94 protein-coding genes, 2 tRNA genes, 1 other RNA gene, 2 pseudogenes and 1 riboswitch are annotated in these 106,284 nt (G+C 72.7%); of the genes and pseudogenes, 69 read left to right on the forward strand and 30 right to left on the reverse strand.

The window, feature by feature from the left end:
* Positions 1–277: 277 nt before the first annotated feature.
* Entirely contained in the window at positions 278–3,118 is a 2,841-nt protein-coding gene (locus ACZ5OX_RS25190; protein ID WP_465633182.1) for an FtsK/SpoIIIE domain-containing protein, read from the reverse strand.
* Positions 3,119–3,499: 381 nt separating this feature from the next.
* Between ACZ5OX_RS25190 and ACZ5OX_RS25195 the strand changes: the two genes are divergently transcribed.
* The 3 genes from ACZ5OX_RS25195 to prfB all read left to right on the forward strand — a co-directional run bounded on the left by ACZ5OX_RS25195 (position 3,500) and on the right by prfB (position 8,155).
* Positions 3,500–5,416: a serine/threonine-protein kinase gene (locus ACZ5OX_RS25195; RefSeq protein WP_465633183.1), complete on the forward strand. Its 1,917-nt coding sequence runs from the start codon at positions 3,500–3,502 to the stop codon at positions 5,414–5,416.
* A gap of 268 nt (positions 5,417–5,684) precedes the next feature.
* A complete protein-coding gene (locus ACZ5OX_RS25200; protein ID WP_465633184.1) occupies positions 5,685–6,938 on the forward strand; it encodes a serine/threonine-protein kinase in 1,254 nt (417 codons plus the stop codon).
* 104 nt (positions 6,939–7,042) lie between these two features.
* Complete coding sequence (prfB, locus tag ACZ5OX_RS25205; RefSeq protein ID WP_449792199.1) at positions 7,043–8,155, forward strand: peptide chain release factor 2; 1,113 nt, start codon at positions 7,043–7,045, stop codon at positions 8,153–8,155.
* Positions 8,156–8,232: 77 nt separating this feature from the next.
* On the opposite strand, the gene ACZ5OX_RS25210 is transcribed toward prfB, so the two are convergent.
* Positions 8,233–8,427 (reverse strand): hypothetical protein, encoded by a 195-nt coding sequence (locus ACZ5OX_RS25210; RefSeq protein WP_359904255.1) that lies wholly within the window; start codon positions 8,425–8,427, stop codon positions 8,233–8,235.
* 349 nt (positions 8,428–8,776) lie between these two features.
* Between ACZ5OX_RS25210 and ftsE the strand changes: the two genes are divergently transcribed.
* From ftsE to ACZ5OX_RS25250, 8 genes are all read left to right on the forward strand, one after another.
* Positions 8,777–9,466: a cell division ATP-binding protein FtsE gene (gene ftsE / locus ACZ5OX_RS25215; RefSeq protein WP_030059730.1), complete on the forward strand. Its 690-nt coding sequence runs from the start codon at positions 8,777–8,779 to the stop codon at positions 9,464–9,466.
* 77 nt (positions 9,467–9,543) lie between these two features.
* Complete coding sequence (ftsX, locus tag ACZ5OX_RS25220) at positions 9,544–10,455, forward strand: permease-like cell division protein FtsX (protein ID WP_396304070.1); 912 nt, start codon at positions 9,544–9,546, stop codon at positions 10,453–10,455.
* Positions 10,456–10,568: 113 nt separating this feature from the next.
* On the forward strand, positions 10,569–11,705 hold the full coding sequence (locus ACZ5OX_RS25225; RefSeq protein WP_465633187.1) for a S41 family peptidase: 1,137 nt from the start codon (positions 10,569–10,571) through the stop codon (positions 11,703–11,705).
* A gap of 64 nt (positions 11,706–11,769) precedes the next feature.
* Complete coding sequence (gene smpB, locus ACZ5OX_RS25230) at positions 11,770–12,246, forward strand: SsrA-binding protein SmpB (protein ID WP_045695776.1); 477 nt, start codon at positions 11,770–11,772, stop codon at positions 12,244–12,246.
* Positions 12,247–12,332: 86 nt separating this feature from the next.
* Positions 12,333–12,714, forward strand: a transfer-messenger RNA (tmRNA) gene (gene ssrA, locus ACZ5OX_RS25235).
* A gap of 153 nt (positions 12,715–12,867) precedes the next feature.
* Positions 12,868–15,171 (forward strand): HelD family protein, encoded by a 2,304-nt coding sequence (locus ACZ5OX_RS25240; RefSeq protein WP_465633189.1) that lies wholly within the window; start codon positions 12,868–12,870, stop codon positions 15,169–15,171.
* Positions 15,172–15,527: 356 nt separating this feature from the next.
* Complete coding sequence (locus ACZ5OX_RS25245; protein WP_449792196.1) at positions 15,528–17,000, forward strand: NAD-dependent malic enzyme; 1,473 nt, start codon at positions 15,528–15,530, stop codon at positions 16,998–17,000.
* A gap of 508 nt (positions 17,001–17,508) precedes the next feature.
* Positions 17,509–17,793 carry an HU family DNA-binding protein gene (locus ACZ5OX_RS25250; protein WP_030242980.1) on the forward strand — a complete coding sequence of 95 codons (285 nt, stop codon included), beginning with the start codon at positions 17,509–17,511 and terminating at the stop codon, positions 17,791–17,793.
* 241 nt (positions 17,794–18,034) lie between these two features.
* Here ACZ5OX_RS25250 and murA read toward each other — a convergent pair whose 3' ends face one another.
* Complete coding sequence (murA, locus tag ACZ5OX_RS25255; RefSeq protein WP_392880932.1) at positions 18,035–19,375, reverse strand: UDP-N-acetylglucosamine 1-carboxyvinyltransferase; 1,341 nt, start codon at positions 19,373–19,375, stop codon at positions 18,035–18,037.
* Positions 19,376–19,675: 300 nt separating this feature from the next.
* On the opposite strand from murA, the gene ACZ5OX_RS25260 reads away from it, so the two are divergent.
* The 6 genes and pseudogenes from ACZ5OX_RS25260 to ACZ5OX_RS25285 all read left to right on the forward strand — a co-directional run bounded on the left by ACZ5OX_RS25260 (position 19,676) and on the right by ACZ5OX_RS25285 (position 27,083).
* Complete coding sequence (locus ACZ5OX_RS25260; RefSeq protein WP_465633192.1) at positions 19,676–20,260, forward strand: YqgE/AlgH family protein; 585 nt, start codon at positions 19,676–19,678, stop codon at positions 20,258–20,260.
* A gap of 63 nt (positions 20,261–20,323) precedes the next feature.
* The gene (locus tag ACZ5OX_RS25265) at positions 20,324–20,608 is read left to right on the forward strand and encodes a DUF3039 domain-containing protein (protein WP_465633193.1); all 285 of its coding nucleotides are present in this window, start codon (positions 20,324–20,326) and stop codon (positions 20,606–20,608) included.
* Between the two features lie 91 nt (positions 20,609–20,699).
* Entirely contained in the window at positions 20,700–22,310 is a 1,611-nt protein-coding gene (locus ACZ5OX_RS25270) for a beta-N-acetylhexosaminidase (RefSeq protein WP_465633195.1), read from the forward strand.
* 302 nt (positions 22,311–22,612) lie between these two features.
* A complete protein-coding gene (locus tag ACZ5OX_RS25275; protein WP_392881353.1) occupies positions 22,613–23,479 on the forward strand; it encodes an FAD binding domain-containing protein in 867 nt (288 codons plus the stop codon).
* 71 nt (positions 23,480–23,550) lie between these two features.
* A pseudogene (locus ACZ5OX_RS25280) lies at positions 23,551–24,007 on the forward strand ((2Fe-2S)-binding protein); the annotation flags it as partial.
* 748 nt (positions 24,008–24,755) lie between these two features.
* Positions 24,756–27,083: a xanthine dehydrogenase family protein molybdopterin-binding subunit gene (locus tag ACZ5OX_RS25285; RefSeq protein ID WP_402407072.1), complete on the forward strand. Its 2,328-nt coding sequence runs from the start codon at positions 24,756–24,758 to the stop codon at positions 27,081–27,083.
* Positions 27,084–27,168: 85 nt separating this feature from the next.
* Here ACZ5OX_RS25285 and ACZ5OX_RS25290 read toward each other — a convergent pair.
* Positions 27,169–27,240 (reverse strand) — tRNA-Cys (locus ACZ5OX_RS25290).
* A gap of 85 nt (positions 27,241–27,325) precedes the next feature.
* A riboswitch (guanidine-III (ykkC-III) riboswitch) is annotated at positions 27,326–27,391 on the forward strand.
* Positions 27,392–27,435: 44 nt separating this feature from the next.
* Here ACZ5OX_RS25290 and ACZ5OX_RS25295 point away from each other — a divergent pair.
* Together ACZ5OX_RS25295 and ACZ5OX_RS25300 are read left to right on the forward strand one after the other, a co-directional pair.
* Positions 27,436–27,750 carry a DMT family transporter gene (locus ACZ5OX_RS25295; RefSeq protein ID WP_465633197.1) on the forward strand — a complete coding sequence of 105 codons (315 nt, stop codon included), beginning with the start codon at positions 27,436–27,438 and terminating at the stop codon, positions 27,748–27,750.
* 82 nt (positions 27,751–27,832) lie between these two features.
* Positions 27,833–29,272 (forward strand): MFS transporter, encoded by a 1,440-nt coding sequence (locus tag ACZ5OX_RS25300; RefSeq protein WP_465633199.1) that lies wholly within the window; start codon positions 27,833–27,835, stop codon positions 29,270–29,272.
* 3 nt (positions 29,273–29,275) lie between these two features.
* On the opposite strand, the gene ACZ5OX_RS25305 is transcribed toward ACZ5OX_RS25300, so the two are convergent.
* Entirely contained in the window at positions 29,276–30,571 is a 1,296-nt protein-coding gene (locus ACZ5OX_RS25305) for a polysaccharide deacetylase family protein (protein WP_465633201.1), read from the reverse strand.
* Between the two features lie 394 nt (positions 30,572–30,965).
* Here ACZ5OX_RS25305 and ACZ5OX_RS25310 point away from each other — a divergent pair, with 394 nt between their 5' ends.
* From ACZ5OX_RS25310 to ACZ5OX_RS25320, 3 genes are read left to right on the forward strand one after another with little or no spacing between them, the layout of a single operon-like run.
* Positions 30,966–31,607, forward strand: coding sequence for a class F sortase (locus ACZ5OX_RS25310; RefSeq protein WP_465633203.1), 642 nt, complete (start codon positions 30,966–30,968; stop codon positions 31,605–31,607).
* On the forward strand, positions 31,604–32,929 hold the full coding sequence (locus ACZ5OX_RS25315) for an alpha/beta hydrolase (protein WP_465633205.1): 1,326 nt from the start codon (positions 31,604–31,606) through the stop codon (positions 32,927–32,929). Before ACZ5OX_RS25310 ends, ACZ5OX_RS25315 begins: the two co-directional genes overlap by 4 nt.
* Positions 32,926–35,496: a rhomboid family intramembrane serine protease gene (locus tag ACZ5OX_RS25320; RefSeq protein WP_465633206.1), complete on the forward strand. Its 2,571-nt coding sequence runs from the start codon at positions 32,926–32,928 to the stop codon at positions 35,494–35,496. Before ACZ5OX_RS25315 ends, ACZ5OX_RS25320 begins: the two co-directional genes overlap by 4 nt.
* Before the next feature lie 76 nt (positions 35,497–35,572).
* Here the strand turns inward: ACZ5OX_RS25320 and ACZ5OX_RS25325 are convergent, their stop codons facing one another.
* On the reverse strand, positions 35,573–35,998 hold the full coding sequence (locus tag ACZ5OX_RS25325) for an SsgA family sporulation/cell division regulator (protein ID WP_465633207.1): 426 nt from the start codon (positions 35,996–35,998) through the stop codon (positions 35,573–35,575).
* Between the two features lie 310 nt (positions 35,999–36,308).
* Between ACZ5OX_RS25325 and ACZ5OX_RS25330 the strand changes: the two genes are divergently transcribed.
* The 3 genes from ACZ5OX_RS25330 to ACZ5OX_RS25340 all read left to right on the forward strand — a co-directional run bounded on the left by ACZ5OX_RS25330 (position 36,309) and on the right by ACZ5OX_RS25340 (position 40,039).
* Positions 36,309–38,141 (forward strand): DEAD/DEAH box helicase, encoded by a 1,833-nt coding sequence (locus ACZ5OX_RS25330; protein ID WP_465633436.1) that lies wholly within the window; start codon positions 36,309–36,311, stop codon positions 38,139–38,141.
* A gap of 402 nt (positions 38,142–38,543) precedes the next feature.
* Positions 38,544–39,194: an IclR family transcriptional regulator gene (locus ACZ5OX_RS25335; protein WP_049654777.1), complete on the forward strand. Its 651-nt coding sequence runs from the start codon at positions 38,544–38,546 to the stop codon at positions 39,192–39,194.
* 38 nt (positions 39,195–39,232) lie between these two features.
* Positions 39,233–40,039, forward strand: a complete 807-nt coding sequence (locus ACZ5OX_RS25340; protein ID WP_465633209.1) for a S16 family serine protease — start codon at positions 39,233–39,235, stop codon at positions 40,037–40,039.
* Positions 40,040–40,098: 59 nt separating this feature from the next.
* Here the strand turns inward: ACZ5OX_RS25340 and ACZ5OX_RS25345 are convergent, their stop codons facing one another.
* Together ACZ5OX_RS25345 and ACZ5OX_RS25350 are read right to left on the reverse strand one after the other, a co-directional pair.
* Positions 40,099–40,869: an IclR family transcriptional regulator gene (locus ACZ5OX_RS25345; RefSeq protein ID WP_465633210.1), complete on the reverse strand. Its 771-nt coding sequence runs from the start codon at positions 40,867–40,869 to the stop codon at positions 40,099–40,101.
* 152 nt (positions 40,870–41,021) lie between these two features.
* Positions 41,022–41,606, reverse strand: a complete 585-nt coding sequence (locus ACZ5OX_RS25350) for an Lrp/AsnC family transcriptional regulator (protein ID WP_465633212.1) — start codon at positions 41,604–41,606, stop codon at positions 41,022–41,024.
* 207 nt (positions 41,607–41,813) lie between these two features.
* On the opposite strand from ACZ5OX_RS25350, the gene ACZ5OX_RS25355 reads away from it, so the two are divergent.
* On the forward strand, positions 41,814–42,377 hold the full coding sequence (locus ACZ5OX_RS25355) for a VOC family protein (RefSeq protein ID WP_449792181.1): 564 nt from the start codon (positions 41,814–41,816) through the stop codon (positions 42,375–42,377).
* A 36-nt stretch (positions 42,378–42,413) separates the two neighbouring features.
* Here ACZ5OX_RS25355 and ACZ5OX_RS25360 read toward each other — a convergent pair whose 3' ends face one another.
* Positions 42,414–42,983, reverse strand: coding sequence for a hypothetical protein (locus ACZ5OX_RS25360; protein ID WP_465633214.1), 570 nt, complete (start codon positions 42,981–42,983; stop codon positions 42,414–42,416).
* Positions 42,984–43,117: 134 nt separating this feature from the next.
* Between ACZ5OX_RS25360 and ACZ5OX_RS25365 the strand changes: the two genes are divergently transcribed.
* From ACZ5OX_RS25365 to ACZ5OX_RS25375, 3 genes are all read left to right on the forward strand, one after another.
* On the forward strand, positions 43,118–43,822 hold the full coding sequence (locus ACZ5OX_RS25365; protein WP_392880979.1) for a response regulator transcription factor: 705 nt from the start codon (positions 43,118–43,120) through the stop codon (positions 43,820–43,822).
* Positions 43,819–45,414 (forward strand): sensor histidine kinase, encoded by a 1,596-nt coding sequence (locus ACZ5OX_RS25370; protein WP_465633216.1) that lies wholly within the window; start codon positions 43,819–43,821, stop codon positions 45,412–45,414. Before ACZ5OX_RS25365 ends, ACZ5OX_RS25370 begins: the two co-directional genes overlap by 4 nt.
* Before the next feature lie 409 nt (positions 45,415–45,823).
* Positions 45,824–47,224, forward strand: coding sequence for a glycosyltransferase 87 family protein (locus ACZ5OX_RS25375; protein ID WP_465633218.1), 1,401 nt, complete (start codon positions 45,824–45,826; stop codon positions 47,222–47,224).
* Between the two features lie 171 nt (positions 47,225–47,395).
* On the opposite strand, the gene ACZ5OX_RS25380 is transcribed toward ACZ5OX_RS25375, so the two are convergent.
* Entirely contained in the window at positions 47,396–47,812 is a 417-nt protein-coding gene (locus ACZ5OX_RS25380; RefSeq protein ID WP_188298732.1) for an SsgA family sporulation/cell division regulator, read from the reverse strand.
* Between the two features lie 406 nt (positions 47,813–48,218).
* On the opposite strand from ACZ5OX_RS25380, the gene ACZ5OX_RS25385 reads away from it, so the two are divergent.
* Positions 48,219–49,934, forward strand: coding sequence for an RDD family protein (locus ACZ5OX_RS25385; RefSeq protein WP_465633219.1), 1,716 nt, complete (start codon positions 48,219–48,221; stop codon positions 49,932–49,934).
* 74 nt (positions 49,935–50,008) lie between these two features.
* Positions 50,009–50,788: an RDD family protein gene (locus ACZ5OX_RS25390; protein WP_465633221.1), complete on the forward strand. Its 780-nt coding sequence runs from the start codon at positions 50,009–50,011 to the stop codon at positions 50,786–50,788.
* A 36-nt stretch (positions 50,789–50,824) separates the two neighbouring features.
* Here the strand turns inward: ACZ5OX_RS25390 and ACZ5OX_RS25395 are convergent, their stop codons facing one another.
* Positions 50,825–51,097 carry a hypothetical protein gene (locus tag ACZ5OX_RS25395; RefSeq protein WP_392918599.1) on the reverse strand — a complete coding sequence of 91 codons (273 nt, stop codon included), beginning with the start codon at positions 51,095–51,097 and terminating at the stop codon, positions 50,825–50,827.
* Between the two features lie 224 nt (positions 51,098–51,321).
* On the opposite strand from ACZ5OX_RS25395, the gene ACZ5OX_RS25400 reads away from it, so the two are divergent.
* The 4 genes from ACZ5OX_RS25400 (at position 51,322) to mycP (ending at position 55,368) form a co-directional block, all read left to right on the forward strand.
* Positions 51,322–52,035 carry an endonuclease V gene (locus ACZ5OX_RS25400; protein WP_465633223.1) on the forward strand — a complete coding sequence of 238 codons (714 nt, stop codon included), beginning with the start codon at positions 51,322–51,324 and terminating at the stop codon, positions 52,033–52,035.
* A gap of 95 nt (positions 52,036–52,130) precedes the next feature.
* Complete coding sequence (locus ACZ5OX_RS25405; RefSeq protein ID WP_449808843.1) at positions 52,131–52,580, forward strand: hypothetical protein; 450 nt, start codon at positions 52,131–52,133, stop codon at positions 52,578–52,580.
* A gap of 37 nt (positions 52,581–52,617) precedes the next feature.
* A complete protein-coding gene (locus ACZ5OX_RS25410; protein ID WP_465633225.1) occupies positions 52,618–54,042 on the forward strand; it encodes a WXG100 family type VII secretion target in 1,425 nt (474 codons plus the stop codon).
* An 87-nt stretch (positions 54,043–54,129) separates the two neighbouring features.
* Positions 54,130–55,368, forward strand: coding sequence for a type VII secretion-associated serine protease mycosin (gene mycP, locus ACZ5OX_RS25415; protein ID WP_465633227.1), 1,239 nt, complete (start codon positions 54,130–54,132; stop codon positions 55,366–55,368).
* Here mycP and ACZ5OX_RS25420 read toward each other — a convergent pair.
* Complete coding sequence (locus tag ACZ5OX_RS25420; protein WP_465633229.1) at positions 55,362–55,925, reverse strand: GNAT family N-acetyltransferase; 564 nt, start codon at positions 55,923–55,925, stop codon at positions 55,362–55,364. The two genes, mycP and ACZ5OX_RS25420, sit on opposite strands and share 7 nt — an antisense overlap.
* Before the next feature lie 168 nt (positions 55,926–56,093).
* On the opposite strand from ACZ5OX_RS25420, the gene ACZ5OX_RS25425 reads away from it, so the two are divergent.
* Positions 56,094–56,666, forward strand: coding sequence for a DinB family protein (locus ACZ5OX_RS25425; RefSeq protein WP_465633231.1), 573 nt, complete (start codon positions 56,094–56,096; stop codon positions 56,664–56,666).
* Between the two features lie 51 nt (positions 56,667–56,717).
* On the opposite strand, the gene ACZ5OX_RS25430 is transcribed toward ACZ5OX_RS25425, so the two are convergent.
* Both ACZ5OX_RS25430 and ACZ5OX_RS25435 read right to left on the reverse strand, forming a co-directional pair.
* Positions 56,718–57,158, reverse strand: coding sequence for an RNA polymerase sigma factor (locus tag ACZ5OX_RS25430; protein WP_449792169.1), 441 nt, complete (start codon positions 57,156–57,158; stop codon positions 56,718–56,720).
* Between the two features lie 631 nt (positions 57,159–57,789).
* The gene (locus ACZ5OX_RS25435; RefSeq protein WP_465633233.1) at positions 57,790–58,434 is read right to left on the reverse strand and encodes a hypothetical protein; all 645 of its coding nucleotides are present in this window, start codon (positions 58,432–58,434) and stop codon (positions 57,790–57,792) included.
* A gap of 256 nt (positions 58,435–58,690) precedes the next feature.
* On the opposite strand from ACZ5OX_RS25435, the gene ACZ5OX_RS25440 reads away from it, so the two are divergent.
* Positions 58,691–59,695: a hypothetical protein gene (locus tag ACZ5OX_RS25440; RefSeq protein WP_465633234.1), complete on the forward strand. Its 1,005-nt coding sequence runs from the start codon at positions 58,691–58,693 to the stop codon at positions 59,693–59,695.
* Positions 59,696–59,741: 46 nt separating this feature from the next.
* On the opposite strand, the gene ACZ5OX_RS25445 is transcribed toward ACZ5OX_RS25440, so the two are convergent.
* The gene (locus ACZ5OX_RS25445; RefSeq protein WP_465633236.1) at positions 59,742–60,332 is read right to left on the reverse strand and encodes an isochorismatase family protein; all 591 of its coding nucleotides are present in this window, start codon (positions 60,330–60,332) and stop codon (positions 59,742–59,744) included.
* Between the two features lie 226 nt (positions 60,333–60,558).
* Entirely contained in the window at positions 60,559–61,893 is a 1,335-nt protein-coding gene (locus ACZ5OX_RS25450) for a nicotinate phosphoribosyltransferase (RefSeq protein ID WP_465633238.1), read from the reverse strand.
* A 140-nt stretch (positions 61,894–62,033) separates the two neighbouring features.
* Here ACZ5OX_RS25450 and clpS point away from each other — a divergent pair, with 140 nt between their 5' ends.
* From clpS to ACZ5OX_RS25485, 7 genes are all read left to right on the forward strand, one after another.
* Positions 62,034–62,327, forward strand: a complete 294-nt coding sequence (gene clpS / locus ACZ5OX_RS25455; RefSeq protein ID WP_360345960.1) for an ATP-dependent Clp protease adapter ClpS — start codon at positions 62,034–62,036, stop codon at positions 62,325–62,327.
* A gap of 129 nt (positions 62,328–62,456) precedes the next feature.
* On the forward strand, positions 62,457–63,032 hold the full coding sequence (locus tag ACZ5OX_RS25460) for a DUF2017 domain-containing protein (protein WP_449792165.1): 576 nt from the start codon (positions 62,457–62,459) through the stop codon (positions 63,030–63,032).
* A gap of 242 nt (positions 63,033–63,274) precedes the next feature.
* Positions 63,275–64,726 (forward strand): amino acid permease, encoded by a 1,452-nt coding sequence (locus ACZ5OX_RS25465; protein WP_465633438.1) that lies wholly within the window; start codon positions 63,275–63,277, stop codon positions 64,724–64,726.
* 55 nt (positions 64,727–64,781) lie between these two features.
* Positions 64,782–65,213: a M67 family metallopeptidase gene (locus ACZ5OX_RS25470; RefSeq protein WP_280680035.1), complete on the forward strand. Its 432-nt coding sequence runs from the start codon at positions 64,782–64,784 to the stop codon at positions 65,211–65,213.
* A gap of 139 nt (positions 65,214–65,352) precedes the next feature.
* Positions 65,353–65,472, forward strand: coding sequence for a putative leader peptide (locus ACZ5OX_RS25475; RefSeq protein ID WP_465633241.1), 120 nt, complete (start codon positions 65,353–65,355; stop codon positions 65,470–65,472).
* Between the two features lie 122 nt (positions 65,473–65,594).
* Positions 65,595–65,873 carry a MoaD/ThiS family protein gene (locus tag ACZ5OX_RS25480; RefSeq protein ID WP_030257420.1) on the forward strand — a complete coding sequence of 93 codons (279 nt, stop codon included), beginning with the start codon at positions 65,595–65,597 and terminating at the stop codon, positions 65,871–65,873.
* A gap of 71 nt (positions 65,874–65,944) precedes the next feature.
* On the forward strand, positions 65,945–66,913 hold the full coding sequence (locus ACZ5OX_RS25485) for a PLP-dependent cysteine synthase family protein (RefSeq protein ID WP_402407145.1): 969 nt from the start codon (positions 65,945–65,947) through the stop codon (positions 66,911–66,913).
* Between the two features lie 10 nt (positions 66,914–66,923).
* On the opposite strand, the gene ACZ5OX_RS25490 is transcribed toward ACZ5OX_RS25485, so the two are convergent.
* Positions 66,924–67,388, reverse strand: coding sequence for a type II toxin-antitoxin system PemK/MazF family toxin (locus ACZ5OX_RS25490; RefSeq protein ID WP_449808838.1), 465 nt, complete (start codon positions 67,386–67,388; stop codon positions 66,924–66,926).
* A 215-nt stretch (positions 67,389–67,603) separates the two neighbouring features.
* Here ACZ5OX_RS25490 and ACZ5OX_RS25495 point away from each other — a divergent pair, with 215 nt between their 5' ends.
* Together ACZ5OX_RS25495 and ACZ5OX_RS25500 are read left to right on the forward strand one after the other, a co-directional pair.
* Positions 67,604–67,795, forward strand: coding sequence for a MarR family transcriptional regulator (locus ACZ5OX_RS25495; protein WP_392881027.1), 192 nt, complete (start codon positions 67,604–67,606; stop codon positions 67,793–67,795).
* A gap of 234 nt (positions 67,796–68,029) precedes the next feature.
* Complete coding sequence (locus tag ACZ5OX_RS25500) at positions 68,030–68,776, forward strand: MBL fold metallo-hydrolase (RefSeq protein ID WP_465633244.1); 747 nt, start codon at positions 68,030–68,032, stop codon at positions 68,774–68,776.
* A gap of 286 nt (positions 68,777–69,062) precedes the next feature.
* Here the strand turns inward: ACZ5OX_RS25500 and ACZ5OX_RS25505 are convergent, their stop codons facing one another.
* The 4 genes from ACZ5OX_RS25505 to ACZ5OX_RS25520 form a co-directional block, all read right to left on the reverse strand.
* Positions 69,063–70,349 carry an LLM class flavin-dependent oxidoreductase gene (locus tag ACZ5OX_RS25505; RefSeq protein ID WP_465633246.1) on the reverse strand — a complete coding sequence of 429 codons (1,287 nt, stop codon included), beginning with the start codon at positions 70,347–70,349 and terminating at the stop codon, positions 69,063–69,065.
* Positions 70,346–71,401, reverse strand: a complete 1,056-nt coding sequence (locus tag ACZ5OX_RS25510) for an LLM class flavin-dependent oxidoreductase (protein ID WP_465633248.1) — start codon at positions 71,399–71,401, stop codon at positions 70,346–70,348. Before ACZ5OX_RS25510 ends, ACZ5OX_RS25505 begins: the two co-directional genes overlap by 4 nt.
* Positions 71,402–71,899: 498 nt before the next feature.
* Entirely contained in the window at positions 71,900–73,177 is a 1,278-nt protein-coding gene (locus ACZ5OX_RS25515) for a PTS transporter subunit EIIC (protein ID WP_449789724.1), read from the reverse strand.
* Between the two features lie 397 nt (positions 73,178–73,574).
* Positions 73,575–74,876: a PTS transporter subunit EIIC gene (locus ACZ5OX_RS25520; protein WP_465633250.1), complete on the reverse strand. Its 1,302-nt coding sequence runs from the start codon at positions 74,874–74,876 to the stop codon at positions 73,575–73,577.
* Positions 74,877–75,278: 402 nt separating this feature from the next.
* On the opposite strand from ACZ5OX_RS25520, the gene ACZ5OX_RS25525 reads away from it, so the two are divergent.
* The 4 genes from ACZ5OX_RS25525 (at position 75,279) to rdgB (ending at position 77,640) form a co-directional block, all read left to right on the forward strand.
* The gene (locus ACZ5OX_RS25525) at positions 75,279–75,512 is read left to right on the forward strand and encodes a PTS sugar transporter subunit IIB (protein WP_030060521.1); all 234 of its coding nucleotides are present in this window, start codon (positions 75,279–75,281) and stop codon (positions 75,510–75,512) included.
* 151 nt (positions 75,513–75,663) lie between these two features.
* Positions 75,664–76,389, forward strand: coding sequence for a ribonuclease PH (gene rph, locus ACZ5OX_RS25530; RefSeq protein ID WP_360356381.1), 726 nt, complete (start codon positions 75,664–75,666; stop codon positions 76,387–76,389).
* A gap of 224 nt (positions 76,390–76,613) precedes the next feature.
* Positions 76,614–77,003 carry a hypothetical protein gene (locus ACZ5OX_RS25535; RefSeq protein ID WP_449789722.1) on the forward strand — a complete coding sequence of 130 codons (390 nt, stop codon included), beginning with the start codon at positions 76,614–76,616 and terminating at the stop codon, positions 77,001–77,003.
* A 31-nt stretch (positions 77,004–77,034) separates the two neighbouring features.
* Positions 77,035–77,640 (forward strand): RdgB/HAM1 family non-canonical purine NTP pyrophosphatase, encoded by a 606-nt coding sequence (gene rdgB / locus ACZ5OX_RS25540; protein WP_465633252.1) that lies wholly within the window; start codon positions 77,035–77,037, stop codon positions 77,638–77,640.
* A 71-nt stretch (positions 77,641–77,711) separates the two neighbouring features.
* On the opposite strand, the gene ACZ5OX_RS25545 is transcribed toward rdgB, so the two are convergent.
* Positions 77,712–77,795: transfer RNA gene (locus ACZ5OX_RS25545), tRNA-Leu, on the reverse strand.
* 515 nt (positions 77,796–78,310) lie between these two features.
* Here ACZ5OX_RS25545 and ACZ5OX_RS25550 point away from each other — a divergent pair.
* Complete coding sequence (locus ACZ5OX_RS25550; protein ID WP_465633440.1) at positions 78,311–80,656, forward strand: chitinase C-terminal domain-containing protein; 2,346 nt, start codon at positions 78,311–78,313, stop codon at positions 80,654–80,656.
* Between the two features lie 150 nt (positions 80,657–80,806).
* Here ACZ5OX_RS25550 and bcp read toward each other — a convergent pair whose 3' ends face one another.
* Positions 80,807–81,280: a thioredoxin-dependent thiol peroxidase gene (gene bcp, locus ACZ5OX_RS25555; protein WP_449789720.1), complete on the reverse strand. Its 474-nt coding sequence runs from the start codon at positions 81,278–81,280 to the stop codon at positions 80,807–80,809.
* A 166-nt stretch (positions 81,281–81,446) separates the two neighbouring features.
* Between bcp and ACZ5OX_RS25560 the strand changes: the two genes are divergently transcribed.
* Together ACZ5OX_RS25560 and ACZ5OX_RS25565 are read left to right on the forward strand one after the other, a co-directional pair.
* On the forward strand, positions 81,447–81,788 hold the full coding sequence (locus ACZ5OX_RS25560) for a DUF3618 domain-containing protein (protein ID WP_449789719.1): 342 nt from the start codon (positions 81,447–81,449) through the stop codon (positions 81,786–81,788).
* 229 nt (positions 81,789–82,017) lie between these two features.
* The gene (locus ACZ5OX_RS25565; protein ID WP_049655715.1) at positions 82,018–82,320 is read left to right on the forward strand and encodes a GroES family chaperonin; all 303 of its coding nucleotides are present in this window, start codon (positions 82,018–82,020) and stop codon (positions 82,318–82,320) included.
* A 166-nt stretch (positions 82,321–82,486) separates the two neighbouring features.
* Here ACZ5OX_RS25565 and ACZ5OX_RS25570 read toward each other — a convergent pair whose 3' ends face one another.
* The 4 genes from ACZ5OX_RS25570 to ACZ5OX_RS25585 form a co-directional block, all read right to left on the reverse strand.
* Positions 82,487–82,684 carry an aroma-sacti cluster domain-containing protein gene (locus tag ACZ5OX_RS25570; RefSeq protein ID WP_465633254.1) on the reverse strand — a complete coding sequence of 66 codons (198 nt, stop codon included), beginning with the start codon at positions 82,682–82,684 and terminating at the stop codon, positions 82,487–82,489.
* A gap of 14 nt (positions 82,685–82,698) precedes the next feature.
* Positions 82,699–83,238, reverse strand: coding sequence for an iron-containing redox enzyme family protein (locus ACZ5OX_RS25575; protein WP_465633256.1), 540 nt, complete (start codon positions 83,236–83,238; stop codon positions 82,699–82,701).
* Between the two features lie 161 nt (positions 83,239–83,399).
* Positions 83,400–84,389 (reverse strand): radical SAM protein, encoded by a 990-nt coding sequence (locus tag ACZ5OX_RS25580; protein ID WP_465633258.1) that lies wholly within the window; start codon positions 84,387–84,389, stop codon positions 83,400–83,402.
* Positions 84,377–85,462: a radical SAM protein gene (locus ACZ5OX_RS25585; protein ID WP_465633260.1), complete on the reverse strand. Its 1,086-nt coding sequence runs from the start codon at positions 85,460–85,462 to the stop codon at positions 84,377–84,379. The genes ACZ5OX_RS25580 and ACZ5OX_RS25585 overlap by 13 nt, the downstream gene beginning before the upstream one ends.
* A 356-nt stretch (positions 85,463–85,818) precedes the next feature.
* Here ACZ5OX_RS25585 and ACZ5OX_RS25590 point away from each other — a divergent pair.
* The 3 genes and pseudogenes from ACZ5OX_RS25590 to ACZ5OX_RS25600 all read left to right on the forward strand — a co-directional run.
* Positions 85,819–85,956: pseudogene (locus ACZ5OX_RS25590) on the forward strand (SCO3933 family regulatory protein); the annotation flags it as partial.
* 152 nt (positions 85,957–86,108) lie between these two features.
* A complete protein-coding gene (locus ACZ5OX_RS25595; protein ID WP_465633262.1) occupies positions 86,109–87,923 on the forward strand; it encodes a hypothetical protein in 1,815 nt (604 codons plus the stop codon).
* Positions 87,924–87,984: 61 nt separating this feature from the next.
* Positions 87,985–89,154 carry a winged helix DNA-binding domain-containing protein gene (locus ACZ5OX_RS25600; RefSeq protein ID WP_465633263.1) on the forward strand — a complete coding sequence of 390 codons (1,170 nt, stop codon included), beginning with the start codon at positions 87,985–87,987 and terminating at the stop codon, positions 89,152–89,154.
* Between the two features lie 50 nt (positions 89,155–89,204).
* Here ACZ5OX_RS25600 and ACZ5OX_RS25605 read toward each other — a convergent pair whose 3' ends face one another.
* Positions 89,205–91,535 carry a transglycosylase domain-containing protein gene (locus ACZ5OX_RS25605; RefSeq protein WP_465633265.1) on the reverse strand — a complete coding sequence of 777 codons (2,331 nt, stop codon included), beginning with the start codon at positions 91,533–91,535 and terminating at the stop codon, positions 89,205–89,207.
* Between the two features lie 224 nt (positions 91,536–91,759).
* Between ACZ5OX_RS25605 and ACZ5OX_RS25610 the strand changes: the two genes are divergently transcribed.
* The 13 genes from ACZ5OX_RS25610 (at position 91,760) to ACZ5OX_RS25670 (ending at position 104,690) form a co-directional block, all read left to right on the forward strand.
* Entirely contained in the window at positions 91,760–92,557 is a 798-nt protein-coding gene (locus ACZ5OX_RS25610) for an ABC transporter permease (RefSeq protein WP_465633267.1), read from the forward strand.
* Positions 92,550–93,401, forward strand: a complete 852-nt coding sequence (locus ACZ5OX_RS25615; RefSeq protein ID WP_465633269.1) for an ABC transporter permease — start codon at positions 92,550–92,552, stop codon at positions 93,399–93,401. The genes ACZ5OX_RS25610 and ACZ5OX_RS25615 overlap by 8 nt, the downstream gene beginning before the upstream one ends.
* A 25-nt stretch (positions 93,402–93,426) precedes the next feature.
* Positions 93,427–94,389, forward strand: coding sequence for an ABC transporter ATP-binding protein (locus tag ACZ5OX_RS25620; protein WP_449789709.1), 963 nt, complete (start codon positions 93,427–93,429; stop codon positions 94,387–94,389).
* 228 nt (positions 94,390–94,617) lie between these two features.
* Positions 94,618–95,856, forward strand: coding sequence for a glycosyltransferase family 2 protein (locus ACZ5OX_RS25625; RefSeq protein WP_465633270.1), 1,239 nt, complete (start codon positions 94,618–94,620; stop codon positions 95,854–95,856).
* Positions 95,857–95,858: 2 nt separating this feature from the next.
* Complete coding sequence (locus ACZ5OX_RS25630) at positions 95,859–97,154, forward strand: nucleotide sugar dehydrogenase (RefSeq protein WP_465633442.1); 1,296 nt, start codon at positions 95,859–95,861, stop codon at positions 97,152–97,154.
* 197 nt (positions 97,155–97,351) lie between these two features.
* Positions 97,352–98,647 carry a DUF445 domain-containing protein gene (locus ACZ5OX_RS25635; RefSeq protein ID WP_465633272.1) on the forward strand — a complete coding sequence of 432 codons (1,296 nt, stop codon included), beginning with the start codon at positions 97,352–97,354 and terminating at the stop codon, positions 98,645–98,647.
* A gap of 201 nt (positions 98,648–98,848) precedes the next feature.
* A complete protein-coding gene (locus tag ACZ5OX_RS25640) occupies positions 98,849–99,868 on the forward strand; it encodes an adenosine deaminase (protein WP_465633444.1) in 1,020 nt (339 codons plus the stop codon).
* A gap of 203 nt (positions 99,869–100,071) precedes the next feature.
* Entirely contained in the window at positions 100,072–100,662 is a 591-nt protein-coding gene (locus ACZ5OX_RS25645; RefSeq protein ID WP_465633274.1) for a toxin-antitoxin system HicB family antitoxin, read from the forward strand.
* A gap of 105 nt (positions 100,663–100,767) precedes the next feature.
* Entirely contained in the window at positions 100,768–101,607 is an 840-nt protein-coding gene (locus ACZ5OX_RS25650; protein ID WP_465633276.1) for a DUF4097 family beta strand repeat-containing protein, read from the forward strand.
* Positions 101,607–102,551: an ATP-binding cassette domain-containing protein gene (locus ACZ5OX_RS25655; protein ID WP_465633278.1), complete on the forward strand. Its 945-nt coding sequence runs from the start codon at positions 101,607–101,609 to the stop codon at positions 102,549–102,551. Before ACZ5OX_RS25650 ends, ACZ5OX_RS25655 begins: the two co-directional genes overlap by 1 nt.
* A complete protein-coding gene (locus ACZ5OX_RS25660; protein ID WP_465633280.1) occupies positions 102,548–103,327 on the forward strand; it encodes an ABC transporter permease in 780 nt (259 codons plus the stop codon). Before ACZ5OX_RS25655 ends, ACZ5OX_RS25660 begins: the two co-directional genes overlap by 4 nt.
* A 116-nt stretch (positions 103,328–103,443) precedes the next feature.
* On the forward strand, positions 103,444–104,028 hold the full coding sequence (locus tag ACZ5OX_RS25665; RefSeq protein WP_465633282.1) for a hypothetical protein: 585 nt from the start codon (positions 103,444–103,446) through the stop codon (positions 104,026–104,028).
* A gap of 92 nt (positions 104,029–104,120) precedes the next feature.
* Positions 104,121–104,690: a hypothetical protein gene (locus tag ACZ5OX_RS25670; RefSeq protein WP_465633284.1), complete on the forward strand. Its 570-nt coding sequence runs from the start codon at positions 104,121–104,123 to the stop codon at positions 104,688–104,690.
* Between the two features lie 64 nt (positions 104,691–104,754).
* Here the strand turns inward: ACZ5OX_RS25670 and ACZ5OX_RS25675 are convergent, their stop codons facing one another.
* Together ACZ5OX_RS25675 and ACZ5OX_RS25680 are read right to left on the reverse strand one after the other, a co-directional pair.
* The gene (locus tag ACZ5OX_RS25675) at positions 104,755–105,153 is read right to left on the reverse strand and encodes a hypothetical protein (protein WP_465633286.1); all 399 of its coding nucleotides are present in this window, start codon (positions 105,151–105,153) and stop codon (positions 104,755–104,757) included.
* Between the two features lie 202 nt (positions 105,154–105,355).
* Positions 105,356–105,784 (reverse strand): YjdF family protein, encoded by a 429-nt coding sequence (locus ACZ5OX_RS25680; protein ID WP_465633288.1) that lies wholly within the window; start codon positions 105,782–105,784, stop codon positions 105,356–105,358.
* Between the last annotated feature and the right edge of the window lie 500 nt (positions 105,785–106,284).

The raw sequence follows: 106,284 nt of genomic DNA on the forward strand, positions 1-106,284 counted from the left end.
GCGTGTATGTGGCTTATTATTCCTCTTCCCCTTCCCCGCTATGGCCCCCCCCTCCCCCCCCCCCCCCCTCCCCCTCCTCCCCCCCCCCCCCCCCCCCCCCCCCCCCCCGCCCGCTCTATGGACCGGTCTCCGGACCTGTTGTTGCCATTTCGACTCGCCCCTTGCGGGCGGCCCGGCCGAGAACGGCCGGGCCGCCCACACCTTGTTGTTGCGGGAGGGGTGGGCGGCCCCGCCCCCGGCCTTGGCGTGGAGCAGACCGACGCGCGGCCGGGGGGGGTCAGCGGGCGGCGGCGCGTTGGAGGGCGCTGGCGAGGAGGGCGAGGTCGGTGGGGCCGTTGCCGAGTTCGCGGACCGGGCGGCGGGCCGGCGGGGCGCCGAGCTGCAGCGGGTCTATCGCGACGACGGTGGGCCGCAGGGTGGCGGTGCGCGGGATGCGGCCGCTGATCCGGGCGGTCTGGAAGGCGCTGACCCCGCCGTCGGGCAGGCGGAGGTAGCCGCGGCCGGGGGTGTCCTCGGGCAGGGCGGCCGCGTCGCCGAGGTGGATCAGCAGGTCGGAGTCGGCCGGGTCGTCGGTGCGCAGGGCGATCCGGAGCAGCGCGGCCTCGTCGACCTCGGTGCCGGCGCTGTCCTCCGGACGGCCGGTGGCGACGGCGAGGTGGACGCCGAGCGGCCCGCCCCGGCGGGCGACGGCGGCCAGCGCGCGGGCGAGCGGGCGGCCGGCGGGGGAGGTGGGGGAGAGCAGGGCGTCGTAGTCGTCGACGACGACGACCAGCCGGGCGGGTGCGGGCGCGGGGCCGGTCGGGCGGGGGCCCTCCGCGCTGCGCGGCGGGATGATCCGGGGCGTAGTGGCCGCCCCGCCACCCACGGCGGCGGGCACCGGGACCTTGGCGCGCTCCGCGTCCTCCTCCGGTCCGTCCAGGCTCTGTGCGTCCAGGATCCGTGCGGCGTGCCAGGACGCGAAGTCCAGTCCGTCGAACAGCCGCTCCCGCAGGGCGAGTTCGTCCTCCAGAGCCTCGGCCGCGAGCAGCGCGGCGCGCGGGTCGGCGGCGGCGTTGACCCGGCCGGTGACGTGCGGCAGTTCGGTGCAGCCGTCCAGTCCGTCCTGGCCGTCCGTGACGGCCCGGCCCTCGATGATGGTGACGGCCAGCCGCTCGGGCCGCTCGGAGACGGCGAGCGAGGCGACCAGGGTGCGCAGCAGCTCGGTCTTGCCGGAGCCGCGGGCGCCGCCGATCAGCAGGTGCGGGCCGCCCGGGTCGGGGGAGGGGAGGGTGAGTTCCGGGTCGGCCAGGTCGAGCGTGCAGAGCTCGTCCCGGGTGGTGCCGAGCAGGGCGGTGGCGGCGCCGATGCCGCCGGCGTGCGCCTCCCAGCGGGCGGACAGCTTGGCCGGGGTGACGGTGTCGAGCTGGAGCAGGTCGAGCAGCCGCAGGGCGTCGGGCAGCGGGCCGCGGACGGCCGGGGCGGCCTCGCGCAGCGGGGCGAGGACCCGGGCCAGCCGTTCGGCCCAGGCGTCCGAGACGGCGTCCAGCGAGACCTCGTGCAGGGTCTCCCGGCCGCGGGCGACCGGGCGGTCCAGTGAGAGCTGGGTGCCGACCTCGCCGGTGATCAGGGCGGTGGCGCCGAGGCCGCGGGGGAGCAGCTCGGGCTGTTCGGCGAGGCAGATCGGGAAGATGCCGACCGCCGGGCCCTGGCGCAGCAGCAGGTCGAGGGCCTGTCGGGCGGCCTCGCCGGCCGGGCGGCCGTCCACCACGACGACGGTGGCGGGCTGGCCGCCGAGGCCGCTGGGGCCGCTGAGCCGGGCGGTGAGCTCGGTCAGCCGGGCGGTGGCCTGCTCGTCGTCGAGGCCGATCAGCAGTCGGCAGTCCTGGCCGTCGACCGGGCGCAGGTGGGGCAGCCACAGGGCCCAGGCCCAGGTGTCGGCGCGTTCCTCGGCGGCGCGGGCCGGGTCGGCGTCGACCACGACCAGGCTGAGCCCGGTCGGCGGGTGCAGTGCGGCGAGCTGGGCGACGACGGCGCGGGTGAGCGCGTCCAGGCGTTCGCGCGGGCCGCTGAGGCCGAGGCTGCCGGCGGTCTGGAGGTCGAGGGTGACGGGGACGGCGGGGAGCATGGTGCCGGGGGTGGTGCCGGGGCCGCCGGGGCGGTCGGCGGTGCCGAGGCGCAGGGTGAGCGCGTCGGGGTGGCCGGGGCCGCGCTCCCAGAGCCGGGGGCCGGGGCCGACGGCGTTGAGCAGCAGGGTGGCGAGGTCGGGCCAGCGTTCGCGCTGGGCGGCGGTCTGGCGCAGCCGCACCGCGGCGTGGTGGCGTTCGGCGCTCTCCTGGGCGGGCGGCTCGGCGGCGCGGCCGGGCAGCAGGGAGAACAGGCCGCGGCTGCGGCCGGGCGCCGGTTCGGGGGCGGCGGGAGGCTCGACCACGGGCGGTGCGGGCCGGGCCGGGCCGGGGGCGGCGGCGAGCTGGAGGTGGCCGTGGCCGTCGGGGAGGGCGGCGCGGACGGCTCCGGCGGCCTCGGCCGGGTCGGGGGCGGTCACCTGGAGGGTGGACTCGCCGATCCGCAGCACGGCGCAGGGGTCCAGCGGGACGGCGGCTTCCGGCGGACCGGGCGGGACGAGCCGGCCGTCCAGGGTGGTGCCGTTGGTGGAGCCGAGGTCGCGCACGGAGATCCGGCCGTCCTCGCCGAGGTGCAGGGAGAGGTGCAGCCGGGAGACGTCCGGGTCGTCGAGCGGGACGTCGGCCTCGGCGGAGCGGCCGACCCGGATCTCCCGGCCGTGCAGCCGGTGGACGCCGCCGGCGTCGGGGCCGCCGACCACGCGCAGTTCGGCGGCGGCGGGGGTGTCGTCGGGGTCGTCGGCGGTCGGGTCGGGCTCGTTCAGGCTGAGGACGGCGCCGTCGAGCAGCGGGGGGTGGCCGAGCAGGGTGTGCTCGTCGACCCGGTGCGCCCCGGCGTACAGGTGCACGTGGGTGGCGGCCCGCGGCCCGCGCACGCCCACGGCGCCGGCGAGCGCGCCCGCGATGGCGCCGAGCGCGGTGCCGACGGGCGCGGTGACCAGCACGTCCACGTAGGGGATGGCGGAGCCGGCGGCGGACGGGCCGCTGCGCGGTCGGAGGACGGTCAGCCGGATCTGCATCTCGCCCGCGGGTCCCTTCTGCTGGTGTGAAGCCTGGTACCGCTGCCCGGGGCCGTGGGCACCGTTGGGCCACACGAGTGGCGAGTGTCCATCCTGCCATCCGTCGAGGACGGTCCGCGCACCGTACCGGATTTGACGATCTTGCGATCATCGCCGTGGCGGGGGCGACGGGGAGTCAGGTCGACCGCCCTCTCGCGAAGTGCCCAGGGACCTTCCCTAGGGGATCTCCCCCAACCCTTCCCCAGACCGTACGGATGGCCTGTCGAGCACCCCGAAATCCCGAACGGACACCGTTAGAGTGGCCGCAGACACGGGCCCGGCAGGCTCACCGCACCGGCGGAGGAGCGCCCCGCGCGGGCGGCACGGCGAGGAGTGCGACAGGTGCGGCCAGTCGGCAGCAAATATCTGCTGGATGAGACCCTCGGGCGGGGTGCGACCGGGACCGTCTGGCGCGGCGTGGTGCGCGAGGACGTCCAGGTGCCGGGCTGCGTGCCCGGGCAGCGGGTCGCGATCAAGGTGCTGCGCGAGGAGCTGGCCGCCGACCCGGACGTGGTGATGCGCTTCCTGCGCGAGCGCTCGCTGCTGCTGCGGCTGACCCACCCCAACATCGTGCGGGTCCGCGACCTGGTCGTCGAGGGCGAGCTGCTGGCCCTGGTGATGGACCTGGTGGAGGGCCCCGACCTGGCCCGCTACCTGCGTGCCAACGGCCCGTTCAGCCCGATCGCGGGCGCCCTGCTGATGGCCCAGGTCGCGGACGCGCTGGCGGCCAGCCACGCGGACGGGATCGTCCACCGGGACCTCAAGCCGGCCAACGTGCTGCTCGCCTCCACCGTGGTGGACGGCGCCGAGCGGATGCACCCGCTGCTGACCGACTTCGGCATCGCCAGGCTCGCCGACTCCCCGGGCGTCACCCGCACCCACGAGTTCGTCGGCACCCCCGCCTACGTCGCGCCGGAGTCCGCCGAGGGCCGTCCGCAGACCTCCGCGGTGGACGTGTACGGCGCCGGGATCATGCTGTACGAGCTGGTCACCGGCCGCCAGCCGTTCCAGGGCGACAGCGCGCTCGCCGTGCTCCAGGCGCACCTGGCCCAGGAGCCGCAGCGGCCCAGCACCATGCCCGAACCGCTCTGGACGGTGATCGAGCGCTGCCTGCGCAAGGACCCGGCCCAGCGGCCCGGCGCCACCTCGCTGGCCCACGCGCTGCGGGTGGTCGCGGCCGGCGTCGGCGTGCACGCCTCCCCGGTGGCGGTGGACGAGGCGCTGGCGGTCGGCGCCCTGCTGCTGCCGGACCCGCAGCCCACCGCCGTCCCCTCCACCGGATCGCCGCTGCCGCCCGCGACGCTGCCGGGCGCCATGGCCGCCGCGCCGGCGGCCCCGGGCGCCGAGGACCACACCCAGGTGCTGCCGTCGACGCCGCCGCAGTACGACCCGGCCGCGGCGACCCGGGTGATGGGCACCCAGCCGCCGCCGGCGCCCCCGCAGGGCGCCCCGGACCGCACCCGGGTGATGCCGCCCGCCGCCGTGCCGCCGCCCCCGCCCGCGGCGCCGCCGCAGGAGGAGGCGCCGCACCCGTGGCAGACCCAGCTGCGCGCGGCGCGGGACCGCAACCAGCAGACCCAGGTCGGCTACTTCGGTCCGGAGGACTACGAGGACCTCCCGCAGCCGCAGGTCGCCCCGCCGCCGTTCCAGGCCGGGCAGGGCGGACACCCCGGCCACCCCGGCCAGGGCGCCCCGGGCGGCCGCCCCGGGCCGCAGCAGCCCGGCGGCTACCGCCAGTCCCCGCCCCCGCCCGGCTACGCCCAGCGCCCGCCGGTGGCCCCGCCGCCGTACCAGGCGGGCCCGGGCGGTCAGGGCGGTCAGGGCGGTCAGGGTGGTCAGGGTGGCGGCCGACCCGGCCAGGGCGGCCGTCCGCAGCCGCCCGGCGGCTACCGGCAGGCCCCCGCCGGGTACGGGCAGTCGCAGGGCGGCTACCCGCCGCCGCCCGCGCCCACCCCGGTGCCGCGCCGGGCCGAGCCGCCCGCGCCGCAGTACCGCGAGGCCCCGCCGCAGCGCCGCGAGGAGCCGCCGGCACCGGCCCGCCGTGAGCCCGCGCCGGCCCGCGAGCCGCGCCCGCGCAGCCGCAACCGGATGTACATCCCGGGGCTCGGCTGCCTCAAGGGCTGCCTGATGGTGCTGCTGGTGCTGGCCGTGGCCGGGGTGGCGCTGTGGAACTTCACGCCGCTGCCGCAGTACTGGGACAACGTCGTGGGCTGGTTCGACTCGGCGCGCGGCTGGGTGAACAGCCTCTTCGGCAAGTAGCGCCGTCCGGACCGGCACGAATGCGGATCCGGACCGGCGCGAACGCGGATCCGGGCCGGGGCCTGAGCCGATCCGGGCTCAGGTCCGTCCCGGACGGCAATATTGACGCTATGTCGACAATTCGAGAGATTTCTCGGCCGGGACTCCCGCTCAGGGCCCCCCGGGCGGCCCCCGCGGGGCCTCCGGACGCGTAGGTTGGTCGCTGTTGTCCCGCCCCACCGAGCGCGCCGGACCCCCGGAGCGCTCCCGCGCCGCCCACGGAGCAGCATTGGCACGCAAGATCGGCAGCCGGTACACCGTCCACCAGGTGATCGGCCGGGGTTCGGCCGGGACGGTCTGGCTCGGCGAGGGGCCCGATGGCCCGGTGGCGGTCAAGCTGCTGCGCGAGGACCTCGCCGCCGACCAGGTGCTGGTCGGCCGCTTCGTCCAGGAGCGCACCGCGCTGACCAGCCTCGACCACCCCCGGGTGGTCGGTGTGCGCGACATGGTGGTGGACGGCAGCGACCTCGCCCTGGTGATGGAGCTCGTCCAGGGCACCGACCTGCGCTCCCGGCTGGAACGGGACGGCGCGCTGGCGCCGCAGACCGCCGCCTCGATCATCGCCGACGTCGCCGACGGCCTGGCCGCCGCGCACGCCGCCGGCATCGTCCACCGCGACGTCAAGCCGGAGAACGTCCTGCTCGACCTCGCAGCCGCCCCCGGACCGGGCGGCGCCCCGCGCGCCAAGCTCACCGACTTCGGCGTGGCCCGCCTGGTCGACGCCCCGCGCCGCACCCGGGCCACCCGGATCATCGGCACCCCCGACTACCTCGCCCCCGAGATCATCGAGGGCCTGGAGCCGCGCGCCGCCGTCGACATCTACGCCCTCGCCACCGTGCTGTACGAGCTGCTGGCCGGCTTCACCCCGTTCGGCGGCGGCCACACCGGCGCGGTGCTGCGCCGGCACGTCACCGAGCAGGTCCCGCCGATCCCGGGCCTGCCGGACGGGCTGTGGCGGATCATCTCGGAGTGCCTGGCGAAAGCCCCCGCGTCCCGGCTGCGCGCAGCCGAGCTGGCCGCCCGGCTGCGCGAGCAGCTGCCCTCGCTGGCCGGTCTGCCGGTGCTCGCCGTGCCCGGCCAGGGCCGCGCCCCCGCCGAGGAGCAGCTGAGCCCCGGCGAGGCCGTCTACGCCGAGATCGACGCCGCCCCCGGCACCCACAAGCGCCGGCGCGGCCCGGCCGTCCCGCTGGTGCCCGGCGCGGCCCCGGACTCCACCCGGGACACCCACACCAGCCTGCGCCGCCCGTCCGCCGACGAGCTGGCCGCGTACGCGCTCGAGTCCCGCGCCCAGCGCGTCGCCCCGGGCCACCGCCGGGACCGCCAGGCCCTGCTGCGCCGCCGCCGGCTGCTGGCCGTGCTGATCGCCACCGTGCTGCTGCTGGCGGGCGCCGCCGCGGCCTGGACGGCCTTCGCGGCCACCGTCCCGGACGGCGGCCACCCGACCCGTCCGGCGGTGTCGGGCACGGCCCCGCGGGCGCCGTAGCCGCGGCCGCGGCCGCATCCGTACGACGACGGTGACCGCGCCCGTGACTCCGGGGAAATCGGGGGTGTCGTCATGACCACTCCCGGAACCATTACCCTGGGGGCGTGGCAGCCGTCGATCCTTCCGAAGAGCTCAAGAACCTCGATACGACCATGGGGTCGATCGAGGCCGTCCTCGACCTGGACAAGATCCGGGCCGACATCGCGGTCCTGGAGGAGGAGGCAGCCGCCCCCACCCTGTGGGACGACGTCGCGAACGCGCAGAAGGTGACCAGCCGGCTCTCCTTCCTCCAGGGCGAACTGCGCCGGGTCGAGGGCCTGCGCAGCCGCATCGACGACCTGGGCGTGCTGTTCGAGCTCGCCGAGGCCGAGGACGACGCGGACACCCGCGCCGAGGCCGAGGTCGAGCTCGTCGCCCTCCAGAAGGCGGTCGAGGAGCTGGAGGTCCGCACCCTCCTGTCCGGCGAGTACGACGCCCGCGAGGCGCTGATCAACATCCGTGCCGAGGCCGGTGGCGTGGACGCCGCCGACTTCGCCGAGCAGCTCATGCGCATGTACCTGCGCTGGGCCGAGCGGCACGGGTACCCCACCGAGGTGTACGACACCTCGTACGCCGAAGAGGCCGGCATCAAGTCCGCGACCTTCACCGTGAAGGCGCCGTACGCCTACGGCACCCTCTCGGTCGAGCAGGGCACCCACCGCCTGGTCCGCATCTCCCCGTTCGACAACCAGGGCCGCCGGCAGACCTCCTTCGCCGGCGTCGAGGTCCTCCCGGTCGTCGAGCAGGCCGACCACGTCGACATCGACGAGGGCGACCTGCGGGTGGACGTCTACCGCGCCTCCGGCCCCGGCGGCCAGGGCGTCAACACCACCGACTCGGCGGTGCGCATCACGCACCTCCCGACCGGCATCGTGGTCTCCTGCCAGAACGAGCGCTCGCAGATCCAGAACAAGGCGTCCGCGATGAACGTCCTCCAGGCCAAGCTGCTGGAGCGGCGCCGCCAGGAGGAGAAGGCGGCGATGGACGCGCTCAAGGACAGCGGCAGCTCCTGGGGCAACCAGATGCGCTCCTACGTGCTGCACCCGTACCAGATGGTGAAGGACGTCCGCACCGCGTTCGAGGCCGGCAACCCGCAGGCCGTGCTGGACGGCGACATCGACGGCTTCATCGAGGCCGGAATCCGCTGGCGCAAGCAGCGCGAGACCAGCGCCGAGTAAGTCACCGCGTAGTCACCGAACGACGCAGAAGGCCCCCGACCGCAGCGGTCGGGGGCCTTCCCGTGTGTCCGGAAGGGTCAGGCCAGTGCCTGCCGGGCGATCAGCGCCACCGCGAGCAGGCCGGCCAGCAGGGCCAGCAGCATCGCGGGGGAGAGCGCGGCGAACGGGCTCTGCTGCTCCTGAAGTCGGGCCCGGTTGGCCCGGCACACCGGGCAACGCCCGTCGCTGACGCGGCCGTTGCAGTTGGCGCACACCAGATGGTCGCAGGTCATGCGATCTCCTCCTCGCTGCTATTGCCAACGCACCGGACGGGGCTTTGGTTCCATGCGCTGCCCTGTACGGGGGAGCGGCCGTGACACGGTCGCCCCTCCACTCTGCCAGGTTCCGGCGGTTCCGGCTCCCGGGCTGTGAGATGCCCCCTGATATTCGGGACATAAGCGGACATTCTCTCCCATGGTCGGGTCGTTGTCACGGGCGGTCCCTGCGGGCCGGTCGCCGATTCGCGTATGGTCCGAGTCCGGGAGCGGCCCTCTGCGCTCCTTTCGCCCGCCCCCGGGCCGGGCCTCCGGGGCGGACCGACCGAGGACTGGCGCCGCCTAGGATGGCCTCCGTGATGCAGCCGTGATCAGATTCGACAACGTCTCCAAGACCTATCCCAAGCAGAACCGTCCCGCCCTGGACAACGTCTCGCTGGAGATCGAGAAGGGTGAGTTCGTCTTCCTGGTCGGCTCGTCCGGCTCGGGAAAGTCCACCTTCCTGCGCCTGTGCCTGCGCGAGGAGCGCCCCAGCACCGGTGCGGTGCACGTCCTGGGCAAGGACCTCGGCAAGCTGTCCAACTGGAAGGTGCCGCACATGCGCCGCCAGCTGGGCACCGTCTTCCAGGACTTCCGCCTGCTGCCGAACAAGACGGTCGCGCAGAACGTCGCCTTCGCCCTCGAGGTGATCGGCAAGCCCAAGAGCGCCATCAACAAGGTGGTGCCCGAGGTGCTGGAGCTGGTCGGCCTCGGCGGCAAGGAGGACCGCATGCCGGGCGAGCTGTCCGGTGGTGAGCAGCAGCGCGTGGCGATCGCCCGCGCCTTCGTGAACCGCCCGATGCTGCTCATCGCGGACGAGCCCACGGGCAACCTCGACCCGCAGAACTCGGTCGGCATCATGAAGCTGCTCGACCGCATCAACCGCACCGGCACCACGGTGCTGATGGCCACCCACGACCAGGCCATCGTCGACCAGATGCGCAAGCGCGTCATCGAGCTCGACAAGGGGCTGCTCGTCCGCGACCAGGCCCGCGGCGTCTACGGGTACCAGCACTGACCGACCGGCGCTGACCCGTAGGGCCGTCGGCCCGGCCCGCCAGACCAGAGCAGTACCGACCCTGGAGTTGTTTCCGCATGCGTGCCCAGTTCGTCCTGTCGGAGATCGGTGTGGGTCTCCGACGCAACCTGACCATGACCATCGCGGTCGTGGTCAGTGTCGCGCTCTCCCTCGCCCTCGCCGGTTCCTCGCTCCTGGTCCGCGACCAGGTGAACTCCATGAAGGGGTACTGGTACGACAAGGTCGAGGTGAGCATCTACTTCTGCACCAAGGCGGACGCCCGGAACTCGCCCCAGTGCGACAAGGGCGCGGCCACCGACCAGCAGGTCCAGGACATCAAGGACCAGCTGGACAAGATGACCTCGGTGGTCCAGTCCTCGACCTACGAGAGCTCGGCCGAGGCGTACAAGCACTGGAAGGAGATGAACCCGGACAACCCGCTCATCTCCGTCCTGGGCCCGGACGCCATGCCGCAGTCCTGGCGGGTCAAGCTCAACGACCCGACCAAGTACGACGTGATCCAGAGCGCCTTCGCCGGCAAGCCGGGCGTCAAGTCGGTCGAGGACCAGCGGAAGATCCTGGAGAACCTGTTCGGCCTGCTGAACGGCCTCCAGACGGCGGCCTTCGTGATCATGGTGCTGATGCTGTTCGTCGCCCTGCTGCTGATCGTCAACACTGTCCGGGTGTCGGCGTACAGCCGACGGCGCGAGACCGGGATCATGCGCCTGGTCGGTGCCTCGAACTTCTACGTCCAGATGCCGTTCATCGCCGAGGCGGCCTTCTCGGCGCTGCTCGGCGCGGTGATGGCCTCCGGGCTGCTGATCGGCGGGCACTTCTTCGTCCAGAACTGGCTGGCCGACCGGGTGCAGTTCATCCACTTCATCGGGCTCGGCTCGGTGCTCGCGGTGATACCGCTGCTGATCGTGGTGGGTATGGGCATGGCCGGTGTCGCGGCGTTCTTCACGCTGCGCAAGTACCTCAAGGTCTGATCCCGGACCGCCTCGACGGCCCCGGACGGCACTGCGCCGTCCGGGGCCGTCGGCGTTCCGGGGGTCTTCGTTCCGGTTCGTCCCGTGCGGAGCGGTGTCTACACTCCGGTGCCATGCTGCAAACTCCGCGCAGGGCCCGCCAGGTGGCCGCGCTCAGCCTGGTGTTCGGCGCCGTGCTGCTGGCCGGCGCGGCCACCGGGGCCTGGGGCGACCCGGGCGACCCGCCGCACCACCCCTCCGCCGACACCGTCCGGGCCGGCGGCGGGCTCCCGGCGGACCCGGCCGGCGCCGCCCTGTCCGAGCAGCAGGCCGAGCACCTGCTGGCGGCCGGCGGCGACCGCTGGGGCGCGTACTACAGCGCCCAGGAGTACGCGGAGTTCAGCCAGGGCCTGGACGGCCGGTACCCGGGCGTCGGCCTCTCGGTCGGCCGCGGCCAGGACGGCGTCACCGAGGTCTCCCAGGTCGCGCCGGGCGGCCCGGCCGCCACGGCCGGGATCGCCCCCGGCGACCGGCTCGTGCGGATCGGCGGGGACCAGGCCGACCACCTGCCGGTCACCGAGGTGGTCGCGCGGCTGCGCGGCCAGGGCGAGGAGCGCCGGGCGGGCTCCGAGGTCACCCTGGCCGTCCGGCGCGGTGAGGGGCAGGAGCGCGAACTGCGGCTGCGGCGCGTGCTGCTGGACAGCCGGCAGGTCACCGCGGAGCAGCTGGGCAAGGGTGTGCTGCGGGTGACCGTGCGCGCCTTCACCAGCGGCGTGGCCGACCAGGTGCGCGCCGCCCTGCGCGCCCCGCACACCGGCGTGGTGCTCGATCTGCGCGCCAACTCCGGCGGGTTGGTCGACGAGGCGGCCGAGACCGCCGGGATCTTCCTGGACGGCGGAGCGGTCGGCTCGTACCAGGAGCGCGGCGGGACCAGGGAGTTGACCGCCCCGCCCGGCGGCGACCAGCGCACCCCGCTGGTGCTGCTGGTGGACGGCGGCACGATGAGCGCCGCCGAACTGCTGGCCGGCGCCCTCCAGGACCGCAGCCGCGCCGTGGTGGTGGGCTCGCGGACCTTCGGCAAGGGCACCGTCCAGCAGCCCAGCCGGCTCGCCGACGGCGCCGTGCTGGAACTGACCGTCGGCCGCTACTACACCCCGGCCGGCCGCTCCCTGGACGGCACCGGCCTCACCCCCGACGTCCCGGCGGGATCGGGCGAGGAGGCCGACGCCCTCGCCCTGCGGGTCCTCTCGGGGCTCGGCACCCGCGCCTGAAGCCCGGCGCCCGGCCCAAAAGCAGCTGCCCGATCCGGCGTCGAAGTGCGAGAATGGCCGCGCTATGGCAAAGGAAACCGGACAGAAGCTGATCGCGCAGAACAAGAAGGCGCGACACGAGTACACGATCCTCGACACCTACGAGTGCGGCCTCGTGCTCACCGGCACCGAGGTCAAGTCACTGCGCGAGGGGCGGGCCAACCTGGTCGACGGCTACGCCTACATCCAGAACCACGAGGCGTGGATCGACAACGTCTTCATCCCCGAGTACACCCAGGGGACGTGGACCAACCACGCGGCCCGGCGCAAGCGCAAGCTGCTGCTGCACAAGCTGGAGATCCGCAAGATCGAGACCAAGGTCCGCGACGCGGGTCACACCCTGGTCCCGCTCTCGCTGTACTTCAAGGACGGCCGGGTGAAGCTCGAACTGGCGCTCGCGGTCGGCAAGAAGCTCTACGACAAGCGCCAGACGCTGCGCGAGAAGCAGGACACCCGCGAGACGGCCCGCGCGGTGGCGGCGGCACGCCGGCGCCAGGGTTAATCCGCTGGACCCTCGCCCGTCGCCTCGCGTACTATGGCGCAAGCAACACGGACGATCACCGTCCGAGCTGTTTCTCAACAAAACATGGGGATGATCGGTTTCGACAGGGGATGTTGAAACAGGGGAAGCGAGCCGAGGAACGCGGCAATGATCTCGTTAACCACGTGTCGCAAAAAAATAATCGCCAACACTAAGCGCGATTCCCAGCAGTTCGCTCTCGCTGCCTAATAAGCACCGATAGCGCTTGGGTGTCAGACCGGGGGGTTCCCGACCCGGACCCTGGCATAATCTAGGGAACTCAACCGTCCGCCCGGGCTGCGAGGGCGGATGGGAAATCAAACAGCAGCTGGGCCTGTTGGCGGCTTGTCCGTGTGACCGCCAGGGCCGAGAAAAGCACAGCGGACTGCGCTCGGAGAAGCCCTGAATTGACTCCACTGGACCCGGGTTCGATTCCCGGCATCTCCACCACCCCATGTTCACACCGAAGGCCGTTCTCCGCTCCAGGCGGAGGGCGGCCTTCGATTTTTGTACGTTCCGGAGCAGCGCGGCCGGGGGGTCGCGGCGTAGGATCATCCGTCCGCTCGTTTTCCGGAGCCGGATTCCGCCGCAACCACCGAGGCCATGCAGAGCAACACGGACACCACCCCCACGGCCGATCACGAGACCGTCCGCACGCGCGAGATCGCCGGTGAGCAGCAGCACCTCGACACCGTCTACCACCGGTTGGAGGAGAAGCTCGCCGAGGCCGAGTACATCCTGGAGGACGCCGCCAAGCGGGTCCAGGTCGGCACCCCCGGCGCGCTCGCCGAACGCGACGCCCAGGTCTACCGGGCCGGCGCCCACCTCCAGCGCCTGAACAGCGAGTTCGAGGACTTCCTGTTCGGCCGGATCGACCTCCAGCGGGCCGACGCGCCGGAGGAGCACGGCATCCCGTCGAACACCCCGCTCGACCCGGCCGACCCGGCCGTCGCCGAGACCCTCCACATCGGCCGCCTCGGCGTGCTGGACGCCGAGTACGGTCCGCTGGTGATCGACTGGCGCGCGCCCGCCGCCGCCCCGTTCTACCGCGCCACCCCCGTCGAGCCGGGCCGGGTGATCCGCCGCCGGGTGATCCGCTCCAAGGGTCGCAAGGTGATCGGCGTCGAGGACGACCTGCTGCGCCCCGACCTCACCCCCACCCTGGACGGCGAGGAGCTGGCCGTGGTCGGCGACGGCGCGCTGATGGCCTCGCTGGGCCGCGCCCGCAGCCACTCGATGCGCGACATCGTCTCCTCCATCCAGAGGGAGCAGGACGAGGTGATCCGCGCCGCCGCCGCGGGCGCCACCCTGGTCACCGGCGGCCCCGGCACCGGCAAGACCGCCGTCGCCCTGCACCGCGCCGCCTACCTGCTCTACCAGGACCGCCGCCGCTACGCCGGGGGCATCCTGGTGGTCTCGCCGACCCCGCTGCTGGTGTCCTACACCGAGGGCGTGCTGCCCGCGCTGGGCGAGGAGGGCCAGGTCGCCATCCGGGCGGTCGGCTCGCTGGTGGACGGCATCGAGGCGGGCACCTACGACACCCCCGAGGCGGCCCGAGTCAAGGGCTCGGCCCGGATGGTGCACCTGCTGCGCCGGGCCGCCCGCGCGGCGCTGGAGCTGGGCGCGCCGCAGGAGCTGAAGGTCGTCGCCCGCGGCGAGGTGCTGAAGCTGGACGCCTCCCGGCTGAAGGCCGTGCGCGGCAACGTGGTGGGCTCCGGCGGCACCCCGCTGAACCTGCTGCGCCCGCGCGCCCGCAGGCTGCTGCTGGACGCCCTGTGGCAGCAGGCCACCCGGGACCTGCCGAAGCCCACTGACCACTACGCCCGGGAGCAGCGCCAGGAGGAGAAGGAGTCCTTCGACGAGTACGTCTCGGACGAGGCGTCGTTCCTGGGCTTCCTGGACGCCTGGTGGCCGGCGCTGACCCCGCGCGGGGTGCTCGGCACGCTGCGCCAGCACCGGCACATCAACCGGATCGCCCGCCGCGCCGTCACCCCGGACGAGGCCAGGCTGCTGGCCGCCTCCTGGCGCCACCTGTCCGCGCAGGGCGAGGGCGCGCTGTCCGCGCACGACGTCGCGCTGGTCGACGAGCTCCAGGTGCTGCTCGGCGAGCCGGCCCGCCCGAAGGTCCGCGAGGTGGACGCGGTGGACCTGCTGAGCGGCCTGGATGAGGTCACCACCTTCGCCGACCGCAGCACCCGCCAGCGGGACCGCCAGCCGGTCGAGCGCAAGGAGTACGCGCACGTCATCGTGGACGAGGCGCAGGACCTCACCCCGATGCAGTGGCGGATGATCGGCCGCCGGTCCCGGATGGCCACCTGGACGATCGTCGGCGACCCGGCGCAGTCCTCCTGGCCGTTCCCGCAGGAGGCCCAGGCCGCGCTGGACGAGGTGCTCTCCGGCAAGCCGCGTCGCCGCTTCACGCTGACCGTGAACTACCGCAACCCGGCCGAGATCGCCGAGGTCGCGGCGAAGGTGTTGGCGCTGGCCGCGCCGGGCACCCCGTCGCCGAGCGCGGTGCGCCACGTCGGTGTGGAGCCGCGCTTCGCGGCCACCACCGACCCCTCGCCGGAGGCCTTCGGCAAGGCCGCCCGGGCCGAGCTGGAGCGGCTGCTGGCCGAGGTGGACGGCACCGTGGCGATCGTTGTGCCGATGGACCGCCGGGAGGAGGCGGCCGGCTGGGTCGAGGGCCTGGGCGAGCGCGTGGTGGCGCTGGGCAGCCTGGAGGCCAAGGGCCTGGAGTACGACGCGACGGTGGTGGCCGACCCGACCGGCATCGCCGGCGAGTCGGAGGCCGGCCTGCGGGTGCTGTACGTGGCGCTGACCCGCGCGACCCAGCGGCTGACCGTGCTCTCCGGACCGGACGACCTGCCGGACGCGGCCGGCGTGCCCGCGCTGCTGCACGGCTGACGGTTCCCGAGGCCCACGGAAGAAGGCCCCCCACCGGATGGTGAGGGGCCTTCAGACGTTTAGTACACCGACCCGCCATGCTCGCCTCGCGGCAAGTGGTCCCTCGAAGGGACGAAGGTTGGGCCCGGGGGCTTGGATCGAGCCGGTGCCTGTCCAATGTAACGCATCGGCCGGGAGAGGCAAGGAGTGAGCGGGGGAGAGCGAGGGCCGCCGGACGGGATTGTCGGATCCGCACACTCAATGAACGTTATTTCTGGCTTCCCCCAGGAAGGTGCGACGATCGAGGTCTAGCACGCGTAGGCGATGCCTTCAACAAAATGTTGAGCCTGCGGGACGGACGGAAGAAGGAAGCGTCGATGGCGACGGTGCCCAGTGTCTCCAACTCGATCACGGTACGGCTGGAGGTCCCGGCCCGGGGCAACGCCGTCAGTGCGATCACCACGGCCGTGGAGTCCTCCGGCGGTTCGGTGACCGGTCTCGACGTCACCGCCTCCGGCCTGGAGGCGCTGCGGATCGACGTCACGGTGGCGGCCTCCTCGGTCGCGCACGGCGAGGAGATCGTCGAGAAGCTGCGCGCCATCGACGGCGTGTCGATCGGCAAGGTCTCGGACCGCACCTTCCTGATGCACCTCGGCGGCAAGATCGAGATGTCCTCCAAGCTGCCGATCCGCAACCGTGACGACCTCAGCATGATCTACACCCCGGGTGTCGCCCGCGTCTGCATGGCGATCGCGGAGAACCCCGAGGACGCCCGCCGCCTGACCATCAAGCGCAACAGCGTCGCCGTGGTCACCGACGGCTCGGCGGTGCTGGGCCTGGGCAACATCGGCCCGGAGGCCGCGCTGCCGGTCATGGAGGGCAAGGCGGCCCTGTTCAAGCGCTTCGCCGGGATCGACGCCTGGCCGATCTGCCTGGACACCCAGGACACCGACGAGATCGTCGCCATCGTCAAGGCGATCGCCCCGGGCTTCGCGGGGATCAACCTGGAGGACATCTCCGCGCCGCGCTGCTTCGAGATCGAGGCCCGGCTGCGCGAGGCCCTGGACATCCCGGTCTTCCACGACGACCAGCACGGCACCGCGATCGTGGTGCTGGCCGCCCTCACCAACGCGCTGAAGGTGGTCGGCAAGGAGATCGGCGACATCCGCGTGGTGATGTCCGGCGCCGGCGCCGCCGGCACCGCGATCCTCAAGCTGCTGATGGCGGCCGGCGTCGAGCACGCCACCGTGGCGGACGTGCACGGCGTGGTCCACCTGGGCCGCGAGGACCTCACCGAGAGCCTGCGCTGGATCGCCGAGCACACCAACCGCTCGGGCCGCACCGGCACCCTCAAGGAGGCCGTGGCGGGCGCCGACGTCTTCATCGGCGTCTCGGCCCCGAACGTCCTGGACGGCGACGACCTGGCCACCATGGCCGAGGACGCGATCGTCTTCGCGCTGGCCAACCCGGACCCGGAGGTCGACCCGGCCATCGCCCGGCAGACCGCCGCCGTGGTCGCCACCGGCCGCAGCGACTTCCCGAACCAGATCAACAACGTGCTGGTCTTCCCGGGCGTCTTCCGCGGCCTGCTGGACGCCCAGAGCCGCACCGTCAACACCGAGATGATGATCGCCGCCGCCCGGGCGCTGGCCACCACCGTGGCCGACGACGAGCTGAACGCCAACTACATCATCCCGAGCGTGTTCCACAAGGACGTGGCCAAGACCGTCGCCTCCGCGGTGCGCGAGGCGGCCCTCGCGGGGGCCCAGGAGGCCCCGGCGCCGGCCCGTCCGACCCCCGGCATCGTCGGCACCCTCGACACCGCCGCGTTCCCCACCGTCAAGCTCTGACGGCCGGATCGGGCGACGTGTCGTAGACCGCTCAAATGTACGAATAGTGAGCATACCTGCCCAGCCCGCCCCGAACCCTTGCGACACAAGGGCGAGGGGCGTGTTTGGGCTTGTCAGTCGTAGGGCGTACCGTAGCCCTGCACGGGGCAGGCGTGTCCGACAAGTACGGAACGTCCCCCTGGTCTTCCGGCGTGTCCTCCCGACCGCCGCCCGCGCCCGGTCCGCCGGAGCCGACGGAGCGTCACACCTCCAACGGGCGGGCGATGTTCGGGCGGCTGGGCCGGGGCCCGATTGGCTTTCTCGGGGCCGGTCGGGGCAGGATTCGTATCCAGGCGGGCGGGCGGGCCTTCGACGGCTCCGGCGCGCGGCATCGGGTGCGGACCCGGCCTGCGACCACGCATTGCCTGCATGAGCACAGTGTGCGGACCTGCGGCCCATCCGGGTGCCCCCCGGTGGGAGCACCGATGGGCCCCCGCGCACCGCAAGCGAACAGACCACAGGAGTACACATGAACCGCAGTGAGCTGGTGGCCGCGCTGTCCGAGCGCGCCGAGGTGACCCGCAAGGACGCCGACGCCGTTCTGGCCGCCTTCGCCGAGATCGTCGGCGAGGTCGTCGCCAAGGGCGACGAGAAGGTCACCATCCCCGGTTTCCTGACCTTCGAGCGCACCCACCGCGCTGCCCGCACCGCCCGCAACCCGCAGACCGGCGAGCCGATCCAGATCGCCGCGGGCTACAGCGCCAAGGTGAGCGCCGGCTCCAAGCTGAAGGAAGCCGCCAAGGGCGCTGCCTGAGCCACCCCTTGAACGCCCGAGAGGCCGGGCTCCCCGCTGGGGAGCCCGGCCTCTCGCCGTTGTACCGGGGCTGTGTCTGTCAGGAGTCGGCGCTGGGGAGCCCGGCCTCTCGCCGTTGTACCGGGGCTGTGTCTGCCAGGAGTCGGCGCTGGGGAGCCCGGCCTCTCGCCGTTGTACCGGGGCTGTGTCTGTCAGGAGTCGGCGCTGGGGAGCCCGGCCTCTCGCCGTCGTGTCAGGACCGTCAGGCCTCGACCAGCTGCTCGCTGGGCAGCTCGACGTGGGCGCCGAGGTCCCGCAGCTTGTCCATGAAGTTCTCGTAGCCGCGGTTGATCAGGTCGATGCCGTGCACGGTCGAGGTGCCCTCGGCCGCCAGCGCCGCGATCAGGTACGAGAAGCCGCCGCGCAGGTCCGGGATGACCAGCTCGGAGCCGATCAGCTTGGACGGGCCGGAGACGACCGCGGAGTGCAGGAAGTTGCGGGCGCCGAAGCGGCACGGGGTGGCGCCCAGGCACTCGCGGTAGAGCTGGATGTGCGCGCCCATCTGGTTCAGCGCGCCGGTGAAGCCGAGCCGCGACTCGTACACCGTCTCGTGGATGATCGACAGGCCGGTGGCCTGGGTCAGCGCGACCACCAGCGGCTGCTGCCAGTCGGTCTGGAAGCCCGGGTGCACGTCGGTCTCCAGGGCGATGGCCTTGAGCTCGCCGCCCGGGTGCCAGAAGCGGATGCCCTCGTCGTCCACCTCGAAGGCGCCGCCGACCTTCCGGAAGGTGTTCAGGAAGGTCATCATCTCCAGCTGGCGGGCGCCGCGGACGTAGATGTCGCCCTTGGTGGCCAGCGCCGCGCAGGCCCAGGAGGCCGCCTCCAGGCGGTCCGGCAGCGCGCGGTGGTTGTAGCCGTTCAGCTCGTCCACACCGGTGATCAGGATCGTCCGGTCGGTGCCCAGCGTGATGATCGCACCCATCTTCTGCAGCACGCAGATCAGATCGACGATCTCCGGCTCGATGGCCGCGTTGCGCAGCTCGGTGACGCCCTCGGCGAGGACGGCGGTGAGCAGCACCTGCTCGGTCGCGCCGACCGAGGGGTACGGCAGCTCGATCTTGGTGCCGCGCAGCCGCTGCGGGGCGACCAGGTAGGTGCCCTGCGGGTGCTTCTCGATGGTGGCGCCGAACTGGCGCAGCACCTCGAAGTGGAAGTCGACGGGGCGGCCGCCGATGTCGCAGCCGCCGAGGCCGGGGATGAAGGCGTGGCCGAGGCGGTGCAGCAGCGGGCCGCAGAACAGGATCGGGATCCGCGAGGAGCCGGCGTGCGCGTCGATGTCGGCGACATTGGCGCTCTCGACGTGCGAGGGGTCGAGGATCAGCTCGCCGTCCTCGTCACCGGTGCGCACGGTCACGCCGTGCAGCTGCAGCAGGCCGCGGACCACCTTGACGTCACGGATGTCCGGGACGTTGCGCAGTCTGCTGGGGCCCTGCCCGAGGAGGGCGGCGACCATGGCCTTGGGCACCAGGTTCTTCGCACCGCGGACGCGGATCTCGCCTTCGAGCGGGTTTCCGCCATGGACCAGCAGGACGTCGTCGGTCATCGTTCTCGCAATCCGGGGTGCCAGAGGAGTGGGGAAGGGGGCTCCGGGAGAGAGCCGGTGGTGGACCGGTCGTACGGGCGCGCTCGGACCCCCGGCGAAACCGAGTCGGCACCGTGAAGGGCGTCCACCAGACGTAGATGGTAGTAGGCGCGCCGTTGGTTCCCGTGAGCCTCTCCCGTGATGGTGCTCTCTCCGTGCCCGCGCCCGCCCCCCGGTACGGCCGTACGGGTGTTCGTCGCGGTGGCCGGTTTCCGGGCGTTGCGGTGTCCGAGCGGTGCCGTTCTGCGGGATCATGTGGGCATGACGGCGGCCCATTCGCACGGAGGCCGGTCCCACACCGGCAGTCTGCTCGTCGCGACGCCCCTGCTCACCGACCCGAACTTCGCGCGGGCGGTGGTGCTGCTCCTCGACCACGACGTCGAGGGGGCGCTCGGCGTGGTCCTCAACCGGCCGACACCGGTCGAGGTGGGAAGTGTGCTGGACGGCTGGAACAGACTCGTCGGACAGCCCGCCGTGGTGTTCCAGGGCGGCCCGGTGGCGCTGGACTCGGCGCTCGGCCTCGCGGTGGCCCCGGGGGAGCCCGGCACCGGCGAGCCGCTCGGCTGGCGCCGGGTGCACGGCGCGATCGGTCTGGTGGACCTGGAGGCGCCGCCCGAGGTGCTGGCCGGCGAGCTGGGCAGCCTGCGGATCTTCGCCGGGTACGCCGGCTGGTCGCCGGGGCAGCTGGAGGCGGAGCTGGAGAGCGGCGCCTGGTACCTGGTGGACTGCGAGCCCGGGGACGTCTCCAGCCCCGAGCCGGAGCGGCTCTGGCGCTCGGTTCTGCGCCGCCAGCGGGGCCCGCTCGCCCTGCTGGCGACCTACCCGGACGACCCGACGATGAACTGAGCCGACCGGCCCGGTGCGGCGACACTGGCCGGGTTTCCGGGGGCGCCCATAGACTTGGCACCCATGAGCACTCTTGAGCCCGAGCGCGGCCTCGGCACCGGCACCCTGGTCGAGCCCGTCCCGCAGGTGTCCAACGGGGACGGCGACCACGAGCGCTTCGCGCACTACGTCCAGAAGGACAAGATCATGGAGAGCGCGCTCTCCGGGTCTCCCGTGGTGGCGCTCTGCGGCAAGGTGTGGGTGCCCGGTCGCGACCCGAAGAAGTACCCGGTCTGCCCGATGTGCAAGGAGATCTACGACGGCATCGGCAAGCCGCAGGGCGGCGACGGCGACGGCGGCGGCAAGTAGTCCGCGGCGCTCCGCGCGACGCCGTTTTGCATAGCACCCGGTTTCCTGGGTGGTCTATGCCAATCGGCCCAGGCGTGGGCAGGATGTCGGAATGGACCTCATTCCCGCACCTTCGAGTGCCGCCCGCCGCCCGGACGAGGACTATCCGCTCGACGCCATCACGACGCTGACCGCACCCCCCGCGCTGGCGGACGCCGAGCGCTGGCTGCGGGCCGCCCTGTCCGCCGCCACCGGGCTGCCGCTCGGCCCGGGCCGGCCGGGCGCTGGCATCGAGCTGGTGCAGGACGCGACGCTCGCCGCCGAGGCGTACCGGCTCACGGTGCGCCCCGGCCACGCCCTGCTCGCCGCGGGAGGGCCGGCGGGCGCGTTGTGGGGCGCGCAGACCCTGCGGCAGCTGCTCGGGCCGGACGCCTACCGGCGGTCGCCGCTGCGCCGCGAGGGCTGGGTGCTGCCCGGTGCCGACATCGAGGACGCCCCCCGGTTCGGCTGGCGCGGCGCGCTGCTCGACGTTGCCCGGCACTTCCTGCCCAAGTCGGACGTGCTGCGCTTCGTCGACCTGCTGGCCGCGCACAAGCTGAACGTGCTGCACCTGCACCTGACCGACGACCAGGGGTGGCGGGTCGAGATCAAGCGCTACCCGAGGCTGACCGAGCGCGGTGCCTGGCGGGACCGCTCCATGGTCGGCTACCGGGCCGGGCAGCGCCGCGACGACCGCCCGCACGGCGGCTACTACACCCAGGACGACCTGCGCGAGATCGTCGCCTACGCGGCCGCCCGCGGGGTCACCGTCGTCCCGGAGATCGACCTGCCCGGCCACACCCAGGCCGCCGTCGCCGCCTACCCCGAGCTGGGCAACACCGACGTGGTGGACACCGCCGCGCTCGGGGTCTGGACCGACTGGGGGGTGAGCCACAACGTGCTCAACGCCTCCGAGGAGACCCTGCGCTTCTTCGAGGGCGTGCTGGAGGAGGTCCTGGAGCTCTTCCCGTCCGAGTTCGTCCACCTCGGCGGCGACGAGTGCCCCAAGGAGCAGTGGAAGGACAGCGCCGCCGCGCAGGCCCGGATCCGCGAGCTGGGCCTGGCCAACGAGGACGAGCTGCAGAGCCACCTCATCCGGCACTTCGACCGCTGGCTGGCCGAGCGCGGCCGCCGGCTGATCGGCTGGGACGAGATCCTGGAGGGCGGGCTCGCCCCGGGCGCCGCCGTCTCCTCCTGGCGCGGCTTCGGCGGCGGGATCGCCGCCGCGAAGGCCGGGCACGACGTGGTGATGTGCCCCGAGCAGCACGTCTACTTCGACCACCGGCAGGCGGACGGACCGGACGAGCCGATCCCGGTCGGCTTCGTGCGCACGCTGGAGGACGTCTACCGGTTCGAGCCGGTCCCCGCGCAGCTGGACGAGACCGCCGCCCGGCACGTGATCGGCACCCAGGCCAACCTGTGGAGCGAGTTCATGGACAGCGCCAGGGACATCGACTACCGGGCCTTCCCCCGGCTGGTCGCCTTCGCCGAGGTCGCCTGGTCCGAGCTGCCCGCCGCGCCGGCCGAGCGGGACTACGCCGGTTTCGAGCAGCGGTTGACGACCCACCTGAAGGTGTTGGACGCGCTCGGCGTCGAGTACCGCCCGGCGGACGGGCCGCACCCCTGGCAGCGCTGGCCCGGAGTGGCCGGCCGGCCGATCGAGGGCCCTCCGCCGGTGCGCTAGTCCTACTCACCGGGAACTTCTGAGCGGTCATCCGACGTCAAGAACTGATGAACATCTGCCCTGGCCCGTAGCGGGACGGGGCAGATACCGCCCGGTATCAGTCCCAATCGGGCAGTCCCGTTCACCGGTCCCGAGATGATCATCGAGCATTGTGTGCCAGAGTTGCCCAACCCGGCCCGATCGCCCGTACCCTACGGGCCAGGCCGGGCTGCTGACGCAGGACGGCACGGCCGAAGGCCGGCGGGCGGCAGGCGATCGATGAGCAAGTGGAGCACGGTGGGACCCAGGTGAACCGGACGATCATGCTGCCGGCCTCCCTCGACGAGGCCGTCGACGCGCTGGCCGCCGCCCCGGCCGCGGTACCGGTGGCCGGAGCCACCGACCTGATGGAGGCCGTCAACGCCGGCCGACTGCGCCCCGCCGCCCTGGTCGGCCTCGGCCGGATCACCGAACTGCGCGGCTGGCGCTACGAGGACGGCGGCACCGCCGTCCTCGGCGCCGGACTCACCCACGCCCGGATGGACCGCCCCGACTTCGCCGCGCTCATCCCCGCGCTCGCCGACGCGGCCCGCACGGCCGGCCCGCCGCAGGTCCGCAACGTCGGCACCCTCGGCGGGAACATCGTCACCGCCGCCGCCGCGGGCGACACCCTCCCGGTGCTCACCGCGCTGGAGGCCAGCGTCACCCTGGCCCGGGCCGGGGGCACCCGCGAGGTGCCGGTCAGTCACCTGCTCACCGGGCTCGACCCGGTGCGCCCCGGCGAACTGCTCACCTGGGTGCGCGTCCCGCTGCTGCACGCCCCGCAGGTCTTCCTCAAGGCCACCGGCCGCAGCGGCCCGGCCCGCGCCACCGCCTCCGTCGCCCTCGTCCTCGACCCGGCCCGGCGCTCGGTGCGCTGCGCCGTCGGTGCCGTCGCGCCGGTGCCGCTGCGCCCGCTCGAGGCCGAGGCCTGGGTGGCCGGCTGCATCGACTGGGACGGCAGCCGGGAGATCGACCCGGCCGCGACCGCCGCCTTCGGCGAGTACGTGGCCGGCGCCTGCGTCCCCGACAACTACGGCGCCGAGGGCGCCTGGGAGGCCGTGACCGAGGGGCCGACCGCGGCCGCCGTTCGGCTGCGGCGTACCGTATCGGTGCTGGCCCGACGGGCACTGGGAAGGGCGCTGAAGTGACCACAGACCCCATCGAGACCCTCGACGCCGACCCGCTCGGCCTCTCCCCGCAGGTCAGCCGCGAGCTGCGCCCGTGCGCCTCGTACACGCTGCGGGTCAACGGTTTCGAACGGCCCGTCACCGACGCCTGGATCGGCGAGAGCCTGCTCTACGTGCTGCGCGAGCGGCTCGGCCTGGCCGGCGCCAAGGACGGCTGCGAGCAGGGCGAGTGCGGGGCCTGCTCGGTGCAGGTGGACGGCCAGCTGGTGGCCGGCTGCCTGGTGCCCGCGGCACTGGCCGCCGACAGCGAGATCAACACCGTCGAGGGCCTGTCGGCCGCCGGCGGCGCGAGCGACGTCCAGCAGGCGCTGGCCGCCTCCGGCGCCGTCCAGTGCGGCTACTGCACCCCGGGCATGGCGATGGCGGTGCACGACCTGCTCCAGCGCAACCACCGGCCCACCGAGGTGGAGGCCCGCCAGGCGCTGTGCGGCAACCTCTGCCGCTGCACCGGCTACCGGGGCGTGCTGGCCGCCGTCCAGACCGTCGCGGACGCCCGCGCGCTGGACACCGAGGAGGCCGAGGAGACCGCGCAGGCGGTCGAGACCACCGCCGAGGCGCCGGTCGAGCCGGTCGCCGAGCCGTCCGCGCAGGCGCCCGTCGAACCCGGGCACGCCGTCGAGCCGCCGGTCTACGCCGACGCCGGGGCCTGGATCGAGCACGTCCCCCAGCAGGCCGCCCCCCAGCAGCCCGTCGAGCAGTCCCACCCGGTCGCCCACCCCGTGGAGCAGCACGCCGCGGAGCAGCACGCCGCGGCGCAGCACCTCGTCGGGCAGCAGCCCGTCGATCGGCACCCCGTCGACCGGGCCCCGGCCGGGCTGCCCTACGGCGACCCCCAGGGCGGGTACGACAGCGGCGTGTACGACACCACCGTGCTGGCCCCGATCCGGGACGGCATCCCCGCCCAGGCCGCCGACGACCAGGTGTACTACCCGCCCCAGGGCTACCCCGAGCAGCCGTACCAGGCCACCCCCGCGCACGGCACCCACCTGCCCTTCCCGGACGGCCACCAGCAGCAGAGCGGCTACGACACCGGGTACGACGCCCCGGTCTACGAGTCCACCCCCGCGCACGGAACCCCGCTGCCCGGCGCCGTCTACGACGGCACGCCGCCGCACGGCACCCCGTACGCCGCCCCGCACCCGCACGGTGCCCCGGCCGAGGGCGGCGCCCCGGCCGGAGTCCCGTACGGCGCCACCCCCGCCCACGGCATCCGGCTCCCCGAGGACGACCACGCATCATGACGTCGCCTACCGACATCGGCGCAGCACTCCAGCAGGACGGCGGCGAGGGCGGCGCACCGGAGCCGATCGGCCTGGGCAGCTCCCCGCTGCGCAGCGACGCGCTGCCCAAGGCGCTCGGCATCTACCCGTACGCGGCCGACCTGTGGGCCGAGGGGCTGCTGTGGGGCGCGGTGCTGCGCTCGCCGCACCCGCACGCCCGGATCCGCGGCATCGACACCTCGGCCGCGCTGGCGCTGCCCGGGGTGCACGCCGTGGTCACCGCCGCCGACCTGCCACCCGGCCCGGACGGCACCCCCGACGGCGCCCCGGCCGGGCCGATCGTCGCCGACCGGCCGGTGCTGGCCGCCGGTGTGGTGCGCCACCACGGCGAGCCGATCGCCGCGGTCGCCGCCGACCACCCGGACACCGCCCGGCTGGCGGTCGGTCTGATCGCGGTCGACTACGAGCCGCTGGAGGCCGTCACCGACCCGGAGCAGGCCTTCACCGCGCCGCCGCTGCACCCGGACGGCAACCTGTTCCGCCACCTGCCGCTGCGCACCGGGGACCCGGACGCGGTCGGCGAGATCGTCGTCGAGGGCCTCTACCAGGTCGGCCGGCAGGATCCGGCCCCGCTCGGCGCCGAGGCCGGGCTGGCCGTGCCGCGCCCGGACGGCGGCGTGGAGCTGCACCTGTCCTCCACCGACCCGCACGGCGACCGCGACCGCACCGCCGCCTGCCTCGGTCTGGAGCCGGACCGGGTCCGGCTGGTGGTCACCGGCGTGCCCGGTGCCACCACCGACCGCGAGGACCTCTCGTTCCAGGTCACCCTGGCCCTGCTGGCGCTGCGCACCGGCCGTCCGGTGAAGATGACGCTCACCCGCGAGGAGTCCTTCCACACCCACGCCTCGCGCCACCCCGCGCTCCTGCGCTACCGCCACCACGCCGACGCCGAGGGCACGCTGGTGAAGGTCGAGGCGCAGATCCTGCTGGACGGCGGCGCCTATGCGGACGTCTCCGCCGAGGCGCTGGCCGCCGCGACGGCCTTCTCGGCCGGTCCGTACGTCTGCCCGAACGTCTTCGTGGACGCCTGGGCGGTGCGCACCAACAACCCGCCGGCCGGCCGGATGCGCGGTGAGGGCGCCCTGCAGGCCTGCTTCGCGTACGAGTCGCAGCTGGACCAGCTGGCCGCCCGGATCGGCGTGGACCCGGTGGAGATCCGCCGCCGCAACGCGATGTCCACCGGCGACCCGCTGCCCACCGGACAGGCCGTCACCTGCCCGGCGCCGGTGCGCGCCCTGCTGGACGCGGTGGCGGCCGAGCCGCTGCCGGCCCTGCCGGTGGACGACCCGGACGCCGAGTGGCTGCTGCCCGGCGGGCCCGGCGGCGCGGGCGACCCGGCGGCGGTGCGGCGCGGCATCGGCTACGCCGTCGGCATGGTGCACATGCTGGGCGCCGAGGGCGAGGACGAGGTCTCCACCGCGACCGTGCGGGTCAGCGGCGACCACGCCACCGTGATCTGCGCGGCGGTCGACGCCGGGCAGGGCTTCGCCACGCTGGCCCGGCAGATCGTGCAGACCGTACTGGGCGTCAGCGAGGTCTACATCGCGCCGGCCGACAGCGACCAGTCGATCGCCGGGCCGTCCGCCCGCGGCCGGCACACCTGGGTCTCCGGCGGCGCCGTCGAGCGGGCCGCGCTGATGGTCCGCCACCAGTTGCTGCAGCCGATCGCGGCGAACTTCGGGATGTCGGTGGAGCTGCTCCAGATCGCCGACGGCAAGATCACCTCGTACGACGGGGTGCTCGGCATGCCGGTCGCCGAGGCGCTGGAGGGCAAGGAGCTGTGGGCCACCGCGCAGTGCCGCCCGCACCCCACCGAGCCGCTGGACGAGGCCGGGCAGGGCGACGCCTTCGTCTCCATCTCGTTCTGCGCGATGCGCGCCGTGGTGGACGTGGACATCGAGCTGGGCGCCGTGCGGGTGGTCGAGATGACGGTCGCCCAGGACGTCGGCCGGGCGCTGAACCCGCGCCAGATCGAGGACCGGATCGAGGCGGGGGTGGCCCAGGGCGTGGGCCTGGCGCTGCTGGAGGACCTGCGGACGGAGGGCGGGGTGCTGCAGAACCCCTCGCTCACCGGCTACCGGCTGCCCACCGCGCTGGACACCCCGGAGGTGCGGATCGCCGCGCTGCTGGAGGAGCGCGACGTGGTGGCCCCGTTCGGCGCCAAGGCGGTCGGCGCCGTCCCCGCGGTGGTCGCCCCGGCGGCCGTCGCCGCGGCCGTGCGCGCCGCCACCGGCCTGCCGGTCGGCCGGCTGCCGATCCGGGCGGAGGACGCCGTCACGGCCTGACCGGATTCCCCGGGAAATGCCGGGAACGGCGAAAAGGAATTGCCGGCCGACTTTTCGAAGTCGACCGGCAATTCCTTTTCCGGGGAGGCCATGGCGGGAATCGAACCCGCGTGTACCGCTTTGCAGACGGTTCCCTAAGCCACTCGGGCACACGGCCAGTGAATTCATGGTGGCCGATCCGGGGGAGCGGGGTCAATGCTCCTTTGTAAATTCTGTATGGCAGTGTGTGCTACCGTCGGAGACCGGTGGCGGCATTTCCGCCACCCCGGACGAGCGCGTCGTACCCGGTGACGACAAGACGGCGCAGTTCAGCGGCAATCCGGCCGCTGTGGACTGCGGAGGCATCACCGTCATGGCCTGGCTCGTTCTGATCGTCTCGGGTTTCCTGGAGACCGTGTGGGCGGTCGCCCTGGAATCGTCCAAGGGCTTCACCCGCCTCGTTCCCAGCGCCGTCTTCGGCGTCGCGCTGCTGGTCAGCATGGGCGGCCTGGCGTACGCGATGCGCACCATTCCGATCGGCACCGGCTACGCGGTCTGGGTCGGCATCGGCGCGGTCGGCACCGCGGTCTACGGCATGGCCGTCCTGGGGGACCCGGCGACGGCGGCCCGGATCGCCTGCCTGCTGCTGATCGTCTCCGGCGTGGTGGGCCTGAAGGTGCTCCACTGAGCCCGTCCTAGGCCTCGGGACCGAGTCGTTCACCGACCGGGGTCAGGGGTCATCGAGGCAGACGCCACTTACGATGATACGTATGACCACTGCCTCCCCCACCTCGGTCGACCCCGTACCGATACCCCTCGACGACGACCCCGGCGGCGGGGTCCTCGGCGGCCGCTACCGCGCGCTGACGCTGGGGATCGTCTCGGTGGTCCTGGTGATCGCCTTCGAGGCGACGGCCGTCAACACCGCGATGCCGACCGCGGCCCGTGAGCTGCATGGGCTGGGGCTGTACGCCTTCGCCTTCTCCGGCTACTTCACCACCACCCTGTTCGCCCTGGTCGTCTCCGGCCAGTGGTGCGACCGGAGCGGCCCGCTGCGGCCGCTGTTCAGCGGCATCGCGGTGTTCGGCGTCGGACTGGTGGTGGCCGGGACTGCACCCGGGATGTGGGTGTTCGTGGCCGGGCGGGCCGTCCAGGGCCTGGGTGGCGGGCTGGTGATCGTCGCCCTGTACGTGGTGGTCGGCCGGGCCTACCCGGAGCGGCTGCGGCCCGCGGTGTTCGCGGCCTTCTCCTCGGCCTGGGTGCTGCCCTCGATCATCGGCCCGCTGGTCTCCGGGGCCGTCACCCAGCACCTGGGCTGGCGCTGGGTGTTCCTGGCCGTGCCGGTGCTGATCCTCCTGCCGCTGGCCGTGATGGGCCCGGCGCTGGCCCGCTCGGAGCGGGAGAACCCGGTGGTCAGGGGCGCGGCCTTCGACCGCCGTCGCACCCTGCTGGCCGCGATGGCGGCGGTCGGCGCGGGCCTGCTGCAGTACGCGGGCCAGCGGCGCGACCTGATCGGCCTGGCCCCCGGGATCGCCGGGGCGGCGCTGCTCGTGCCGGCCGTCCTGGGACTGCTGCCGGCGCGGACCCTGCGGGCCGGTCGCGGGCTGCCGGCCGTGATCCTGCTGCGCGGGGTGGCCGCGGGGGCGTTCTTCGCGGCCGAGGCGTTCATCCCGCTGATGATGACCACCCAGCGCGGGCTCTCGCCGACGCTGGCCGGCCTGACCCTCACCAGCGGAGGCCTCACCTGGGCGCTCGGCTCCTGGCTCCAGGGCCGGCCCGGGGCGGAGCGCTACCGCGCGGTGATGATCCGGGGCGGCTTCGTGCTGACGGCGGTGGCCATCTCGGGGGCCGCGCTGGTGCTGTTCCCGGCGGTGCCGGCCTGGGCCGCCGCGGCGGCCTGGGGCGTCGGCGGCGTCGGGATGGGGATGGCGGTCGCGAGCGTCAGCGTGCTGATGATGAAGCTCTCCACGCCGGAGGACGCAGGGGCCAACTCGGCCGCTCTGCAGGTGAGCGACGCGCTGGGCAACGTGCTGCTGGCCGGGCTCGCCGGAGTGATGTTCGCGGCGCTGGGCGGCGGCTCGCTCGCCGCCGCCCACGAGGACGGTGGGGCGGCGGGCTCGCCCGGCGCCTTCGCGGTGATCCTGCTGTCGATGGCCGGGGTCGCGCTGGTCGGCGCGCTGCTCTCCGGCCGGGTGCGGACGAAGGCCTGACGGTCAGCCGGCGGCGGGGGCTGCGGCCCCCGCCGGGGCGCCGAGGAAGGACTCCCAGCCGCCGGCCGGGGCCTGGCCAGGGGCGAGGGTCTGGAGCTTGCGCAGCACCGCAGGGTCCTGGGCGTCCAGCCAGTCGACCAACTGCCGGAAGGAGACCAGCCGGACCTCCGGCTTGCTCGCGATGGCCCCGAGGACCTCCTCGACGGCGTTCATGTAGATGCCGCCGTTCCACTCCTCGAAGTGGTTGCCGATGACGTACGGCGCCCGGTTCCCGTTGTAGGTGCGGTCGAAGCCCATCATGTAGGCGTCGCGGGCCTGGGTCTGGAAGCCGGGGTGGAGCGCCGGGTCGGCCTTGGTGTTGGGGCCGCACTGGTTGTACATGATGTTGTAGTCCATCGAGAGCACCTGGAAGGTGTGCCCGGGGAACGGGATGGACTGCAGCGGAAGGTCCCACAGCGCGCCGCCCTGGATCTTCTGCGGCCACACCTGGGTGCCGTTGCCGCTGCTGTCGTAGCGCCAGCCGCGCCTGACCGCGGTGGGCAGCAGGTTGCGCTGGCCCTCCAGGCAGGGGGTGCGGCTGCCGATCAGCTCCTTGCGGTAGTCGAAGGGCAGCGCCGGCAGGTCGGTGAAGCCGGTGTTGGTGCGCCAGTTCATCACGAAGTCCATCGCCTGCTGGATCTCGCTGTCCCACTCCTCCGGGGACCACTTGCCGACGCCGGTGGAGCCGCAGAAGTGGCCGTTGAAGTGGGTCCCGATCTCGTGGCCCTCCAGCCAGGCCGCGCGCACGTTCTCCAGGGTGTCGCGGATGTGCTGGTCGCTCAGGTAGCCGATGTCGGAGGCGCCGGCCTTGTGCTGCGGCGGGCGGTAGAGCTCCTTCTTGGACTCGGGCAGCAGGTAGAGGCCGCTGAGGAAGAAGGTCATCTTCGCGTCGTGCTCCTGGGCCAGCCGGCGGAAGCGGGCGAACAGGCCGTTGTCGAGCTCGCCGGCGCCGTCCCAGGAGAAGACCACGAACTGCGGCGGCCGCCGGCCGGGCTCCAGCCGTTCGGGGACGGGCTGGTGCGGCTGGGCGCCGGTGTCCGAGGTGGAGCCGTCGCCGATCACGACGGTCCGCTGCTCGGGGGCCGGGGCCGGGGCCGGGACGGGAGTGGCGCCCTGCTCGCCGGCCGCGCCGGTGGCCGGGACGGCGGCGTCGGTCGCCCGCTCCCCGCCGGTGGCGTGGTTGCTGCCGCAGCCGGCCGCCAGGGCGGCGGCGGTGGCGGCGCCGGCCGCCAGCAGGGAGCGGCGGGAGAGGGCGTCCATGGTCACTCCGTTCGTTGGGCGGTGGGCGGGAGTGCGCGGTCCCGTCGGACACGTGGGTGGGGAACCGTAACCGGGTCAGCATGGCACGAGGGCGGGGCCGTTCGGAGAGGCGCAGCGGGCGGTCGTGAGCGATCGCTCGAACGACGCAACCGATCGGGTCCGTTGAACCGTCGGTAGCTCGTGTCGGGTGTGTTCCCGGGGGGATCGTGTGTGGAAGGTGTCCGTCGCACTCCGCTACCGGATGCCCACGAGGCGCAGGGAAAGGGCGATCGACCCTGCCGATCGGCGGGTGCCGGTACGACCGTCGTATGGACGTGCCTTACAGTCCGTTCCGGTTGAATTGTTCCCAGGAAACTCCCAGGAAGCGGGGTTCCGTCGGCAGAGGGGAGCGCCCGTGGGCGTCCAGCAGAGCGGGGGGCCCTGGCCGGGCACCCTGGCGGCGGGGGCCGCGCTGGTGCTCGGTGCCTGGCTGCTGCACGACGGAAGCCCGTCGCTGCCGCCCGCGCCGGGGGCCGGCCAGGCCCAGGCCGGGATCGCGCCGGTCTCGATCGTCCCGCCGCTGGGCCCGTCCGCGCCGACCCGGATCCGCATCCCCGCGGTGCGGTTGGACGCCCCGGTCACGGCGCTCGGACTGGACGCCGACGGCCACCTCCAGGCCCCTCCCGAGGGGGACCGGAACCTGGCGGGGTGGTACCGCGGCGGGGCCAGCCCCGGCCAGCGCGGCACCGCGATCCTCGCGGGGCACGTCGACAACAAGGCCGGCCCCGCGGTCTTCTACCATCTGGGCGCGCTCCGTCGGGGGGACCGGATCGAGATCGCCCGGGCGGACGGCGCCACCGCCGTCTACCAGCTCTACGCCATCGAAGTGCACGACCGAAAGGACTTCCCGGACGATCGGGTCTACCGTCAGGCCACTGACGCGCAGCTGCGGATGATCACCTGCGGCGGCTCGTACAGCGAGGAACACGGCTACGACGGCAACGTCGTCGCCTACGGTTTCCTGGCCGACACCACCCCGCCGGGCCAAGCCGCATGAGCACGTTGACCCTTGCCTCCCGCTGGAATCCGATCGACTGGCCGCTCACCGAGGGCCTGATCCCGCACGCCGTGCTGGCGGCCGGCTGGGCGGCGCTGTTCGCGCTCGCCGTCGGCCGCGGCCGGAGCTGGTGGCGGGTCCGCCTGCCCGCCGCGCTGATCACCGCCGCGGCGCTCAGCTGGCTGCTGGACGTCGTGGTCGACGGCTGGTGGCACCCCTTCCCGGAGGGCACGCCCCGGTACGTCACCTGGTGGATAGCCGTCGCCCTGCTCGGGCTCTGCCTGGCCGGTTACCGGATGCGGCGGCTCACCTGGCGCCGCCGGGGCGGCGCGCTGGCCCTCAGCGGCCTGGTGCTGCTGATGTCCTCCTCCGAGGTCAACATCGGCTTCGGCCAGTTCCCGAGCGGGCGCGTGATGCTGGCGCCGTGGCTGACCAAGACCGACGGGCTGGTCGCCACCAAGGCGGGCCAGACCGTGACCGCCCCGCCGGGCAGGTCGCTGGAGGAGGTCTGGAAGCCCCCGGCGGACCTGCCCGCGAAGGGCACCGTCTCGGTGGTGCCGATCCCCGGCACCAGGTCGGGCTTCCAGGCCCGCGACGCGTACGTCTACCTCCCGCCCGCCTACCAGGCCACCCCGAGGCCGCTGCTGCCGGTGGTCGTGATGATCACCGGCCAGCCCGGCATCCCGGGGGACTGGGTGCTGTCCGCCCAGATCAACGAGACGCTCGACGCCTACGCCGCGGAACACGGCGGCCTCGCGCCGATCGTGGTGATGCCCGATCAGCTCGGCTCGACCTGGGCCAACACGCTCTGCCTCGACTCCAAGATCGCCAAGGCTCAGACCTACCTCGCGGTGGACGTCCCCGAGTGGGTCCACCAGAACCTCCAGGCCGCCACCGGCCGTACCGCCTGGGCGATCGGGGGCGCCTCGATGGGCGGCACCTGCGCGCTCCAGCTCGGCGTCAACGCGCCCGATGTCTACGGCACCGTCCTCGACATGTCCGGGCAGGAGGAACCGACCCTGGGCAGCCGGGAGCAGACTGTCAAGGCCGCGTTCGGTGGTGACGAGAAGAAGTTCGACGAGGTCGATCCGCTCCAGGTGATGGCCCGCAAGAAGTTCCCGGACACCAACGTCGCGTTGGTCGTCGGCGAGACCGACGAGGAGTTCAGACCACAGATGGAGAAGGTCTACCACGCCGCTCAGGCGGCCGGAATGAAGGCCAAGTTCGATCTGATGCCGGGCGGCCACGGATGGGTCGTCTTCCGGCCCGGCATCGGCCAGCAGCTGCCGTGGCTCGCCCAACAGACCGGGCTGACCCGGTGACCGGGGCGACCGCGCTGGCCGCCGTCGGCGAGCAGCGCGGGTCCGGGCCGGAGCCGGAGCGCGCCGCCGAGCGGGGCGCCGACCGGGCCCCGGTCACCCGGACGCCGGAACCGGGCCCGCAGAAGCTCCGGCGGGCGGCCGGGGCGCTCGGCGACCGGCTGCGCTCGGCGCCGCTGACCCTGACCCTGCTGGCCGGGCTCTGGCTGCTCGGCGCGGCCACCGGCAGCCTGGAGCACGGCCCGTCCGACCGGCTGCTCGAGCGGGCCGGGGTCGGGCTGTCCACGCTGGCCGAGGGCCACTGGTGGGCGCCGGTCACCTCGATGCTCTGGTGCTCGGGCACCGGCTCGTACGTGTTCACCAGCCTGCTGCTGCTCCTGGTCGGCCCGGCCGCCGAGCACCGGCTCGGGCGGCCGCGCACCCTCGCGGTGCTGGTCGGCGGGCAGGTCGTCGGCACGCTGCTGGGCACCGCCCTGGTCGCCTTCGGCTCCTCGGCGGGGGAGCAGTGGACCGCCTCGGTGGCCGACCAGATCTCGGTCGGCCCGGGCGTCGGCGCGTTCGCGCTGGCCGGGGTGCTCGGGTACCGGCTCACCGTGCTCTGGCGCCGCCGGCTGCACCTGCTGGTGCTGCTCGTCCCGCTGGTGATGACGCTGTACGTGGGCCACCTGCAGAGCGTCCAGCGGTGCGCCGGCGCGCTGGCCGGGCTCGCCCTGGGCGCCCTGGTCAGCCGGGGCCGCCCGCACCTGCGCACCCACCGCTCCTCGCACTCCGAGACCCGGGTGCTGGTCGCGCTCTGCCTGGTCGCCGCCGCCTTCGGGCCGCTGCTCGCTTCGCTGTACGACAACGCCAGCGGGCCCTTCAACACCTTCTCCGAGCTGTACTTCTCGCACCGGCTCAGCCCGGACGAGGTGGCCGACTTCTGCGCGCTGTCGGCGCACGACTGCGCCCGGGCGCACGCCGTCGTCCGGATCTTCGACACCCCGGGCCGGATGATGGCCGCACTGTTCCCGGCGCTGCTGCTGGTGCTCGCCGAGGGATTGCGCCGCGGGCTGCGGTTCGCCTGGCTGGTCACCGTGGCCACCGAGCTGCTCTGGGCGGCGCTGCTGTGCTGGCTGTACCTGGACGCCGGGCCGGTCAGCCGGGACGTGGTGCAGTACTTCGTCGAGGCGCTGCTGCTGCCGCTGCTGACCACCGTCCTGCTGGTCGCCACCCGCAAGCGGTTCCCGCTGCGGCTGTCCGGCCGCTCGGTGCGCCGGCTCGCCCTGGTGCTCGGCGGCGCGGCGCTCGCCTCCGCGGCCGCCTACGTGGGGGTCGGGCGGCTGGTCGCCGGGGAGTTCGAGCCGGGGGCGACCGCCCGCGGGCTGGTGGCCGGGCTGCCGGCCCAGTTCCTGCCGCCCGCGTACAACGACCTGCTGCCGGACTACCCGATCGCGGTCGGGCCGGTGGCGCGCCTGCTGGAGACGTACTGCGGGCTGGTGTTCTGGGTGGTCGCGCTGGCCGTGCTGCTGTCGGTGTTCCGCCGTCCGGTGCTGCACACCGACGCGGCGGCGGCCGGCCGGGCGCGGGCGCTGCTGGCCGAGCACGGCGGCGGGACGCTCTCGTTCATCGCCACCTGGGACGGCAACCACTACTGGTTCGACGAGGGCGGCCGGGCGGCCGTCGCCTACCGGGTGGTGGGCACCGTCGCGCTGACCACCGGCGACCCGTTCGGCGCCCCGGAGGACCGGGCCCGGGCGGTGGCCGGCTTCGCCCGGTACTGCGACGCGCGCGGCTGGACGCCGTGCTTCTACAGCGTCTGCGGCGACACCAGGGCCGCCGCCGCGCAGCTCGGCTGGCGCTCGGTGCAGGTCGCCGAGGACACCGTGGTGCCGCTGCCCGAGCTGGCCTTCACCGGCCGCAAGTGGCAGGACATCCGCACCGCCCTCAACAAGGCCGGCAAGCAGGGCATCTCCGCGGAGTGGTGGGCGTACCACGAGGCGCCGCTCGCGCTGCGGGAGCAGATCCGGGCGATCTCCGAGGAGTGGGTCTCCGAGAAGGGCCTGCCGGAGATGGGCTTCACGCTCGGCGGGCTGGCGGAGCTGGACGACCCGGACGTGCGGGTGCTGGTCGCGGTGGACGAGCAGCGGGTGGTGCACGGGCTGACCAGCTGGATGCCGGTGTACGAGGACGGCGTTCCGGTCGGCTGGACGCTGGACTTCATGCGCCGGCGCTCGGACGGCTTCCGCGGGGTCAGCGAGTTCCTGATCGCCTCGGCCGCGCTCGGGTTCAAGGAGGAGGGCGCGCGCTTCCTGTCGCTGTCGGGCGCGCCGCTGGCCCGCACCGGGCAGGACGAGGAGCCCACCGGGCTGCAGCGGATGCTGGACTGGATGGGCAGGGTGCTGGAGCCGGTGTACGGCTTCCGCTCGCTGCTGGCGTTCAAGGCGAAGTTCCAGCCGGAGTACCGGCCGATGTACATGGCGTACCCCGACCCGGCCGCGCTGCCCGGCATCACCAGGGCGATCGGCAAGGCGTACCTGCCGCACCTGACGGCGGCCCAGGGCGTGCGGCTGATGCGCAGGCTGTCGGGCTGAGCGGAGGTCACAGTCCCCGGGCCCCGGACCCGGGAGACCGTGCGCCGCTGCCCCGGCCGTGGCGCCGGGCCGCCCGTCAGCCGAGCAGCTGGGCGAGCGCGCGGTCGGCGTCCAGGTGCAGGTGCTCCTCGCCCTCGGGGACGAGCAGCCGGCTGCGCCACAGGAAGCGGCGCAGGTCGGCGGTGTCGAAGCGGAGCAGCGCGGTGCCCTCGGGGGCCCGCAGCTCGACCATGGTGCGCCGGCCGACCGCGGGCCGGACGTGGACGTCGCCGACGCCGGCCGGCAGCTCGATGCCGGCCGACAGCAGCTGGCGCGCGAAGATCCAGACGATGTCCTCGGAGTCCCGGCGTTCGGCGGGGTCGTCCAGCGAGAACTCGGAGGGGAAGGCCATCCGGACGGCCAGCGGGTCCTCCGGCAGGTAGGAGAGCACCACCCGCAGCCGGACGGAGCGGTGGGTGGAGAGGATCAGGCGAGCCTGGACGGTCTCTTCGACGGTGCGCACGGGGGGATCCCTTCGGTTCGGTGCGAGGCCGCGCTTCGGCAGGTGGGGTTGGTGCGGCCTCACCCTGGTGAGAGTCACGGGGCGCCTGGTGCTTACCGGGTTTCACGGAGTATTCGATGTGATCCGGGTCACATCGATTTCCGGCCGTGCGGGCCCGCCGCGGAGCCTCGCCTGGAGGCTCGAACGGCGCCGGGCCGGTACGCTGGGCGGGTTGTCCGATCGCCGCCCGACCGCGGGGCGAGGCTGCAAAACCGCCTCTGACCTGCGATGATCCCCCTCGGAGACCGTGAGTACTGCCGCCGCCTCCTCGATGCCGCTGTTCTCCGACGCACCGGAGTCGCAGGCCCCCGTCCGATCCGTCGGCCATGCCGCGCCCGCCGGCTCGCACCACCTCTCCCCGGCCTTCCCCGGCCGCGCCCCCTGGGGCACCGCGGGCAAGCTGCGGGCCTGGCAGCAGGGCGCGCTGGACAAGTACATCGAGACGCAGCCGCGTGACTTCCTCGCGGTCGCAACCCCGGGCGCAGGCAAGACCACCTTCGCGCTCACCCTGGCCTCGTACCTGCTGCACAACCACCTGGTGCAGCAGGTGACCGTCGTCGCGCCGACCGAGCACCTGAAGAAGCAGTGGGCCGAGGCCGCCGCGCGGATAGGCATCCGGCTGGACCCGGCGTACTCCTCCGGGCCGCTGTCCCGGGACTACCACGGCATCGTGGTCACCTACGCGGGCGTCGGGGTGAACCCGATGCTGCACCGCAACCGGACCGAGGCCCGCAAGACCCTCGTGATCATGGACGAGATCCACCACGCCGGTGACTCCAAGTCCTGGGGCGAGGCCTGCTTCGAGGCCTTCGAACCGGCCACCCGCCGACTGGCGCTGACCGGTACGCCGTTCCGCTCGGACACCAACCCGATCCCGTTCGTGGCGTACGAGGCGGGCGGCGACGGCATCCGCAAGTCCGTCGCCGACTACACCTACGGCTACGGGCACGCGCTGGCCGACCACGTCGTCCGCCCGGTGATCTTCCTCAGCTACAGCGGCAACATGCGCTGGCGCACCAAGTCCGGCGACGAGCTGGAGGCCCGGCTCGGCGAGCCGATGACCAAGGACCTGATCGCCCAGGCCTGGCGCACCGCGCTGTCCCCGCAGGGCGAGTGGATCCCGGCGGTGCTCCAGGCCGCCGACCGGCGCCTCACCGAGGTCCGCAAGGCGATCCCGGACGCCGGCGGGCTGGTCATCGCCACCGACCAGAACGTCGCCCGGGCGTACGCCAAGATGCTGCGCGAGATCAGCGGCGAGAAGGTCACCCTGGTGCTCTCGGACGAGGCCGAGGCGTCCAAGCGGATCTCCGACTACGCGGCGGGGACCTCGCGCTGGATGGTCGCGGTCCGCATGGTGTCCGAGGGCGTCGACGTGCCCCGGCTGTGCGTGGGCGTGTACGCGACCTCGATCTCCACCCCGCTGTTCTTCGCCCAGGCCGTCGGCCGCTTCGTGCGCGCCCGCAAGCGCGGCGAGACCGCCTCGGTGTTCCTGCCGACCATCCCGCTGCTGCTGGGCTTCGCCAACGAGATGGAGCTCCAGCGCGACCACGTGCTCGACCGGCCGAAGAAGGAGGGCGAGGGCCTCTTCGACGAGGAGGACCGGCTGCTCGCCGAGGCCGAGCGGGCCAACGACGGGCCGGACGGCGCCGGCGGCGAGGAGTTCTCCTACGAGGCGCTGGGCTCCGACGCGGTCTTCGACCGGGTGCTGTACAACGCCATGGAGTTCGGCATGCAGGCCCACCCGGGGAGCGAGGAGGAGGAGGACTACCTCGGCATCCCGGGCCTGCTGGAACCGGACCAGGTGCAGATGCTGCTGCAGAAGCGCCAGCACCGGCAGATCCAGCGCAGCAAGGCCAAGCCCGCCGAGGAGGCCGACCTGCTGGAGCTGCCGGCCGAGGAGCGGCCGGTGGTCACCCACCAGGAGCTGCGGGAGCTGCGCAAGGAGCTGAACGCGCTGGTCGCCGCCTGGCACCACCGCACCGACCAGCCGCACGGCACCATCCACAACGAGCTGCGCCGCCAGTGCGGCGGGCCGCTCACCGCGCAGGCCACCGCGAACCAGCTCAAGGCGCGGATCGCGAAGATCCGGGAGTGGGCCAGGTAGCGGAGCCGGAAGCGGGCGCGGCTCCGTCCGCCGCGCCCGTCCGCCGCGCCCGTTCCGCCGCGCCCGCTCCGGGGCGCTCGCTCCGGCGTGTCCGGTCACCGGACCGGGGGCGCGGCCGCGGCCCGGCGCACCCGGCGAATCGCGGGGGTTCGTCCGGAATCCGAGGCGGTGTTGAAGTCGATCACGCCCGAATTTTGGACAACCACTTCCGCCGCGTCATTTCCTTCACTACCTTTCCCCCACGCTCTTCCGTCGGGCAACCCCCGCGGGACGGCGTCGCAGGGCCGCACGCGTCAAGGACGACGCCGTGCGGACCGAGCGCGGCCACCCCCACCTGCGCGCGACACCGACCTTGGAACGGCGCCGCCCGCCCCGCGAGCGCCGCGGAAAGGATTGCCCGTCGTGACTGCCGAGACCTCCCAGACCCTGGACCGCGGCGTCCGGGTCCTCAAGCTCCTCGCCGACTCCGAGCGCGGACTCACCGTGACCGAGCTGGCCGCCCGGCTGGCCGTCAACCGGACGGTGGTCTACCGCCTGCTGGCCACCCTGGAGCAGCACGGACTGGTCCGACGGGACATCGGCGGGCGCGCCCGGGTGGGCCTCGGCGTGCTGCGCCTCGCGCACCGGGTGCACCCGCTGCTGCGCGAGGCCGCCCTCCCTGCCCTGCGCAGCCTGGCCGAGGACCTCGGCGCCACCGCCCACCTGACCCTGGTGGACGGCAACGAGGCGCTGGCCGTCGCCGTGGTCGAGCCCAGCTGGACCGACTTCCACGTCGCCTACCGGACCGGCCTGCGCCACCCGCTCACCGAGAGCGCGGCCGGCCGGGCGATCCTGGAGGCGCGCACGTTCCCCAGCCAGCGCAGGCCCGAACAGGGCTTCGTCATCACCCGTGCGGAGGAGCAGTCCGGGGCGAGCGGGGCGGCCGCCGCACTGGTCGGACTCAGCGGCATCGAGGGCAGCGTCGGTGTGGTGATGCTGAACGGCATGGTGCCCGAGCGGGTCGGCCCCCGGGTGGTGGAGGCGGCGACCGAGGTGGCCGACGCCCTGAGGTAGCACCCGCGCGGGTCGTCGGGTGTGTTTGGATTTCCCTTGTGTCCGACACCAAGCTCACCAAGGCCCTCACCTCTCCGCGGACCCGCGCGCTCACGCTGTGCGGGGTGCTGGTCGCCGCGCTGTTCGGCGTGGCCGCCTTCGTACCGCTGCCGTACACCGTCACCTGGCCGGGCCTGACCGCGGACACCCTGGGCACGTACGAGGACAAGCCGGTCCTCACCATCACCGGGGCGCCGCTGCGCACCACCGAGGGCGAGCTGCGGATGGTCACCATCACGGCGACCAACGCGGGGCAGAAGAACACCTTCTGGCGCTCGCTGCAGGCGTGGTTCGACCCGAAGGAGGCGGTCCGCCCGACCGAGACGGTCTACCCGGAGAGCAACCCGGCGAAGGCCGACGAGGCGACCGCCCAGCAGATGGCCGAGTCGCAGGACGCCGCCACCGCGGCCGCGCTGGACTACCTCCACCTGTCGCCGGACCAGGTGAAGGTCAAGGTCGACCTGGGGGCGGTCGGCGGCCCCAGCGCCGGCCAGATGCTGGCGCTGGGCATCGTCGACAAGCTGGCCGGCGACGGCAAGGGCGGCGACCTCACCGGCGGGCGCACCATCGCCGGCACCGGCACCATCGCCAAGGACGGCACCGTCGGCCCGGTCGGCGGCGTCCCCCTGAAGACGCAGGCGGCCGCCCGGGACGGCGCGACGGTGTTCCTGCTGCCCAAGGACGAGTGCGCGGACGCCAAGGTGAACACCCCGGCGTCGCTGCGCCTGGTGCCGGTCGGCAACCTCGCCGAGTCGGTCTCCGCCCTCCAGGCGCTGAGGAGCGGCGGCACCGTCCCGTCCTGCTGACCGTCCCCCACAGCCGGCCGTTCCCGCCGGGGCGCCGGGGCTGACCGGCCCCGGCGCGGTCAGATCCCGAAGGCCACCGAGGCGAAGTCGTCGCCCAGCCGGGTGTGCAGCTGGGCGGCGATCCCGGCCAGCCGGTGGGCCTGGGCCATCGGCAGGGAGACCGAGATCGCGCCGATGCCGGTGCCCGCGACGATCGGCACCGCCGCACCGGCCGAGCCGATCTCGTACTCCTGGAACTGGGTGATCGGGACGACCCGGCGCGGGCCCTGGCGCGGCAGCAGCGGCAGGCACGCAGGGTCCCGAAGGGTGTACGGGGTGAACGGCACCATCGGGTAGCGGGCCAGGTGGTCCCGGCGCTCCTCGGCGGTCATCAGGGCCAGCACGGTCTTGCCGGCCGCGGTGGCGTGCGCGGCGGCCCGGAAGCCGGCCCGGTCGATCAGCGGCGCGCCGGGGGCCTCGGCGGCTTCGACCAGCTCCACCTCGCCGTGCCGGTACCAGGTGAAGTAGACGGCGGCGGACAGCTCGTCGGCGAGCATGCCCAGCAGCGCCTTGAGCCGGGCGCGGCCCGTCGCCGGGCCGTCGTGCCGGATCAGCCCGGCGACCGCGGGGCCGGTCAGGTAGAGGCCGCTGTGGCGTTCCAGGTAGTGGTCGTGCACCAGGGTGCGCAGCAGGTGGTACGTGGTGCCCAGGGCCAGGCCGGTGTCCCGGGCGAGCTGCTTGGCGGTGGCGCCCTTGGGGTAGCCGGCGGCCGCCTGGAGCAGGCGCAGGGCGCGCTGGGCGGACGCGATGAGGGTGGGGGCGGGTCCGTCGGCCGCGACCGCGTTCGTCATGCGGGGGCCGACCCGGTGGAGGGCTCGGTCGGCACGCGTTTCAGCGGATCGGAGGGCGGCGCGAGGGTTAGTAGAACGTTCATATATAAATCTTGCGGCCACCGACGCCTCATGGATGTGCCAAATCGGCGCGTCGGGCCGTGTCTCCCCTCCTACTCGGCGGCGGCCTGGTCCACCAGCGGCAGGATCCGGTACGGAACCGGGTTCTCCAGCACGATCGCGGTGGACGAGCGGACGATCCCGTCGAAGCCCAGCACCCGGTCGATCACCCGCTGCAGATCGGCGTTGGACCGGGCCACGATCCGCACCAGCATGTCCCCGATCCCGGTGATGGTGTGCAGCTCCAGCACCTCCGGAACGCTCGCCAGGTGCGCCCGCACGTCCGCTCCCTGGCCCTGGGAGATCTCCAGGGTGGCGAAGGCCGTCACCGGGTAGCCGATCGCCGCCGGGTCCACCTCCGGGCCGAAGCCGCCGATCACGCCTTTGGCCTGGAGCCGGTCCAGCCGGGCCTGCACGGTTCCCCGGGCGACCTGCAGCCGGCGCGAGCACTCCAGCACCCCGATCCGGGGCTCCTCGGCGAGCAGCCGGATCAGCCGGCCGTCCAGGGGGTCGATCGCGTCGTTGGTGCCGGCCGGCGGGGCGGCGGACGCGCCTTGCGGGGCGGGGGAGTTGGGTGCGCCGGGGGAACCCGGGGAGTTCGGGGAGTTCGGGGAGTTCGGGGAGTGGGCGGGGGGCATTCGCGGCACCGTCCTGGGGTGGGCATTCTGTACAGCTGCGCGGCCGATTCTTCCGCTCCGGGGCACAGCTTGACCAGGAGGAAACGGAACAGTTGCGCGCGGGTCGGCCCGGCGCCACCCTCCAGCCACACCCCCTCGCCCAGGGCCCCACCCCCGGGTGCCGGGGCGGCCAGGATGGTTCGTACGCCAACCGGGAGGGCAGTCATCATGACCGACACCGCCGCCGAACCAGCCCTGTTCGGGGCAGGCCTCGCACCGTTCGGGGCAGGCCTCGCAGCGGACCCGGCGGAGGCGGGGCCGCTGCCGATGGGCCGTGCGGACGCGGTGGTCTTCGCGGTCGCCGACGCCGAGCGGGCGGCCCGCCGCTACTGCGCCGCGCTCGGGCTGCGCTGCACCGCGTACGCCGGGCCGGAGACCGGCGAGCCGGAGACGCTCTCGTACGTCCTCGCCGCACCGGGGACGCGGATCGTGCTCACCTCCCCGGTGCGGAGCACCGGCCCGCGCGGCCGGGAGCTGACCGCGCATCTGGACCGCCACGGGGACGGGGTGCTGGACCTCGCGGTGAGCGTGCCGGACGTCTACTACGCGTACGACTACGCGGTGGACCGGGGCGCGCTGTCGCTGGCCGAGCCGTACGAGGCGCGGGACGACTACGGCGCGGTGGTGCTGGCCACCATCGCGGTGCCGGGCGGGACCAGGCACACGCTGGTGGACCGGGCGGGGTACGCGGGGCCGTACCTGCCGGGATACGTGCCGTGCGAGGACTTCTGACGAACCGCGGCCTGACGGCGCGTCGAGAAGCGTGCCTCAGCGGATCACCGTCTCCACGATCGGCGGGTGGCCGTTCCAGGAGGCGATGACCGAGTTGGTCTCGGTGTCCCGGACGAAGTCGACCCGCAGCCATTGGCCGTCCGTCCACACCAGCATCTGCCAGCCCGGGTCCGGGGTGGCGGAGACCAGGGTGGCCCGGTCCGGCTTCAGGTCCAGTGCGACCTTGCCGCCCGGGATCGGATAGCTCTTCACCGTGGACGTCGTGGTGGCGGTGGGGGCGGGCCGACGGGTCGGTGGCGCCGTGGTGGTGGCGGGCGCCGTGCCGTGCGGGGTGATGGCGGCGGTGGAAGTGGCGGCGGTGGCGGCGGCGGTGGTCGGTGAGGCCGCCGGGGAAGGGGGCGTCGACTGTGCGGCGGAGTGCGGCGGATCCGGGGTGGCGGGCGCCGGGTGCGGCGTGCCGTCGGCCTTCGGGGAGGGCAGCGGCAGCGCCGTGGGCTGCTCGAACGCGGCGCCGGTCAGCACCGCGTGCACGCCGAGCCAGGACAGCGCCACCGCCGCCCCGGTGGCCGCCGCCCAGGCGCCGAGCTGTACCAGTCCGTTCCGCATCGTCCGCACATCCTGCCGTATTTCCATTCGGAAGGAGACCGGCACCCCCGGTATTCAGCAGGGCAGTTGCACAATGTCCGGACCCACCCCCGAGGTACAGACCACTCGCCGGCGATGGCGTACCGTGCAGGCCCATGGCAACAGTGCTCGTGGTCGAGGACGACCCCTTCGTACGTTCCGCCCTCATCCGCCACCTGACCGACACCGGTCACGCGGTCCGCAGCGTGGGCACGGCTCTGGAGGCGCTGCGGGAGGTCGCCCAGGTCGGCTGCGACCTGGTGATCCTCGACCTCGGCCTGCCCGACCTGGACGGCAGCGAAGCGCTCAAGATGATCCGCGGCCTGACCAACGTGCCGGTGATCGTCTCCACCGCCCGGGACGACGAGGCCGAGATCATTCGGCTGCTCAACGACGGCGCCGACGACTACCTGGTGAAACCTTTCTCCGGGGAGCACCTCAGCGCCCGGATGACCGCCGTGCTGCGCCGGTTCGGCGGCGGCGCCGCGCCCGTCGCCCAGGTGCTGCGGGTCGGCGGACTGGCCATCGACCTCCAGCGGCGGGAGGCCGCGCTGGACGGACGGCCGCTCGACCTGACCCGCCGTGAGTTCGACCTGCTGGCCTTCCTGGCCGCCCGGCCCGGCGTCGTGGTGCCCCGCAAGGAGATCCTCGCCGAGGTCTGGCAGCAGACCTACGGCGGCGACCAGACCATCGACGTCCACCTCTCCTGGCTGCGCCGCAAACTCGGCGAGACCGCCTCCAACCCCCGCTACCTGCACACCGTCCGGGGCGTCGGGGTCCGGCTGGAGGCCGCGGGGGGCCTGGCGGAGCACCGGACATGAGGCGGTTCGGGCGCTCGCTGCGCTGGGCCCTGATCAAGGCCGCCGTGGCCGGCACCACCATGGTCGCGCTGGCCTTCCTGATCCCGCTCGGGATGATGGTCCAACAGACCGCGCGGGACCGGGCGTTCACTGCCGCCGAGCGGCAGGCCGCAGCGCTCGGACCGGCGCTGGCGATCACCACCGACGAGGACGCGATCACCCGGGCCCTGGCCAGCACGGACGCCGGCGGGCAGGGGCGGATGGCGGTCCACCTCCCGGCGGCCGGGCAGCCCGCCGGGGCGGGGGGCGGCGACGCGCTCCACGACGGCGGTGGCGGGGGCGCCGGGGCGGGTGGTGCCGACGTGGGTGGTGCTGTTGCGGGTGGTGCCGGTGTGGGTGGTCCCGCTGCGAGTCCGGGCGCGGGGAGTCCTGGTGCGAGCGGTCCCGGTGTGGCGGCCGCCGCGGTCGGCGGGCCCGGGGGGCCGATGCTGGGGGAGGGGCGCGCCGCGGCGGCCGACGTGGCCACGGCCGGCGGGCAGGGCCGCTCCTTCACCGTGCAGGTGGCCGGCGGTTACGCCCTGCTCCAGCCGGTCGCGGTGGACACCGGGCGGACCGCGGTGGTCGAGGTGTTCGTGGCCGAGAGCGACCTCACCAGGGGCGTCGCCACGGCCTGGCAGGTGCTCTCCGCCGTGGCGCTCGGCCTGGTCGCCATCTCCGTGCTGGTCGCCGACCGGATGGGCAGCCGCATCGTCGCCTCCGCGCGCAAGCTCGCCGCCGCCGCCCGCTCGCTCGGCGCCGGGAACCTCTCGGTGCGGGTCCCGGTGGAGGGCAAGCAGGTCGAGGGCAGCCCCGAGGAACTGCGCGAGGCCGGCCAGGCGTTCAACACCATGGCCGACCGGGTGGTCCAACTCCTCGCCGCGGAACGGGAACTGGCCGCCGACCTGTCGCACCGGCTGCGCACCCCGCTGACCGTGCTGCGGCTCAACGCCGCCTCGCTCGGCGAGGGCGACGCGGCCGACGCCACCCGGCACGCGGTCGCCCAACTGGAGCGCGAGGTCGACCAGATCATCCGCTCGGCCCGTCGCGCCCCGGAGGACGCGCCCGCCGTCGCGGTCGGCTGCGACGCCGCCGAGGTGATCCGGGAGCGGGTCGCCTTCTGGTCGGCGCTGGCCGAGGACGAGGGACGCCGCTGGCAGCTGGCCGGCGCCGAGCAGGCGGCGCCGGTGCCCGTCCAGCGCGGGGACCTGGCGGCCGCCGTCGACGCGCTGCTCGGCAACGTCTTCCGGCACACCGCCGTCGGCACCGCCTTCTCGGTCGACGTGCTGGCCACCGGCTGCTCGGTGATCGTCCTGGTCGGCGACGCCGGACCGGGGTACAGCGACCCGGCAGCCGCCCTCAGACGCGGCGAGGGACACGGAGGCGAGGGCTCCACCGGCCTCGGCCTCGACATCGTCCGCAAGCTCGCCGAGTCCACCGGCGGGGACGTCGCGCTCGGCCGCTCCGCGGTGCTCGGCGGCGCCGAGACCCGGCTGCGGCTGCGCACCGGGCCGCAGGAGGCGCCGCCCGCGCGGGGCGGACGGCGGCGGACCCGGGGCGCGCTGTTCCAGAAGTGACGGCAGGGCGCGGCGACGGCGGTGGCTTGAGCGGCCCGGGTGGTGGGGCGGCTGGGCGGCTGGTCGCGGCTGGGCGGCAGGGCACGTCGGGGCAGCTGGGCGCGTCGGGCGGGTCCTTCTCGTACGGGCTCATCCTTAACGGCGACCTAAGGGAGTTCTACCCCTCGCTCAGCCCGTCGGCCGGGGCCCCGGGCCGCGGCTAGCGTCGGTCGTGCCGGCCACCCGACCACCCCGGCGCCGACCCGCACCCCGACCGTCACCCCCACGGCGACCGGTGTGCCCTTCCCCCGGGTCGGCGCCGGGGCCGGTCAGGGCCGACGCGTCACGCTGCGTAGTTGATCGTGTCCGATCCCAGTCGGGCGGCATCCGGTATCGTCGCTGGTTGGCCGAGCCGTGGACGGAGTGGACAGTGACAGCGGTGCAAGACGAGCGCAGCCCGGTGCGGACCGCACCCGACCCCTCGCCCGCCCCCCTGTCGGACCGGCTGCGCCGGGCCCTCGGCGCCCCCCTCCGGGCGCTGCGCGAGGCCCCCCGCCGCCCGCTGCTGGCCGCCTCCGCCGTGGCGCTGCTGTCCCTGCTGGTGTACGCGGTGGTCCGGCACTTCGTCCACACCTCGATGGTCGACATGATCGTCTACCGGGCCGAGGGCGCCGCCGTGGCCGACGGCACCGACCTGTACGCGCTGCGCGTCACCGAGTGGAACCTGCCCGCGACGTACCCGCCGTTCGCGGCGATGCTGTTCGTCCCGACCACCTGGTTCCCGGTCCCCTTCCTCCGGGTGGCGATCACTCTCGGCAACCTCGGGCTGCTCGCCCTGCTGACCCACCTGTCCTTCAAGCTGGTCGGCTGGCCGCGCCGCGAGCTGCGGCCGATCGGCGTGATCCTGGTGACCGGCCTCGGGGTCTGGCTCGAACCGGTGTTCACCACGCTCCGCTACGGCCAGATCAACCTCGCGCTGGCCTGCCTGATCCTCTGGGACCTCACCCGTGCGGACGGGCGGCGCAGCAAGGGCGTGGCGATCGGCATCGCCGCCGGCATCAAGCTCACCCCCGGCCTGTTCGCGGTCTACCTGCTGATCACCGGCCGGATCCGGGCCGCCTTCGTGGCCGGCCTCACCTTCCTCGGCACCTTCCTGCTCGGCGCCCTCGTCCTGCCCGACGCCACCTGGGGCTTCTGGACCAAGTACCTCTACGACTCCTCCCGGGTCGGCAAGACCTGGATCGTCGACAACCAGTCGATGCGCGGCGCCTTCGCCCGCCTGCTGCACTCGGCCGACCCCGGCACCGTCGCCACCGTCGGAGCCGGCCTGGTCGCGCTGGCCGGTCTCGGCGTCGCCGCCTGGGCCGCGCGCAGCGGCCGCTGGCTGCCCCGGTCCGAGGCCTGGGGCGTCTGCTGCGCCGCCGTCACCGCCGTGCTGATCTCGCCGATCAGCTGGACCCACCACTGGGTCTGGTGCGTGCCGATGCTCGTCCTGCTCGCCGCCGAGGCCTCGGTCGAGCACGCCCGCCCGGCCGGCGTCCGTCGGCTGCGCTGGCGGGCCGTCTTCTGGGCCACGCTGGTCGCCTTCCTGTCCTTCGCGATGTGGGCCGCGAAGCCGGTCGGCCTGGCCGTCCTCGACATGCCGCTCTGGCGCCAGCTGCCGACCTCGGTCTATCCGTGGGTCGGACTCTGCTTCCTGCTCGCCGCCGCCGTCCGGATAAGGGCCCGGCGGCTCTCGGCCGGCGCGCCGCTGGTCCGGCTGCCCGGACAGCGGGACGCCGGCGGCCCGGACGCCGCCCGCGGCCGTCAGCAGGCCCCCGCGGCCCGCTGAGCCGGCGGGGGCGCCGCTCCTGCTTCTCCGGTCCTGCTTCTTCCGGTCGTGCCGGTCGTTCCGGTCGTGCCGGTCGTTTCGGTCGTTCCGGTTTTTCCGCCGAGCCCGCCGCTCGTTCTCGCGCCCCGTGGTCGTGTTGCTGTACGTGCCAGTGCACGCCGCGGCGCACGCCTAGGCGAGCAGCTCGGCGAGCGAGCCGTCCATGTCCAGCGCGGCCAGCTCGCTGCCCGGCGGGACGAGCCGGTGCGCCCGCTCCAGCCAGGCCGCGACGACCGGCAGCGGGGCCTCCAGCAGCGCGTCCCCGGCAGGCGAGCTCAGCGCCAGGCAGAGCACGCTGCGCCGGCCCGAACGGGTCGGCCAGATCCGCACGTCGCCCTGGCCGCACGGGCGGAAGGTGCCCTCGACGAGCAGCTCGCGGGCGAACACCCAGGTGACCGGGGAACCGGTGTCCAGGTGGAAGGTCATGTACACCGCGTACGGGTCGTGGCTGCCGTAGGACAACCGGGCGGGGACGGGGACGCTGTGCTCCGGCGAGAGCACCAGGTTGAGCTCCAGCTCGTGCTCGACGACGCTGACGGGACGCTCCATGATCGTCTTCCTCTCTGCCTTCGGGTTGTGCCCGGCTTCGGGCCCCTGTGACCTTTGAGAGGGCGGTCCGCACCGGCTCTTACACACGTTTCCGGGATTTCTTCGGGAAGTCCGGTGAGGGGTGGTGAACAACGGATGACACGGCGCGCGGGCAGTCGTCGTGCGCCTGGTTCCTTACCTTGAGCGACCCTCCGCTGTCCGGCGAATCGCGAACCGTCCGTCACGGCTTCGATGAGGTACTACCCTTTGTGACTGCCCGGCGACTTTCCGCCCACCGGCGGTGCCCCCACGCGCGCCGACCGCCGGGAGCGCGCCGGGTCGTGCGCGCGGGTGGACGCGTCTGCGGTGGTCGGGCCCGGTCGGCCCGCACCCTCCTCGTCAGGACCTGCCAGGAAAGAAGACCCCCATGACGGACCGCCCCTTCGTCGCCGACGGCGACCCGGCCGTCGCGCCCGAGCCCGGCTACTACCCCGACCCGTCCATCCCCGGCTACGTCCGGTACTGGGGCGGCGCGGCGTGGGTGCCCGGCACCAGCCGGCCCGCTCCCGCCGGGGGAGAGGTGCTGGAGCCGCCCCGGTACGTGACCCGGCGGCCCGCCCCGGGCGGTGCGGCGGCGCGGGTGGTGCCGCCACCGGTGGTGCCGGAGGCCGCGCCGCCGGGGGCGGTCGGGGTGCCGGAACCGGTGGTCGTGGAACCGGTGGTCCCGGGGCTGCCGGTCACGGCCCCCGGGTCGATGGCCTCGGAGGCGGTGGCATCGGGGTCGATGGCGGAGGTGGGGGCCGGGCTGCCGGCGGGTGGGGGCGACACCGGGCCGGTGTACTTCGACCAGACCTCGGGTGGGGCGTCCTTCGTGCTCGGGCCCCGGGTGGCGGAGGTGATCGGCGGGCCGGTGTTCCGGACGGTCGACGGACCGGGGGCGTCGCCGGGAGTTTCGGCGGGGATGCCGGTCGCGGGGATGCCGGCCGCGGGGGTGCCGTCGGGCTTCGCCGGCGCCGAGCCGCCCGGGGCCGTCCCGGTCCAGGCTTCGGCCGCTTTCTCGGCCCCGCCCCTTTCCCCGTCGCCTTCCCCGTCCCCTTCCCCGGCCCCGTTCCAGGGTGTCGGGGAGTCCGGCTGGCAGGCAGATCCTCGGGCGCAGCGGGGCCTGATGGACACGGGCGACGCACCGCGTTGGGTCTCCTGGGGGGTGCTTCCGGAGGCACTCGATGTGGAGGAGGGGCGCGCGGAGCCCGAGCGCACTCCGGCTGCCACGGAACTGGCCGCCGCCGGCGCTCCCGTCGTGGCGGTCACGGTGCGGGAGGCGCCGGTGCCGGCCGTCCTGGCCTCGGGGCCGGTGCCGGTGATCGGCGACGAGGCGGTGCCGGCCGCCCCTCCGGGCCCGGGCCCGGGGCCGACCGCGGTCGCGGTCGCCTCGAAGTCCATCGCCACGGCGGCGGTCGCGGCGACGGCGCCCGTCACTCCGCTGCCCGCCGTGCGGACGCTCCGCGAGACCGCCGTCCAGCCCCGCCCGTCCGCCTCGGCCTCCGCTGCCACCGTTCCCGCGTCCTCCGGGGCCGCGCGGGCCGCCGGGGCCGCAGGCAGCGCTCGGGCCGGTCGGACTGGTCGGGCCGGCAGGAACGCCCGGGGCGCCGAGCCGGCCGGCCTCGGCCGCCGACTGGCGGCGCGGGCGGTGGACACCGCCGTCCTGCTGGTGGTCGCGGTCGCCGCCGGGATCCCGCTCGGCCGCTCGGTGACCGACCACCTCCAGCGGAAGGTCGACCAGGCCCGGATGGCCAGCGTCCTCGCCCGGCGCCAGGTCCAGGTCTGGCTGGTGGACGACGTGGTGCTGGGCAAGGCCGCCGTGCTGCTCGGCATCCTGTTGTTCGTCAGCCTGCTCTACGAGGTGCTGCCGGTCGCCCGCACCGGCCAGACCTTCGGCAAGCGACTGGCCCGGATCCGCGTGGTGGACGCCGCCGCCCCGGCCGCCCGGGCGGCGAGGCTGAGCCTCGGCCGCTCGCTGCTCCGGTGGGTCGTGCGGCAGTTGGGCACGGTGCTGCTGCTCGGACTGGCCTGGCCGGTGTTCGACCGGACGGCCCGGCGGGGCTGGCAGGACCGCGCGGCCCGTACCCGGGTGGTGCGCGGCTGAGGGCAGCCAGGGGCCAGTGCAAAACGGACAGAATGTCCCGAACATCGAGAATTCGTGATGTTCTACTCGGGGACATGAGCACCCACGACCCCTCAGGCTCCCAGCCGGAGGGGGGCGGCAAGCCCTCCTTCGACAAGCAGCCCCCGCAGCCGGGCGGCGGCACGCCGGAAGGCGAGCCGTCGGGCCCGACCCCGTCCAACGGCCAGTCCGGCGGCGAGTCCGGTGGCCAGTCGGGCGGCGAGTCCGGTGGCCCCGGCGCCTACCGGGGAACCTACGGCGGCAGCCCGTACGGCGAACCGACGCCCGGTCAGGAACCCTACGGACAGTCCCCGTACGGCCAACCCCCGTACGACCAGCCGCCGCCCGGTCACGGCACCGGCTACGGGCCCGGCGCGTACGGCACACCCGGCGCCGGCCCCGTCCCCGGTATGCCGCCGCTCGGCACCTGGCCCAAGCGGATCCTCGCCCGGCTGATCGACTACGTTCTGGTGCAGGTCATCGGGGTGATCGTCGTGGGGCCCTTCGTCGACCTCAGCACGCGCAACGGCTCCACCGAGGCGTTCTGGCTCGGCTGCGCCATCTACCTCGTCTACGAGGCCCTGATGCTCAGCCGGGACGGCCAGACCCTCGGCAAGAAGGCGATGAAGATCCGGGTCGCCATGCTCGTCGACGGGAACAAACCCACCCCGTCCGCCGCCTGGACCCGCGCCGCCGTCTTCATCCTCCCGGCCGTCATCTGCTGCGCCGCGCTCTGGTGGATCGTCGACGGATTCTTCGGCGTCTTCGACAAGCCCTACCGGCAGTGCCTGCACGACAAGGCCGCGAAGACCGTGGTGGTCACCACCGAGGTCTGAGCGGAGCGGCAGGACACGCCCGCGCCCGGCGGCGGATCAGCGCTGCCGGGCGTACGCGTGCCCGGCGGCGGCCGCGGTGCGGCCGGCCGCACCGGCCGGATCCGCGGGAGCGGCCGTCCCGGCCGCCGACCTGGCCGCGGCCGCCGACATCGAGAGCACCGTCACCACGGTGCCGAGCGCCAGTGCGAACCCCACCAGCACCGCGACCGCCAGAACGCCCGAGGCGCCCGAGACGGCCAACAGTGCCACCGTGGAGGCGACGACGGTGAACGAGCCGAGGCAGGCCTGGGCGACGGAGGGGCGCGGCATGGCGGGGGTCCTTCGCACGTCGGGGGGAACGGGCGGGAATGGTGCCGGATCCCGTGGTCCTACCCCGCGGGGAGACGGGTACGTCCAGGCTAGTCCCCGAACGCGGGGGCACAGGGGGCGCACGGGCTCATCCCGGGGTCGTCCGACCCGGTCGGTACGGTGAACCGGAACCCGTCGACACCACACGTCACCGCACACGCCACCACCACCCGGGGGAACCGACCATGCCCATCCCCGCCGACTGGCCCACCACCGAGGCCGAGGCACTCGCCGAACAGGAGCGGCTGCGCCCGCTCGTCCAGGCCCACGACGAACCGGGCCACGACCCCGCCGCCCCCGGCACGCTCATCGCCGGCGTCGACGTCGCCTACGACGACGACCGCGACCTCGTCGCCGCCGCCGCCGTCCTCCTCGACCGGGACACCCTGGAGGTGGTCGAACAGGCCACCGCCGTCGGCCGGATCGCCTTCCCGTACATCCCCGGACTGCTCGCCTTCCGCGAACTCCCCGCCGTCCTCGACGCCCTGGCCGCACTCGCCCACGCCCCCGACACCGTCGTCTGCGACGGCTACGGCCTCGCCCACCCCCGCCGCCTCGGCCTCGCCAGCCACCTCGGCGTCCTCACCGGACTGCGCACCCTCGGCGTCGCCAAGACCCCCTTCACCTTCGACCACCACACACCCGACACGGCCCGCGGCTCCTGGACCCCCCTCACCGACCCCGCCACCGGCGAGGAGGTCGGCCGCGCGGTGCGCACCAGGACCGGCGTGAAACCCGTCTTCGTCTCCGTCGGCCACCGGACCGGCCTCGACACCGCCGTCCGCACCACCCTCGACCTCGCCCGCCACTACCGCCTCCCCGAGACCACCCGGCACGCCGACTCCCTCTGCCGCCGCGCCCTCGCCGACGCCCAACAGACCGGGACGAACGCGAACTGACCAAGCCCCGGGCCGGATTCGGGCCCGGTGTGTTAGACATGAGACACCGGGGCCCGGCCCCGACCGCCAGGGACGGACGCACGGGGGGCGCCGAAATGGGAACAGGGAGCACCGGTACCGGCTCCACCGGCGGAGCCGGACAGGGCTACCGCATCGAAGTCGAACAGCTCCGCACCTTCGCCGGCCAGGTACGGCTCCTGCTCGCCGACTTCCAGAAGCACGCCGACGGCACCGACGCGCACGGCCGCAGCGCCATCGGCAAGAACGCCTTCGGGACCTTCGCCGAGGCCACCGAGATCCACAGCCGCTACGGCACCATGCGGGACGCGCTGCGCGACGTCCTCAACCAGCTCCAGGACGCCGTGAACGAGGCCCAGCAGAAGGCCGACCTCACCGCCGTCAACTACGAGGAGCAGGACCGGCACGCCGCCACCAAGCTCAAGGTCGGCGACGACGGCTGGTCCGTCGCCAACCCCTCCGCGAGCAGCCAGGCCGCGACCCAGCAGAACCCCACCCCGTCCACCCGCGGCAACGCCACCGTCTGACCCGCGCCCGCCCGGACCGAACGGAGGCCGACCGCCCGTGGTCTACACCGACTTCACCAAGTACAGCCACGCCCAACTCCGCACGATGGCACAGGCCCTCGACCCCGGCGCGGTGATGGCCGCCGGCGACCCCTGGCGCAAGGCCGCCGACACCCTCAAGCAGATCCGCCAGACCCTCACCAAAGCCAGCACCGAAGCCGCCACCTCCTGGGAAGGCACCACCAGCGACGCCTTCCACACCCGCATGCTCACCCTGGCCGCCAGCATCAACAACGCCGCCGCCTACGCCAACGACGCGGCCAACATCCTCCACGCCGCCTCCGAGGCCATGGCCAAGGCCAAACGCGACATGCCCGAGGAACCCGGCAACTGGGACAAGGTCAAGGACACCGTCGGCGACGCCCTCTTCGGCGACGACGACGAACACATCCCCCTCGCCGACCGCAAGAAGGCCGAAGCGGCCGCCATCATGCAGACCCTCGCCATGCACTACCGCATCGCCACCCCGGCCCTGAAGCCCCCACCGCCGTACGACCCGAAGAATCCGGGAAGGATCGAATCTCCCGACACCGGATCGAAGGACGACCCGAGCGGCGCAGTGGCGGCAGCGGCGATGTTTTCAGGCACCTCGATGGGGGCAGCGGGATCGTCAACACGGGCGACCACGGCCCCGGCTCCTCCACGTAGGGCATCGCAGCCGCCGATGACGGTTCGATCGGTGGCGGCGAGTGCGCCGGCTCCGACCGACTCGGGAATCAAGGGGGGCGCGGCGCAAGCATCTCCGAAGCCGTCGACCTCCCCTGGCCACGGTTCCAGCGAGGGCATCTACGGCAGGCCGGTGCCACCTCCGCCTGGAAGTGTGCCGAGTCCGTCACTTGCCGGGACCCACACCTCCGGACTGGGTCTCGTGCAGACCGGAGGCCCCGCGACCGGGCCGCTCGGAGTCGGCAGTGGGCCGGAGACGCCTCGGTCCACGGGCCAGACGACCGTGTCCCCGATCGGGCCGGTCGTCGGTCAGGGCAAGTTCGGCCAATGCAGCCAGGAGGCCTCGACCGGTGTGACGCCAGTCGAGGGATCCGGACCGCGTGGCGGTCGGGTTCTCGGTGGCTCCGGAGGGGTAAACCCGGGCATCGGTGGTGGAGGTCATGGTGGGCCTGGTGGAAGGCAGACCGGGGGATCTCTGGCACGACCCGGCGGGTCGACCGGAGAGGCAGCGAAGCCTGGCGGAGCGCAAGGCAAGCAGGCATTCACCGAAGGTGGGTCCGGCCTGGGAGCGCGAAGCCGACTCAGGGGTGAGCTGGGGGTTGCGAACACGAGTGGTATGGCACCCGGTGTCCCGCTGGGCGGCGCACAAGCACATAGGAAGGACCGGGAGAAGGGCGGCAAGCGGCCGGACTATCTCGTCGAGGATGAGGTGACCTGGGCGTCGGATGAGCCCAGGAATCCGAACGTGGTGGAATGAAACCGGTCCGTGAGTGGATGGATGATCTGAATCGCATCCCGCAGGCGGGTGGCCTGCGGGATGCCTCGCTGAGTGGGGTGACCAGATTTGACGAGCCGCCGGTTGGCGCGTGGTGCGGCGGCTCTGGCTGTCGGGGCGCTGATGCTGGGCTTGGCCACGCCGGTGGCATCGGCCGACCAGGTCAGAGACCAGCAGTGGGCGCTGAAATCCTTCGAAGCGGAGGCGACGGTCTGGCCTGTAAGCCAGGGCGACGGCGTGATCGTCGGAGTGATCGATACCGGCGTGAACCAGGATCACCAAGACCTGACCGGACAGGTGCTTCCCGGGGCTGACTTCTCCGGTGGCAATACGGACGGTCGAGTGGACAGTGACGGTCACGGCACCGGAATGGCGAGCTTGATCGCCGGGCATGGGCACGGCGATCACGCAGGGGTGATGGGGCTGGCCCCGAAAGCGAAGATCCTTCCGGTGAGGGTGACAACGGATGCCGACAAGTCCAGCTCCGCGCCGGAGTCCGGCTCTTCGCAGAGCCCCGGTGCCAGCCAGAGTGAACTCGCAGCGGCGATCCGATTCGTGGCGGACCACGGCGCGAAGGTCGTCAACATCTCCCTCTCCGGTTCCTACCGCTGGGACTCGCAGCTGCGAAAGGCCGTCAATTACGCGATCTCGAAGGACGTCGTGCTGATCTCCGGTGCCGGAAACACCGGGTCGAGCCTGGGAGTCGGATATCCGGCGGCGTTCCCAGGAGTGGTGGCGGTCGGGGCAGTGGATTCCAGCGGCACCGTGTGGGAGAAGTCGACGTCAGGCCCTGAGACGACGCTCGTATCCCCAGGGGTGGGGATCCAGCACGCGACGGCGAAGTCCCCGACGGCGTACGTCACCGGCAGTGGAACCTCCGATTCCACCGCCTATGTCGCCGCCACCGCGGCGCTCATCCGTTCCAAGTACCCGAACCTGTCGGCCGGGCAGGTGATCAATCGGATGATCAAATCCGCCACCCCGCCGGCGAACGGGACGGTGGTGCCCAACAACCAGTACGGCTACGGGATCGTCGCGCCGGCGAAGGCCCTGGAAGCGAATCCGGCCGTGGACAACGGGCCTCGGGAGAATCCCCTGATCGGGCGAATGGAAGCGAAGGGCACGCCGCCTCCGGTGGAAGAGGAGACCGACGAGCCCTCCGTGGCGCCCATGGTCCCCGAGGGGGACAGCGGGGGCGGCCACAGCTCGATCGTGGTGTGGGTCCGCGTGGGGCTGGTCGGCCTGCTGGTCGGTGCTGTGGCGCTCGTCGTGGTGTTCGTGGTGCGGGGTCGGAGGCGGCGTCAGTGAGTGGCGAGCCATTCGGTGCGTAGGGCGGCCATCTGGAGGACGTCCCAGTAGCGGCCGTCCCAGTGGTGGGCTTGGCGGGAGCGGCCTTCGAGGGTGAAGCCGGACTTGCGGTAGGTGTGGGCGGCGCGTTCGTTGTACTCGAAGACTTCGAGGTGGACGCGGTGGAGGCGGATGGTCTCGAAGGCGTGGCGCAGGACCAGGAGGGTGGTTTCGGTGCCGATGCCGCGGCCGGTGGCGTCCGGGGTGAGGGCGATCCGGTAGCTGGCGGAGGAGTTGTCGGGGTCGACGTCGGTGAGGGCGGTGTCGCCGAGGAAGCGGCCGGTGGTGGGGTCTTCGACGGCGAGGTCGAGGCGGTCGGGTTGTTCGGCGCGGGTGGTGCACCAGTGGTGGATCCGGTCGCGGGTGAAGGTGGTGCGGGTGCCGGTGAGCCGGTTGGTCTCCTCGTCGGCGCAGAGTTCCCACATCGGGTCGGTGTGCCGTTCGTCGAGGGGGACGAGTCGGATGGTGGGGCCGTGCAGGGTGGGTTTGACGGCGAGGGCGGCGAGATCGGCGGTCATGGTGCCCAGGATGGGTGGTCGGGTTCCGGTTCGTCCACGCATTTGTCCTGGAGTGCGCGTGGGGATGGGGGGCGTGTGTCGGGCGGGTGCGCTGGGGTGGCAGTAATTCGGCGACGGCTGGCGTCAATGCCGCTGGTGGGGGCCTCCGGTGGCGGGGATGCTGGGCCCATGAGTACTTCTGAGAGCACGCCGGGGGCCACCGTCGACGCGGGGATCGTCCCGGACACCAAGGACTGGACCTGGGTGCTGGAACGCCCCTGCCCCGACTGCGGGTTGGACACCCCGCGGGTGGTGCGGGAGGACGTCGCCGGGATGGTCCGGGCCAATGCGGAGGGCTGGCTTGCGGTGTTGGCGGGGGACGGGGAGGGGCTGCGCCGGCGGCCGGCGCCGGGGGTGTGGTCGGCGCTGGAGTACGCGTGCCACGTCCGGGACGTCTTCCGGCTGTTCGACGTCCGGCTGGGTCTGATGCTGGACCGGGACGACCCGCTGTTCCCCAACTGGGACCAGGACGGGACGGCCGTCGCCGAGCGCTACGGGGAGCAGGATCCGCGGGTGGTGGCCGGGGAGTTGGCGCGGGCCGCGGAGACGCTCGCCGGGGCCTTCGGGCGGGTGGCCGGTACGCAGTGGGAGCGGACCGGGAACCGCAGCGACGGGGCGCGGTTCACGGTCGAGTCGTTCTCCCGGTACCTGATCCACGACCCGGTGCACCACCTGTTCGACGTGACGGGCGAGCGGGTCTGAGGCCGGGCGGGGGTTGGCGGAAGGGCCGCAGCCGGCGGCCGGGGCGCGGCGTCACCAGCCGGAGGCCTCGCGCAGCATGGTGCGGCGCAGCCGCCCGGCCACGCTGGCGGCGTCGGTGCCGATGACGTCGGCGATCTCGGGGGCGGCGAGGCCGACGACGTAGTGCAGGATCGCGAGGTCGTCGTCGGCCGGGTGGCGGTCCGGGGCGGCGGGCATCCGGCGGCTGTGTTCGGCGACGGTGCCGCGCAGGATGTCCCAGGCGTGCGCGGTCGGGTTGGAGCTGCCCATCAACTCCCGCCAGAGCACCGCGATTTCCGCGAAGGCCTGCTGGACGGCGGCGGTCGCGGCGCTGTGCTCGGTCAGCCACACGTGCGCGTAGCTGAGGTACCGGGGGCGGTGGAGTTCGCAGAACGCGGTGAACTCCAGTGGTACGTCCGCCGGCTCGCCGGGCCCCGGGGGCGGCTCGGCGGAACTCTCGTGACGGTTGGTCATCTCGGCTTCTCAAAAAGGGAGATGGGTTTCTGACGGTCGATCATCTGTGCTCACTCTACGGTAGGCCCTCGGTGCGCTGGGTGACCAATCCGATGGAATGCCCGGAACCCGTCGCCGCCAGGCCGGTTCCGGTGGAGAACGGGTGCGACGAGGCGGCGGGACGGTCGGGCGGGGGGCCGGCGAGGGCCGGCGGGGCAGTGCTGCGCAGTGGCGTGGGGCTCGTAGGTGCGAGCGTGTCGCGGCTGGTCAGAGGGTGTGGACGGCGATGGCTGCAAGGCAGTTGATGTGCCACCGTAGGGCCTGGGGAGGCTGGCGTCCACGCCCAGGGCGCGAACCTGTGCGCGCACAACCACCCGCACAACCGCGCCCGCGATCAGCACGGAGATCGTCGTGAAGATCACCACGGACGGGGGCATGGTCGTCACCGCGGTGACGACCGCACGGGGGACGGCGCCCACCAGGGACGGCGGGCACGGGGGCGGCGGGCGCAGGGGCCGCGGGCGCGGAGGCGGCGGGCACGGGGACGGCGGGCGCAGGGGCGGCGGGCCGGGTCTCGCCGCGCCCATCGACCGTGCCCCGGCGGTCTGGACGGGACCGGCCGGGGCGGTGGGGCGGGCGGATCGACTGCCCGTCAGGAGGTGGTCCGGGTCTCCGTGGGGGAGATCCGGTCGGCGGCGGTGTCCCGTTCGACCTGGGTCGGGAAGGCTTCGACGGCCCGCCGTCGGGCCGCCTGTGCCGCCGTGGCGGCAGCGGCCGCAGCCGCCGCGGCCGCCCCGGCGGCGGCCTCCTCGCGTTCGCGCCGGTGCGCCGCCCCCGAGGGGTGCCCACCCGCGCCATGAGTGCCCGGGGCGTGTCCACCGGGGGCGTGCCCGCCGCCGGTCAGCGTTCCGGGGGTGAGCCCGCCGGCCGCGAGGGTTCCGGCGGGCCGTCCCGCCGCCCGTCGTCGGCGGCCGAGCGCGGCCCGGGCGGCGTGTTCCTCGGCGGCCTGTCTAGCGGCCAGGTAGGCCTGCACGGCCGCCATGCCGTAGACGGGTTGGATGAGTTGGTGGCCTTTGAAGAAGGGTCTGGCCGGGGCGAACCCGGCGGCGACCACGAGGTCGCGGATCTCTGCTATCTCGGCCTCACTGCGGGCGGTGAAGCGGACCTCCCAGCCCTTCTTGTACGTATGGCCCTTCTCGCCGCTGCGGCGGGCGGGGTCCGGGCGGCGGACGTATCCGGGCAGACGGCCGAGGCGGAGCTGGGCCGCGCGGAGGCCGGCGGTCTCGTCACGTGACATGACGTAAGCCTAGGCAATCCCCGGGGCGGGATTGACGCCTTGGGGTTCCCTCGCCGTATGCCCTTGGTCACTCTGGGTCAGACGGCCAGGTTGGCGATCGTTTTCGATCACATATGACAACCTGATGAGCGTCAATTACTCCAAATGAGTGAGGGTATGAGGACTTTAGTGCGGGCTGATCCCGGTTTCGCGACGGTTGGGTAACAGTGCGTCAGGGTCCCGGTCGCAGGTCCTGGCGGTTGGGGATGGTGTCGGCATGAGCTACCGGATTCCGTCCCCGCCGCCGTCCCTGGAGGACCTGGCGAAGCGTCAGCAGAACGTCGTCACCGCGAGTCAGTTGCGCGCCCGGGGCGTGCCGGCCCGGATCATCACCGAGCACTGCCGCCGGGGCGGTCCCTGGCAGCGGATGCTGCCCAGGGTCTACCTGCTGCAGGCCGCGGAGCCCACCCCCGAGCAGCGGATGTGGGCCGCGCTGCTGTACGCCGCGCAGAACGGGCGCCAGGAGGGCCGCGGGGAGGGCGCGGTGATCACCGGCGCGGCCGCGCTGGCGCTGTACGGCTTCACCGTCGTGCCCCGGCTGCCCGCGGTGACCGGGGTGGACGTCCTGGTGCCCCGGCAGCGCCGGCTGAAGGACGTCGGCGGGGTGCGGATCCGGCGCACCGAACGGGAGTTGGTGGCCCGCTCGGTGCACGGCCTGGCCTGTGCGCCGGTGGCCAGGGCGGTCGCCGACGCGCTGGTCGAGTGGACGGCGGAGCCGAGTGGCCCGGCGCCGGTGCGCGCGGTGCTGCGGGAGGCCGTCGGTGGGCCCGGGAACCGCTGCACGGTACAGGAGTTGGTGACCGAGCTGACCGACTCCGGGTTGACCCGCGAGCCCCGGGTGCGGGCCGCGCTGGACGAACTCCTCGCCGCCGAACGGGACGTGGTGCTGGAGCGGCTGGGCCGGCTGGTGGACGAGTGGCGGTTGCCCGCCCCGCTGAACGCCCCGGAGCTGCGGATGGGCGGCGGCACCTACATCGCCGTCCCGGACCTCTACTGGCCGGAGCGGGGCGTCGCGGTGGAGGTGGACCCGGAGCTGCGCTGCGTGAGCGAGGGCGAGGCCGCCTGGGTGCGCGGCGGCCGGCAGCGGATGGAGTACCTGGGAGTCCGGGTGGTGTACGTCTGCGGGGCGCGGCTGGCCGCCGACCCGGACGCGGTCGGCGGCGAACTGCGCGAGGCGTACCGGGCCGGCGGGACGGACGTGGTGGAGCTGCTGGTGGTCTGAGCGGACGGCGGCTCCGCGGGCACCGCGCCCGCGTCCACCGGAGCCGCTACGGACGCACCACCGGTTCGCCGACCAGCTCGACCCCGGCCGCCCGCAGCTCCGCCAGCGCGGCGGCGGTGGTCTCCGGGGCGACCCCGGCGGTGAGGTCCAGCAGCACGCGGGTGGTGAAGCCCGCCCGGGCGGCGTCCAGCGCGGTCGCCCGGACGCAGTGGTCGGTGGCGATGCCGACCACGTCGACCCGGTCGACCTGCCGCTCGCGCAGCCACTCCACCGGACCGCGGTTGTTCTCGTCCAGCCCCTCGAAGCCGCTGTACGCCGCCGAGTGGGCGCCCTTGTCGAAGACCGCCTCGACCGCGCCGGAGATGACGGCGGGTGCGAAGTTGGGGTGGAAGCCCACGCCCTCGGTGCCGGCCACGCAGTGCGGCGGCCAGCTGTCGACGTAGTCAGGCTCGGCGGAGAAGTGGGCGCCCGGGTCGATGTGGTGGTCGCGGGTGGCGAGGACGTGCCGGTAGCCGGGGGAGGACTCGGCGATCAGGTCGGTGATGGCGGCGGCCACCTCGGCGCCGCCGGCGACGGCCAGGCTGCCGCCCTCGCAGAAGTCGTTCTGCACGTCGACGACGATCAGTGCCCGGTACATGGCTCGCAACCTCGGATCTCGGGGGCCCGCGGGAGGCGGCGCCCCGGTGGGGGGAGCCCTCGGGAGTGCGCGGCCCGGCCGTGCCGGGCGCGGGGGGTCCTCGGGGAGCTCCTGGGGAACTCGGGGAACTCTACGGCTGACTCTAGGGAGTGGCGCGCGGGGGCGGAAGCCCCGGGGCGGGTCCGGCGCCCGGGGCCGGAACGCCGGACCGGCCCCGGGCTCGGCCTCAGCGGGCCGGCCCGGCGGGCAGCGCCAGTTCGGTCGGCAGCACCGGGTCGCCCTTGGACAGCTGGGTGGCCGACAGCGGCAGCGCGGCGCGGGCGCGCACGTGCCGGTCGCGGGCGGCGCTCAGCGGCTCCCGCCCGACGGTCTCGCCGGCCAGCACCAGCGGCACCTGCACCAGGTGCGGCCGCAGCTCCTCCGGGACGGGCCCGGTGCCGACCACCTCGGCCTCGGCCACGCCGTCGGCGTCGGGCCGGCGGGCGGCCCACTTGCGGCCGCCGATGCTGGTCTTGCCGCCGGCCGCGCGCTTGGCCACCGGCACCAGCGGCCCGCCGTCGGTCTCGGCGCGGGCGACGAGCTTGTAGACCATCGCGCAGGTCGGGTGCCCGCTGCCGGTGACCAGGCTGGTGCCGACGCCGTAGCCGTCCACCGGGGCGGCGGCCAGGGCGGCGATCGCGTACTCGTCCAGGTCCGAGGTGACGATGATCCTGGTCCGGTCGGCGCCGAGGTCGTCCAGTTGGCGGCGGACCCGGTGGGCCAGCAGGGTGAGGTCGCCGGAGTCGATCCGGACGGCGCCCAGTTCGGGGCCGGCCACCTCGACCGCGGTGCGCACGGCCTCGCGCAGGTCGAAGGTGTCGACCAGCAGCGTGGTGCCCCGGCCCATGGAGGCGATCTGCGCCTTGAAGGCGTCCCGCTCGCTGTCGTGCACCAGGGTGAAGGCGTGGGCGGCGGTGCCGGTGGTCGGGATGCCGTGGGTGAAGCCGGCCTCCAGGTCGGAGGTGGCGGCGAAGCCGGCCACGTAGGCGGCCCGGGCGGCGGAGACGGCGGCGTGCTCGTGGGCCCGGCGGGCGCCCATCTCGATCACCGGGCGGCCGCCGGCGGCGGCGGTCATCCGGGAGGCGGCCGCGGCGATGGCCGAGTCGTGGTTGAGGATCGAGAGGATCACCGTCTCCAGGATCACCGCCTCGGCGAAGCTGCCCTCGACGGTGAGCAGCGGCGAGCCGGGGAAGTAGACCTCGCCCTCGGGGTAGCCGTGGACGTCGCCGCGGAAGCGGTAGTCGGCGAGGAAGCGCAGGGTGTCCTCGTCGACCACGTCCTGGTCGGCCAGCCAGTCCAGCTGGGGGGTGGTGAAGCGGAAGTTCTCGACGGCGTCCAGCACCCGGCCGGTGCCGGCCATGACGCCGTAGCGGCGACCGCTCGGCAGGCGGCGGGTGAACACCTCGAAGACGGAGCGGCGGTGCGCGGCCCCGCTGCGCAGGGCGGCCTGCAGCATGGTGAGCTCGTAGCGGTCGGTGAGCAGCGCGGTCGAGCCGGCCGCGCGCACTGAAGTGGCGTCCATACGGATGATGCTACTACCACTTAGCGTCAGAGTGACGATTTCTCATGGAGCATGCCGGGCCGGAATCGCCCGGCTCTCGCCCGGATGGCAGCATGGGGCGTGAGGGGTTACGGACGACTGTGCAGCGAGGAGGACCCGGCGTGAGCGTCGCGCCCGTGGAGATCGAGCGCCCGGAGGTCGAAGGGGTACCGGTGACCGAGCCGGACACGCCCTGGGTGACCATCGTGCACAACGACCCGGTCAACCTGATGAGCTACGTCCAGCACGTCTTCCAGGCCTACTTCGGGTACCCGAAGGACAAGGCCAGGAAGCTGATGATGGACGTCCATACCAAGGGTCGGGCGGTGGTCTCCAGCGGCTCCCGCGAGGAGATGGAGCGCGACGTCCAGGCGATGCACGGCTACGGCCTCTGGGCGACGCTGCAGCACGACTGACGCCGGGCCGACCGGCGCCGGCGGGACGGGCGCCGGCGCGACCGGGCGCGGGCGGCCGGCACCGACCCGATCGGTGCCGGGCCGCGGGCCGTACGACCGAAGACGACGAAGACGGGCTGACCGATACAGATGGCTGGGTTGTTCGAGAGCACCGGCGGTGGTGGCGCGGCGATCGCGCTGGACGAGTGGGAGGCCTCCATCCTGCGCTCGCTGGAAGTGCAGTTGCTGGAGCTGATCGGCCCCGGCCCGGGCGGGGGCGGCGACGACCCGCTGGCCGCGCTGTTCGCCGAGGGGCCGACCGAGGCGCCCGCCGACCCGGTGCTGGCCCGGCTCTTCCCGGACGCCTACGGCGACCCGGAGAAGCCGAGCGACGAGGAGGCGAAGGTCGCGTCCGGGGAGTTCCGCCGTTTCACCGAGCTGGACCTGCGGGCCCGCAAGCGGGACGACGCGCTGTTCGTCGTCCGGGCGCTGGACGGCCTCGGTGACGGCGGCGGGGTGCTCAAGCTGTCCGTGCCCGACTGCCTGCGCTGGCTGGGCGCGCTGAACGACCTGCGGTTGGCCGTCGGCGTCCGGCTGGAGGTCACCGAGGACGACGAGGACGGCCTCTACGAACTGCCGGACGGTGACGAGCGCAAGCCGCTGGTGATGGCGTACCTGTGGCTGGGTGCCCTGCAGGAGTCGCTGCTGGAGGCCATGGCGGACTGATTCCGCGTGGGCTGACCCCCTTGGGGGAGCGATCCTGCCCGATTCCGGGCAAGCCCCGGCCGATTTGTCCAGAGTGTGGACGATCAGCCGGGGCATTTCTTATGAAAATCGGGCAAACCATACCAGGTTATGCTCAAATAACGCTCAGATGGACACCGCTATCCGAACCCCGCGTGGTACGACTTCTCCACCCCCGAGACCGACCAGGACGGTGCATAGTGGCCGAGAAGTTGTACGACGAAATGGTCGACAATCCGCCGGATGCGGAGGGCTACGAGCGCGGGCTCGGCAGCCGCCAGATCCAGATGATCGCGATCGGCGGAGCCATCGGCACCGGCCTGTTCCTCGGTGCGGGCACCGCGATCTCCCGCTCCGGCCCGAGCCTGATCCTCTCCTACGCCGTCGCCGGCCTGGTGATCTTCGTGATCATGCGGGCGCTCGGCGAACTGCTCACCTACCGCCCGGTCTCGGGCAGCTTCGCCGAGTACGCCCGGGAGTTCCTCGGCCCCTTCGCCGGCTACGTGACCGGCTGGACGTACTGGCTGTTCTGGGTCGTCACCGGCATGGCGGAGACCACCGCCGCCGCCGTCTACGTGCGGTTCTGGGCGCCCGACATACCGCAGTGGATCAGCGCGCTGACCTTCCTGGTCGTGCTCTACGCGGCCAACCTGATCTCGGTGAAGCTGTTCGGCGAGATCGAGTTCTGGTTCTCCATGGTCAAGGTCACCGCCATCATCGGCATGATCCTGATCGGCGTCGGGGTGCTGACACTCGGCTTCAGCAAGGCCGGTGACACCGCGTCACTCGGCCACCTCTGGCAGGACGGCGGCTTCTTCCCGCAGGGCATCGGTTCCACCGTGATGACCCTCCAGATCGTCATGTTCGCCTACCTGGGCGTCGAACTCGTCGGCGTCACCGCGGGCGAGAGCGAGAACCCCGAGAAGACCCTGCCGCGCGCCATCAACACGCTGCCCTGGCGGATCATGCTGTTCTACATCGGCGCCCTGGTGGTCATCCTCTCGCTCGTGCCGTGGACCGAATTCCAGCCCGGCGTCAGCCCGTTCGTCGCCGCCTTCGGCAAGATCGGCATCCCGGCGGCGGCCGGCATCATCAACTTCGTGGTGCTCACCGCGGCGCTCTCCTCCTGCAACTCCGGGATGTACTCCACCGGCCGCATGCTGCGCGACCTCGCGCTGAGCGGCCAGGCCCCGGGGCGGCTCACCAGGCTCAACTCCCGCCGCACCCCGGCCTTCGCGATCACCGTCTCCAGCCTGCTGATGGGCGTCGGCGTGGTCCTCAACTACCTCGTCCCGGCGCGGGCGTTCGAGTACATCACCTCGGTCGCCACGGTCTGCGGCCTGTGGACCTGGGCGATGATCCTGATCTCCCAGATCCGCTACCGCCGGGCCTGGCAGGCCGGCCACCTGCCGCCGCCCACCTTCAAGGCGCCCGGCGGCGCCTGGGTCAGCGGGGCCGCGCTCGCCTTCCTCGCCCTGGTCGTGGTGCTGATCGGCCTGGACCGGGACAACCGGATCTCGCTGTTCGTCTTCCCGGGCTGGGCCCTGCTGCTGGTGGTCGGCTACCAGGTGCTCAAGCGCCGCGACCCGCGGGCCCTGCGCGGCGGCGCCCAGGACCCGGAGCCCGCCGTCGGCGCCGCAGCGGACGCCCGCGACGGGAACGTGGACACCCACTGACCGCGCCCCGGACGCCCCGGCGGCCATCCGCCGGGGCGTGGCTATCCTGAGCCGCATGCTGACCATCACCCGAGAACTCCGCGACCGGATCGTGGCCCACGCCCGCGCCGACCACCCGGACGAGGCCTGCGGCGTGGTCGCAGGACCGGCCGGCAGCGGCCGACCCGAGCGGTTCGTCCCGATGCTCAACGCCGCCCGCTCGCCCACCTTCTACGAGTTCGACTCGGGCGACCTGCTCAAGCTCTACCGCGAGATGGACGACCGCGACGAGGAGCCGGTGATCGTCTACCACTCGCACACCGCCACCGAGGCCTACCCCTCGCGCACCGACGTGAGCTACGCCTCCGAACCGTTCGCCCACTACGTGCTGGTCTCCACCGCCGAGGGCGACGGCGAGGACGACCCCTACCAGTTCCGCTCGTTCCGCATCGTGGACGGCGAGATCACAGAGGAAGACGTTCAGGTCGTCGAGGCCTACCCGGCCTGACCGGCCCGCCCGCGGACCCGGCCCGCCGCCCCCTCCCGAGGGGTCGGCGGGCCGCCGTCGTCTCAGCCCTGGGAACGGGAACATCCGGATCCCGAGACGGGCATGTCGGAGCGGGCCCGGGAATCTATACGATGAGTTCATGCGTTCCGTCGATGTGAGCACTCAGGCCCCGGGCACCCGCCTCGTGGCGCGCCTGCACATCGACCTGTGCCGGCACGCCGGTGCGATCTGTCCCGGCACGCCCGTGCGCTCGCGCTGAGAGCCGCTTCACCACCTCACCCGGGCCCGCCGCCCACCGGCGACGCCGAGCCCCGGGCACCCCTCCGCCCTGCCGCGTCCGCAGCGGCCCACCCACTCCACGACCCGCACAGGAGCGCACTCATGGCCATCGAGGTCCGCATCCCGACCATCCTCCGCACCTACACCGACGGCGCCAAGGCCGTCGAGGGCAACGGCAGCAATCTCGGGGAACTCTTCGCCGACCTCGACGCCCGCCACCCGGGCATCGCCGCCCGCCTGGTCGAGGGCGGCGAGCTGCGCCGCTTCGTCAACGTCTACCTGAACGACGAGGACGTCCGCTTCCTGGAGGGCATCTCCACCGCCCTCGCCGACGGCGACAGCGTCACCATCCTGCCCGCCGTGGCCGGCGGCGCCCGCTAGACCACCCGGTTCCCCCGCCGCGGCGGGGGAACCACCCCCGCCACCCTCACCGCCTTGGCCGGAGGCCTCCCTTGCGTTACGACAGTCCGCTCGAAGCCGTCGGCAACACCCCGCTGGTCCGCCTGCCGCGGCTGTCCGCCGCCGTCCCCGGCAACGCCGAGGGCCTGGTGAGCCTCTGGGCCAAGCTGGAGGACCGCAACCCCACCGGCTCGATCAAGGACCGCCCGGCCCTGCACATGATCGAGCGCGCCGAGGCCGACGGCCGGCTCACCCCCGGCTGCACCATCCTGGAGCCCACCAGCGGCAACACCGGCATCTCGCTGGCCATGGCCGCCAAGCTCAAGGGCTACCGGATGGTCTGCGTGATGCCCGAGAACACCAGCGAGGAACGGCGCGAGCTGCTCCGCATGTGGGGCGCCGAGATCATCTCCTCCCCGGCCGCCGGCGGCTCCAACACCGCCGTCCGGATCGCCAAGGAGACCGCCGCCGAGCACCCCGACTGGGTCATGCTCTACCAGTACGGCAACCCCGACAACGCGGGCGCCCACTACACCGGCACCGGCCCCGAGATCCTCGCCGACCTGCCGACCGTCACCCACTTCGTGGCCGGCCTCGGCACCACCGGCACCCTCATGGGCGTCGGCCGCTACCTGCGCGAGAAGGTCCCCGGCGTGAAGATCGTCGCCGCCGAGCCGCGCTACGACGACCTGGTGTACGGGCTGCGCAACCTGGACGAGGGCTTCGTCCCCGAGCTGTACGACGCCGAGGTGCTCACCACCCGCTTCTCCGTCGGCTCCGCGGACGCCGTCCGCCGCACCCGCGAACTCCTCCAGCAGGAGGGCATCTTCGCGGGCGTCTCGACCGGCGCCATCCTGCACGCGGCGATCGGCGTCGGCCGCAAGGCGGCGGCCGCGGGCGAGCGCGCGGACATCGTCTTCGTGGTCGCCGACGGCGGCTGGAAGTACCTGTCCACCGGCATCTACACCGCCGAGTCCACCGAGGCCGCGGTCGAGGCGCTGCAGGGCCAGCTCTGGGCCTGAGGCCCCGGCCTCAGCGGCTCTGAAGGGCCCGCTGGGTACGGGTCCAGACCTGCCGGTCCACCGCGCCGGCCCGGCGGCGGAACGCCGACAGCGGCACCTCGCGCAGCTCGTCGGTCTCCAGCCAGCTGGTCCGGCCCTGCCGGTCGCCCACCGAACCGGGCGGCAGCGCCAGCACGCCCGGGCGCTCGGCGTGGTGCCTGCTGGTGATCTTCGCGACGGTGGCGGTCCGGCCGTGCACCCGCAGCACCAGGCACGGGCGGTCCTTGGAGCCGGGGCCGTCCTCGAACGGCACCTGCGCCCACCAGATCTCCTGCGGCTGCGGGCCGGCCCCCGTCCGCGGACGCGGCTGCGGCCCGGCCGGCCCGGACGGGCGCGGGGCCGGACGGGCGCGCCGCACCAGCGCCGCCGCGGCGGCGGCCAGCAGCGCGACGCCGAGCAGCGACAGGACGAGCCAGGCAGCGGTCATGCCGTTCATGCGGCGAACCGTACCGGGCCGGGGGCGCACGCCACCACCGTGCGGTCCGTGACGGTCCGGTGGTCGGCCGCCGGACGTTCGTCCGCCCATTTGTCCGCGCACTGCTCCCGGTTCGTCACGGAACTGCCACAATGCCCGTTCTGCGCCCGGAGTTCCGCCCGGTCCGGCCAGGCTGCGTCACGAACGTCCGCCCCCGTCCCCCCGGAGGTGCCCCCGTGACCCGTGGCCCCGAGCTGTGGTCCTACGCCGAGATCGCCCGCCACATCAACGTCCGGCGCGAGACCGTCCGCAGCTACCGCCGGCACCGGCTGCTGCCCGATCCGGACGTGATCGACGGCAGCGGCCACCCGCGCTGGTACCCGTTCACCATCCGCACCTGGGCCCGCAACCGGCCCCGGCGGCGCTGATCCCCGGCCCGTCAACCGGCCCCGCTCCGGCCCCGGGCGTTCTGGTGATTCCGCCCACAGCCCGGCACGGGGACGGGGGCAAAGTGCCCCTCCGCCCTTACCCTCGACACACCAACGCAGTGCTACCGGCCGGTCCACCGGCCCCGGCCTGCCGTTTTCCATGCTGTTTTCCGTGGAGGACGGTGAAGCCGTTTTCCAGCAGCAGCCAGGACGTGTCGGGGCGGAGGGGCTCGGATGAAACTGACCGTGGTGGGGTGCTCGGGGAGCTTCCCGTCCGCCGACTCGCCCTGCTCCAGCTACCTGGTCGAGGCCGAGGGCTACCGCGTCGTCCTCGACCTCGGCAACGGGGCGCTCGGTGCCCTCCAGAAGTACGTCGGCCTCTACGACGTCGACGCCGTCCTGCTCAGCCACCTGCACGCCGACCACTGCGTCGACCTGTGCGCGTACTGGGTGGCCCGCAACTACCGCGCCGAGGGCTGCCCCGAGCTGCTGCCCGTGTACGGCCCGGCCGGCACCGCCGAGCGGCTCGCCCGCGCCTACGACATGCCGGAGAACCCCGGGATGAAGGAGGTGTTCGAGTTCCGCACGCTCACCCCCGGCAGCTTCGAGCTCGGCCCGTTCCGGGTCACCGTCGCCCAGGTCAACCACCCCGTCGACGCCTTCGCGTTCCGGCTGGAGCACGACGGCCGCTCGCTGGTCTACAGCGGGGACACCGGCGAGAGCGCCGAACTCGTCGAACTCGCCCGCGACACCGACCTCTTCCTCTGCGAGGCCGCGTACATCGACGGGCGCGACACCTACCAGGCCGTCCACCTCAACGGCCGCGAGGCGGGCGAACACGCCGCCGCGGCCGGGGCCCGCCGGCTCGTCCTCACCCACATCCCGCCGTGGACCGACGCCGAGCACAACCGTCGGGGCGCCGCGGCCGCCTACCCCGGGCCGGTCGAGGTCGCCCGGGCCGGCGCGGTGTACGAGGTCTGAGCAACTCGGCGCGGCGCCGGTGGGCGTGCCCGGCGTCGGCCCGCGGGTTCCCGGAAGGAACCCGGGAACCACCTGCAACCTCCGTGCATCCCGCGCGTCTTGGCCGCACGCCTTGGCCGCACGGCATCTCCGCGTTCGGCATCTCCGCGCTCGGCGTCTTCGCGGGCGGCGCCGCGCCGGGCACGGAGCAGCCCGCCGCGGTCCGCTGACCGACGTGGACGGGAGCGCCGGCTGACCGTCCCTCCGTTCACGGCCCGCCCGGAACACCCGGGCGGGCCGTGCCCGTTCAGCGCCGCCCGGGCACCGGCAGTCCGAGGTGCTCCCGCAGGGTGGAGCCGGTGTAGTCGGCGCGGAACACCCCGCGCTCCTGGAGCAGCGGCACCACCCGGTCGACGAACTCGTCCAGGCCGCCCGGGGTGAGGTGCGGGACGAGGATGAAGCCGTCGGCCGCGTCGTTCTGCACGAAGTGGTCGATCTGCGCGGCGACGGTTGCCGGCGAGCCGATGAAGGACTGTCGGCCGGTCAGCTCGATCACCAGCTCTCGGCTGGTCAGCCTCTTCTCCGCGGCCACCGCCCGCCACCGTTCGGCGACGGCCACCGGGTCGACGTGCCGGACCCTGCCCTGGACCAGGTCGCTGTCCGGGTCGGGGTCGACGGTGGGCAGCGGTCCGTCCGGGTCGTGGTCGGACAGGTCGATGCCCCAGACCTGTTCCAGGAAGGCGATCGTGGTCTGCGCGCTGACCTGGGCCCGGCGGATCCCGTGGGCCCGTTCGGCCGCCTCGGCGTCGGTGTCGCCGAGGGCGAAGGTGGCCGCGGGCATGATCTTCAGCTCGTCCGGCTTGCGCCCGTACGCGCCGAGCCGGCGCTTGACGTCGGTGTGGAAGGCCTGGCCGTCGGCGAGGGTGGAGTGCCGGGAGAACACCACGTCGGCGGTGGCGGCGGCGAACTCCCGCCCCTCGTCGGAGTCCCCGGCCTGGATCACCACCGGGTGGCCCTGCGGCGGCCGTGGCAGCGAGAGCCGGCCCTCGACCTCGAACTGCGGCCCCGAGTGCCGGACGGTCTCCTCCCCGGCGTCCCAGAACTCCCGTGCCAGCTGGACGGATTCGGCGGCCCGGGTGTAGCGGTCGGCGCGGTCCAGGTAGCCGCCGCGGCGGAAGTTCTCGCCGGTGAAGGCGTCCGAGGAGGTGACCACGTTCCAGGCCGCGCGGCCGCCGGAGAGGTGGTCCAGCGAGGCGAAGCGGCGGGCGAGTTCGTACGGCTCGTTGAAGGTCGCGTTGACGGTGGCGGCCAGGCCGAGCCGTTCGGTGACGGCGGCCAGCGCGTTCAGCACGGTGATCGACTCGGGGCGGCCGACCACGTCCAGGTCGTGGATGCGGCCCTTGGACTCGCGCAGCCGCAGGCCCTCGGCGAGGAAGAAGAAGTCGAACTTCCCGCGCTCGGCGGTCTGCGCGAGGTGGCGGAAGGAGGAGAACTCGATGTGGCTGCCGGAGGCCGGGTCGCTCCACACCGTGGTGTTGTTGACGCCGGGGAAGTGCGCGGCGAGGTGGATCTGCTTGAGCGGTCGGTCCGTCATCGGGTCACCTCGGCGAGGGCGGGGGAAGCGGTGGGGGCGTCGGCCGGGCGGGCGGCGTAGCGGCTGGCCGGGCGGGCCAGGCCGAGGTGGTCGCGCAGGGTGCGGCCGGTGTACTCGGCGCGCAGCAGTCCGGCGGCGCGCAGCGCGGGGGCGATCCGGTCGGCCAGCGCGGCCAGGTCGCGCGGGGGGTCGGCGGGGGAGAGGTGGAAGCCGTCGACGCCGGTGCCGGTCGCGGTGAGTTCGGCGAGCAGCCGCTCGTCGGCGGCGCGGTCGGGCAGGGCGGAGAGGCCGGCGTCGAGCCGGGCGAGGATGCGCAGGCCCTCGCCGGCCCGCAGCCGCAGTTCGGTGGCGGCGGTCAGCCGGGCGGCGCGGTCGGGGGCGTCGAGCAGGACGACGTCGGCGTGCCGGACCGCGGCGGCGACCCGGGCGCGCCCGCCCGGGGAGGCGTCCGGCGCGAGGTCGGCGGCGGAGAGGGGCACCGCTACCACCGGGCGGCCCTGGGGCGGGCGCGGGGTGATGGACGGGCCGCGGACCGAGAAGCGCGGGCCCGCGAAGTCGATGTAGTGCACCTTGTCGCGGTCGATGAACCGCCCGGTGGCGGTGTCGCGGATCTCCGCGTCGTCCTCCCAGCTGTCCCAGAGCCGGGCGGCCACCTCGACGGCGTCGGCGGCCTCGGCCCACAGCTCGTCCTCGGCGGCGACCGGTCGGCGGCCGAAGGCCCGCGCCTCGGCCTCGGTCGTGGAGACGCCGACCAGCCAGCCGGCCCGGCCCTCGCTCGCCCAGTCCAGGGTGTTGACCGAGATCGAGGTGTGGAAGGGCTCGGTGTGGGTGGTGGTGACGGTCGGCACCAGGCCGACCCGGCCGGTCAGCGGGGCGATCCGGGCGAGGGCGGCGAGCGCGTCGGGGCGGCTCGGCGCGGCGGCGAAGGAGTCGTCGAGGGTGACGAAGTCCAGGGTGGCCCGCTCGGCGAGACGGGCGAGGTAGGCGTAGTGCCCGGCGTCGAAGCGGCCGGGGCTGTCGAGGGCGGCGGACAGGTGCAACTGGCGGGGCATGGTGAGCCTGACTTCCTCGTGCGGACGCGTGCGCGCACCGGAGCGGCCCGTGCCGGGGCACGGGTGCGCGGGGCGCGCGGGAGCGCGGTGGCGGCCCGCGGGCGGAGCCCGTACGGGCGGGGGAGGGAAGGACCGGCGCCGGGCGGGTCGTCAGCCGGGCGGCGGCGGGGGAACGGTCAGCTCAGCCGCGACACGCCGCGGACCACACGCGACCGAAGTCGATGTGGCTGCGGGTGACCAGCGGGCACGAGGCGTTCACCGCTTCAGTTGACCAGGGCCTCCGGCGATTCGTCAACCGCCGTTTCCGTCCGTGGACACGGCCGCTCGGCGGGCCCGGGATCACGCGGGGCGGACCCGGGGTCGCGCTCGGCGGGCCCGGGGTCGCGCGGGCCGGGCCCGGGTACGCCGAAGGCCCCGCCCGGCCGCTGGGGGGACAGCGGCGGGGCGGGGCCTTCGAGGCGTGCGGTGACGCGGGCGTCGGGCCTCAGGCGTCGGGCCTCAGGCCTTGGTGACGTCCTCGATCTCGTCGTCGTCCTCGCGACCGGGGGTCTTGAGGTCGAACCTGGCGATCGCGAAGCGGAACAGGAAGTAGTAGATCGCGGCGAAGACCAGGCCGAGCGGGATGATCATCCACGGGTCGGTGGCCTTGTTCCAGGCCAGCAGGTAGTCGATCAGGCCACCGGAGAAGGTGAAGCCGTCGTGCACGCCGAGCGCCCAGGTGACGGTCATCGAGACGGCGGTGAGCAGCGCGTGGATGACGTACAGGACCGGGGCGATGAAGACGAAGGCGAACTCGATCGGCTCGGTGACACCGGTCACGAAGGAGGTCAGGGCCAGCGAGACCATCATGCCGGTGACGGCCTTGCGGCGGTGCGGCTTGGCGGCGTGGGCGATGGCGAGCGCGGCGGCGGGCAGCGCGAACATCATGATCGGGTAGAAGCCCGACATGAACTGTCCGGCGGTCGGGTCGCCGGCGAAGAAGCGGGTCAGGTCGCCGTGCACGACGGTGCCGTCGGGCTTGGTGAAGTCACCGGTCTGGAACCAGGCGTAGGAGTTCACGAACTGGTGCATGCCGACCGGCAGCAGACCGCGGTTGACCAGGCCGAACGCGCCCGCACCGAACGCGCCGGCGCCGATCAGGGTGTCGTTGAGGCTCTTGATGGCGTCGCCGATCGGGCCCCAGGCCAGACCGAAGAAGACGCCGACGGCGGTGCCGACGAAGGCCATGATGATCGGGACCAGGCGGCGGCCGTTGAAGAAGCCGAGCCAGTCGACCAGCCTGGTGCGGTGGTACTTCTGCCACAGCACCGCGGCCAGCAGGCCGATCACGATGCCGCCGAGCACACCCGGGTTCTGGTAGGTGGCGGCCTCGTCCTTGCCGGGGAGGATCTTGTACTCGGTGATCGGGAACGCGGTGAGCACGTTCTTGTAGACCAGGAAGCCGACCAGCGCGGCCAGAGCGGTGGAGCCGTCGGCCTTCTTCGCGTAGCCGATCGCGATGCCCACCGCGAAGAGCATCGGGAGAGCGTCGAAGACCGAGGAGCCGGCGGTGTTGAACACCGCGGCGACCTTGTCCCAGCCGAGACCGTCCTTGCCGAACACGTCGTCCTGGCCGAGACGCATCAGCAGACCGGCGGCGGGGAGCACCGCGATGGGCAGCTGGAGGCTGCGGCCGATCTTCTGCAGACCCTGGAGGAGGTTCTGGCCGAACTGCTTGGCGGGGCTTGGCGAGGCCGGAGCCTTAGCGGGCGCCGGTGCCTGCTCAGACTGACTCATGGGGGTGGGTTCCTAACGGCATGGCGGTCGGTCGGGGGAGGCACAGGGGGCCAACCGCAAACTGGTCTACACCACACGTGGTGTAGACCAGTTTTGTAGCACGGGCGGGGAAGTCGAGGAACCCCGGAAAGCGCTGTCGCCGGGAAGCGCTATGAAATCGAAACCTACTTACCGAATGGCGATCTTGGTCCCGGTCGCGATTGGGATTTTGGCCGACGGCGCAACAAAATCGATTTTGGATAATCGCGCAACAAAAGCACGGTGTGCCTGACGGGGCGTCCGGCCTGGGTCGGGCCTGGGGCGTCCGCCACCGGCCCGGCCCTTTCGGGAAATGCCGAAGGCCCCCGGGCCGGTGGTCCGGAGGCCAATGCGGGGATAACCCGGGCGCCGCCCGGTTTCAGGCCTTGGTGACGTCCTCGACCTCCGCCTCGTCCTCCCGGCCGGGAGTTTTCAGGTCGAATTTGACGATGATGAACCGGAAGAGCGCGTAGTACACGGCGGCGAAGCAGAGCCCGATCGGGATGATCAGCCACGGCTTGGTGGCCAGCCCCCAGTTGATGACGTAGTCGATCAGGCCGGCCGAGAAGCTGAACCCGTCGTGCACCCCGAGCCCCCAGGTCACCGCCATCGACGCGCCGGTCAGCACCGCGTGCACGGCGTACAGGGCCGGGGCGATGTAGGCGAAGGAGTACTCGATCGGCTCGGTGACACCCGTCACGAAGGAGGTCAGGCCGACCGAGAGCATCAGGCCGTACATCTCCTTGCGCCGGTGCGGCTTCGCCGAGTGGGCGATCGCGAGCGCGGCGGCGGGCAGCGCGAACATCATGATCGGGAAGAAGCCGGACTGGAACTGGCCGGCCGTCGGGTCGCCCGCCAGGAAGCGCGGGATGTCGCCGTGCACGATCGTGCCGTCCGGCTTGACGAACTCCCCGAACTGGAACCAGACGAAGGTGTTCAGCAGCTGGTGCATGCCGATCAGCAGCAGTGCGCGGTTGAACAGGCCGAAGATGCCGGCGCCGCCCGCGCCCAGGTCGGCGAGGGTCTGCGAGAAGTCGTTCAGGCCGCGGCCGATCGGCGGCCAGATCCAGAGCGCCACCACGGCGGTGACCAGGCCCACCAGGGCGGTGATCATCGGCACCAGGCGGCGGCCGTTGAAGAACCCGAGCCAGTCCACCAGCCTGGTGCGGTGGAACCGGACCCACAGCCAGGCCGACATCAGGCCGATCAGGATGCCGCCCAGCACGCCCGGGTTCTGGTACGTCGCGGCGGCGATCTTCGCCGACGAGTAGCTCACGCACTGGCCGGACCAGGCGTCCGGGATCAGCGTCGTCCCCGCCGGGCACTTCTCCGGGAAGGCGTGCAGGACCCGGAAGTAGACCAGGAAGCCGACCACGGCGGCCAGCGCCGTCGAGCCGTCCGCCTTCTTCGCCATGCCGATCGCGACGCCGACGCAGAACAGCATCGGCAGGCCGAAGGAGGAGTCGAGCAGCGCGCCGCCCGCGGCGGCGAACACCCTGGCGACGTCGTCCCAGCCCAGCCCGTCCTTGCCGAAGACGTCGGGCTGGCCGAGCCGGTTGAGGATGCCGGCGGCCGGGAGCACCGCGACCGGCAGCTGCAGGGAGCGCCCCATCTTCTGGAGGCCGCCGTAGAAGGTGTGCCACCAGGTGGTCTGCGGGGCCGTGGCGCCTGCCGAACTCATCCTTCGCCCTCCGGGAGCAGTTGCCGACCGCAGGGGCCCCCGCGGGACCCTCGGGCGGGGGTCGGGAACACCCGGGGCCGTTCCCGCGTTCCTCGGAGTACACATATATTGGTGTAGACCACTTGGACGCGGGCCGTCCTCCGAGGGCACCAGCCCCGCTGATCGTCATCCTCGGGCGGCGATCGGGACCCTGCCCGCCGAGATGGGCCAAAAGTGGACTAACGTGGCGGACCGGACCGGCACGGGTGATGCTGGTCGCGCTGCTCGCCGGCCGACCGCAGCCGAACCCGCGTCAGCCACCGGCACGGACCTCACCACCCGACGGTCGAGGGACACCCCAGCACCAGCGCAGGACGGCACCCGGCAGAGCCGCCGAAGGGCCGAGACAGAGGGAGAAACCAGATGGCCAGCAAGGCTGAGAAGATCGTCGCCGGTCTGGGCGGCATCGACAACATCGAAGAGGTCGAGGGCTGCATCACCCGCCTGCGCACCGAGGTCAAGGACGCCTCCCTGGTCGACGAGGCCGCCCTCAAGGCCGCCGGCGCCCACGGCGTCGTGAAGATGGGCACCGCGATCCAGGTCGTCATCGGCACCGACGCCGACCCGATCGCCGCCGACATCGAGGACATGATGTGAGCTGACCCACCCGGGTCCAGCCCGCCCGGCCCGCCGACCCGCTCAGGGGGACGGCGGGCCGCGGCGCATCCGGAGCCGACCCGGGACCCGGCGGGGCCCGGCGCGGCGACGCATCGGGACCGGGCCTCCGGAGCGACTACGCTCAGTTCCTATGTCACGCATCGACGGCCGCACCCCCGAACAGCTCCGCCCGATCACCATCGAACGGGGCTGGAGCAAGCACGCCGAAGGCTCCGTCCTCATCTCCTACGGCGACACCAAGGTGCTGTGCACCGCCAGCGTCACCGAGGGCGTGCCCCGCTGGCGCAAGGGCAGCGGCGAGGGCTGGGTCACCGCCGAGTACTCCATGCTCCCGCGCGCCACCAACACCCGCGGCGACCGCGAGGCGGTCAAGGGCCGCATCGGCGGCCGCACCCACGAGATCAGCCGGCTCATCGGCCGCTCGCTGCGCGCCGTCGTGGACCACCGCGCGCTCGCCGAGAACACCATCGTCCTCGACTGCGACGTCCTCCAGGCCGACGGCGGCACCCGCACCGCCGCCATCACCGGCGCCTACGTCGCCCTGGTCGACGCCGTCGCCTGGGCCCGCGACAAGAAGCTGCTGCGCGCCAAGGGCCAGCCGATCACCGGTGGCGTCAGCGCCGTCAGCGTCGGCATCATCGACGGCGTCCCGATGCTCGACCTCCAGTACGAGGAGGACGTGCGCGCCGAGACCGACATGAACATCGTCTGCACCTCCGACGGCCGCTTCGTCGAGGTCCAGGGCACCGCCGAGGGCGCTCCCTTCGACCGCGAGCTGCTCGACCGGCTGCTCGACCTCGGCAGCCTCGGCTGCGCCGAACTGGACGAGATCCAGCGCAAGGCCCTGGAGGGCTGAACCGGCGCGGGCCCCGAAGCCGTCGACCGGATCGGACGCACGGTCAGCCCGCGGGCCCGGACGGCCGTTCGGGCCCGCGGGGCGAACGGCCCGCCGAACGATCCGCCTGCTGTACAGGCCGGGCCCGGAGACCGTACGGTTCCCGCAGCACTCCCGCTGCGGGAACCGCGCACCTCCCCGCGCGCGTCCCACCCCACGGAACCCGCGCCCCCCAGGAGGATCGGATGCCGTCGAGCATCGCCCGCCCCACCGCCCTCGCCGTGGCCGGCCTCATCGCGATCCTCCCGCTCAGCATGGTGAGCTGCTCCGCCGCCCAGAAGGCGCTCGACTGCGGCAACACCGCGGTGAAGATCACCGGCGACATCGCCGACGTCACCCAGGCCTACGACAACGCCAGCAACGACTCGGCGGCCGCCGGCCGGGCCCTGCAGAAGCTCAAGAACGACCTCGACCAGGTCGGGAAGAACTCCAAGAACACCGACGTCGCCAAGGCCGTGACCGACCTGCAGAAGCAGGTCGAGAACGTGCAGCGGGCGGCCGACAAGAACGAGGTCCCCGACCTCAAGCCGCTCGGCGACGCGGCGGGCAACCTCACCTCGGTCTGCACCGGCTGACCGTCCCCGGCCACTCGGTAGGGTGGGCGATATGTCCACCCGCCTGATCCTCGCCACCCGCAACCAGCACAAGGTCACCGAGCTCCGCGCCATCCTGGCGGACGCCGGCCTGGACGTCGAACTCGTCGGCGCCGACGCCTACCCGGAGATCCCCGACGTCCCCGAGACCGGCGTCACCTTCGCCGAGAACGCCCTGCTGAAAGCCCACGCCCTGGCCCGCGCCACCGGCCTGCCCGCCGTCGCCGACGACTCCGGCCTCTGCGTGGACGTGCTGAACGGCGCGCCCGGCATCTTCTCCGCCCGCTGGTCCGGCAAGCACGGCGACGACCGCGCCAACCTCGACCTGCTGCTCGCCCAGCTCTCCGACATCGCCGAGCCGCACCGCGGCGCCCACTTCTTCTGCGCCGCCGCCCTCGCCCTCCCCGACGGCACCGAGCGCGTCGTCGAGGGCCGCCTCCTCGGCACCCTGCGCACCGCCCCCGCCGGCGACGGCGGCTTCGGCTACGACCCGATCCTCCAGCCCCTCGGCGAGACCCGCACCTGCGCGGAGCTCACGGCGGAGGAGAAGAACGCCATCAGCCACCGCGGCCAGGCCTTCCGCGCCCTCGCCCCGGTGGTGAAGGACCTCCTCGGCTGACGCCCCGTCCGCTGGACGTCGAAGGCCCGCCCCGAGAGCGTCTCGGGGCGGGCCTTCGATTTCAAGGCTAGTGCGGCCTGAGGGACTCGAACCCTCACGGGATTTCTCCCACGGGCACCTAAAACCCGCGCGGCTGCCTGTTACGCCAAGGCCGCATGGCCTTCAGTCTAGGGCTTCGCTCTCGGTGGGAACACCGCGATTCGGTGCGGCGACGCGCGCCTGGTCCCGTTCCGTCCGCGGTGTCCGTCTGTGACGGAGCGACAGGCGGAGCGGCGCGGTCGGAGGTCGTCCCGTCGGTCGTCGGCCGAGTCCGGTGCGGGCACTGGGGGCCCGCGTGACGATCGAGGATGGGTTCGGTTGCGGGTGGGGCGGGTTTCGGCCATCGGCTGACTGATTGTCGTGGGGCTGCGACCTGTGATGTTTGGCCGCCGATTACCAATTGGTACAGACCTATTGACCTATGTGGTTCAGACCACATAGCTTCTGCGCCAATTGCAATCCCCCACGTGCGTGTTCCCCCACAGGCACGCGCCGACACTCTCTCCTGGAGGACCGAGTGTTGATCCGAAACACGGCGGAGCGGCGTCCCACCGCTGCCCACCGCCGGAAGAGTCCGGCGGCTCGGGCCGGTGTGGCCTCGCTGGCGGCGGCCTCGTTGGCCGGGCTGCTGATGGCGACGCTGGGTGCGGCGCCCTCGCAGGCGTCGGCGGCGGTCGACAACGCGGCCTGTCGGCCGGACGGCCTGTACCAGACGCCCGGGGTGGACGTTCCGTACTGCTCCGTCTACGACACCAGCGGGCGCGAGAAGATGGGCGCGGACCACCAGCGCCGCATCATCGGGTACTTCACCGGCTGGCGCACCGGCAAGAACGGCGACGCCCCGTACCTGGTGAGCGACGTCCCCTGGGACAAGGTCAGCCACCTCAACTACGCCTTCGGCCACGTCGGCGGTGACAACAAGCTCTCGGTCGGCACCGACGGCCCGACCAACGAGGCCACCGGGATCTCCTTCCCGGGCGTCCCCGGTGCCGAGCTGGACCCGAGCCTGCCGTACAAGGGTCACTTCAATCTGCTGACGAAGTACAAGAAGCAGTATCCGAACGTCAAGACCCTGATCTCAGTGGGTGGTTGGACCGAGACCGGCGGCTACTTCGGGGACGACGGCAAGCGCGTGAACTCCGGCGGCTTCTACTCGATGACCGTCAACGCGGACGGCAGCGTCAACCAGGCCGGCATCGACACCTTCGCCGCCTCCTCGGTCGACTTCATCCGCAAGTACGGTTTCAACGGCGTCGACATCGACTACGAGTACCCGACCTCGATGAAGGACGCCGGCAACCCGCTGGACTGGCAGCTCGCCAACGCCAAGCGCGGTTCGCTGGCCAAGGGCTACGCGGCGCTGATGAAGACCCTGCGCGAGAGCCTGGACAAGGCCGGCGCCGCCGACGGCAAGCACTACCTGCTGTCGGTCGCGGCCCCGTCCTCCGGCTACCTGCTGCGCGGCATGGAGACCTTCCAGGTGGCCAAGTACCTGGACTACGTCAACATCATGTCGTACGACCTGCACGGCGCCTGGAACAAGTACGTCGGCCCGAACGCCTCGCTGTTCGACGACGGCAAGGACGGCGAGCTGGCCGCCGCCAACGTCTACGGCACCGCGCAGTACGGCGGCATCGGCTACCTGAACGCCGACTGGTCGTACCACTACTTCCGCGGCTCGATGCCCGGCGGCCGGATCAACGTCGGCCTGCCGTACTACACCCGTGGTTTCAAGAACGTCCAGGGCGGCACCAACGGCCTCTGGGGCACCGCCTCGGCGACCACCTGCCCCGTCGGCTCCGGCCTGACCGCCTGCGGTGACGGCGCGGTCGGCATCGACAACATCTGGAACGACAAGGACGACGCGGGCAAGGAGTCCCCGGCCGGGTCGAACCCGATGTGGCACGCCAAGAACCTGGAGAAGGGCATCCTGCCCGACTACCTGGCCAAGTACGGCGTGTCCGACACCGCGCTGCAGGGCACCTACACCCGCAACTACAGCTCCACCCTGGTGGCGCCGTGGCTGTGGAACGACACCAAGAAGGTGTTCCTCTCCACCGAGGACGAGCAGTCGGTGGGCGCCAAGGCGGACTACATCGTCAACCAGGGCGCCGGCGGCGCGATGATCTGGGAGCTCGCCGGCGACTACCGGTGGGACGCCACCGCCAACGGCGGCAAGGGCCAGTACGTGCCCGGCAACACGCTGACCACGTTGATGTACGACAAGTTCAAGTCGGCGGCCCCGTACGGCGCGATCCGTTCGACGACCGCGCTGCCGCAGCAGACCCTGCCGATCGACGTGTCGTTCAACAACTTCGCGCTGGGCGACTCGAACTACCCGATCAACCCGAAGCTGCACATCGTCAACAACTCGACGCTGACCCTGCCGGGCGGCACCGAGTTCCAGTTCGACTACGGCAACTCGGCCCCGGGCAACGCCAAGGACCAGTCCGGCTTCGGCCTGCAGGTCATCAAGCAGGACAACCCGGGCCCGGGCAACGTGGGCGGTCTGAAGGGCAACTACAACCGGGTGTCGGTCAAGCTGCCGGGCTGGCAGTCGCTGGCGCCGGGCGCCTCGATCGACATGGACTTCGTCTACTACCTGCCGGTGTCCACGCCGTCGAACTGGACGGTCAACGTGGGCGGCACGCTGTACGGGATCAAGGGCGACCTGACCCGCGGCGCGGTGGACGGCGGCACGCCGACCCCGACCCCGACCCCGTCGCAGACGGCCACCCCGACGCCGACCCCGACCCCGACGGGCACCGCCTCGCCGACGCCGACCCCGACGCCGACCCCGACCCAGACCTCGGGCGCCTGCACGGCCGCCCCGAGCTGGGACGCGGGCACCACCTACGCGAGTCCCACCAAGGTCTCCTGGAAGGGCCACTACTACCAGAACAAGTGGTGGACCAAGGGCGACGACCCCGCGGCCAGCGGTGAGTGGGGCGTCTGGAGCGACCTCGGGGCCTGCTGATCAGGGCGGTCCGCTGAGGTGAGATGCGGCGGTGGCGGTGCACCCGGTCGGGGGGTGCGCCGCCACCGCTTCGTCGTGGGTCGGGCTCGGTACCTCAGGCTCTCAGTGCCTCAGTGCCTCAGGCTCTCGGTACCCAGGGCCCTCAGCGCCTCAGGCCCCGACCTTGAGGTCGCGCAGCAGCTTGGCGACGTGGCCGGTGGCCCGCACGTTGTAGAAGGCGTGCTCGACCTTGCCGTGCTCGTCCACGACGATCGTGGAGCGGATCACACCCAGGTAGGTGCGGCCGTAGTTCTGCTTCTCGCCGAAGGCGCCGTACGCCTCCAGCACCGTCTTCTCGACGTCGGACAGCAGGGTGACCTTCAGGTCCTCGGCCTCGCGGAACTTGCCGAGCTTCTCCGGCTTGTCCGGGGAGATGCCGATGACGTCGTAGCCGGCGCCCGCGAAGACCTCGAGGTTGTCGGTGAAGTCGCAGGCCTGCTTGGTGCAGCCGGGGGTCAGGGCGGCGGGGTAGAAGTAGACGATGACCTTGCGGCCCGCGTGGTCGGCGAGGGACACCTGGTTGCCGTCGGCGTCGGGCAGGCTGAAGGCGGGTGCGGTGTCGCCGGGCTGGAGACGCTCACTCACGGTCGTACTCTCCTGGAAGCTGGGGCGGGCGGTCGTACCACGGCAAACTTACCTCCGATGGTGGGTGGGGCCGCGCGACCGTTCCCGGCAGCTGACACACTGGGTCAGTCGCACCGATCGTACGGATCGGACGGAACAACATCGGCGAGTGAATGGGGTGGCCCGAGTGGGCGACGCGAGCACGCAGGACAAGTCGGCGAGGACGACCGCCCAGATCGAGGCGGACATCGAGCGGACGCGTGACCGGCTGGCGGGAACCCTCGACGAGCTGGCCGTCCGCGTCCACCCGAGCACCATCTCCGCCCAGGTCAAGGCCAAGGCGGCGGCCGCCGTCGAGGAGCGGACCGCCCGGGCCTACGTGGCCGCCAGCGGCGTGGTGGAGAAGGTCCGCTCGCAGTTCGTGGACGAGAAGGGGCAGCCGCGCCGCGAGCGGATCGTCCCGGCCGCGCTGGTGGGCGTGGGCCTGGTGCTGCTGGTCGCCTCGGCCCGCAAGCGCCGCAAGGGCTGAGCACCGCGGGACGGAAGGGCCGGGCGCAGCGCGCGTGCCCGGCCTTCCGCATGTCCGGGCCCGGGCACCCGGCGTTCCGTGTGCTTGCGTTCCGCATGCGGGGCCAGCGTCACGCCACGCGCCCGGGGGAGGTACCTTCGGGACCGTGAGTACGAACCACGAGAGCCACTCGGACCACCTGCAGGAGCACGCCCGCCACGACCGGCTCGGCGAGAAGCTGCCGATCCGGATGCTGCACGACCGCGTGCTGGTGCGCATCGAGGGCGGTGAGGGCGAGCGCCGTTCGACCGGCGGCATCCTGATCCCGGCCACGGCGGAGCTGTCCAAGCGCTGTACCTGGGCGGAGGCCGTCGCGGTGGGCCAGAGCGTGCGCTCGGTGGAGCCCGGCGACCGGGTGCTGTACGACCCGGAGGACAAGCTGGAGGTCGAGGTCCGCGGCGCCACCTACGTGCTGCTGCGCGAGCGCGATCTGCACGCCGTGGCCGCGACCCGGTTCGGCGACACGGAGGGCTCGACCGGGCTCTACCTCTGATCACGGGCGTGCTGCCGCGAAATGCTTCGAGCCCTCCCCGAGTCTCGCTGCGCGTACACAGCGGCTCGGGGAGGGCTCGACGGGGTTCGGTGTTGATCAGGCTGCGAGGAGTTCAACGGCGGTAGGCCGCCCAAGCTCAGCTGCGACCTACCGCCTAATTGCCGGACTACCAGACGAAGCCGCCCGAGTTGCCGCACGCAGAATTTTCAGGTGAGATTGCGTTCAGCCGCGTCTTCAGTCCGATCAGGACGTCGACCTCGATCGGGGAGAGCGCATTGATGGCATCCAACTGCTCCTGCGTGGCGCAGTCGAATTTCAGGCCGGCCGCCTTGAGATGCTCAGCCGCTTGCTGCTTGTTCGCCACAGTAACCTCCTAGCCTACTTGGTGGGTTGATGACGCTGTGCTGAGCGGCCCGTTGCCGCCAGCACTTCCTCGATGACATGAATTCCACTCTTGACTGTATGCAACGCGCTGAGTCCAAGAGCCGCGTGCAAACGGGAAGTGATAGGCAGGTCATCGAGAGTCTTCATGAGTTCGTCACGATGGCGAACGTCCAGGGCTGAATGTCGCTCGAGGGTTCGGAAACCGGACAATGGATATCCGGTCCGCTCGGAGAGATAGGCGGAGAATCCGCGCGGAGGCGGATACCCTTCAAGGACGGCAATATGTCCGAGCAAACAAACCGGGTGGTAATGGCTCACCCAGTAGTATTGAGCACCCACCAGCGTGGCGACGGCATCCGAAGGTAGCCGGCGCAGCGGTTCATCCGGGTCGAAACCAATGGCAGCCAGATCTTCTCGCACCCATTCATCGTGCCCTTGTTCTTCCCGAATGTGACGCTCCAAATAGTCGGCAACACCTCGCGCAACGGGGTCGCCATCCGAGAGCTGCAAGGCCACGTGCAGGGCATGCTGCATCAAAGGCACTGTCGAGCGGATAGTGGCATGCAGCATGCACAGGTACTCGGGGTACAGGCCAACCAAAGAGGTTGATTCCCAAAGACGTCTGGAGACGGCCAGAAGGCCCGGAAGGGCGATTTCAATCTTTGCGCAAAGAAGCGACGAAGGACTACCTGTCATTATTGGGTCGATCCTCCGGCCTCTACAACGGGAAGTGGTCGGCATTCCGCCGTTTCTTGCCGCCGCCTGATCATGCTCCAGCAGGCGCCACAGATGCTACTGAATTCCTTGTTTGCAAGGACCTGAAACTCTGGACGATTGGCGGCCATTTCGCCAATTCCAATGGTCGAGGCGCCCTGAAAGAACGGATCGTTTCGAAATTCGGAAATGGCTTTCGACGTTTCAGTCCCGCTGAGGCATTCTCTGCGCAGATCCGGCGGACCACCCCCCATGATCACGGTCTCATTGCAGCATGCGGTGACCAGACCGTCGTAGCGCACGACCGGGGAAGTGGCCAGGTTGCACACGCCGAAGCTGCCGGCCGGAAAGCGATGTTTCCAGGAATAGATTCCGGCCCCGCGTCCATAAGGCAGAGGAAAGGTCGGAATGATTTCTGCGTGGCAACTCCAGTCACTCCCGAATGCTGCCACCAGGAGTTGTCGAGCCCGCTCAACCATCCCGTTTTCATCGATGACCTGCACGATAATCGGGATCCCATGACGTGCCACGGCCCTGGCGGCGCTGGAAAATTGATCCGAAGATGTTCCAGCCTCGTGATAAGCATCGGTGCTGAGATAAACGCAGTCAATCCGTGCCAATACCTTGTCAATCCAGGGTGGCGGAGTTTCCTGACCCGCCCAGAAGCCGCTGGTATAAATGGCAATGCGTTTACCGGCACTGACCAGCCGATCAACAGCGAGCGACAGTGCTCGGCGCTCGACAAACGGCTCTCCCCCGGAGATGCCAACCAAGTCAAGATTCGGCTGACTGCACAGTTGGTCAACAATCTCGGCAAACAATTCGAAGTTGCTGATGCGAGGACTGTCCGGGCGGGAATCCACGGAGCAGTGCGCGCAGCCTACTGGGCACCTGTCGGTAATGAACAGGAGAATTGATGCCTCAGGAGTCCGTCGAATCCTGTTCACTTCAGCATGACTCAGGCGTCCCATTGCACATTCCGCTGGTTCGGAAGGCCGAGCATGATCAGGTCGGCATATTTAGCAATCCCCCACTGCCGTGCAAAGGCCACCGGTCCCGCATCGGCCAGAATCTGGCCGGTCAAGGATTCGATTGCCTGGTTCTTCTGTGCGTCACCATCGAGCATCGCCGGCAGTTCCGGCTTCTCAGAAAGTGCCCAGCAGGTCTCGCAGTAACCCGAGCAGCTCCGAGCGCCGGCACGTTGAGAAAGATACAGTGGACCTAGCGCTCGTAGGGCGCGGAGCGTCGAGGATGCCAAGCAGCGCTCCTTGATAGCTGCCCAGTCGTCAATGGCGATGTCCCCCAGCAGAAGATGATCAGGCATGGGTACCTTGCCGTCCATCACATCTTGATTACCGCATGTGGTGACTCGGCCATCGAATCCGACTACGGGCCAGCCGGCCACCGTGCAGGGGAGTGCCTGACCAGGGAAGTGCGGTTCTGGAGTGTTCTCGACCCAACTCCGGGCCCGTCCGTGGGAGACCACCGGCGCGACAAACATTGGAATCCGGTCCTCGAATGTACTTCTTACTTCGCTCACCAGGTCCGCAAGGTACTGATCATCAGGTCCCAGCCCGACCAGCTGCAGACTTACGTCTTTGCCTTCATCGAGCAGCTGTCGCAGGACCCTGAATGCCGCGGCGCGGGGGATTTCTCGCTCATGATAGGCGTCAAAGCTTGCCGAGAAGTGGTCTACCGCGTCGATTGCGGCCTTTACGGGCCTTGGAATCCGCGGGCTGTTTGCGAAGAAGAGCCCAGACAAGACCTGTGACTTGGCCCCGATGCCCCGCGCATGGTCGGCAATTTGGCGAACGAGCTGTGGGCGAAGCAATGCTTCGCCACCCGACATGAGAACGAAATCCGGGCGGCTTTGCTCGGTCATTGTGTGCACAAACGCGAGCAATCTTTCGGTCGCGCTCTCATCGCTCGCGAGAGTCGAACTGGTGGCGCAATGAGCACAACTCAAAGGGCACCGGCGGGTGATGCCCAGGGAGATCGCAGAGCCTGGGACGGTCCGACGATCAAGAATGTCTGCCAGATGCATAGTGCACCAACCATTGCAGGAAGCTGTTTGATATCAGGACGGCGGCAGCGAGCCGCCAGCGCCATGACGGTGAGCGCCCTCACCATAGCCCTCCGTGATGAGATGGGGACGAACCATCGCCGGTGTGTCGTACGCGCGGTCTCGTCATGGAGGATTGTCAAGCAGGTTCGAGCATGTGGTACTCGCGCTGGTCCACGGCTCGGGCTACGGGCGCCTCTCCAGCCCCGGATGCTCGGACCGCACCATCCGCCGAAGACTCAAAGAATGGGCGGAGCAGGGCATTTCCGAGAGCATGAACGCTCTCGTGCTCCAGGCCTACGACCGCATGATCGGCCTGGAACTGTCCGAGATATCCGGAGATCAGCGTGTCCGGCGAACCCGTCGGCGTCGTGGAGGGCGTGCGGGTGCACGTCACCGGCCTGACCGCCTTCTCGTGGGCCATGGGGGACCGGCGCGGCCTGTCCTTCCGCGCCGACGCCATCACCCCCGTCCCCGTTGCGGGGCCTCGCGTGGTCGCTCGCGGGTGGGCGTGTCACCTGGTCGGTTCAGTTCCCGTTGTGCCTTCCGGCGCCGTGGCGGACGGTGGGAGCGGCCGGATGCGGCCATCCGCCCGTGGGGCGCCCACGGTGATCGCGCGAGGGAAGCCATGACACCGACCGGAGAGAGCGGTGCGGCCGTGCGTGTCCGCGTTCGTGCCGCGGTGGTGCTCGGTACGGTCGTCGCTCTGTCGGCCGGCTGCTCCTCGCCGCCGAAGAGCGGCCCGACGCCGTCCGCCGCTGCCGGGGCCTCCGCCTCCGCGGGGGCCTCCGCCGCCGGGGCCGCGGAGGTGCGACAGAGTCTCGCGGCGTTCGGGAAGCCGCTCGGTGCGGAGGATGCTCAGCGGGCGTGGGAGGGGTTGGCGGCGGCCGTGGGCGCCGCCTCCGCCCGAGGGGTCGACCACGACACGATCAGCAGGGAGGTCCTGCTGTGGGAGTCGCGCCAGCTGAGTACGCCGGAGGGGCAGCAGACCTTCATGGCCAACGCCGCGGCGCTGAACGGGCGCGTGGTGTCGGTGGGTGGTACCTCGGGGGTGCCGACGCCGACGCTCGGCGCGGCCCCCGCGGGGGGACCGGGGCCGGCCGCGTTCCGGCAGGCGTCGCCGGGCGCCGGGCTGTCCTTCTACTTCGTCAACGGGGTGCTGAACAACTTCGACTCCTCGACGGTGAACGCGAACCTGCTGTCCACCACGCTGAGCGGGCAGCTGGGCTATCCGGTCCGCGTCAACCTCCAGTTCAACGCCTCCAGCGCCAGCATCGCGATGTACACGTACAGCGCCTGCCAGGAGGCGCAGCGCGCCACTGCGGACAACCCGGTCCAGGAGAACCGGGACCTCGCGAAGGCCATCTGCGGGCTCAGCGCGGCCGGGGCGGCCGTCCTGCCGGAGGCGGTCATGGCGGACGTCAGCGGGACGATCACCCGGAAGCTGGCGGATCCGGACTTCGCGTCGGACGGGGTCAACGTGAACCTGCTGAAGAACGTGCAGGACGACCTGGGCAAGGGGCTGCGCGTGGTGCTGATCTCGCACAGCGAGGGCGGCCTCTACCTGCGCAACGTGCTGCCGCGGATCGGCGCCGGGAAGCCTGTCGGGGCGCTGTACATCGCCCCGCCGTTCGGCAGTGGGCAGGAGCTGAACGCCAATCCGACGCGCTATGTGATGTTCGAGTGGGACTGGTTGTTGATGGGCATCTCCAGCGTGGACTTCACGACCAAGGCCGTGGCCCCGCAGACCGTGTACGACGGCTCCACGGCGTCGCGGTTCAACCTCCACTACCTCTCCAACTATCTTCACTGCGGGTCGGATTCGGCCAAGCAGGTCGGTGACCGGACGCGTGAGCTGGTGGACTTCGTCAAGTCGGTTCCGGCCTCCCGGGGCGGTGCTCGCCCGGGGTCGCCAGGGGGCGACGGGCTGCGGCCGGGGCAGGACGTCCAGGGTTGTCCGGTGCCGCAGCCGGAACAGACCCCGTCCGTGACGCCCACCGAGACCCCGTCCGAGACGCCCACCGAGACGCCCACCGAGACGCCCACCGGGACTCCGACGGGGACCCCGTCCGAGACGCCCACCGAGGCGACGCCCTCCGCATCGCCCTCTCCCTCGGCCGGTGCCTACTACGTCTTCCTGCTCACCAACGTCTCCGGCGGGAACGTCCTGGTGGGGTCGCTGGACGACGTCCAGGGCAAGCGCACGTGCGACTTCGTGGACGGTGGCCTGTGCGCCGATGCCGGCGGTCAGGACGTCCCGGTGCAGTACACCGCCGAGTTGGGCCCGTACCCGACGCTCGCGGATGCCCAGGCCGCGTACTGCGCGAACGCCGCCAACCCTCATCCGGGCCAGGGGGCCGCAGGTACCAAGGTAGACATCTTCGGCGGCAGTTACTGGGCCGACAACATCGGCTTCAGCTGTCCGGTGGCCCCGAGTCCCTGACGCGGGTGGGCCCGCGTCTCGGCCGGCCGGGCCTGTCGGTGGTGCGCGCTAGGGTCCCGGCATGAGTGTGCCGGTGATCGGGGTTCGGGAGCGTCGGGCCAGGCTGGGGCGGCGGCAGTTGCTGGCGCCGTCGGTGCGGGCGGCGCGGGTCGAGGACGTGGCCGACGGGGTGGTCGGGCTGCACGCGACGGACGCGGCCACGGTGTACCTGTCGGCCTGCGCGCGGTTGGCGGAGCCCGCGGCGGCGGAGGTGGACCGGGCGCTGTACGAGGACGTCTCGCTGGTGAAGCTGCTGTCGATGCGGCGGACGATCTTCGCGGTGACGGAGGGCTTCGCCCCGTACGTGAGTTCGGCGGCGGCGCGGGCGATCGCGGCGAAGGAGCGGGCGGGGCTGCTGAAGCACCTGCGGGACCACACCGAGGGCTGGGACGAGGCCCGGTTGGCGCGGACGGAGCGCGAGGTGCTGGCGGCGCTGGCCGCGCGCGGCGAGGCGACGACCAAGGAACTCTCCGAGGACGTACCGCAGTTGCGCGAGACGATGCTGATGTCGGCGGGCAAGTCGTACGAGGCGAGGCAGAGCGTGGGCAGTCGGCTGCTGCGGCTGCTGGCCTCGGACGGGCACGTGCGCCGCTGCCGTCCGCGCGGGTCGTGGCTGAGCAGCAGCTACCCGTGGGCGCCGGTGCCGCAGTGGCCGGACGTGCCGGTGCGGGAGGCGAAGGCCGAGGTGGTGCGGCGCTGGCTGGCGGCGTACGGGCCGGGGACCGTGGAGGACGTGAAGTGGTGGACGGGCTGGACGCTGGGGGACGTCCGCAGGGCGCTGGCGGACCTCGGGGCGGCGGAGGTGGCGCTGGCCGACGGGGCGCCCGCCCTGGTGCTGCCGGGGGACGAGGTGCCGGTGGCGGAGCCGGAGCCGTGGGCGGCGCTGCTGCCGTCGTTGGACCCTGCGGTGATGGGCTGGCGCGGGCGGGACTGGTACCTGCGGCCGGAGGACGTGCCGGCGCTGTTCGACCGGGCGGGCAACTCCGGGCCGACGGTGTGGTGGTGCGGCGAGGTGGTGGGCGGCTGGGCGCAACGCGCCGACGGCGCTCTGGTGTGGCGGCTGTTCCGGGACGTCGGGGCGCAGGCGGAGCGGGCGGTCGCGGCGGAGGCGGAGCGGCTGGCGGGTTGGTTGGGTGAGGTGCGGGTGACGCCGCGGTTCCGCACCCCGTTGGAGCGCGAGCTGGCGGCTTAGCGCCGGTGGCTTAGCGCCGGTGGTGTGGCGCCGGGCGGCTCGGAGTCGGCTCAGGGTGTGGCCGGCGCCGCCGGGCGGCTGGCGGGGCCGCCGGTGGCGCTGGGCAGGCTGGTGGGGCGGGACGGCTGGACCTGGCTGGGTTTGGGGGCGGGGCTGGGCTGGTCCGGGCCCGTCGTGGGCTGGGGGGCCTGGGGGCTGGGGGTGTTCGGCCCGGGGGCGGGTCGGTCGGTGGTGGCGGGGGCGCTGGGCGTGTGGTCCGGGGGAGTGCCGGGGGCCTGGCCGGTGCTGGTGGGGGCGGCGCCGGGCGGCGGGGTGGTCGGGGTGGTGGCGCTGGGGCTGGTGCCGGGGGTGAGGCCGGGCCAGGGGGTGGTGGGGGCCTGTCCGGTTTTGAGGTCGAAGTCCTGGGCGGGGGTGCCGTCGAGGGCGGCGGCCGTGTAGGCGGTCCAGATCCGGGTGGGGAAGGCTCCGCCGTTGATCCGGGTGAGTCCTGCGGTGCCGGCCAGCGGTTCCTTGGCGTGGGTCTTCGGGTTCTCCCGGAACAGGCCGACGGTGGTGGCGAGTTCGGGGGTGTAGCCGGCGAACCAGGCGGAGAGGTTGGAGTCGGTGGTGCCGGTTTTTCCGGCGGCGGGGCGGTTCAGGTCGAGGGCGGCGGCGCCGGTGCCGCGGGGGCTGATGACGTCGCGCAGCACGTCGGTGACGGAGTCGGCGATCTCCCGGTCGAGGGCGTCGGTGGGGTTGTGTTCGGGCATCTTGGGGACGTCGATGGCGCCGCCGGTTTTGACGCGTTCGAGTTTGAGGACGGACCAGGGGGTGTGGGCCTGGCCGTGGTTGGCGAAGGTGGCGTAGGCGCCGGCCAGGTCGAGGGCGCTGGGGGTGGCGGTGCCGAGGGTCATCGAGGTGTTGGCCGGGTCCATGCCGCGGACGCTGTCGGGGATGCCGAGTCTGACGGCGGTCTCGCGGACGCGGGCGAGTCCGGCGTCGACCCCCTCCTGGGCGTACACGGAGTTGACGGACTTCACCATGGCGTAGCGCAGGGTGATGTTGCCGTAGGAGATGTCGTCCTCGTTGGGCGGGGCGTAGGGGGTGGGGCCGCCGGTGACGGGGCGTTCGCTGGTGCCGTCGTAGCGGGATTCGGTGGTGATCGGGCGGCCGTCGACGGTGTGTTGGGCGACGAGGCCGGCGGCGAGGTCGATCGGTTTGAAGGTGGAGCCGATCTGGTTGTCCTGGCGCAGCGCGTCGTTGTAGGGCTGCTTGGCGTAGTCGGGGCCGCCGTAGACGGCGACGACCCGGCCGGTGGCGGGTTCGACGGAGGCGCCGGCGACCCGGACGTCGGTGTCGGTGGCGGGGCGGGCCTGGGGGTCGAGTTCGCCGGTGAGTTCGTCCTGGACGGCCTTGGTGAAGGCGTCCTGGCGGGGCTTGTCGAAGGTGGTGGTGATGCGCCAGCCGCCGGCCTTGAGGGTGGCGGCGTCGAGGGTGCCGGAGGAGACGAGGTAGTCGTCGGCGACGCCGACCAGGTAGCCGGCCTGGCCGGCGAGGCCGGTGGCGGGCTGGGGGTCGATCGGGTCGGGGAAGGTGGTGGCGGCGCGGTCGGCGGGGGTGAGGAAGCCGAGTTGGACCATGCCGTCGAGGGTGTAGTTCCAGCGGGCGACGGCCTTCTCGCGGTTGGCGGGGGTGGCGGTCTTGACGTCGTAGAGGCTGGGGGCCTGGAGCAGTGAGGCGAGGTAGGCGCCCTGGGGGAGGGTGAGCCGGGAGACGTCGACGCCGTAGTAGGCGTGGGCGGCGCTCTGGATGCCGTAGGCGCCGCGGCCGAAGTAGCTGCTGTTGAGGTAGCCGGCGAGGATCTCGCGCTTGTCGCGCTGCTGGTCGACCTTGAGGGCGATGAGCAGTTCGCGGCCCTTGCGCTCGATGGTCTGGTCCTGGGTGAGGTAGTAGTTCTTGACGTACTGCTGGGTGATGGTGGAGCCGCCCTGCATGCCCTTGCCGAGCAGGGTGTTCCAGCCGGCCCGGAACATGCCCCTCAGGTCGATGCCGCGGTTCTGGTAGAAGGTGCGGTCCTCGGCGGAGACGACGGCCTGCTGGGTGGGGAGCGGGATCTGGTCGATGGTGACGTCGGTGCGGTTGACGGCGCCGGTGCGGGCGATCTCGGTGGTGCCGTCGGCGTAGAGGTAGATGTTGTTCTGGGCGACGGCGTGGGCGTTGGGATCGGGCACCGGGACGATGACGTAGAGCACGGCGAAGCCGCCGACGGCGAGCAGGAACAGCGTGGTGAGGGTGCCGAAGGTGACCCGCCAGGTGGGCAGGAGCCGGCGCCAGAGCGGGAGGGCGCGGCGGGCCTCGCGGCGGGCGGCCCGTTTGGCCTGGCGGCGGGTGCTCAAGGTCATGCCGAGATTATCTGCTATTTGACGCGCGATCAGGCCCGAAAAACCAGGTGCGGGTGGGGTCGTCCGGAGGTACGGTGAAAGGTGAAAACCACATAGCGCACCCGCTTTCGCAGCTCCGCCCGCCCGCCCGGCACCCCCCGGGTACGGCCGGTCGGGGCCGCTGGGGCGTGCGCGGATGTCGAGGGGCGCCTCTCTCTGCTCGTATTTGTCGACAAGGAGACAATATGCTCTACGCCGCCGTTGCCCGCGGCGCCTTCCGCCGCTACTCCACCTACCGGGCCGCCACCGTGGCCGGCACCTTCACCAACACCGTCTTCGGCATCATCCTGGCCTACACCTTCCTCGCCCTCTGGCAGGCCCGCCCCGGCCTCGGCGGCTACGACCAGAGCCAGGCCGTCACGTACATCTGGGTCAGCCAGAGCCTGCTGGTCACCGTCGCGGTCTGGGGCGGCGGCTTCCAGGACGACCTCCAGGACCGCTTCCGCAGCGGCGACATCGCCGTCGACCTCTACCGCCCGGTCGACTTCCAGGGCTGGTGGCTGGCCTCCGACCTCGGACGGGCCGGCTTCCAGGCGCTGGTGCGCGGCACCGTGCCGATGCTGATCGGCGCCCTGGTGTTCCGCATCCGACTGCCCGAACACCCGCTGACCTGGGTGTTCTTCCTGCTATCCGGGTTGCTGGCGGTGGTCGTCAGCTTCGGGCTGCGCTTCCTGGTCTCGATCACCGGCTTCTGGCTGCACGACTCGGAAGGGGTGCGCTCGGCGATGCTGGTGGTCTCGATGTTCTTCTCCGGGATGCTGCTGCCGATCGCCCTGTTCCCCGGCTGGCTGGGCGCGCTCGGCCGGGTGCTGCCCTGGTCCGCGCTGGTGAACGTGCCCACCGACGTCTTCCTGGAGCGGACGCGGGGCACCGCCGTGCTCGGGGCGCTCTGCTTCCAGCTCGGCTGGGCGGCGGTGCTGCTCGCCGCCGGGCGGGGCGTCCAGCGGCTCGCCACCCGCAGGGTGGTGGTGCAGGGTGGCTGAGCAGCTGGTGAGGCTCCACCGGGAGCCCTACCCGGCCCGCACCGCCTGGGCGCTGCGCTCCTGGTGGCTCTGCGCCCGGATGTGGATGCGCTCGATGATGGCCTACCGGGCCTCCTTCGCGCTGAACCTGGTGGCGAGCATGGTCATCCACGCCCTCGACTTCGTGGTGCTGGTGGTCATGTTCCTGCACACCGACCGGCTCGGCGGCTGGAGCCTGCCGGAGATCGCCTTCCTGTACGCCACCGCCGCCTTCTCGCTCGGCGTCGCCAACCTGCTGGTCGGCTCGGCCGAGTCGCTCGGCGCGCGGATCGTCAGCGGCTCGCTGGACACCATGCTGATCCGGCCCGCGCCCGCGCTCTCCCAGCTGTGCGCGGAACGCTTCTCGCTGCGCCGGCTCGGCCGCCCGCTGCAGGCCGTGGCGGTGCTGGTCTGGTCGCTGGCCGCGCTGGACGTGCACTGGACCTGGGACCGGGTGCTGCTGGTGCCCGTCCTGCTGGTCTGCGGCACCGTCATCTTCGGCGCGATCTACATCGGCGGCGCCACCGTCCAGTTCTGGTGGGGCGAGTCCAAGGAGATCCAGAACTCCTTCACCTACGGCGGCGCGACGCTGCTGCACTACCCGCCGACGGTCTTCGCCAAGGAACTGGTCGCCGGGGTCGTCTTCGGCGTCCCGCTGGCCTTCGTCAACTGGCTGCCCGCGCTGCGCATCCTCGGCCGGCCCGACCCGCTCGGCCTGCCCACCGCCTTCCAGTTCGCCTCCCCGGTCGCCGCCGCGGTCTGCGTCCTCGCCGCCGGGCTCGCCTGGCGGGCCGGGCTGCGCGCCTACCGCGGCACCGGCAGCTGAACCCCCTGACCAGAAGGAGCCCACCATGGCACTGATCGAACTCCAGGACGTCCGCCGCAGCTTCACCGTGCGCACCCGCACCGGCCGGTTCAGCCGGGCCAAACGCGAGGTCCACGCGGTGGACGGGCTCAGCTTCACCGTCGAGGCCGGCGAGTGCGTCGGCTACATCGGGCCCAACGGGGCCGGCAAGTCCACCACCATCAAGATGCTCACCGGCATCCTCGTCCCCAGCTCCGGGCGGCTGCGGGTGGCCGGGGTCGACCCGGCCCGCGAACGCGTCGCGCTGGCCCGCCGGATCGGCGTCGTCTTCGGGCAGCGCACCACCCTCTGGTGGGACCTGCCGCTGCGGGACTCCTTCGAACTCGCCCGCCGGATCTACCGCGTCCCCGACGCCCGGTACCGCGAGAACCTCGAGCGCTGCGTCGAACTGCTCGACCTCGGCGGCCTGCTGGACACCCCGGTGCGCCAGCTCTCGCTCGGCCAGCGGATGCGCGGCGACCTCGCGGCGGCGCTGCTGCACGACCCCCAGGTGCTCTACCTGGACGAGCCGACCATCGGCCTGGACGTGATCAGCAAGGGCCGGGTGCGCGAGTTCCTGCGCGAGGTCAACCGGGACCGGGGCACCACCGTGCTGCTCACCACCCACGACCTGACCGACATCGAGCAGCTCTGCGGCCGGGTGATGGTGATCGACCACGGCCGGGTGGTGTACGACGGCGGGCTGGAGGGCCTGCACGCCGCCGGCCGCAGCGAGCGGACGCTGGTGGTGGACCTCGCGCAGGAACTCGCCCACCCGGTCGAGGTGCCCGGGGCCAGGGTCACCAGGGTCGAGGGGCCGCGCCAGTGGCTGGCCTTCCCGGCCGAGGAGAGCGCCGCGCCGATCGTGGCGGCGGTCGCCGCGCGCTACCCGCTGGTGGACCTGTCCGTGCGCGAGCCGGCCATCGAGGACGTGATCGCCCGGATGTACGCGGAGGTCGCGATCGGCTGACGGGGACGGGCGCGGAGCCCGAAGGGGCGGGCTCGGACGCCTGGAGGGGCGGGCGCGCGCGGCTGGAGGGGCGGGCGTACGGCGGCCGGATGCCGTACGCCCGTTCGTCGTTCGGGGACGCGTTCGACTCTCCTTCACCGGTGTGGGTGATCACCGTGACCCACGGGCGCTGACGCGAGTTGACCGGATGTCACCCGCCGATGCCGGAAACCGGAGGCTCCCCGCCCGATGGCCCTACCCGACGTGACCGTGGTGGTCGCGGTCCGCAACACCATGCCGCACCTCACCGCCTGCCTGGACTCGCTGGTCGGGCAGTCCCTGGCGCCGGAGCGGCTGGAGGTGGTGGCCGTGGACGACGGTTCCACGGACGGCGGCGGGGAACTGCTCGACGAGTACGCCGCCCGCCACCCCGGGCTGTTCACGGTGGTGCACCAGGCCGACTCGGGCGGCCCGGCGGGCCCGGCCAACCGCGGCATGCAGCTGGCCCGCGGCCGCTACGTGCTGTTCCTCGGCGCGGACGACCGGCTCGGCGAGGAGGCGCTGGAGCGGCTGGTCACGGCCGCCGACGCCTGGGGCTCGGACGTGGTGGTGCCCCAACAGGCCGGGGTGAACGGGCGGCCGGTGGCTCAGGGGACCTTCCCCGCCGACGCCGAGTCGGTGGACTTCACCGACTCGTCGCTGGCCTGGGCGCTGGCCGACACCAAGCTCTTCCGGCTCGACCTCATCCGGCGCCACCGGCTGCGCCGCGACGAACGGCTGAAGGTCCTCTCGGACCAGCCGTTCACCCTGGAGGCCTGCCTGCGGGCGGCCAGGGTGTCCGTCCTCGCCTCCTACGACTGCTACTTCCCGGTGCCGCGCGAGGACCGGGGCGACCTCACCGAGCGGGCCGGGGTGCTGGACCGGCTGCGCGGGATCACCGCGCTCCAGCAGGTGGCCGCCGAACTGGCGAGGCCGGGCGAGGAGTTGGACGCCATCCGGGTGCGCGGCTTCGGCCGGGACGTGCCGCGTCTGCTGCAGGACGGCTTCCTGCTGCTGGGCGACGACATGCAGGAGCGGGTGTGCGTCGAGGTCGCCCGGCTGATCGAGCGCTTCGGCGCCCGCGAGGTGTACCGCCGGCTGCCGGTCGCCGAGCGGGTGCGGCTCGAACTCGCCTGCGCGGTGAGGCCGGAGGCCCTGCGCCACCAGATCCGCTACGAGGCGGCGCACGGCGATCCACCCGTGGTGGTGGACGGGCGGCGGCGGTTCGCGGGCTACCCGGCCTTCCGGGACGCCCGGCTCGGGCTGCCGGACGCGCTGTTCCTGCTGCCGGAGGAGGACTCGGGCGCGGCCGTGGCGCAGGCCGCGCCGCGGCTCGACCTGGCGCGGCAGCTGTGGCGCGGACTCGTCCCGGAGCAACTGCGCCGCGGGCTGCGGCGCCACCCGGCATGGCGCCGGCTGGCCGACTCGGTGAACGGAGGACGGGAATGAGCCTGGACGTCTGCGTGGTCGGGTTGGGCAGGCTGGGCCTGCCCCTGGCGGTGCAGTTCGCGCTGAAGGGCCACCGGGTCACCGGTGCGGACATCGCGCCGGGTGTGGTGGAGAGCGTCAACCTGGGCGTGCCGCCGTCCCCCCGGGAGGCGGGCCTGGAGCAGGCGCTCAAGCGGGTCGTCGCCGAGGGCCTGCTGCGTGCCACCACCGACACCACGGGCGCGGTGGCCGGGGCCGGGGCCGTGGTGCTGGTCGTCCCGCTGGTCACCGCCGCCGACGGCAGTCCGGACTTCACCGCGCTCGACGCGGCCACCGACGCCGTCGCGGCCGGGCTGCGCCGGGGCACCCTGGTCAGCTACGAGACCACCCTGCCGGTCGGCACCACCAGGGAGCGCTGGGCGCCCCGGCTGTCGTCCCGCTCGGGCCTCGCCGCCGGGACGGACTTCGCGCTGGTGTTCAGCCCGGAGCGGGTCCGCACCGGACGGGTCCTCGCCGACCTGCGGCGCCACCCCAAGCTGGTAGGCGGCCTGGACGCGTCCTCGACCCGGCGCGGCGCCGAGTTCTACCGGGCGGTGCTGGACTTCGACCCGCGCCCTGACCTGCCCCGGCCCAACGGAGTCTGGGAGCTGGCCTCGGTGGAGGCGGCCGAGTTCAGCAAGCTCGCCGAGGCCACGTACCGGGACGTCAACATCGCGCTGGCCAACCAGTTCGCCCGGTACGCGGACGAGGTCGGGGTGGACTTCGCGGAGATCGCCGACGCCTGCAACTCGCAGCCGCACAGCCACCTGCACCGGCCGGGCATCGCGGTCGGCGGGCACTGCCTCCCGGTGTACCCGCGGCTGTACCTGTGGAACGACCCGGGCGCGACGGTGGTCCGGGCGGCGCGCGAGGCCAACCTGGCGGTGCCGGGGTACGCGGTGGGCGTGCTGGCGGGGGCGGTGCCGGGCGGGATCGCCGGGCAGGGCGTGCTGGTGCTCGGGGCCTCCTACCGGGGCGGGGTCAAGGAGACGGCGCACTCCGGGGTGTTCCCGCTGGTCGAGGCGGTGCGGTCGGCCGGCGGGCGGCCGTACGTCAGCGACCCGCTGTACGAGGCCGAGGAGTTGGCCGCGCTCGGACTGCCGCCGTACGGCGGGGAGCCGGTGGTGGCGGCGGTGCTGCAGGCGGACCACCCGGAATACCGGGACCTGTCGCCGGTGGACCTGCCGGGGGTGCGGGTGCTGCTGGACGGGCGGCGGTGCACGGACCCGAAGCGCTGGGCGGGCGCGGAGGTGCGGCGGATGGCGCTGGGCGGGGAGTGAGGGCTGGTCCCGTGTCGGTCCGGTGTCGGTCCCGTTCGGTCCCGTTCGGTCCCGTTCGGTCCCGTTCGGTCCCGTTCGGTCCCGGGACCAGTCTCGGGCCCGTTCTCGCCGGGCCCGTTCGGCGCGTGACGCCTGGCGGGGGCGCGTGATCGCGAGGCGCGCCCCCGCCCGCGCCGGGCACCGGGCAGACTGGCGGGGTGAGTGACGATGCCTTCAGCGGGACCGGCCACGGGGTCCGGTTCACCGCGGCCGACGAGCAGAAGAGACGCGGCGTCCGCCGGATGAAGACCATCGCGACCGGCCTGCTGGCCTTCGCGACCCTGGTCTTCGCCCTGTCAACCTGGGCCAGGGCGGCCGGTGCCGGCCCCTGGGCGGGGTACGTGGCGGCCGCCGCCGAGGCGGGCATGGTCGGCGCGCTGGCCGACTGGTTCGCGGTGACCGCGCTGTTCCGCCGCCCCTTCGGCCTGCCGATCCCGCACACCGCGATCATCCCGACCAAGAAGGACGCCTTCGGCCGCTCGCTCGGCGAGTTCGTCGGCGAGAACTTCCTCTCCGGCCACGTGGTCCGCGTCCGCCTGGCGGCGCTCGGCATCGGCCGCCGGCTGGGGGAGTGGCTGGCCGCGCCGGGCAGCGCCGAGCGGGTCACCAAGGAGGCCTCGGCGGCGCTGCGCGGCCTGCTCGCGGTGCTCCGCGACGACGACGTGCGGGCGGTGGTCGCCGAGGCGGTGACCAGGCGGGCCGCGGCCACCTCGGTGGCCGAACCGATGGGCCGGATGCTCGGCAAGGTGGTCGCGGACGGCGGGCACCACGGGGTGGTGGACCTGGTCGCCGTCCGGGCGCACGGCTGGCTGACCGCCAACCACGAGGACGTGGTCCGGAAGGTCACCCAGAAGACCCCGGGCTGGACGCCCCGGTTCATCGACCACCAGGTCGGCGAGCGGGTCTACAAGGAGCTGCTGCGCTTCGTCACCGAGATCCGGGACGACCCGAACCACCCGGCGCGCGGCGCGGTCGACAACTTCCTCGCCGACTTCGCGACCGAGCTGCAGACGGACCCGGAGACCATCGCCAGGGTCGAGCGGGCCAAGGGCGAGCTGCTGGCCCGCCCCGAGGTGCAGGACCTGATCAACTCCACCTGGGCGGCCGTGCGCACCCTGGTGATGGGCGCGGCCGAGGACGAGGACAGCGAACTGCGCCGGCGCATCCGTGACGGCGTGCGCGGCTTCGGCGAGCGCCTGGCCACCGACCCCAAGCTGCAGGCCAAGGTGGACGGCTGGCTCCAGGACGCCGCCCAGTACCTGGTCGACACCTACCGCACCGAGATCACCTCGCTGATCTCCGAGACGGTGGCGAGCTGGGACGCCGACGACGCCTCCCGCAAGATCGAGGCCAACGTCGGCCGCGACCTCCAGTTCATCCGGATCAACGGCACCGTGGTCGGCGCCCTGGCCGGGCTGCTGATCCACACCGTGGCGGTCGCGCTCGGGGGGTGACCCCGGGGACGGCGGTGCTCGGCGCCGATCCCGGGAACGGCGGCGCCGACTCGGGCCTATCCTGGGCCGAAACCACGCGATACGCGCGTAGAGGCACGGAGCAGGAAGAAGGGAACCACCGTGGTCCAGCCGGACGGAAGTCGGATCGGCCCCAGTGACACTCGGAACGGCGACAGCCGGGTCGAGCCCGCGGACCGGAGCATCGAGGCGTTCATCGCCGGGATGCCCAAGGCGGAACTGCACGTCCACCACGTCGGCTCGGCCTCGCCGCGCGTCGTCGCGGAGCTCGCCGCCCGGCACGCCGGGAACTCCAAGGTGCCGACCGACCCGGCGGCGCTCGCCGAGTACTTCACCTTCACCGACTTCGCGCACTTCATCGAGGTCTACCTGAGCGTCGTGGACCTGGTCCGGGACGCCGAGGACGTCCGCGCGCTCACCTACGGCGTGGCCGAGGACATGGCCCGGCAGAACATCCGGTACGCCGAGCTGACCATCACCCCGTACTCCTCGGTCCGCCGGGGCATCCCCGACGTCGCCTTCATGGAGGCCATCGAGGACGCCCGGCTGCGCGCCGAGAAGGAACTCGGCGTGGTGCTGCGCTGGTGCTTCGACATCCCCGGCGAGGCGGGGCTGGAGTCGGCCGAGGTGACCGCCCGGCTGGCCACCGAGCTGGCCCCCGAGGGCCTGGTCAGCTTCGGCCTGGGCGGCCCGGAGATCGGCGTGCCGCGCCCCCAGTTCAAGCCGTACTTCGACCGGGCCCGGGCGGCCGGCCTGCGCAGCGTCCCGCACGCGGGCGAGACCACCGGGCCGGAGACGGTCTGGGACGCCATCCGGGTGCTCGGCGCCGAGCGCATCGGGCACGGCACCCAGGCGGTGAAGGACCCGGCGCTGGTCGACTACCTGGGCGAGCACCGCATCCCGCTGGAGGTCTGCCCCACCTCCAACATCGCCACCCGGGCCGTGGAGCGGATCGAGGACCACCCGATCAAGCGGATGGTGGACGCCGGGCTGCTGGTGACGGTCAACAGCGACGACCCGCCGATGTTCGGCACCGACCTCAACACCGAGTACGCCGTGGCGGCGCGGCTGCTGGGCCTGGACGAGGCCGGGGTGGCCGGGCTGGCCCGCAACGCGGTCGAGGCCTCCTTCCTGGACCGGGCGGGCAAGACCCGGCTGGCCGGGGAGATCGACGCCTACCTGGCGGGCTGGCAGCGGGCGTAGGCGCCCTTGAACCGCCTCTGAACAACCCCCTGAACCACCTCCGCACCACCTCCGCACCGCCCCTGAACCGCCCCGTCGACCTCCGGTCGGCGGGGCGGTTCCGTGGTTGGCGCCAGACGGTGCCGACCCCGTCCGGGCGATGGCGCCAAAGTGGTGCCAGAAATGGCTCGACATGGCGCCAGCCCTGTGCCAAGCTATCAGCCATGGACCTCACGCCCTACGTGGAAAACCTCCGGAACGAACTCGCGGTGGCCGCCGCCACCGGCGGGGAGGAGGCCCGCGCGCTGGCCGAGCGGCTGACGCTCCCGCTGGAGTCGGCCGTGCGGCTCACCCTGCTCAACGCGCTCTCGGCCGCGATGGGCGAGGTCACCCGTGACCTCGCCCCCGGCTCGGTGGACGTGCGCCTGCGCGGCGTCGATCCGGAGTTCGTGGTGACGGTCCCGCCCGGCTCGGGCGCCTTCCACGGCGATCCGGCGCCGCTGGCGCCATCCGTGGCGCCACTGGCGTCGACGATGGCACCGGCGGTGCCTCCGGTGGCACCGTCGGGGGTGCCTTCCGGGGTGGAGGCGGACGAGACGGGCACGGCCCGGATCAACTTCCGCCTGCCCGCCCACCTCAAGGCCAGGGCGGAGGAGGCCGCCGCCGAGGCCGGCCTCTCGCTCAACGCCTGGCTGGTCCGGGCCCTGGCCGGTGCGCTCGAGGGCGGCGAGCCGGCCCGCCGCCCGGCGGCCGATCCGGGCAACCGGATCGCGCGCAGCATCGGCGGCGAGGGCTTCACCGGCTGGGTCCACTAGCACTTCCGCAGTACCGGGAACGTCTGCACCACCTTCTGCACCTTCGACGTCACCCCCGCTCCGACCAGCGGGGACACCTACACGAGTCAAGAGGACGGGACAGCCATGCCTACGTACGAGACCGACGGACCGATCTCCGCCATCCTCGAGTTCGACATCGGCTCGGTCCGGATCAAGGCGAGCAAGCGCACCGACACCGTGGTCGAGGTCCGGCCCGCCAACCCGGCCAAGGAGGCGGACGTCAAGGCCGCCGAGCAGACCCAGGTCGACTTCTCCGGCGGTCGGCTGGGCATCAAGGCCCCCAAGCAGCGCTCCGTCTTCACCAACAAGAAGGGCGCGATCGAGGTCCTGGTCGAGCTGCCGATCGGCTCCGAGGTCCACAGCGAGTGCCCGATGGCCGAGTTCATCACCGAGGGGCCGCTCGGCGCCTGCCGGCTGAAGACCTCGCTCGGCCGGATCCAGGTCGAGCAGGCCGACAGCGTGCGGCTCGACAGCGGCTTCGGCGACGTCCGGCTCGGCGGGACGGCCTGGGACGCCGAGGTGACGGGCGCCGGCCGGATCGAGATCGGCTCCGTCGGGGGCCGGCTGACGGTCAAGAACAGCAACGGCGACACCGAGATCGACGAGGTGCGCGGCGAGCTGCGCGTCAACGCCTCCAACGGTCGGATCCACATCGGCGCCGCCGAGGGCAACGTGGACGCCAAGGCGGCGCACGGCCACATCCGGGTCGACCAGGTGGTTCGCGGTCAGGTCACCCTCCAGACCAACGTGGGGGACGTCGAGGTCGGCATCGCGGAGGGCACCGCGGCCTGGCTCGACGTGCACAGCAAGGTCGGCGGCGTCCGCAACGACCTCGGCCCCACCCAGGGCCCGGGCGACGCCGTGGAGACGGTCGAGGTGCGCGGTCGCACCCAGGTCGGCAACGTCATCGTCCGGAGGGCGTGATGGCGGCCCGCTCGACGACCCCGGCGATCTCGGCGACGGCACTCACCAAGTCCTACGGGGACAAGGGGGTCCTCAAGGGCGTCGACCTGGAGATCCCGGCGGGCAGCGTGTTCGCCCTGCTCGGGCCCAACGGCGCCGGCAAGACCACCACCGTGCAGATCCTCTCCACCCTGATCCCCGCCGACGGCGGCTCGGCCCGGGTGGCCGGGCACGACGTGGAACGCGAGGCCGACGCGGTGCGCAGGGCGATCGGGGTGACGGGCCAGTTCTCGGCGGTGGACAACCTGCTCACCGCCGAGGAGAACCTGATGCTGATGGCCGACCTCAACCACCTCCGCCGTCGGGAGGGGCGGAGGCGGGCGGAGGAGCTGCTGCGGCGCTTCGATCTCACCGAGGCCTCCCGCAAGGCCGTCACCACCTTCTCCGGCGGCATGCGGCGCAAGCTCGACCTCGCGATGACGCTGGTCGGCGACCCGAAGGTGATCTTCCTGGACGAGCCGACCACCGGGCTGGACCCGCGCAGCCGGCGCACCATGTGGGAGATCATCCGGAGCCTGGTCGCCGACCACGGGGTGACGATCTTCCTCACCACCCAGTACCTGGAGGAGGCCGATCAACTCGCCGACCGGATAGCCGTCCTGGACGGCGGCCGGATCGTCGCCGAGGGCACGGCCGAGGAGCTGAAGCGGGTCGCCCCCGGCGGGCGGATCCGGCTCCGGTTCGCGGACGCCGGCTCGCTGGCCGCCGCCGCCGCGCTGTTCGACTACGCCACGGTCGACGTCGATGCACTGCGGCTGGAGATCCCGGGGGACAACTCCGTCCTCACCGTGAAGGCGGTGCTGGACGCGCTCGACAACGCGTCCGTGCAGGCCGAGTCGCTGGTCGTGGAGACGGCGGACCTGGACGACGCGTTCCTTCAACTGACCGGGGAGGGCGTGCGATGAGCATGGCCACGAGTACGGCCGGCCACGCACTCAGCGACTCGCTGACCATGCTGCGCCGCAACCTCAAGCACGCGCTGCGCTACCCGTCCCTGACCTTCGCGGTCGTGGTGATGCCGGTCATGATGCTGCTGCTCTTCAACTACGCCTACGGCAGCGCCCTGGGCGCCGGCATCGGCGGCGGCCACTACATCGACTACGTGACGCCGGGCATCGTGCTGATGGCGGCCACGTCCGGGTCGCTGGTCACCGCGATCGGCATCTGCACCGACATGACCGAGGGGATCGTCAACCGCTTCCGCACGATGGCGATATCGCGCTCCGCCTTCCTGGCGGGGCACGTGGTCGGCAGCGTCATCCAGACCATGATCGGGTTGGTGCTGGTGATCGGCGCGGCCCTCGCGATGGGCTTCCGGCCGAACGCCGGGCCGGTGGAGTGGCTGGCCGCCATGGGTCTGCTGCTCTTCCTCACCATCGCCCTGACGTGGATATCGGCAGGCATCGGCCTGGTGGCCAAGACGGTCGAGAGCGCCAGCAACATGCCGATGCCGCTGCAGTTCCTGCCCTTCATCGGCAGCGCCATCGTGCCGACCGACTCCATGCCGACGGCGATGCGCTGGTTCGCCGAGTACCAGCCCTTCACGCCCATGATCGAGACCCTGCGCGGCCTGCTGATGGGCACCGGGATCGGCACCAGCGCCTGGAGCGCCCTGGCCTGGTGCACCCTACTGACGCTGGTCGGCTACTTCTGGTCGCGGAGCGTCTTCCACCGGCGGTGACGGGGGTACGGCCGGTGGGCCGGGCGGCCCGGACGACGGAAAACCCGTCGGCCGGGCCGACCGGCATTCACGTGTAAAGTCCCGGCAAAGGGCAACTCCGGGGGGAGCAAATGACGGTGGCGCGCCGCAGGCAGGTCGTGTGGTGGCTCCGGGGTGCGGCGCTGGCGTCCGCCCTGGTCTACCTCCCGGGGTACTTCGCCTCCCGGCAGGGCGGGCTGGTCGAGGTCGAGCGCCGGCTGAACCACCCGGTGCTGCTGCTGGGGACGGCGGTCGCGCTGGCGGTGGCCTCGGCCGTGGCCCAGGTCGAGTTCCGCACCAGGTGGGCGCAGATCGGCTGCGCGGCCGTCCTGTCACCGCTCCTCTTCATCGGGGCGGCGGTCGGGGCCCTGGCGTACTACTTCGGTGGGGACGGCCGGCTGGTCGCCCGCACGCCCGACCCGAACCGCGCCGACCACGTGCTGAGCGTCACCGACGTCGCCTTCTCGATCGATCCGGTCTACCGGGTGGAGCTGCTGACCGGCAGCGGCTGGTCGGCCCGCCACTGGGGCCTCGGCACCTGGGAGGAGCACGACGGCTTCGTCAGGGCCGAGTGGTCCGGTCCGGGCCGGATCACGGTGACCTTGGAGAAGGAGATCGAGGTCTTCACCGTGGGCGAGGACGGCGCGTTGGGCGGCCTCTCGGTGACGCCGAGGCAGCGGTAGGTCCTGCCGGTCCCGACTACCCCAAGAGTCCCTGTAGTAACGTCCGCGCCAAAGATCGGCAAAGAAACCGTCGGGGGTGAGGGATGACAACGGTGCGCCGCAGGAAGATCGCGTGGGGACTCAGAGCGGTGGCGTTGCTGGCGTTGCTGGCGTGCGTGGCGGGCTGGCGCGAGTCCCGTTCGGGCGGGTTGGTGGTGGTCGCGGAGTGGTTCGACCGCCCGGTCCTGCTGATCGGGTCGGTGCTCGTGCTGCTCGTGGCCTCGCTCGTCGTCGAGCTGGGGTTCGGCACCAGGACGGGGCAGCTCGTCTGCGGCCTCGGCCTGGGGGCGCTGGTCTTCTACGTGCCGGTCGCCTTCCTGGCGAACCTGTTTCCCCCCATGGACCCGCCGCGTCGGGAGGCGGCCCCGGGCCGCCCGGACCGGGTGATCGTCATCACGAACCTGGGCGGCTTCGATCCGATCTACCGGAGTGAGCTGGTGTCCGGTTCCGGCTGGTCGGCCCGCCACTGGGAACTGGACTCCTCGAGGTACGACACCAGCGTCAACTGGTCCGGTCCGGACCGGATAACGATCGACAGGGGTATCGAGCTCACGGTCTTCGACGTCCTCCCGGACGGCAGTCCGAGCGAGCCGCGGGAAGAGCCCCTGCCTCCGAAGCACTGAAGCCGTCCGGCTCTCCTCCGGAAGGCGGAGGAGAGCCGGGCCGTGCGTCCTGGTGGGGAAGGTGTCACCAGGTGTCGATGCCCATGGTCCTGGCCGCGCTGTGGATGGCGTTGTAGTGCGGGATCGACATGTCGGACTTCTTCTGGTTGGCCGGCAGGTTCCGGTCGGCGGTGCGGAACTCGTCGCGGGCCTCGGCCAACAGGCTGGTGCCGTGGGAGACCGGGACGTCCTTGGTGCCGTGGGCCGGGTGGGACTTGGCGGCGGTCTTGCTGCCCGCGTTGATCAGGGTGTTGCGGGCCTGGTTGTAGTCCGCGACCTTGACCGTCTTCGGGTTGCGGAGCTCCGCCCGCACCCCGGCCGTCGACGGCGCCTGCTCGGCGGCCAGGGCGGCCGGAGCGGCAGCGGCGGTGAGCGCGCCCGTCACGATGACGGCCGCGAGGGCGTTCCGAAGGGTCCTGTGCATGAGGGTGTCCTTCCGAGAAAGAAAAGCGTCAAGGATTCGCCCCCTCCTGAGCAGCGAAACGGTCGGGGTGCGAACGCTTCGGCACTACCCCGGCTCCTGGCGGCGGAAAACCGGCTTCCGCTCGGGAAGTTCGCTGACGATGAGATCAGGCCGTTTTCCGATATTGCTCCAATATGATTGGCGCGGTGGAGAGATGGGGCGATCACCGCCCCCGGTGTCGCTCCTTGGCCTGCCGTCGAGCGGCGGCCCGCCGTTCGAGCGCGGCTTCGGCGGCACGGCGCTTGGCAGCAGCGCGGTTGAGGTGGCCGGACTCCTCATGGGCCCGGGCCAGCGCCTCCTCGGCCGCGGTGCTCAGTGGCCGGGTCGCCATCTCCCTGGCGGCTTGCCGGGCGAGCCGCTTGGGATTCACCGACGACCGCTGCCGCGCCCGTCCTTCGAGGGCCGCCTCCGGCGCCGCGAGCGCGGTCTCCAGCAGCCCGCCGAAATCCCGGCGGACGAATTCCAACAGTTCCGCGTTGCCCGGTTCGGCCCCGAAGACATGGCGCGCCGCGCGGACCCCTCGCGGGCCCGCGATCTCCAGCACCCCGACCCAGAACGGGCCTTCGAAGAACACGGTGAACGTGCTCGGCATGGTGCGGGTTCCTCCCATGGTTGTCATGCCGTGTCCCGCGCACGCGGTCGCGCGCCGGGAGGGAACGCACCGGACACCCTGGGAGGGAGGTTACTGACCGCCGGCCACCGCCGACGGCGCCCGGACTACCGACCGGGAACTGTGATTTCGTGTGCTCCGTACGGGATCGTACGGGTACGGCCGGCCCGGGCGCACGCGGTTTTCTCCGACGGGGCGGGGCGGGGCGGGGCGGGGAGGCGAGCGACTGGCTCACCAACCCCTCATATGACACTCGGAAGGCACGATCACCCGCTTCTCCACCGCTGCCCTGCTGGGGCGGGGAACTACCTGTTCACGCTCTTCGCGGCGGCAGTGCATTCGCGATGCCCGCGGCCTGACGCGGAGTCGCTGCTGTGGGATGGGAAACGCGGAAGGGGTCCGGCACCTGGGTAGGTGCCGGACCCCTTCCGACTGTGGAGCGCCAGGCCCGGGTTGCACGGACTCTTCCTACTGAAAGTAGG

It is taken from the genome of Kitasatospora sp. NPDC032121, assembly GCF_055580145.1.

What these genes read in the sequence shown, in the direction of transcription:
- ACZ5OX_RS25190 (WP_465633182.1), bottom strand. Translation starts at nt 3,118, where the DNA reads ATGCAGATCCGGCTGACCGTCCTCCGACCGCGCAGCGGCCCGTCCGCC.
- ACZ5OX_RS25210 (WP_359904255.1), bottom strand. Translation starts at nt 8,427, where the DNA reads ATGACCTGCGACCATCTGGTGTGCGCCAACTGCAACGGCCGCGTCAGC.
- ftsX (WP_396304070.1), top strand. Translation starts at nt 9,544, where the DNA reads ATGCGTGCCCAGTTCGTCCTGTCGGAGATCGGTGTGGGTCTCCGACGC.
- ACZ5OX_RS25225 (WP_465633187.1), top strand. Translation starts at nt 10,569, where the DNA reads ATGCTGCAAACTCCGCGCAGGGCCCGCCAGGTGGCCGCGCTCAGCCTG.
- smpB (WP_045695776.1), top strand. Translation starts at nt 11,770, where the DNA reads ATGGCAAAGGAAACCGGACAGAAGCTGATCGCGCAGAACAAGAAGGCG.
- ACZ5OX_RS25240 (WP_465633189.1), top strand. Translation starts at nt 12,868, where the DNA reads ATGCAGAGCAACACGGACACCACCCCCACGGCCGATCACGAGACCGTC.
- ACZ5OX_RS25245 (WP_449792196.1), top strand. Translation starts at nt 15,528, where the DNA reads ATGGCGACGGTGCCCAGTGTCTCCAACTCGATCACGGTACGGCTGGAG.
- ACZ5OX_RS25250 (WP_030242980.1), top strand. Translation starts at nt 17,509, where the DNA reads ATGAACCGCAGTGAGCTGGTGGCCGCGCTGTCCGAGCGCGCCGAGGTG.
- murA (WP_392880932.1), bottom strand. Translation starts at nt 19,375, where the DNA reads ATGACCGACGACGTCCTGCTGGTCCATGGCGGAAACCCGCTCGAAGGC.
- ACZ5OX_RS25260 (WP_465633192.1), top strand. Translation starts at nt 19,676, where the DNA reads ATGACGGCGGCCCATTCGCACGGAGGCCGGTCCCACACCGGCAGTCTG.
- ACZ5OX_RS25265 (WP_465633193.1), top strand. Translation starts at nt 20,324, where the DNA reads ATGAGCACTCTTGAGCCCGAGCGCGGCCTCGGCACCGGCACCCTGGTC.
- ACZ5OX_RS25270 (WP_465633195.1), top strand. Translation starts at nt 20,700, where the DNA reads ATGGACCTCATTCCCGCACCTTCGAGTGCCGCCCGCCGCCCGGACGAG.
- ACZ5OX_RS25275 (WP_392881353.1), top strand. Translation starts at nt 22,613, where the DNA reads ATGCTGCCGGCCTCCCTCGACGAGGCCGTCGACGCGCTGGCCGCCGCC.
- ACZ5OX_RS25285 (WP_402407072.1), top strand. Translation starts at nt 24,756, where the DNA reads ATGACGTCGCCTACCGACATCGGCGCAGCACTCCAGCAGGACGGCGGC.
- ACZ5OX_RS25295 (WP_465633197.1), top strand. Translation starts at nt 27,436, where the DNA reads ATGGCCTGGCTCGTTCTGATCGTCTCGGGTTTCCTGGAGACCGTGTGG.
- ACZ5OX_RS25300 (WP_465633199.1), top strand. Translation starts at nt 27,833, where the DNA reads ATGACCACTGCCTCCCCCACCTCGGTCGACCCCGTACCGATACCCCTC.
- ACZ5OX_RS25305 (WP_465633201.1), bottom strand. Translation starts at nt 30,571, where the DNA reads ATGGACGCCCTCTCCCGCCGCTCCCTGCTGGCGGCCGGCGCCGCCACC.
- ACZ5OX_RS25315 (WP_465633205.1), top strand. Translation starts at nt 31,604, where the DNA reads ATGAGCACGTTGACCCTTGCCTCCCGCTGGAATCCGATCGACTGGCCG.
- ACZ5OX_RS25330 (WP_465633436.1), top strand. Translation starts at nt 36,309, where the DNA reads ATGCCGCTGTTCTCCGACGCACCGGAGTCGCAGGCCCCCGTCCGATCC.
- ACZ5OX_RS25345 (WP_465633210.1), bottom strand. Translation starts at nt 40,869, where the DNA reads ATGACGAACGCGGTCGCGGCCGACGGACCCGCCCCCACCCTCATCGCG.
- ACZ5OX_RS25350 (WP_465633212.1), bottom strand. Translation starts at nt 41,606, where the DNA reads ATGCCCCCCGCCCACTCCCCGAACTCCCCGAACTCCCCGAACTCCCCG.
- ACZ5OX_RS25355 (WP_449792181.1), top strand. Translation starts at nt 41,814, where the DNA reads ATGACCGACACCGCCGCCGAACCAGCCCTGTTCGGGGCAGGCCTCGCA.
- ACZ5OX_RS25360 (WP_465633214.1), bottom strand. Translation starts at nt 42,983, where the DNA reads ATGCGGAACGGACTGGTACAGCTCGGCGCCTGGGCGGCGGCCACCGGG.
- ACZ5OX_RS25365 (WP_392880979.1), top strand. Translation starts at nt 43,118, where the DNA reads ATGGCAACAGTGCTCGTGGTCGAGGACGACCCCTTCGTACGTTCCGCC.
- ACZ5OX_RS25370 (WP_465633216.1), top strand. Translation starts at nt 43,819, where the DNA reads ATGAGGCGGTTCGGGCGCTCGCTGCGCTGGGCCCTGATCAAGGCCGCC.
- ACZ5OX_RS25380 (WP_188298732.1), bottom strand. Translation starts at nt 47,812, where the DNA reads ATGGAGCGTCCCGTCAGCGTCGTCGAGCACGAGCTGGAGCTCAACCTG.
- ACZ5OX_RS25385 (WP_465633219.1), top strand. Translation starts at nt 48,219, where the DNA reads ATGACGGACCGCCCCTTCGTCGCCGACGGCGACCCGGCCGTCGCGCCC.
- ACZ5OX_RS25390 (WP_465633221.1), top strand. Translation starts at nt 50,009, where the DNA reads ATGAGCACCCACGACCCCTCAGGCTCCCAGCCGGAGGGGGGCGGCAAG.
- ACZ5OX_RS25395 (WP_392918599.1), bottom strand. Translation starts at nt 51,097, where the DNA reads ATGCCGCGCCCCTCCGTCGCCCAGGCCTGCCTCGGCTCGTTCACCGTC.
- ACZ5OX_RS25400 (WP_465633223.1), top strand. Translation starts at nt 51,322, where the DNA reads ATGCCCATCCCCGCCGACTGGCCCACCACCGAGGCCGAGGCACTCGCC.
- ACZ5OX_RS25405 (WP_449808843.1), top strand. Translation starts at nt 52,131, where the DNA reads ATGGGAACAGGGAGCACCGGTACCGGCTCCACCGGCGGAGCCGGACAG.
- ACZ5OX_RS25420 (WP_465633229.1), bottom strand. Translation starts at nt 55,925, where the DNA reads ATGACCGCCGATCTCGCCGCCCTCGCCGTCAAACCCACCCTGCACGGC.
- ACZ5OX_RS25425 (WP_465633231.1), top strand. Translation starts at nt 56,094, where the DNA reads ATGAGTACTTCTGAGAGCACGCCGGGGGCCACCGTCGACGCGGGGATC.
- ACZ5OX_RS25430 (WP_449792169.1), bottom strand. Translation starts at nt 57,158, where the DNA reads ATGACCAACCGTCACGAGAGTTCCGCCGAGCCGCCCCCGGGGCCCGGC.
- ACZ5OX_RS25435 (WP_465633233.1), bottom strand. Translation starts at nt 58,434, where the DNA reads ATGTCACGTGACGAGACCGCCGGCCTCCGCGCGGCCCAGCTCCGCCTC.
- ACZ5OX_RS25440 (WP_465633234.1), top strand. Translation starts at nt 58,691, where the DNA reads ATGAGCTACCGGATTCCGTCCCCGCCGCCGTCCCTGGAGGACCTGGCG.
- ACZ5OX_RS25445 (WP_465633236.1), bottom strand. Translation starts at nt 60,332, where the DNA reads ATGTACCGGGCACTGATCGTCGTCGACGTGCAGAACGACTTCTGCGAG.
- ACZ5OX_RS25450 (WP_465633238.1), bottom strand. Translation starts at nt 61,893, where the DNA reads ATGGACGCCACTTCAGTGCGCGCGGCCGGCTCGACCGCGCTGCTCACC.
- ACZ5OX_RS25460 (WP_449792165.1), top strand. Translation starts at nt 62,457, where the DNA reads ATGGCTGGGTTGTTCGAGAGCACCGGCGGTGGTGGCGCGGCGATCGCG.
- ACZ5OX_RS25465 (WP_465633438.1), top strand. Translation starts at nt 63,275, where the DNA reads ATGGTCGACAATCCGCCGGATGCGGAGGGCTACGAGCGCGGGCTCGGC.
- ACZ5OX_RS25470 (WP_280680035.1), top strand. Translation starts at nt 64,782, where the DNA reads ATGCTGACCATCACCCGAGAACTCCGCGACCGGATCGTGGCCCACGCC.
- ACZ5OX_RS25475 (WP_465633241.1), top strand. Translation starts at nt 65,353, where the DNA reads ATGCGTTCCGTCGATGTGAGCACTCAGGCCCCGGGCACCCGCCTCGTG.
- ACZ5OX_RS25480 (WP_030257420.1), top strand. Translation starts at nt 65,595, where the DNA reads ATGGCCATCGAGGTCCGCATCCCGACCATCCTCCGCACCTACACCGAC.
- ACZ5OX_RS25490 (WP_449808838.1), bottom strand. Translation starts at nt 67,388, where the DNA reads ATGAACGGCATGACCGCTGCCTGGCTCGTCCTGTCGCTGCTCGGCGTC.
- ACZ5OX_RS25500 (WP_465633244.1), top strand. Translation starts at nt 68,030, where the DNA reads ATGAAACTGACCGTGGTGGGGTGCTCGGGGAGCTTCCCGTCCGCCGAC.
- ACZ5OX_RS25505 (WP_465633246.1), bottom strand. Translation starts at nt 70,349, where the DNA reads ATGACGGACCGACCGCTCAAGCAGATCCACCTCGCCGCGCACTTCCCC.
- ACZ5OX_RS25510 (WP_465633248.1), bottom strand. Translation starts at nt 71,401, where the DNA reads ATGCCCCGCCAGTTGCACCTGTCCGCCGCCCTCGACAGCCCCGGCCGC.
- ACZ5OX_RS25515 (WP_449789724.1), bottom strand. Translation starts at nt 73,177, where the DNA reads ATGAGTCAGTCTGAGCAGGCACCGGCGCCCGCTAAGGCTCCGGCCTCG.
- ACZ5OX_RS25520 (WP_465633250.1), bottom strand. Translation starts at nt 74,876, where the DNA reads ATGAGTTCGGCAGGCGCCACGGCCCCGCAGACCACCTGGTGGCACACC.
- ACZ5OX_RS25525 (WP_030060521.1), top strand. Translation starts at nt 75,279, where the DNA reads ATGGCCAGCAAGGCTGAGAAGATCGTCGCCGGTCTGGGCGGCATCGAC.
- rph (WP_360356381.1), top strand. Translation starts at nt 75,664, where the DNA reads ATGTCACGCATCGACGGCCGCACCCCCGAACAGCTCCGCCCGATCACC.
- ACZ5OX_RS25535 (WP_449789722.1), top strand. Translation starts at nt 76,614, where the DNA reads ATGCCGTCGAGCATCGCCCGCCCCACCGCCCTCGCCGTGGCCGGCCTC.
- rdgB (WP_465633252.1), top strand. Translation starts at nt 77,035, where the DNA reads ATGTCCACCCGCCTGATCCTCGCCACCCGCAACCAGCACAAGGTCACC.
- ACZ5OX_RS25550 (WP_465633440.1), top strand. Translation starts at nt 78,311, where the DNA reads ATGGCGACGCTGGGTGCGGCGCCCTCGCAGGCGTCGGCGGCGGTCGAC.
- ACZ5OX_RS25565 (WP_049655715.1), top strand. Translation starts at nt 82,018, where the DNA reads ATGCTGCACGACCGCGTGCTGGTGCGCATCGAGGGCGGTGAGGGCGAG.
- ACZ5OX_RS25575 (WP_465633256.1), bottom strand. Translation starts at nt 83,238, where the DNA reads ATGCAGCATGCCCTGCACGTGGCCTTGCAGCTCTCGGATGGCGACCCC.
- ACZ5OX_RS25580 (WP_465633258.1), bottom strand. Translation starts at nt 84,389, where the DNA reads ATGGGACGCCTGAGTCATGCTGAAGTGAACAGGATTCGACGGACTCCT.
- ACZ5OX_RS25585 (WP_465633260.1), bottom strand. Translation starts at nt 85,462, where the DNA reads ATGCATCTGGCAGACATTCTTGATCGTCGGACCGTCCCAGGCTCTGCG.
- ACZ5OX_RS25595 (WP_465633262.1), top strand. Translation starts at nt 86,109, where the DNA reads ATGACACCGACCGGAGAGAGCGGTGCGGCCGTGCGTGTCCGCGTTCGT.
- ACZ5OX_RS25600 (WP_465633263.1), top strand. Translation starts at nt 87,985, where the DNA reads ATGAGTGTGCCGGTGATCGGGGTTCGGGAGCGTCGGGCCAGGCTGGGG.
- ACZ5OX_RS25605 (WP_465633265.1), bottom strand. Translation starts at nt 91,535, where the DNA reads ATGACCTTGAGCACCCGCCGCCAGGCCAAACGGGCCGCCCGCCGCGAG.
- ACZ5OX_RS25610 (WP_465633267.1), top strand. Translation starts at nt 91,760, where the DNA reads ATGCTCTACGCCGCCGTTGCCCGCGGCGCCTTCCGCCGCTACTCCACC.
- ACZ5OX_RS25620 (WP_449789709.1), top strand. Translation starts at nt 93,427, where the DNA reads ATGGCACTGATCGAACTCCAGGACGTCCGCCGCAGCTTCACCGTGCGC.
- ACZ5OX_RS25625 (WP_465633270.1), top strand. Translation starts at nt 94,618, where the DNA reads ATGGCCCTACCCGACGTGACCGTGGTGGTCGCGGTCCGCAACACCATG.
- ACZ5OX_RS25645 (WP_465633274.1), top strand. Translation starts at nt 100,072, where the DNA reads ATGGACCTCACGCCCTACGTGGAAAACCTCCGGAACGAACTCGCGGTG.
- ACZ5OX_RS25650 (WP_465633276.1), top strand. Translation starts at nt 100,768, where the DNA reads ATGCCTACGTACGAGACCGACGGACCGATCTCCGCCATCCTCGAGTTC.
- ACZ5OX_RS25655 (WP_465633278.1), top strand. Translation starts at nt 101,607, where the DNA reads ATGGCGGCCCGCTCGACGACCCCGGCGATCTCGGCGACGGCACTCACC.
- ACZ5OX_RS25660 (WP_465633280.1), top strand. Translation starts at nt 102,548, where the DNA reads ATGAGCATGGCCACGAGTACGGCCGGCCACGCACTCAGCGACTCGCTG.
- ACZ5OX_RS25675 (WP_465633286.1), bottom strand. Translation starts at nt 105,153, where the DNA reads ATGCACAGGACCCTTCGGAACGCCCTCGCGGCCGTCATCGTGACGGGC.
- ACZ5OX_RS25680 (WP_465633288.1), bottom strand. Translation starts at nt 105,784, where the DNA reads ATGCCGAGCACGTTCACCGTGTTCTTCGAAGGCCCGTTCTGGGTCGGG.